General features: G+C 62.3%; 95 protein-coding genes and 2 riboswitches (1 of these 97 running past the window's edge). Of the genes, 46 read left to right on the forward strand and 49 right to left on the reverse strand.

Annotated features, from left to right (window positions below):
* Positions 1–2186: the 5' portion of a thiamine pyrophosphate-binding protein gene (locus tag CHC01_RS15990; RefSeq protein WP_089265227.1), read on the reverse strand. Its footprint begins 199 nt before the window's first position; the window shows 2186 of its 2385 coding nt (coding positions 1–2186); its start codon is at positions 2184–2186; its stop codon lies off the left edge, out of view.
* A 152-nt stretch (positions 2187–2338) separates the two neighbouring features.
* On the opposite strand from CHC01_RS15990, the gene CHC01_RS15995 reads away from it, so the two are divergent.
* A complete protein-coding gene (locus CHC01_RS15995) occupies positions 2339–2800 on the forward strand; it encodes an Lrp/AsnC family transcriptional regulator (protein ID WP_089265228.1) in 462 nt (153 codons plus the stop codon).
* 10 nt (positions 2801–2810) lie between these two features.
* Here the strand turns inward: CHC01_RS15995 and CHC01_RS16000 are convergent, their stop codons facing one another.
* From CHC01_RS16000 to urtA, 10 genes are all read right to left on the reverse strand, one after another.
* Positions 2811–5228: a bifunctional diguanylate cyclase/phosphodiesterase gene (locus CHC01_RS16000; RefSeq protein WP_089265229.1), complete on the reverse strand. Its 2418-nt coding sequence runs from the start codon at positions 5226–5228 to the stop codon at positions 2811–2813.
* Between the two features lie 248 nt (positions 5229–5476).
* Positions 5477–6430: a DMT family transporter gene (locus CHC01_RS16005; RefSeq protein WP_502695662.1), complete on the reverse strand. Its 954-nt coding sequence runs from the start codon at positions 6428–6430 to the stop codon at positions 5477–5479.
* 187 nt (positions 6431–6617) lie between these two features.
* Entirely contained in the window at positions 6618–7457 is an 840-nt protein-coding gene (locus tag CHC01_RS16010; protein ID WP_089265230.1) for an aldo/keto reductase, read from the reverse strand.
* 68 nt (positions 7458–7525) lie between these two features.
* Entirely contained in the window at positions 7526–7867 is a 342-nt protein-coding gene (locus tag CHC01_RS16015; RefSeq protein ID WP_068735531.1) for an FmdB family zinc ribbon protein, read from the reverse strand.
* A 189-nt stretch (positions 7868–8056) separates the two neighbouring features.
* Positions 8057–9286, reverse strand: coding sequence for a formamidase (gene fmdA, locus CHC01_RS16020; protein ID WP_089265231.1), 1230 nt, complete (start codon positions 9284–9286; stop codon positions 8057–8059).
* Between the two features lie 49 nt (positions 9287–9335).
* Entirely contained in the window at positions 9336–10025 is a 690-nt protein-coding gene (urtE, locus tag CHC01_RS16025) for an urea ABC transporter ATP-binding subunit UrtE (protein WP_068735526.1), read from the reverse strand.
* A gap of 10 nt (positions 10026–10035) precedes the next feature.
* On the reverse strand, positions 10036–10791 hold the full coding sequence (urtD, locus tag CHC01_RS16030) for an urea ABC transporter ATP-binding protein UrtD (protein WP_068735525.1): 756 nt from the start codon (positions 10789–10791) through the stop codon (positions 10036–10038).
* Between the two features lie 9 nt (positions 10792–10800).
* Positions 10801–11946 (reverse strand): urea ABC transporter permease subunit UrtC, encoded by a 1146-nt coding sequence (gene urtC / locus CHC01_RS16035; RefSeq protein ID WP_089265232.1) that lies wholly within the window; start codon positions 11944–11946, stop codon positions 10801–10803.
* A 34-nt stretch (positions 11947–11980) separates the two neighbouring features.
* Positions 11981–12907, reverse strand: a complete 927-nt coding sequence (urtB, locus tag CHC01_RS16040; RefSeq protein ID WP_089265233.1) for an urea ABC transporter permease subunit UrtB — start codon at positions 12905–12907, stop codon at positions 11981–11983.
* Positions 12908–13036: 129 nt separating this feature from the next.
* On the reverse strand, positions 13037–14296 hold the full coding sequence (urtA, locus tag CHC01_RS16045) for an urea ABC transporter substrate-binding protein (protein ID WP_089265234.1): 1260 nt from the start codon (positions 14294–14296) through the stop codon (positions 13037–13039).
* A gap of 161 nt (positions 14297–14457) precedes the next feature.
* On the opposite strand from urtA, the gene CHC01_RS16050 reads away from it, so the two are divergent.
* Together CHC01_RS16050 and CHC01_RS16055 are read left to right on the forward strand one after the other, a co-directional pair.
* Positions 14458–17832 (forward strand): hybrid sensor histidine kinase/response regulator, encoded by a 3375-nt coding sequence (locus tag CHC01_RS16050; RefSeq protein ID WP_089265235.1) that lies wholly within the window; start codon positions 14458–14460, stop codon positions 17830–17832.
* On the forward strand, positions 17822–18745 hold the full coding sequence (locus CHC01_RS16055; RefSeq protein ID WP_089265236.1) for a response regulator: 924 nt from the start codon (positions 17822–17824) through the stop codon (positions 18743–18745). The genes CHC01_RS16050 and CHC01_RS16055 overlap by 11 nt, the downstream gene beginning before the upstream one ends.
* Positions 18746–18780: 35 nt before the next feature.
* Here the strand turns inward: CHC01_RS16055 and CHC01_RS32600 are convergent, their stop codons facing one another.
* Complete coding sequence (locus tag CHC01_RS32600; protein ID WP_176454603.1) at positions 18781–18948, reverse strand: hypothetical protein; 168 nt, start codon at positions 18946–18948, stop codon at positions 18781–18783.
* Between CHC01_RS32600 and CHC01_RS16060 the strand changes: the two genes are divergently transcribed.
* From CHC01_RS16060 to CHC01_RS16090, 7 genes are all read left to right on the forward strand, one after another.
* Positions 18942–20147 (forward strand): ABC transporter substrate-binding protein, encoded by a 1206-nt coding sequence (locus CHC01_RS16060; protein WP_089265237.1) that lies wholly within the window; start codon positions 18942–18944, stop codon positions 20145–20147. The two genes, CHC01_RS32600 and CHC01_RS16060, sit on opposite strands and share 7 nt — an antisense overlap.
* A 6-nt stretch (positions 20148–20153) precedes the next feature.
* Entirely contained in the window at positions 20154–21881 is a 1728-nt protein-coding gene (locus tag CHC01_RS16065; protein WP_089265238.1) for an FAD-dependent oxidoreductase, read from the forward strand.
* A complete protein-coding gene (locus tag CHC01_RS16070; RefSeq protein WP_089265239.1) occupies positions 21881–22648 on the forward strand; it encodes an SDR family NAD(P)-dependent oxidoreductase in 768 nt (255 codons plus the stop codon). Before CHC01_RS16065 ends, CHC01_RS16070 begins: the two co-directional genes overlap by 1 nt.
* A gap of 27 nt (positions 22649–22675) precedes the next feature.
* Positions 22676–23461 (forward strand): IclR family transcriptional regulator, encoded by a 786-nt coding sequence (locus tag CHC01_RS16075; protein WP_089265240.1) that lies wholly within the window; start codon positions 22676–22678, stop codon positions 23459–23461.
* 172 nt (positions 23462–23633) lie between these two features.
* On the forward strand, positions 23634–24956 hold the full coding sequence (locus CHC01_RS16080; protein WP_089265241.1) for an ABC transporter substrate-binding protein: 1323 nt from the start codon (positions 23634–23636) through the stop codon (positions 24954–24956).
* A gap of 5 nt (positions 24957–24961) precedes the next feature.
* The gene (locus CHC01_RS16085) at positions 24962–25912 is read left to right on the forward strand and encodes a carbohydrate ABC transporter permease (RefSeq protein WP_502695669.1); all 951 of its coding nucleotides are present in this window, start codon (positions 24962–24964) and stop codon (positions 25910–25912) included.
* Between the two features lie 2 nt (positions 25913–25914).
* Positions 25915–26727, forward strand: coding sequence for a carbohydrate ABC transporter permease (locus tag CHC01_RS16090; protein WP_172980293.1), 813 nt, complete (start codon positions 25915–25917; stop codon positions 26725–26727).
* A gap of 4 nt (positions 26728–26731) precedes the next feature.
* Here the strand turns inward: CHC01_RS16090 and CHC01_RS16095 are convergent, their stop codons facing one another.
* From CHC01_RS16095 to CHC01_RS16125, 7 genes are all read right to left on the reverse strand, one after another.
* Positions 26732–29437: a nitrate reductase gene (locus CHC01_RS16095; protein WP_089265703.1), complete on the reverse strand. Its 2706-nt coding sequence runs from the start codon at positions 29435–29437 to the stop codon at positions 26732–26734.
* Entirely contained in the window at positions 29437–30654 is a 1218-nt protein-coding gene (locus CHC01_RS16100) for an NAD(P)/FAD-dependent oxidoreductase (RefSeq protein ID WP_089265243.1), read from the reverse strand. The genes CHC01_RS16095 and CHC01_RS16100 overlap by 1 nt, the downstream gene beginning before the upstream one ends.
* A gap of 9 nt (positions 30655–30663) precedes the next feature.
* Positions 30664–31089 (reverse strand): globin family protein, encoded by a 426-nt coding sequence (locus tag CHC01_RS16105; RefSeq protein WP_176454604.1) that lies wholly within the window; start codon positions 31087–31089, stop codon positions 30664–30666.
* An 85-nt stretch (positions 31090–31174) separates the two neighbouring features.
* Positions 31175–31600: a globin family protein gene (locus tag CHC01_RS16110; RefSeq protein ID WP_089265244.1), complete on the reverse strand. Its 426-nt coding sequence runs from the start codon at positions 31598–31600 to the stop codon at positions 31175–31177.
* A 74-nt stretch (positions 31601–31674) separates the two neighbouring features.
* Positions 31675–32469: an ABC transporter ATP-binding protein gene (locus tag CHC01_RS16115; RefSeq protein ID WP_089265245.1), complete on the reverse strand. Its 795-nt coding sequence runs from the start codon at positions 32467–32469 to the stop codon at positions 31675–31677.
* Between the two features lie 27 nt (positions 32470–32496).
* On the reverse strand, positions 32497–33390 hold the full coding sequence (gene ntrB, locus CHC01_RS16120; protein WP_089265246.1) for a nitrate ABC transporter permease: 894 nt from the start codon (positions 33388–33390) through the stop codon (positions 32497–32499).
* Positions 33391–33441: 51 nt separating this feature from the next.
* Entirely contained in the window at positions 33442–34758 is a 1317-nt protein-coding gene (locus tag CHC01_RS16125; protein WP_089265247.1) for a CmpA/NrtA family ABC transporter substrate-binding protein, read from the reverse strand.
* Between the two features lie 416 nt (positions 34759–35174).
* On the opposite strand from CHC01_RS16125, the gene CHC01_RS16130 reads away from it, so the two are divergent.
* A complete protein-coding gene (locus CHC01_RS16130) occupies positions 35175–35690 on the forward strand; it encodes a hypothetical protein (RefSeq protein WP_089265248.1) in 516 nt (171 codons plus the stop codon).
* A 27-nt stretch (positions 35691–35717) separates the two neighbouring features.
* On the opposite strand, the gene CHC01_RS16135 is transcribed toward CHC01_RS16130, so the two are convergent.
* Positions 35718–36629 carry an intradiol ring-cleavage dioxygenase gene (locus tag CHC01_RS16135; protein WP_089265249.1) on the reverse strand — a complete coding sequence of 304 codons (912 nt, stop codon included), beginning with the start codon at positions 36627–36629 and terminating at the stop codon, positions 35718–35720.
* A gap of 152 nt (positions 36630–36781) precedes the next feature.
* On the opposite strand from CHC01_RS16135, the gene CHC01_RS16140 reads away from it, so the two are divergent.
* From CHC01_RS16140 to CHC01_RS16150, 3 genes are all read left to right on the forward strand, one after another.
* Positions 36782–38035, forward strand: coding sequence for a serine hydrolase domain-containing protein (locus CHC01_RS16140; protein WP_176454605.1), 1254 nt, complete (start codon positions 36782–36784; stop codon positions 38033–38035).
* Positions 38036–38655: 620 nt separating this feature from the next.
* The gene (locus CHC01_RS16145; protein ID WP_089265251.1) at positions 38656–39027 is read left to right on the forward strand and encodes a helix-turn-helix domain-containing protein; all 372 of its coding nucleotides are present in this window, start codon (positions 38656–38658) and stop codon (positions 39025–39027) included.
* Between the two features lie 165 nt (positions 39028–39192).
* Complete coding sequence (locus tag CHC01_RS16150) at positions 39193–40515, forward strand: dicarboxylate/amino acid:cation symporter (RefSeq protein WP_089265252.1); 1323 nt, start codon at positions 39193–39195, stop codon at positions 40513–40515.
* Positions 40516–40576: 61 nt separating this feature from the next.
* Here the strand turns inward: CHC01_RS16150 and CHC01_RS16155 are convergent, their stop codons facing one another.
* The 4 genes from CHC01_RS16155 to CHC01_RS16170 all read right to left on the reverse strand — a co-directional run bounded on the left by CHC01_RS16155 (position 40577) and on the right by CHC01_RS16170 (position 46386).
* Positions 40577–41644 carry an alcohol dehydrogenase gene (locus CHC01_RS16155; protein WP_089265253.1) on the reverse strand — a complete coding sequence of 356 codons (1068 nt, stop codon included), beginning with the start codon at positions 41642–41644 and terminating at the stop codon, positions 40577–40579.
* A gap of 124 nt (positions 41645–41768) precedes the next feature.
* Positions 41769–44096: a xanthine dehydrogenase family protein molybdopterin-binding subunit gene (locus CHC01_RS16160; protein ID WP_089265254.1), complete on the reverse strand. Its 2328-nt coding sequence runs from the start codon at positions 44094–44096 to the stop codon at positions 41769–41771.
* A 150-nt stretch (positions 44097–44246) separates the two neighbouring features.
* A complete protein-coding gene (locus tag CHC01_RS16165; protein ID WP_089265255.1) occupies positions 44247–45122 on the reverse strand; it encodes a dihydrodipicolinate synthase family protein in 876 nt (291 codons plus the stop codon).
* 4 nt (positions 45123–45126) lie between these two features.
* Positions 45127–46386 carry an allantoate amidohydrolase gene (locus CHC01_RS16170; protein ID WP_176454606.1) on the reverse strand — a complete coding sequence of 420 codons (1260 nt, stop codon included), beginning with the start codon at positions 46384–46386 and terminating at the stop codon, positions 45127–45129.
* Between the two features lie 154 nt (positions 46387–46540).
* Here CHC01_RS16170 and CHC01_RS16175 point away from each other — a divergent pair, with 154 nt between their 5' ends.
* Entirely contained in the window at positions 46541–47038 is a 498-nt protein-coding gene (locus tag CHC01_RS16175; protein WP_089265257.1) for a nucleoside deaminase, read from the forward strand.
* Between the two features lie 108 nt (positions 47039–47146).
* Here CHC01_RS16175 and CHC01_RS16180 read toward each other — a convergent pair whose 3' ends face one another.
* Entirely contained in the window at positions 47147–48193 is a 1047-nt protein-coding gene (locus CHC01_RS16180; protein WP_089265258.1) for a hypothetical protein, read from the reverse strand.
* 593 nt (positions 48194–48786) lie between these two features.
* Here CHC01_RS16180 and CHC01_RS16185 point away from each other — a divergent pair.
* The 4 genes from CHC01_RS16185 to CHC01_RS16200 are packed head-to-tail and all read left to right on the forward strand — an operon-like array spanning position 48787 to position 53454.
* Positions 48787–50355: an ABC transporter ATP-binding protein gene (locus CHC01_RS16185; protein WP_089265259.1), complete on the forward strand. Its 1569-nt coding sequence runs from the start codon at positions 48787–48789 to the stop codon at positions 50353–50355.
* Positions 50339–51430, forward strand: a complete 1092-nt coding sequence (locus tag CHC01_RS16190) for an ABC transporter permease (protein ID WP_089265260.1) — start codon at positions 50339–50341, stop codon at positions 51428–51430. Before CHC01_RS16185 ends, CHC01_RS16190 begins: the two co-directional genes overlap by 17 nt.
* Positions 51417–52334, forward strand: coding sequence for an ABC transporter permease (locus CHC01_RS16195; RefSeq protein WP_089265261.1), 918 nt, complete (start codon positions 51417–51419; stop codon positions 52332–52334). Before CHC01_RS16190 ends, CHC01_RS16195 begins: the two co-directional genes overlap by 14 nt.
* Before the next feature lie 40 nt (positions 52335–52374).
* Entirely contained in the window at positions 52375–53454 is a 1080-nt protein-coding gene (locus tag CHC01_RS16200) for a BMP family ABC transporter substrate-binding protein (protein WP_089265262.1), read from the forward strand.
* A 217-nt stretch (positions 53455–53671) separates the two neighbouring features.
* On the opposite strand, the gene CHC01_RS16205 is transcribed toward CHC01_RS16200, so the two are convergent.
* Positions 53672–55021, reverse strand: coding sequence for an 8-oxoguanine deaminase (locus CHC01_RS16205; protein ID WP_089265263.1), 1350 nt, complete (start codon positions 55019–55021; stop codon positions 53672–53674).
* A 157-nt stretch (positions 55022–55178) separates the two neighbouring features.
* On the opposite strand from CHC01_RS16205, the gene CHC01_RS16210 reads away from it, so the two are divergent.
* Together CHC01_RS16210 and CHC01_RS16215 are read left to right on the forward strand one after the other, a co-directional pair.
* Complete coding sequence (locus CHC01_RS16210) at positions 55179–56000, forward strand: FAD binding domain-containing protein (protein ID WP_089265264.1); 822 nt, start codon at positions 55179–55181, stop codon at positions 55998–56000.
* Positions 55997–58603, forward strand: a complete 2607-nt coding sequence (locus CHC01_RS16215) for a molybdopterin-dependent oxidoreductase (protein ID WP_089265265.1) — start codon at positions 55997–55999, stop codon at positions 58601–58603. The genes CHC01_RS16210 and CHC01_RS16215 overlap by 4 nt, the downstream gene beginning before the upstream one ends.
* 247 nt (positions 58604–58850) lie before the next feature.
* Here CHC01_RS16215 and pucL read toward each other — a convergent pair whose 3' ends face one another.
* Positions 58851–59690, reverse strand: a complete 840-nt coding sequence (pucL, locus tag CHC01_RS16220; protein WP_176454607.1) for a factor-independent urate hydroxylase — start codon at positions 59688–59690, stop codon at positions 58851–58853.
* A gap of 202 nt (positions 59691–59892) precedes the next feature.
* Here pucL and CHC01_RS16225 point away from each other — a divergent pair, with 202 nt between their 5' ends.
* Complete coding sequence (locus CHC01_RS16225; RefSeq protein WP_089265267.1) at positions 59893–61287, forward strand: nucleobase:cation symporter-2 family protein; 1395 nt, start codon at positions 59893–59895, stop codon at positions 61285–61287.
* Positions 61288–61466: 179 nt separating this feature from the next.
* Here CHC01_RS16225 and CHC01_RS16230 read toward each other — a convergent pair whose 3' ends face one another.
* From CHC01_RS16230 to CHC01_RS16255, 6 genes are all read right to left on the reverse strand, one after another.
* Complete coding sequence (locus CHC01_RS16230) at positions 61467–62240, reverse strand: substrate-binding domain-containing protein (protein WP_089265268.1); 774 nt, start codon at positions 62238–62240, stop codon at positions 61467–61469.
* Positions 62241–62425: 185 nt separating this feature from the next.
* The gene (uraD, locus tag CHC01_RS16235; RefSeq protein WP_089265269.1) at positions 62426–63313 is read right to left on the reverse strand and encodes a 2-oxo-4-hydroxy-4-carboxy-5-ureidoimidazoline decarboxylase; all 888 of its coding nucleotides are present in this window, start codon (positions 63311–63313) and stop codon (positions 62426–62428) included.
* Positions 63314–63337: 24 nt separating this feature from the next.
* The gene (gene puuE / locus CHC01_RS16240) at positions 63338–64273 is read right to left on the reverse strand and encodes an allantoinase PuuE (RefSeq protein WP_089265270.1); all 936 of its coding nucleotides are present in this window, start codon (positions 64271–64273) and stop codon (positions 63338–63340) included.
* A complete protein-coding gene (locus tag CHC01_RS16245) occupies positions 64273–64686 on the reverse strand; it encodes a DUF3830 family protein (protein ID WP_068735441.1) in 414 nt (137 codons plus the stop codon). Before CHC01_RS16245 ends, puuE begins: the two co-directional genes overlap by 1 nt.
* A gap of 923 nt (positions 64687–65609) precedes the next feature.
* Entirely contained in the window at positions 65610–65879 is a 270-nt protein-coding gene (locus tag CHC01_RS16250; protein WP_141137111.1) for a hypothetical protein, read from the reverse strand.
* A gap of 120 nt (positions 65880–65999) precedes the next feature.
* Positions 66000–66242, reverse strand: coding sequence for a hypothetical protein (locus tag CHC01_RS16255; protein WP_068734329.1), 243 nt, complete (start codon positions 66240–66242; stop codon positions 66000–66002).
* A gap of 137 nt (positions 66243–66379) precedes the next feature.
* Between CHC01_RS16255 and CHC01_RS16260 the strand changes: the two genes are divergently transcribed.
* The 5 genes from CHC01_RS16260 (at position 66380) to CHC01_RS16280 (ending at position 72503) form a co-directional block, all read left to right on the forward strand.
* Positions 66380–67675 (forward strand): O-acetylhomoserine aminocarboxypropyltransferase, encoded by a 1296-nt coding sequence (locus tag CHC01_RS16260; RefSeq protein WP_089265272.1) that lies wholly within the window; start codon positions 66380–66382, stop codon positions 67673–67675.
* Positions 67676–67678: 3 nt separating this feature from the next.
* Positions 67679–68467: an alpha/beta fold hydrolase gene (locus CHC01_RS16265; RefSeq protein ID WP_089265273.1), complete on the forward strand. Its 789-nt coding sequence runs from the start codon at positions 67679–67681 to the stop codon at positions 68465–68467.
* A 46-nt stretch (positions 68468–68513) separates the two neighbouring features.
* Positions 68514–68717: riboswitch (cobalamin riboswitch) on the forward strand.
* Between the two features lie 32 nt (positions 68718–68749).
* Positions 68750–70705: a TonB-dependent receptor plug domain-containing protein gene (locus CHC01_RS16270; protein WP_089265274.1), complete on the forward strand. Its 1956-nt coding sequence runs from the start codon at positions 68750–68752 to the stop codon at positions 70703–70705.
* Positions 70699–71724 (forward strand): FecCD family ABC transporter permease, encoded by a 1026-nt coding sequence (locus CHC01_RS16275; RefSeq protein ID WP_089265275.1) that lies wholly within the window; start codon positions 70699–70701, stop codon positions 71722–71724. The genes CHC01_RS16270 and CHC01_RS16275 overlap by 7 nt, the downstream gene beginning before the upstream one ends.
* Positions 71721–72503: an ABC transporter ATP-binding protein gene (locus CHC01_RS16280; RefSeq protein WP_089265276.1), complete on the forward strand. Its 783-nt coding sequence runs from the start codon at positions 71721–71723 to the stop codon at positions 72501–72503. Before CHC01_RS16275 ends, CHC01_RS16280 begins: the two co-directional genes overlap by 4 nt.
* Positions 72504–72515: 12 nt before the next feature.
* Here the strand turns inward: CHC01_RS16280 and cobD are convergent, their stop codons facing one another.
* Positions 72516–73502 carry a threonine-phosphate decarboxylase CobD gene (gene cobD / locus CHC01_RS16285; RefSeq protein ID WP_089265277.1) on the reverse strand — a complete coding sequence of 329 codons (987 nt, stop codon included), beginning with the start codon at positions 73500–73502 and terminating at the stop codon, positions 72516–72518.
* Here cobD and CHC01_RS16290 point away from each other — a divergent pair.
* Together CHC01_RS16290 and cbiB are read left to right on the forward strand one after the other, a co-directional pair.
* On the forward strand, positions 73494–74375 hold the full coding sequence (locus tag CHC01_RS16290) for an ABC transporter substrate-binding protein (RefSeq protein WP_244558380.1): 882 nt from the start codon (positions 73494–73496) through the stop codon (positions 74373–74375). The two genes, cobD and CHC01_RS16290, sit on opposite strands and share 9 nt — an antisense overlap.
* On the forward strand, positions 74375–75343 hold the full coding sequence (gene cbiB, locus CHC01_RS16295; protein ID WP_089265279.1) for an adenosylcobinamide-phosphate synthase CbiB: 969 nt from the start codon (positions 74375–74377) through the stop codon (positions 75341–75343). Before CHC01_RS16290 ends, cbiB begins: the two co-directional genes overlap by 1 nt.
* Here the strand turns inward: cbiB and CHC01_RS16300 are convergent.
* The 6 genes from CHC01_RS16300 to CHC01_RS16325 all read right to left on the reverse strand — a co-directional run bounded on the left by CHC01_RS16300 (position 75316) and on the right by CHC01_RS16325 (position 83327).
* On the reverse strand, positions 75316–76803 hold the full coding sequence (locus tag CHC01_RS16300) for a cobyric acid synthase (protein WP_089265280.1): 1488 nt from the start codon (positions 76801–76803) through the stop codon (positions 75316–75318). The genes cbiB and CHC01_RS16300 overlap by 28 nt on opposite strands.
* A 172-nt stretch (positions 76804–76975) precedes the next feature.
* On the reverse strand, positions 76976–77602 hold the full coding sequence (gene cobO / locus CHC01_RS16305) for a cob(I)yrinic acid a,c-diamide adenosyltransferase (protein ID WP_068734347.1): 627 nt from the start codon (positions 77600–77602) through the stop codon (positions 76976–76978).
* Positions 77599–81321 (reverse strand): cobaltochelatase subunit CobN, encoded by a 3723-nt coding sequence (gene cobN / locus CHC01_RS16310; protein WP_089265281.1) that lies wholly within the window; start codon positions 81319–81321, stop codon positions 77599–77601. Before cobN ends, cobO begins: the two co-directional genes overlap by 4 nt.
* Positions 81322–81336: 15 nt before the next feature.
* A complete protein-coding gene (gene cobW / locus CHC01_RS16315; RefSeq protein WP_089265282.1) occupies positions 81337–82350 on the reverse strand; it encodes a cobalamin biosynthesis protein CobW in 1014 nt (337 codons plus the stop codon).
* Positions 82351–82881 (reverse strand): bifunctional adenosylcobinamide kinase/adenosylcobinamide-phosphate guanylyltransferase, encoded by a 531-nt coding sequence (gene cobU, locus CHC01_RS16320; RefSeq protein ID WP_089265283.1) that lies wholly within the window; start codon positions 82879–82881, stop codon positions 82351–82353. It abuts the gene before it with no gap.
* Positions 82878–83327 carry a DUF1636 family protein gene (locus CHC01_RS16325; RefSeq protein ID WP_089265284.1) on the reverse strand — a complete coding sequence of 150 codons (450 nt, stop codon included), beginning with the start codon at positions 83325–83327 and terminating at the stop codon, positions 82878–82880. The genes cobU and CHC01_RS16325 overlap by 4 nt, the downstream gene beginning before the upstream one ends.
* A gap of 109 nt (positions 83328–83436) precedes the next feature.
* Positions 83437–83627: riboswitch (cobalamin riboswitch) on the reverse strand.
* Positions 83628–83726: 99 nt separating this feature from the next.
* On the opposite strand from CHC01_RS16325, the gene cobT reads away from it, so the two are divergent.
* Positions 83727–84782, forward strand: coding sequence for a nicotinate-nucleotide--dimethylbenzimidazole phosphoribosyltransferase (gene cobT / locus CHC01_RS16330; protein WP_089265285.1), 1056 nt, complete (start codon positions 83727–83729; stop codon positions 84780–84782).
* Positions 84783–85547 carry an adenosylcobinamide-GDP ribazoletransferase gene (gene cobS / locus CHC01_RS16335; protein WP_089265286.1) on the forward strand — a complete coding sequence of 255 codons (765 nt, stop codon included), beginning with the start codon at positions 84783–84785 and terminating at the stop codon, positions 85545–85547.
* On the opposite strand, the gene CHC01_RS16340 is transcribed toward cobS, so the two are convergent.
* Positions 85540–86076, reverse strand: a complete 537-nt coding sequence (locus tag CHC01_RS16340; RefSeq protein ID WP_210421678.1) for a tyrosine phosphatase family protein — start codon at positions 86074–86076, stop codon at positions 85540–85542. The two genes, cobS and CHC01_RS16340, sit on opposite strands and share 8 nt — an antisense overlap.
* Before the next feature lie 245 nt (positions 86077–86321).
* Here CHC01_RS16340 and CHC01_RS16345 point away from each other — a divergent pair, with 245 nt between their 5' ends.
* Positions 86322–88310, forward strand: a complete 1989-nt coding sequence (locus tag CHC01_RS16345; RefSeq protein WP_089265288.1) for a putative bifunctional diguanylate cyclase/phosphodiesterase — start codon at positions 86322–86324, stop codon at positions 88308–88310.
* Here CHC01_RS16345 and ertE read toward each other — a convergent pair.
* Positions 88307–89587 (reverse strand): N-carbamyl-l-glutamate amidohydrolase ErtE, encoded by a 1281-nt coding sequence (gene ertE / locus CHC01_RS16350; RefSeq protein WP_244558381.1) that lies wholly within the window; start codon positions 89585–89587, stop codon positions 88307–88309. The genes CHC01_RS16345 and ertE overlap by 4 nt on opposite strands.
* 103 nt (positions 89588–89690) lie before the next feature.
* Here ertE and CHC01_RS16355 point away from each other — a divergent pair, with 103 nt between their 5' ends.
* On the forward strand, positions 89691–90434 hold the full coding sequence (locus CHC01_RS16355; protein ID WP_502695663.1) for an SDR family oxidoreductase: 744 nt from the start codon (positions 89691–89693) through the stop codon (positions 90432–90434).
* A 66-nt stretch (positions 90435–90500) separates the two neighbouring features.
* On the opposite strand, the gene CHC01_RS16360 is transcribed toward CHC01_RS16355, so the two are convergent.
* Together CHC01_RS16360 and CHC01_RS16370 are read right to left on the reverse strand one after the other, a co-directional pair.
* Entirely contained in the window at positions 90501–91574 is a 1074-nt protein-coding gene (locus CHC01_RS16360) for an NAD(P)-dependent alcohol dehydrogenase (RefSeq protein WP_089265289.1), read from the reverse strand.
* Positions 91575–92543: 969 nt separating this feature from the next.
* Positions 92544–93716 carry an isovaleryl-CoA dehydrogenase gene (locus tag CHC01_RS16370; RefSeq protein ID WP_089265707.1) on the reverse strand — a complete coding sequence of 391 codons (1173 nt, stop codon included), beginning with the start codon at positions 93714–93716 and terminating at the stop codon, positions 92544–92546.
* 259 nt (positions 93717–93975) lie between these two features.
* Here CHC01_RS16370 and CHC01_RS16375 point away from each other — a divergent pair, with 259 nt between their 5' ends.
* The 7 genes from CHC01_RS16375 (at position 93976) to CHC01_RS16405 (ending at position 104037) form a co-directional block, all read left to right on the forward strand.
* Positions 93976–95172: a cytochrome P450 gene (locus CHC01_RS16375; protein WP_244558412.1), complete on the forward strand. Its 1197-nt coding sequence runs from the start codon at positions 93976–93978 to the stop codon at positions 95170–95172.
* 48 nt (positions 95173–95220) lie between these two features.
* Positions 95221–96492: a cytochrome P450 gene (locus CHC01_RS16380; protein WP_089265292.1), complete on the forward strand. Its 1272-nt coding sequence runs from the start codon at positions 95221–95223 to the stop codon at positions 96490–96492.
* A gap of 49 nt (positions 96493–96541) precedes the next feature.
* Positions 96542–97717, forward strand: coding sequence for an acyl-CoA dehydrogenase family protein (locus CHC01_RS16385; protein WP_089265293.1), 1176 nt, complete (start codon positions 96542–96544; stop codon positions 97715–97717).
* Between the two features lie 9 nt (positions 97718–97726).
* The gene (locus tag CHC01_RS16390) at positions 97727–98821 is read left to right on the forward strand and encodes a CaiB/BaiF CoA transferase family protein (protein ID WP_089265294.1); all 1095 of its coding nucleotides are present in this window, start codon (positions 97727–97729) and stop codon (positions 98819–98821) included.
* A gap of 25 nt (positions 98822–98846) precedes the next feature.
* Positions 98847–99698, forward strand: coding sequence for an HTD2 family dehydratase (locus CHC01_RS16395; RefSeq protein ID WP_089265295.1), 852 nt, complete (start codon positions 98847–98849; stop codon positions 99696–99698).
* 338 nt (positions 99699–100036) lie between these two features.
* Positions 100037–101665, forward strand: a complete 1629-nt coding sequence (gene mdlC / locus CHC01_RS16400) for a benzoylformate decarboxylase (RefSeq protein ID WP_089265296.1) — start codon at positions 100037–100039, stop codon at positions 101663–101665.
* A 29-nt stretch (positions 101666–101694) separates the two neighbouring features.
* Complete coding sequence (locus CHC01_RS16405) at positions 101695–104037, forward strand: molybdopterin guanine dinucleotide-containing S/N-oxide reductase (protein ID WP_089265297.1); 2343 nt, start codon at positions 101695–101697, stop codon at positions 104035–104037.
* Positions 104038–104283: 246 nt separating this feature from the next.
* Here the strand turns inward: CHC01_RS16405 and CHC01_RS16410 are convergent, their stop codons facing one another.
* Entirely contained in the window at positions 104284–105081 is a 798-nt protein-coding gene (locus tag CHC01_RS16410) for an SDR family oxidoreductase (protein ID WP_089265298.1), read from the reverse strand.
* An 85-nt stretch (positions 105082–105166) separates the two neighbouring features.
* Positions 105167–105865, reverse strand: a complete 699-nt coding sequence (gene trhA, locus CHC01_RS16415) for a PAQR family membrane homeostasis protein TrhA (RefSeq protein WP_089265299.1) — start codon at positions 105863–105865, stop codon at positions 105167–105169.
* A 224-nt stretch (positions 105866–106089) separates the two neighbouring features.
* On the opposite strand from trhA, the gene CHC01_RS16420 reads away from it, so the two are divergent.
* Positions 106090–107553, forward strand: a complete 1464-nt coding sequence (locus tag CHC01_RS16420) for a YcjX family GTP-binding protein (RefSeq protein WP_089265300.1) — start codon at positions 106090–106092, stop codon at positions 107551–107553.
* Complete coding sequence (locus CHC01_RS16425; RefSeq protein WP_089265301.1) at positions 107550–108578, forward strand: YcjF family protein; 1029 nt, start codon at positions 107550–107552, stop codon at positions 108576–108578. The genes CHC01_RS16420 and CHC01_RS16425 overlap by 4 nt, the downstream gene beginning before the upstream one ends.
* Positions 108579–108687: 109 nt before the next feature.
* Here the strand turns inward: CHC01_RS16425 and CHC01_RS16430 are convergent, their stop codons facing one another.
* The gene (locus CHC01_RS16430; RefSeq protein WP_089265302.1) at positions 108688–109080 is read right to left on the reverse strand and encodes a RidA family protein; all 393 of its coding nucleotides are present in this window, start codon (positions 109078–109080) and stop codon (positions 108688–108690) included.
* 147 nt (positions 109081–109227) lie between these two features.
* Between CHC01_RS16430 and CHC01_RS16435 the strand changes: the two genes are divergently transcribed.
* On the forward strand, positions 109228–109971 hold the full coding sequence (locus CHC01_RS16435) for an ArsR/SmtB family transcription factor (protein ID WP_244558382.1): 744 nt from the start codon (positions 109228–109230) through the stop codon (positions 109969–109971).
* Here CHC01_RS16435 and CHC01_RS16440 read toward each other — a convergent pair.
* The gene (locus CHC01_RS16440; protein WP_089265304.1) at positions 109953–111551 is read right to left on the reverse strand and encodes a glycosyltransferase family 39 protein; all 1599 of its coding nucleotides are present in this window, start codon (positions 111549–111551) and stop codon (positions 109953–109955) included. The two genes, CHC01_RS16435 and CHC01_RS16440, sit on opposite strands and share 19 nt — an antisense overlap.
* A gap of 119 nt (positions 111552–111670) precedes the next feature.
* On the opposite strand from CHC01_RS16440, the gene CHC01_RS16445 reads away from it, so the two are divergent.
* The 3 genes from CHC01_RS16445 to CHC01_RS16455 all read left to right on the forward strand — a co-directional run bounded on the left by CHC01_RS16445 (position 111671) and on the right by CHC01_RS16455 (position 114366).
* The gene (locus CHC01_RS16445) at positions 111671–113431 is read left to right on the forward strand and encodes an adenylate/guanylate cyclase domain-containing protein (RefSeq protein WP_089265305.1); all 1761 of its coding nucleotides are present in this window, start codon (positions 111671–111673) and stop codon (positions 113429–113431) included.
* A gap of 166 nt (positions 113432–113597) precedes the next feature.
* Positions 113598–113843, forward strand: coding sequence for a hypothetical protein (locus CHC01_RS16450; protein ID WP_089265306.1), 246 nt, complete (start codon positions 113598–113600; stop codon positions 113841–113843).
* Positions 113844–114165: 322 nt separating this feature from the next.
* Positions 114166–114366, forward strand: a complete 201-nt coding sequence (locus tag CHC01_RS16455) for a cold-shock protein (RefSeq protein ID WP_068734210.1) — start codon at positions 114166–114168, stop codon at positions 114364–114366.
* A 280-nt stretch (positions 114367–114646) separates the two neighbouring features.
* Here the strand turns inward: CHC01_RS16455 and CHC01_RS16460 are convergent, their stop codons facing one another.
* Entirely contained in the window at positions 114647–115255 is a 609-nt protein-coding gene (locus CHC01_RS16460) for a hypothetical protein (protein WP_089265708.1), read from the reverse strand.
* Between the last annotated feature and the right edge of the window lie 88 nt (positions 115256–115343).

Raw genomic sequence — 115343 nt, forward strand, 5'->3', positions numbered from 1 at the left:
AGCACGGTGACGATGCCGCAATCGCGCGGCAGCGGCTGCAGGAGCTTCTCGATGTGGCTGAGATGCTGCGGGTTGCGCCTGTCGCGGCGGATCTTTCGCGCCGATGTCCAGCCGGCATGGAGACGATCGGCTGACGTGATCGCCAACAGGCCGATGTCGCGATGGCTGTCGCCGAGCAATCCCGTTGCCTCGATCGCCTCCGGCGCCAGCGTGCCGGTATAGGCTATCACCAGATCGCAATTTGCGCCGGGCTTGCGCAGCCAATAGGCGCCATCGGTGATGCCCTGCTGCAGCTCCGGCGTCATCATGCGCTGCGGCTGCTCGATGGTGCGCGTGGAGAGCCGCAGATAGACCGAGCCGCCGGCGCGCTGGCCGCTGTCATCAGTGCCCGCGTCGCGCTGCATGTGCTGGAAGCCCCAACCCATGATGACGGCGAGTTCGTCGACGAAAGCCGGCTCGAACGATGCGAGCCCGTCTTGCGCCATGCCAATCAGCGGCGTCGCGATCGACTGATGAGCACCGCCTTCCGGCGCAAGCGTGATGCCCGACGGCGTCGCCGCCACCATGAAACGGGCATCCTGATAACAGGCATAGTTGAGCTGATCGAGACCACGCTCGATGAAGGGATCGTACAGCGTCGCGACCGGCAGCAGACGGACGCCGTTGATGCTGCTCGACAGGCCCAGGGCTGACATCAGGATGAACAGGTTGGCCTCGGCAATGCCGAGTTCGAGATGCTGGCCCTTCGGCGAAAAGTCCCAGTTGAAGGTGGACGGAATCTTCTCGCTGCGGAAGTGATCGGCCTTCTCGGCGCGTGCGAACAGCCCACGCCGATTGACCCATGCTCCGAGGTTCGTCGACACGGTGACATCGGGCGATGCGGTGACGATGCGCGACGCCAGTTCGGTATCGCCGCGTGCCAACTCGTGCAGCACCAGGCCGAAGCCCTGCTGCGTCGACATTTCCGGCGACGGCTTGAACGACAGATGCGCGGGGACATCGATCGCAGGCGCGCTCAGGCGTCGCGTGCCCTGCTGCACGAAGGGCACATCTTTCAGGAACGCATCCAGCGTCGCCGCATCCTGCGGCAGTCCCTCATACCTGTCCCATTCATGGCCGGGCCGGATATTCTGCGCCGCGCGCCAGGTCTCCATCTGCGTCGGCGTCATCAGGCCGGCGTGATTGTCCTTATGGCCCTGGAACGGCAGGCCGATGCCCTTGATGGTGTAGGCGATGAAACAGACTGGACGATCGTGATCGACCGCTTCGAAAGCCTCGACCATGCTGGCCATATCGTGGCCGCCGAGATTGGACATCAGCGCCAGCAGTTCCTCGTCGCTGCGCGCTTCGATCAAGCGCGACACCGGACCCTGATCGCCGATCTCGTCGTTGAGCCGCTTGCGGAACGCAGCACCGCCCTGGAAGCACAGCGCCGAATAGATCTGGTTCGGACAATTGTCGATCCAGGTCTTCAATGCAGCTCCGCCGGGCTCGGCAAAAGCCGTCTGCATCAGCCGGCCGTACTTCACGATCACCACGTCCCAGCCAAAGTTGCGGAACATGGATTCGAACTTCTCCCACAGACCCTCGCGCACCACGGCATCGAGGCTCTGGCGGTTGTAGTCGACGATCCACCAGGTGTTGCGCAGCCCGTGCTTCCAGCCTTCAAGCAAGGCTTCGAAGATATTGCCCTCGTCCATCTCGGCATCGCCGACCAGCGCGATCATGCGGCCTTCGCGGCGGTCCTTCATCCAGCCGTGAGCCGAGACGTAGTCCTGCACCAGCGATGAGAACAGCGTCTGCGCGACGCCGAGGCCGACCGAGCCGGTGGAGAAATCGACATCGTCGATGTCCTTGGTGCGCGACGGATAACTCTGCGCGCCCTTGAAGCCGCGGAAGTTCTCCAGCTTCTCGCGCGTCTGGTTGCCGAACAGATACTGAATGGCGTGGAACACCGGGCTCGCATGCGGCTTCACCGCAACGCGGTCTTCCGGCTTCAGCACCGAAAAATAGAGCGCCGACATGATCGTCGCCAGCGAGGCGGATGACGCTTGATGACCGCCAACCTTGAGACCGTCGGCATTGGGGCGGATGTGGTTGGCATTGTGGATGGTCCATGACGAGAGCCAGAGCACCTTGCGCGCCAAGGCGGTCAGGGTCTGCAGGCGATGATGATCGATCGGCATGGTGGGCTCCCGCGTCGGCCAGCTGCGCTGGTTCGTGATGAGGTCGCCATTCTAGCAGGCGCTCGAAAGTGATTTTCTCAATTCATCGCGACAACCACGGTCATATTGGTATAGATGAATGGTTCCGGCTCCCATTTCATGGAATTTTTCCAATGTCAGCCCTCGACGCAATCGACCGCAAGATTCTCGCCGCGCTGCAGATCGACAGCCGCATCACCATGCAGGAGCTCGCCGAGAAGGTCGGGCTCTCGATCTCGCCGTGCCATCGCAGGGTGAAATTGCTGGAAGAGCGCGGCGTTATCACCCGCTACATGGCGCTGGTCGACCAGAAGGCAATCGGACTTCCGGTCAGCGTCTTCATTTCCATCAAGCTTGTCCGGCAGAAGGAGGAAGACCTCAACCGTTTCGCCAAGGCGATCTCAAAATGGGAGGAAGTGCTGGAATGCTATCTGATGACCGGCAACCGCGACTATCTCTTACGCGTCGTCGCGGCGGATCTGTCGTCCTACGAGGCATTCCTGAAGAACAAGCTGACGCGGCTCGACGGCATCGCCTCGATCGAATCCAGCTTCGCCCTCAGCCAGGTGAAGTATTCGATCGCACTGCCGGTGTGAGGGCCCAGAGCTAGCTGGCTCGCTTCACGGCGGCGGCGGTACCACCCGGGGCGCTGACGACGCTTTGATAATGCGCAATCGGCTGCGGGCGGCCGATCAGGAAACCCTGGATCTCCGCACAGCCCTCGGCGGCAAGAAACGACATTTGGGCGACGGTCTCGACGCCCTCGGCGATCACCGGGAGCTTCAACGAGCGGCCGAGCCCGATGATGGCATGGACAATAGCCGCGGACTGCGGATTGTCCTCGAGATTGGCCACGAAGGTCTGGTCGATCTTGATCTTGTCGAAGGGGAAAGCCTGCAGATAGCTCAGGCTCGAATAGCCCGTGCCGAAATCGTCCATAGCGACGCGAACGCCCAGTTCCTTGACGGCGTGCAGGATCGCGATGGCACCAGCAAAATCGTCAATCAGCACGCCTTCGGTGATCTCGATCTCGACACGCTTTGGGCAGAGACTAGTTTCCGCCAGAACGGCGGCGAGCATCCCGGGTACGTCGCCACGCTGAAAGTTGACTGGCGACAGATTGATGGCGATCGACAGCGGATTGACCCAGGTCGCCGCCTCGCGACAGGCCTCGCGCACCACCCACTCGTCGATGGCGCCTATCAGACCGCTCTCCTCCGCCAGCGGAATGAACACCGTCGGCGAGATGATGCCGCGCTCGGGATGCCGCCAGCGCAGCAGAACCTCGAAGGCGACCACAGCGCCCTCGGTGGTCGCCTGCGGCTGAAAATAGAGTTGGAATTGCTTGTTCTCGACCGCCACCGCGAGATCGCGTTGCAGCAGTCGCTTCTCGCGGATGTGCTGATCCATCGCAGCCTCGAAGAAGCGGATGGTGCCGCGTTCCTCGGCCTTGGCGCGATCGAGCGCCAGATCCGCATGCGCAATGAGAGCTTCGATATCCTGGCCGTCCTGCGGATAGACGGAGATGCCGATACTACAGCGAACATTGACGTGCTGGCCGTCGATCTGAAACGTATTATCGAGAATGCCCGACAACCGCGCACAGAGATCTTCCGCTGTTTGCGGCTCCGCGCCGAGATGAGACACGATCGAGAAGATATCGCCACTCGGCCGTGCCAGAAATGCACCGTTGCAGGCTTGCGCCAGCCGCTTCGCCAGCTCGGCCAGTACGGCGTCTCCGGTGGCCTGGCCGTATACATCATTTGTCTCTCTGAAGCGGTCGATATCGATCCGCGCGATCGCAAACGAGCCGTGTCCCGCCGAGGCCTCTTTGAAGACGCGGGCCAGATGTTCGTTGAAGGCAACACGATTGGGCAGATCGGTGATCGGATCGTGCCGCGCGAGATGCACGATCCGCGCTTCGCTGAGTTTGCGGTCGGTGATGTCGGCATGGGTCGCGACCCAGCCGCCATTCTTCATCGGCCGGTAGCGCACATTGATGGCGCGTCCATCCGGCAGCTCGGCGGTCTGGCTGCTCGGCACGCGATCCGCGAGCGCCGTCCGCATCTTCATCTCATAACTATCCATATCGACGAACAGCGTGCCAGCTGCCGCGCGAATTGCCAGCACCTGATCCTCAGTCGCGCCGGCGGACATTTTCGCCGGCGGGATATTGTACATGCGCATGTAGCTTTCGTTCCACAATTCGAGCAGGCCATCGGCGCTATACATGCATAGGCCCTGCTCCATATTGTTGAGCGCCGCATCGAGCTGCAGATTGCGCTTGCTCATGCTGCGGCGGGTGCGCTGATCTGTTACGGCAACGACGAGGCCCGCGATCACCACGGCGGCGGTGAAGGCCGCAATGGCCAGCGACAGTTCGATCGGCGACAGCAGACTTTGGTTCTCAGCGGCTGCGGCATTGTAGGTCAGATCGATCGCGCCCATGGCAACGAAGTGATGTATGCAGATCGCGAGCGTCAGAAGCAGTGCGGCAACGAGCAGCTTGCCGGACCGGTCGGCGGTCTGGGCGACGAGGATCGCCAAGGCGGCAATCACCATGCCGCCGACGACCGACGCCGTCACGAGGTCCGGCATCCACTGGATGATGGCGGGGATGCGCAGCGACGCCATGCCCATATAGTGCATGCAGGCGATGCCGAGGCCGATCACCGCGCCGCCGGCCAGCGCGTTCCGTTTGGTTCGATTAAACAGCGCGATGGCGAAGCCGGCCGTGGTCATCACTGCAGATGCGACGAGCGAACAGGCGGTGATGATGAGGTCGTAGTGGAGTTCGAAACCAGGCGTGTATGCGAGCATCGCGATGAAATGCGTCGCCCATGTGCCGAATCCGGTGACCGCACCTGCGGTAATCAACCACGCAAGGCGCGTGTCGGGCAATGCGGTGCGCGCACGCGTGAACAGGTTGACGGCAGCAAGGCTGGAAAGAAAACACACCGCTGCCGCCAGCAGAATCTGCCGCCAGTCATGCTGCAACTCGATGCAATTCCAGACTCGTAGCATAAAGATACCAACATATGACGAGATATCGAAGCATAGCGCGTGCAACGTTCGGAATGTTTAAAACTCACGGAAAAATTGCACAGAAGAGCAGTTATTCTTAAGCCGCGATAAAGCCCGAAATATGCCGGGTATCATCGTCCATGTTTGCGGAAAGATATGCAACACATTCGGATGTACCCACCGCAAGCGCCGTGGCTCAGGGGAAAATCGAGCAAGGGGGACGACCTGTCTCTATCAACAGCTCATCATTAGGCGCTCGGATAAGGTTCCGCCGGTGCGGTGACCTGCGCGCGGCGCACGCGTTCGCGATGTGCGGTGTAGACACCGCTGGCGATGATGATTGCAGCACCGGCGAAAGTGACAGCATCGGGCACTTCGCCAAACAGGAAGAAGCCGATCAGCGTCACCCACACCAGCTGCACATAGGAGAACGGTGCCAATACCGATGCATCCGCATAGCGGAAGGCCAATACGACAATCCAGTGGCCGACAGTAGCGGCAACGCCAATACCAACACCGAGCGCGATCTGCGTCCAGCTCGGTACGATCCAGTAGAACGGCACGATGACACTGAGCATGAGAAAGCCGGTGATCGCCGAGAACGCCATCGTGGTGATGGCGCGGTCGGCCCCGCTGATTTTGCGCGTCAGCACCAATGCGGTCGCCCAGCCCAGCGCCGAAATGATCGGAAAGATCGTACCGGGCTGAAACGCCGCGGTGCCCGGCCGCACGATGATCAATACGCCCAGAAGCCCGGCGATGGTGGCGGTCCAGCGGCGCAGACCGACCTTTTCGCCGAGGAAGAGAACCGATAGCCCGGTGACGAATAGCGGCGAGATGAAGCCGGTTGCCGTCGCCTCCGCGATCGGCAGATAGCCGAGCGCCATGATGAAGAAGATCGACGAACATAACAGGCCCAGCCCGCGAAATACCTGCAGCAGCGGCCGCGTCGAGCGCATCGGATTGCCCGAGGCCGGCGCCAACACGATCGGCAGCAGGATCGCGACGAACACCAGAAAGCGGATCCAGGCGATCTCCACCGATGGCATGCCCGTGCGCGACAGATACTTCGCCATCGCGTCCGATGACGCCAGAAACGCCGTCGAGCAAATGATCATCAGAATGCCGCGCAGCGGCCGGTCGGTATGGCGATGCGCCGATACAGGGGCAGCAGTCTTCGGCGGCGGAACATGACTTGTCACGAGCGGGGACCAATATGCGGGCTCGTCGGTGCATGCGAGCCGAATCGAATACGGCTCACAAAACGACGATCACGAGGCCGGGACAACTGCCGATATCAGGACACGGATATGCAGGCAGGCAAAAAAGCCTATGCCGGCCGATGCATCAGCGGCCAGCGTGCAGCGCAGCATCGATTTTACCGCATCCCTACAGCATCGGGAGACTGGAAGGCTCCCGGCCGAGCGGGAATACCTTTCCAATATCAGCCAGTTCGGCCGCGCTGAGCGTCAATGCACTCGCCGCCGCGTTGTCCGCAGCATGGACGGCCGAAGACGCCTTCGGAATTGCGAAGACCGTTGGCTGACGGATCAGGAAAGCGAGCGCCACCTGCCGCGGCGTGGCCAGATGGGCATCGGCGATCTGCTGCAGGATTTTGCCGCCCGGCGAGCGCATCGACGGGAAATCATTATGACCGAACGGCGAATAGGCCACGACGGCGACGCCATGGCTCTCACACCACGGGATCACACGGTGTTCGATGGCGCGTTCCTGTAAATGATAGAGCACCTGATTGCAGGCGATGGCGCCCTTGCCTGCGAGTTTCGACAGCTCGTTGAGATCGTCGACATCGAAATTGCTGACGCCCCAGGAGGCAATCTTGCCGGCCGCCTTCAACTCTCCCAAGGCGGCGACAGTCTCGGCGAGCGGAACCTGACCGCGCCAGTGCAGCAGGTAGCAATCGAGCAGGTCGGTCCCCAGCCGCTTCAACGAGCGCTCGCAGGCGGCGATGGTGCCCTTCCGCGACGCGTTGCTCGGCAGCACCTTGGAGACCAGGAACACCTCGTCGCGACGGCGAGCGATGGCCTCTGCAATCACGAGTTCCGCGTCACCATACATTTCGGCCGTGTCGATATGGGTCATGCCGGCATCGAGGCCGGCCTGCAGCGCCCTGACCGCCGCAGCGCGGTCACTGTGGTCGATATACCAGGTGCCCTGCCCGATGACTGAGACGTCGCGCTTGGTTTGGCCGAATGGATTGTGTCGCATGGCGCGCCTCCGCCTCCCGCGGCAATGAGGCACACGGGAGTGGACTTTAGCGCATCAATTCAGAGGAGTCAGTGGCTGATCATCCATGGCCGCGCTGTCGGGAAGCTCTTGGCGCCCGAGCGGGTCTGCTTCACCAGTCGCGACGGCTTCTTGCCGGAACAGCAGCCGCAACCGGCCCCGTGCGACGCCTTGTACTCCGCCGATGTCTTCGGCGCATTGCGGCTGCGCTCGTTGGTGGCGTGGGCCTTGCGCTTGTCGGAGGGCATGCAGAAGAATGCCGGCGCGGTCAGGATCACACGCGGTGCCTGTGTCGCGCAATGCGGGCAGTCCTGCGGGTCATCGCATTCAGCCATCGGCCGCATGTCGGTGAACGGGCCGCAATCGTCGCAGAGATATTCATAGACCGGCATGGGATGATCCATTGTGAGACAATGCCCTCTCCCCGTCATTGCGAGCGAAGCGAAGCAATCCAGAAAGCCGCAAGCGAGGGAAGACTGGATTGCTTCGTCGCTTCGCTCCTCGCAATGACGGCGGAGAGTAAGCGAAAGAAAAAGGGGCTGCGGGGTCGTGACGCCAACCCCGCAGCCGAGTTGACCGCGTTACTTGTCCGGCGAGAGCGGCATCTGGATGTCGCCCTTGATGTGCTTGATCGGGCCCGCCGACGACGGATTGATATCGAAGTCGAAGATCTGCGTCGGCAGCCACAGCGTGGCGCAGGCGTTGGGCACGTCGACGACGCCGGAGATGTGGCCCTGCACCGGCGCGGTGCCGAGGATCGAATAGGCCTGCGCGCCGGAATAGCCGAACTTCTTCAGATATTCGATGGCATTCAGACAGGCCTGACGATAGGCGATATGCACGTCGAGATAATGCTGCTTGCCCTGCTCGTCGACAGAGATGCCTTCGAAGATCAGGAAGTCGTTGTAGTTCGGCGTCATCGGCGACGGCTTGAACACGGGGTTCTTGATACCGTATTTCGACACGCCGTCCTTGATGACATCGACCTTGATGTGCAGCCAGCCGGCCATCTCGATGGCGCCGCAGAAGGTGATTTCGCCGTCGCCCTGCGAGAAGTGCAGGTCGCCCATGGAGAGACCGCCGCCAGGGACATAGACCGGGAAATAGACCTTCGAGCCGCGCGACAGATCCTTGATGTCGCAATTGCCGCCATGCTCGCGCGGCGGCACGGTGCGCGCGCCTTCGGCCGCAGCCTTCTCCTTCGCCTCGCCCTTCAGCCGGCCCATATGGGCAGTCGGGCCGAACGGCGGATTGGCAAGGCCGGGCACGCGGGTCGGGTTGGTCGCGATCAGTGCAGTCTCGCGCTCGTTCCAGGTGGCAAGCAGTTTCGGATCGGGCAGACAGCCGATCAGGCCGGGATGGATCAGGCCGGCGAAATTCACGCCCGGGATGTGGCGCGACGAGGTGTACATGCCCTTGAAGTCCCAGATCGACTTCTGCGCTTCCGGGAAGTGATCGGTGAGAAAGCCGCCGCCATTCTGCTTGGAGAAGAAACCGTTGAAGCCCCACAGCGATTCCTTCATCGGGCCGACATCGAGCAGATCGACCACGAGGAGATCACCGGGCTCCGCCCCCTTGACGCCGATCGGGCCGGACAGGAAGTGCACGATCGAGAGATCGATATCGCGCACATCGTCCGCGCTGTCGTTATTTTTGATGAAGCCGCCGGTCCAGTCATAGGTCTCGACGATGAAGTCATCGCCGGGATTGACCCATGCGACCATGGGAATATCCGAATGCCAGCGGTTGTGAATCATGTCGTTGTCGTAGGCCGACTGCGTAAGGTCGACCTTGATCAGTGTATCTGGCATTCAATGCTCCCCTTCGGTTACTGGTCTTGGTGGTTGAACGTAAGGCTGGTCAGACGGACAGGTACTTTGCGATTTGTGCCGCATCGATACCCTCACGGGCTTCGTCGCGAACGATTTCGCCGTTCTCGATCACCAGCACGCGGTCGGCGACATCGAGCGCGAAGCTCAGTACCTGTTCGGAGACGATGATCGACAGTCCCTTGGTGTCGCGGATGTGCTTCAGCGTGCGGGCCATGTCCTTGATGATCGACGGCTGGATGCCTTCGGTGGGTTCATCGAGCAGCAGCACCTTCGGCTTGGTGGCGAGCGCGCGAGCGATGGCAAGCTGCTGCTGTTGGCCGCCGGAGAGATTGCCGCCGCGGCGGCCTTTCATTTCGAGCAGCACCGGAAACAGCTCATAGAGATCGCCGGGCACTTCCTTCTCGCCGGAGGCGACGAGGCCGGTCTCGATATTCTCCTTCACCGTCATATGCGAGAAAATCATGCGCCCTTGCGGCACATAAGCGAGGCCACGCGCGACGCGCTCATAGCTCTTCAGCGCGCCGAGCTCCTTGCCTTCCATGGTCACCGAACCCGACTTGGTCGGCACGATTCCCATCAGGGATTTCATCAGCGTGGTCTTGCCCATGCCGTTGCGGCCCATGATGGCCACGATTTCATTGGGCTGCACCGACACATTGAGGCCATGCAGGACTTCGCTCTGGCCGTAAGCGACGTGGAGATCGTTGATCGCGAGCATGATGATCTCCTCAATGACCCAGATAGACTTCGATGACCTTGGGATCGTTCTGGACCTTCTCCATGGTGCCTTCGGACAGGATCTGTCCCTGATGCAGCACGGTCACCTTGTGGGCGATGTCCTCGACGAATTTCATGTCGTGCTCGATCACCAGCACCGAACGGTTCTTGATGATCGTGTTCAGCAGCTCCGCCGTCTTGACGCGCTCGCTCACGCTCATGCCGGCGACCGGCTCATCGAGCATCAGCAGGTCTGGATCCTGGATCAGCAGCATGCCGATCTCGAGCCACTGCTTCTGGCCGTGCGAGAGCACATCGGCATACATGTTGAGACGATCCTTCAGGAAGATCATCTCGGCGACCTCTTCGACGCGCTCGCGCACCGCGGCATCGCGCTTGAACATCAGCGAGCCGAACACCGAGCGCCCGCGCGGATAGGAAATCTCCAGGTTCTCGAAGACCGTCAGATCGTCGTAAACCGACGGCGTCTGGAATTTGCGGCCGACGCCGGCCTGCACGATCTGGTTTTCCTTCAGCTTGGTCAGCTCCGTTCCGCGAAACTGCACCGACCCCGAGGTGGCTTTAGTCTTGCCGCAGATCAGATCGAGGACGGTGGTCTTGCCCGCGCCATTGGGGCCGATGATCACGCGGATCTCGTTCTCCTCCACATAGAAGGAGAGATCGTTGACCGCCTTGAAGCCGTCGAAGGAAACGGTGAGCCCTTCGACCGCGAGCAAAAACTCTTTGGGCTGATGTCCGATGAGCATGATGTCCCCTTACTCGGCCGGCGCGCCGTCGGCGGCGGATTTGATGGCCCAAGCCTTCTTGGATTTAGACGAGCGCATGGCGATCAGGCGATCGATGTGACGCGCCACGTGATCGCGCCAGATGCCGGACAGGCCATTGGGGAAGAACAGCACCACGGCGATGAACAAGCCGCCGAGGCCGAACAGCCAGAGCTCGGGGAAGGATTCCGACAGCATCGTCTTGGCGTAGTTCACCAGCAGCGTGCCGTAGACCGCGCCGAAGATGGACATACGGCCGCCAACCGCCGTGTAGATCACCATTTCGATCGACGGCACGATGCCAACGAAGGACGGCGACATGAAGCCGATCTGCAGCGTGAACATGGCGCCGCCGATCGCCGCGAACATCGCCGCGGCACAGAAGGCAAAGATCTTGAAATTGGCCACGCTGTAACCGGAGAAGCGGACCCGGTCTTCCTGTTCGCGCATCGCCACCAGAATGCGCCCGAGCTTGGTCAGGCGGATGAACTGCGCGGTGATGATACAGGCAAACAGCACGAAGACTTCGAAGAAGTAGAGGATGACTTTGGCGTGATCGGTGCGGATATCCCAGCCGTTCAGCGTCCGCAGATCGGTCATGCCGTTGATGCCGCCGGTATAGCCCTGCTGGCCGATGATCAGGATGGTGGCGATCGCCGCGATGGCCTGGGTGATGATGGCGAAATAGACGCCGCCGACGCGGCGCTTGAACATCGCAGCGCCGATGATGAAGGCCAGCAGCGTTGGCACCACGAGAATGGCGATGATCGTCAGCGTCAGCGAGTGAAACGGCTTCCAGAACATCGGCAGCGACGTGATCTGGTTCCAGTCCATGAAATCCGGAATGCCGGGGGTCGACTGGATCTTAGTGTTGGCGACGCTGGAGGCTTCCAGCTTCAGGAACATCGCCATGCAGTAGCCGCCGAGGCCGAAGAATACGCCCTGCCCGAGGCTGAGGATGCCGCCGTACCCCCAGCACATCACCAGACCGATGGCGACGAAGGCATAGGTCAGATATTTGGCGACGAGGTTGAGACGAAACACATCGAGAAACAGCGGCAGAATGACTGCGAGCAGCAGCAGCAGCGACAGGAAACCGAGAAGCTCCGAGCGGTTGAAGAAGCGTGAATTGATCATGGTGAGAATGCCCTGCTCTGTCTGTAATGCGCGCTTACTTGCGGACCTTGAGGGCGAACAGGCCCTGCGGCCGGATCATCAGGATCGCGACGATGGTGAGCAGCGTCAGCACCTTGGCCATCGAGCCGGACATGAAGAACTCCATGGTCGACTGCGCCTGAGAGATGGTGAAGGCCGAGGCGATGGTGCCGAACAGACTGGCCGCGCCGCCGAACACCACGACGAGGAACGTGTCGACGATGTAGAGCTGGCCGGAGGTCGGGCCAGTCGAACCGATCATGGTGAAGGCGGAGCCCGCGATCCCCGCGATGCCGCAGCCGAGGCCGAAGGTGTAGCGGTCGACCTTCTCGGTATTGATGCCGACGGCGCCGGCCATCACGCGGTTCTGCACCACGGCGCGAACCTGACGACCCCAACGCGACTTGTACATGATGTAGGCGACCACCATGGTGATCCCCAGCGTCAACACCATCACGAAGATGCCGTTGATCGGCACTTCGATCGTATCGGTGACCTGCTTGGAGCCCATCATCCATTGCGGCAGTTCGACACCGACTTCGCGCGCACCGAACACCGAACGATAGGCCTGCTGCAGGATCAGGCTGAGACCCCAGGTCGCCAGCAGCGTATCGAGCGGGCGCTTGTAGAGATGCCGTATCAGCCCCCATTCGACCAACATCCCCAGCGCACCGGAGGCGATGAAGGCGAGGATCATGGCGACGAAGAAGTAGCCGGAGAACAGCGACGGCAGATGCGACTGGAAGAAGCTCGAGGTCAGCCAGGTAACGTAGGCGCCGAGGATCATGAATTCGCCATGCGCCATGTTGATGACGCCCATCTGGCCGAAGATGATTGCGAGGCCGAGTGCCATCAGCACATAGACCGAGAACAGGATCAGGCCGGCAAAGCCCTGCATTGCGAAGATGGCGCCAAGATCGCCAATCGAATAGTCGCCGAACATCGATCCGTCCTCCGTCAGGGAAAGGGTCCCGCGCCGCGCGATGAGACGCGACGCGGAGTTGTCGTGCGCGGATAGGTCGTCCGCGCCAGGGAGAAGCTGCGCGGAGACACGCTCCGCGCTTGAGGAGGCTTACTGGTAGCCCTTCGGGAACGGATCCGGCTCGATCAGTTCGGGCGTCTCGTAGACCACCTTGAACTGGCCATCGAGCTGAGCCTGGCCGACGCGGGCCTTGGACCACAGATGGTGGTTCGGATGGACCTTGACGTAACCTTCGGGCGCCTTGGTGAATTCGATACCCGCAGACGCAGGTGCGATCTTGTCGATATCGAAGGAGCCGGCCTTTTCGACCGTCATTTTCCAGAGCCACGGGCCGAGATAGGCGGCCTGCGTCACGTCACCGATCACGGTCTTCTCGCCCCACATCTTCTTGAAGGCGGCGACGAATTCCTTGTTGTTCGGATTATCCAGCGACTGGAAGTACTTCATACAGGCATAGGCGCCCGCGATGTTCTCGCCGCCGATACCGTCGATCTCGTCCTCGGTGACCGAGATGGTCAGCATGGTCTGCTTCGACAGGTCGATGCCGGCCGCCTTGAGCTGCTTGTAGAAGGCGACGTTAGAGCCGCCGACCACTGCCGCATAGATCACGTCCGGCTTGGTCAGCTTGATCTTGTTGATCACCGAGTTGAACTGGGTGTGGCCGAGCGGGAAGTATTCTTCGCCCGACACCTTGCCGCCGAGCTTGCCCTCGATGTGCTTGCGGGCGATCTTCATCGACGTGCGCGGCCAGATATAATCCGAGCCGATCAGATAGAAGCTCTTGCCGTTCTTGGTCTTGGAGACCCAGTCGAGGCCGGCGAGGATCTGCTGGGTGGCTTCCTGACCCGTATAGATCACGTTCTTCGACTGCTCGAGACCTTCATAGAAGGTCGGGTAGTAGAGCATGCCGTTATATTGTTCCATGACCGGCAGCACCGCCTTGCGGGAGGCCGAGGTCCAGCAGCCCATGATGGCAGCGACCTTGTCGTTGACCAGCAGCTTCTTGGCCTTTTCAGCGAAGGTCGGCCAGTCCGAGGCACCGTCTTCCTGGATGAACTTGATCTTGCGGCCGAGCACGCCGCCCATGGCGTTGATCTGGTCGATGGCGAGCTTTTCAGCCTGCACCGAGCCGGTTTCCGAGATGGCCATCGTACCGGTGACCGAGTGCAGGATGCCGACGGTGACTTCCGTATCGGTAACCGCAAGGCCGGTGGTATTGATGGCCGAGGTGGCCGGCGCCTGCGCAAAAGATGTGCGCGGAAGCAGCGACATTGCCGGCAAAGCCGCCATGCCCATCAGCAGTTTACGCCGCAATGGCGAGTGCAAGCCCGGTTTCTTCTCGTCTGACATTTCAACCCCACTGGTTCGAGTACGCCTATTGGTGAGGCAAGCATTGCTGAACTTGTGCGGTGCACGGATACGCGAGATCGCGTATACTGCACCGCAAAATGCCGACGTAGGTTTTTGCATCACGCAAACATGCGTAGTTTGACAGGGTCAGGAGCGGAGTAGTGGCAGGGCGGCAGCGTATCGACCGCGTGAGACGCCAGTACAATCAATGGGTCGCCAACCAGACCCTGGAGGATTACGCACTCCGCTTTACGGCGAAGAGCGCCAGGCGCTGGTCCGCCGCGCGGGTCGCCAACACGGCATTAGGCGCCATTTCGTTTCTCGCCCTCGAGGCCATCGGCGGCACCATCACCATCAATTACGGCATGACCAACGCCACGGCAGCGATCCTGGTGGTCAGCGTCATCATCTTCTGCTGCGGATTGCCGATCGCATATTATGCCGCAAAATGCGGCATTGATATCGATCTCCTCACCCGCGGTGCCGGTTTCGGCTATATCGGCTCGACTGTTACCTCGCTGATTTATGCGTCTTTCACCTTCATCTTCTTCGCCATCGAGGCGGTCATTCTCGCCTCGGCGCTGGAGATGTGTTTCGATATTCCGCGCCCCATCGGCTACCTGATATCGGCCGTGGTCATCATCCCGCTGGTGACCCATGGCATCACACTGATCAGCCGTTTCCAGCTCTGGACCCAGCCGATCTGGCTGGTGCTCAACCTGCTGCCTTTCGCGGCCATCGCCTATGCCAGCCGCGACTCCTTCGTGGCCTGGACCAAATTTCCCGGCGACCACGGCAGCGCCGCCGGTCATCTCGATCTCCTGCTGTTTGGCACGGCCGCGTCCGTGGTGTTCTCGCTGGTCGCGCAGATCGGCGAACAGGTCGATTTCCTGCGCTTCCTGCCGCGCGACCGCCGCAGCTCGCGTGCGAGCTGGTGGGTGGCGCTGCTGTGCGCGGGCCCGGGCTGGATCGTTGTCGGCGCGATCAAGCTGCTGGCCGGCTCGTTCCTCGCCTATTTCGCACTGACCCACGGCGTTTCGGCCGAGCACGCCGCCGAGCCCGCGCATATGTATCTCGAAGCGTTTCGCTATGTGCTGTCGCAGCCTGATCTGGCGCTCGCCTTGACAGGAACCTTCGTGATCCTGTCGCAGCTCAAGATCAACGTCACCAACGCCTATGCGGGCTCGATCGCCTGGTCGAACTTCTTCTCGCGCCTCACTCACAGCCATCCCGGCCGCGTCGTCTGGCTGGTGTTCAATGTGCTGGTCGCGCTGCTGCTGATGGAAATCGGCGTCTACAAGGCGCTGGAGCAGACGCTGGCGCTGTACTCGAACGTTGCAATTGCATGGGTCGGCGCGCTGGTCGCCGATCTCGTGATCAACAAGCCGCTCGGACTGCGCCCGCAGCAAATGGAGTTCAAGCGCGCGCATCTCTACGACATCAACCCGGTTGGCGTCGGCGCGATGCTGGCGGCAACCGTGATGTCGGTCAGCGCCTTCTATGGCCTGTTCGGGCCCACTGCCAAGGCACTGTCGCCTTTCGTGGCGCTGATCACCGCGCTCGCCACTGCCCCCATCATCGCCTTCGCGACAGGCGGGAAATACTACATTGCCCGCAAGCCGAAGCGCGCCTGGCAGAACATGGCAGCGATCCAGTGCTGTATCTGCGAACATTCGTTCGAGCCCGAGGACATGGCGCATTGCCCGGCCTATGCCGGCCCGATCTGCTCACTGTGCTGCTCGCTCGATGCGCGCTGCCACGATCTCTGCAAGCCGCATGCGCGGATCGACGCACAGATGTCGGCGACGTTCGGCAAATTGCTGCCGGAGCCAATCCTGGCACGACTCAATTCGCAGCTCGGCCATTATCTTGGCGTGTTCATGATCGCTGCCGGCCTCGTCGGCCTGACGCTGGGACTGATCTATCTGCAGACCTCCGCCGCATCGCCGGGAGACAGTGCGCAGGTCTCGGAAGTGCTGTGGAAAGTGTTCTTCGCGCTGGCGATCATCATCGGCGTGGTGGCATGGCTATTCGTGCTGGCCAAGCAAAGCCGTCGTGCCGCGGAAGCCGAGACCAAGCGGCAGACCACCCTGTTGATGCAGGAAATCGACGCGCACAAGCGCACCGATGCCGAACTGCAGCGCGCCAAGGAGGTCGCAGAATCCGCCAACCTCGCCAAGAGCCGTTATGTGGTCGGCCTGAGCCATGAGCTTCGCTCGCCGCTCAACGCCATCAGCGGCTATGCGCAGCTCCTGGAGCAGGATGACAGTCTGCAGACCCGCCCGCGCGATCAGGTCCGCGTGGTGAAACGCAGCGCCGATCATCTCTCCGGCCTGATCGACGGCATTCTGGATATTTCCAAGATCGAGGCAGGTCGTCTCTATCTGTCGCGTGACGAAGTCCGTCTCACCGATTTCCTCGATCAGCTCGTCGGCATGTTCCGCCTACAGGCCGCAGCCAAGGGCATCGACTTCGTGTTCCGGCGGCCGAACATTTTGCCTACGGTCGTCTATGCCGACGAGAAGCGGCTACGCCAGATCCTGATCAATCTGCTCTCCAATGCCATCAAGTTCACGCAAGCAGGCAGCGTACAATTCGTGATCCATTATCGCAGCCCGGTCGCCGAATTCGAGATTGTCGATACCGGACCCGGCATTCGTCCCGACGATCTCGAACGCATCTTCGCCCCCTTCGAACGCGGCGCGCTTGGCGCTGCGCAGCCGCATACGGGCACCGGTCTGGGTCTCACGATCTCGAAACTGCTTGCGGGTGTGATGGGCGGCGATATCCGCGTTAGCAGCGAGGTCGGCACCGGCAGCACGTTCCGCGTCAAGATGCTGTTGTCCGAAGTGACCAACCCGACGCGCATCGCGCCGGTGGATGCGCCGATCTATGGCTATCACGGCGCGCGCAAGACCATTCTCGTGACCGACGACGATCCGACGCAGCGCGACCTCTTGCGTCAGGTGCTGACACCGCTGGGCTTCATCCTGCTGAGCGCGCCGGATGGCCAGGCCTGCCTCAGCCTCGCCCAGCATTGCCGCCCCGATCTGTTCCTGCTGGATATTTCCATGGCCGGTATGGATGGCTGGACCGTCGCCGAGAAGCTGCGGTCGTCAGGCCACCATCAAGCGCGTATCCTGATGGTCTCGGCCAGCGCGCTGGAAGCCCATGGCACACCGCTCGCCCAGCCATTCCATGACGGCTACCTCATGAAGCCGATCGAACTGCCGCGGCTGCTCGAACAGATTGGACAACTCCTGAAGATCGAATGGCAATACGAACGCGACGAAGTGGCACCCCTTCCGCAGTGGACGCCGAACAGCGGCACACGGCCGCCGGTGCATCATGTGGAGGAACTCATTAGCCTCGGGCAGATGGGGCACATTCGCGCCATCCAGCTCAAGCTCGACGAGATCGGCAATGAACACCCCGAACATGCCGACTTCGTCGCGCAGATGCGTTCGCTGATCGACCGCTTCGACCTCGATCAATACATGGCCACCTTGAAGACGCTGTACACCTATGACCACTGAATCCAAAAAGCGCGACGTCGCACTGGTGGTCGATGACTCGCCGGAAACACTGCGGCTGCTAACTGATGCCTTGGACGGCGCCGGCATGACCGTGATGGTGGCCATGGACGGCGCCGCGGCGATGCGCATCGTCGAGCAGATCACGCCGGACATCATCCTGCTGGATGCCGTCATGCCGGGGATCGACGGCTTCGAAACCTGTCGCCGGCTGAAGCGCGACGCGGGCCTCGGCGACGTGCCGGTGATCTTCATGACCGGGCTCTCCGAGACCGAACACATCGTGCGCGGCCTCGAGGCTGGCGGCGTCGATTACGTCACCAAACCGATCATCATCGAGGAAATGCTGGCGCGTATCCGCGTGCATCTCGCCAATGCACGGCTGACGCAGAGTGCGCGCACCGCGCTCGATGTCTCCGGACGCTTCCTCCTTGCCGTGAGCAACAAGGGCAATATCCTCTGGGCCACACCGCAGGCGCAGAAATTGCTCAGCGATCACCTGATCGCCGCGCCCAATGATGAATTGCTGCTGCCACCAGTCATGATGCAGTGGCTCGAGCAGATGCAGCGGCCGGGCGCCAAACCGGCACCGTCATCGGGCTTTCCGAGCAACGAGCTGCTGCGTCTGCAATATATGGGGAAAGTCGGCTCCGACGAATTCCTGCTGCGGCTCGCCAAGGAAAACGCGCCAACCGCTCCCGCCGAATTCAGCAAGGAGCTTGGCCTCACCGGCCGCGAGGGCGAAGTGCTGTCCTGGCTCAGCAAGGGCAAGAGCAACCGCGATATTGCGCAGATACTCGGCCTCTCACCGCGCACCGTCGACAAGCATCTCGAGCAGATCTACGCCAAACTTGGCGTCGAGAACCGTACTGCGGCTGCGGCAATTGCGGTGAATGCGAGCCACAGACGGCAATAGCTTCAACCCGTCATTCGGATAGTTCGGCTCCCTCTTCAATTGATTTGATGCTGCGCTGCACGAGCGGCATCGCCGCGCATGCCGATGCGGGCGTATTCATATATTCGCCATTGACAAACCTTTTCGCCAATATCTAATTTGTCGAAAAACAGAGAATGAATGGCCCGACACGAGGCCGCATTGGGGAGAGAAACAGATGACACGCCAGTTCCTGGTGTGCGCAGCCGCGCTCACGCTTTGGACATCCACCGCCTCCGCTCAGGTCTCCGACGACGTCGTTCGCATCGGCGTTCTGACCGATCTCTCAAGCTGGGGGCGCGACAACAGCGGCCCCGGCTCGGTCGAAGCCGCGAAGATGGCGCTCGAGGAATTCGGCCCGACAGTGCTCGGCAAACCGATCGAGATCATCAGCGCCGATCACCAGATGAAGTCGGACGTCGGCATTCAGATTGCTCGCAACTGGTTTGATGCCGGCAAGGTCGACGCCGTTGTCGATATTCCGAATTCTGCCATCGCCATCGCGGTTCATAATCTGGCGAAGGACCGCAACAAAATCGCACTCCTGTCCGGCCCCGGCGCAAGCACGCTCACGGATGAACTGTGCAGCCCCAACACGGTCCACTTCACCTACGACACCTACGCGCTTGCGAAGGTGACGGCCTCTGCGGTGGTCGCCGGCGGTGGAAAGTCATGGTTCTTCATCACGGCCGACTACGCCTTCGGCAATCAGCTTGAACAGGACGCGACGCGCTTCATCAAGGCCAGTGGCGGCACCGTGCTGGGCGGCGTTCGCCATCCGACCAATACCGCCGATTTCTCGTCCTTCGCGCTGCAGGCGCAGAACTCGAAGGCTGAAGTCGTCGCCTTCGCCAATGCCGGCCAGGACACTGACAATTCGATCAAGCAATCCGGTGAATTCGGCCTCGTCAAGGGTGGCCAGAAACTGGTCGGCCTGTTGATGTTCGACACGGACGTGCATGCCATCGGGCTGGAAGCGGCTCAGGGCACATACCTGACAACCGCGTCCTACTGGAACATGGACGACAAGACGCGCGCCTGGTCGAAGAAATTTTTCGACCGCACCAAGGTGATGCCGACCATGATCCAGACCGGCGTCTATGGCTCGGTGCTACACTATCTCCAGGCCATCAAGGCTGCCGGCACCGACGATCCGGCCAAGGTGATGGCCAAGATGCGCGAACTGCCCATCGAGGACACTTTCGTGCATGGCGGCAAGCTGCGCGAGGACGGCCGCGTCATCCGCGACATGTATCTGGCCCGAGTCAAGAAGCCGTCAGAATCCAAGGAGCCCTGGGACTATCTCGACATCGTCAAGACGGTGAAGGGCGATGACGCGTTCCGGCCCGTCTCTGAATCGAAATGCCCATTGCTGAAGAAGTAAATCATCATGGCTGTTGATCCCAAAGCGAATATCGAGCTCTACGAATGCGACGTGCTGGTCGCCGGCTCCGGCTGCTCCGGCATGTCGGCGGCGATCACCGCCAAACATAGCGGGCTCGATGTCCTGATCGTCGAAAAGGAGCCGCGGTTCGGTGGCACGACCGCACGCTCCGGCGGCTGGCTGTGGATTCCCGGCACCTCGCTGGCGCGCGCCTGGGGCATCAATGAAGGTCCTGACGAGGCGCGCACCTATCTGCGCCACGAGGCCGGCAACAGTTACGACGCCGCACGCGTCGATGCGTTTCTCGCCGCAGGGCCCGAAGCGGTTGATTTCTTCACAAGCAAGACGGCGGTGCGCTTCGATATGCCGCTGACTTTTCCCGACTACGATGCGGAGGCGCCCGGCGGCAAGCAGGGCGGCCGTTCCATGGTGGCGCGGCCGTTCGACGGGCGTGAGCTCGGCGAACATATCAAAGATATCGGCGCGCCCCTGCCCGAACTGACGGTGTTTGGCATCATGCTTGGCTCCGGCAAGGACATCATCCATTTCATGCGCGCGACCAAGTCGCTGACCTCGGCGGTCTATGTGGCCAAGCGGCTGTCGAAGCACTTCATGAATGTGCTGCGCTATGGCCGCGGCATGACACTGACCAACGGCAACGCACTCGCCGGCCGGCTCGCCAAGTCGGCCTTCGACCTCAAGATCCCGCTCTGGCTATCGTCCCCGGTGCGTGAACTGATCATCGAGAACGGCGCGGTCCGCGGCGCCATCATCGAACGCAACGGCAAGCGCGTCCGCATCTTCGCACGCCGCGGCGTGGTGCTCGCATGCGGCGGCTTCCCGCATGACATCGAACGGCGCAAGGCAATGTTTCCGCATGCACCGACCGGCCGAGAGCACTATTCGCCCGGTCCAACCGGCAATACCGGCGACGGTCTTCGTCTGGCCGAATCCGTGGGCGGCCGTGTCGAAGATTCATTGCCGAATGCCGCTGCCTGGGTGCCGGTCTCGGTCACTCATCGCAAGGATGGCAGCAAAGGCGTGATGCCGCACTTCATCGATCGCGCCAAACCGGGTGTAATTGCCGTGATGCGCGACGGTGCCCGTTTCGCCAATGAAGGCAATTCCTATCATGCTTTCGTCCAGCAGATGATGAAAGCAGCGAAGCCCGGCGAGGAGATCGCGGCGTGGCTCGTTTGCGACCACCGCGCCTTGCGCCAATACGGACTCGGCGCCGTACCGCCGTTTCCGATGCCGATCGGCCAGTATCTGAATTCCGGTTATCTCATCAAAGGTAATACGCTCGAGGAGCTCGCGGGCAAGGCCGGCATCGATGCCGGCGGCTTCGTCACCACTGTCGCGCAATTCAACAACACCGCCGCCGAAGGCCGCGATCCCGCCTATGGCAAGGGCTCCCGCGCCTATAATCGCTATCAGGGCGACGCCAACCACGGGCCGAACCCCTGCGTCGCGCCAATCGAACAGGGGCCATTCTATGCCATCAAGATGGTGATCGGCGATCTCGGCACTTATGCCGGCATCAGGACCGATGCGCAGGCACGCGCGCTCGATGCCGGCGGTCAGGTCATCAACGGCCTCTATGCGGCCGGCAATGACATGGCGAGCATCATGGGCGGTAATTATCCCGGCGCCGGTATCACGCTCGGCCCCGCGCTCACCTTCGGCTATATCGCCGGCCGCCACCTCGCCGGCACACCGGTAAAGGCAGCATGATGGCCAGCTACGCACCCGATTTGCTGAAGGGACAATTGGCGCTTGTAACGGGTGCTGCCGCCGGCAACGGTCGTGCGATTGCGCTGGGTCTGGCTGCACATGGCGCCGATGTCGTTGTCACCGACATCGACCGCGACGGTGTTGCGCGCACCGCGAACGATATCGCGGCCACAGGGCGGCGATCGTGGCATCACCATCTCGACGTTACGGATGTGGATGCCTGCCGACAGCTCGCACAGACCGTCAAAGCGAGTGCCGGCGACATTTCGATCCTGATCAATAATGCCGGCATCATCATTCGCGAAGGCATCGATTCCGAACGCGCCGTGGAGAACTGGCGGCGCGTGCTCGACGTCAACCTCAACGGCGTTTTCAACGTCACCCACGCCTTCCTGCCCGCCTTGCGCGCGCGACGCGGCAGCGTGATCAATCTTGGCTCCATCGCCTCCTTCGTCGGGGTCGCCGATACGCTGGGCTATTCGCCCTCCAAGGGCGGCGTAAAACTGCTGACGCAGGCGCTGGCGCGCGAAGTCGCCAAAGACGGCGTGCGCGTCAACGCCATTGCGCCGGGCGTGATCGAAACGGCCATGACCGAGGCAACGCGCAACGATCCGGCGCGGCTGGCCGGCTTCCTCGGTCGCACGCCAATGGGGCGCGTTGGCCAGCCCGATGAGCTGATCGGCCCCGTGGTCTTCCTCGCTTCATCCATGGCGTCCTATGTCACGGGCGTGACCTTGCCAGTGGATGGAGGCTTCCTGGCCGTGTAGTGTCCGCGGCACTGGTTTGGGGCAAGCATGGCTAAAGAGAGTCGCGGTATTCAGTCGATCGAGGTCGGGGGTGAATTGCTGCAAGCGCTGGTGCGCAATGGGGAACCGATGATGCTGCGGGATCTGGCCCGCGAGGCCGGCATGTCGCCAGCCAAGGCCCATCCCTATCTTGCCAGTTTCTCCCGCATCGGCCTGATCGAGCAGGACCCCTCCACCGGCCGCTATGAATTCGGAGCGCTCGCCCTCGAACTCGGCATCGTCACGCTGCGGCGCCTGTCGGCGGTTCGCGTGGCAACGCCGGCCATCACGGCATTGGCCGGCACCATCGACCACGCCGTCTCGCTGGCGATCTGGGGTACCCATGGACCGACCGTGGTGCGCATGGAGGAGCCCAGCCACCCTGTGCACATCGCGATGCGTGTGGGCTCCACGGTATCATTGCTCGAAACTGCGACGGGACGTGTCTTCGCGGCATTCATGCCACCTGCGACCATCAATGCCGCGCTCACCGAGAATCTCGATCGGCTCTCGATCGGCTACGACCCGAACCGCAAGATAAAAGGCCCGGCCATCGACAAGATCCTCGCCGACATCCGCACGCGCGGGCTGGCCCGCGCCGTCGGCGAGCCCTTGCGCGGCGTCAATGCCTTCTCGGCGCCGGTGTTCGATCATAGCGGCGCGGTGGTCCTGGCCGTGACCGCCATGGGCGCGGTGGGCACCTTCGACGTCAACTGGAACAGCCCGATCGCCAAGGCCCTGCTCGATTGCACCAATGCGATCTCGCGTCGGCTCGGCCGCGACGTCAAGGACTGAGCAGCGCAGCAATCTGCGTAAGATGCGTGCAGGGTGCAAAGTTGTCTGACAACCCGACGCGTGGCCTTGTCGCCCCAGTCCATCGTGTTACGATCCCTTAGGCGCATCTCCGGTCCACGGGGAGCGACCATAAAATCACCGCCGGTCAAGGCGGCTCGAGGGAGGATGACACATGGCTCTTTACGGCCCGACACGTCGTGCCTTTGTGCAGGGGGCGCTCGCCACCAGTGCGCTTGGCCTCACCGGCATTCCAGCTTTCGCCGATCCCGCCTGGAAGAAGTACGCAGGCACCACGATTGAAGCCAATCTGATCAAGGGCCCGCGCGGCGAGCTGCTGCAGAAATACGCCTCCGAATTCACGGAATTGACCGGCATCAAGGTCGAATCCGAGGTGATCCCGGAGCAGCAGCAGCGCCAGAAGGCCGTTATCGAACTCACCTCTGGTAAGCCCAGCTTCGACGTCGTGCATGTCAGCTACCACGTCCAGAAGCGCCAGTTCGAAAAGGCCGGCTGGCTCGCCGATCTCACAGGCTTCATGAAAGATCCGAACCTGACCGCGCCGGATCTGAAAGTCGAAGACTTCTCCGCCGGCGGCCTGCAATTCGCCCAGAACGACAAGGGCGAGATGCACTCGCTGCCGTGGTCGGTCGACTATTTCATCCTGTACTACAACAAGGAGATGTTCGCGAAGAAGGGCGTCGCGGTTCCGAAGACCATGGATGAGATGGCAGCCGCCGCCGAGAAGCTCAACGATCCCGCCAACGGCATCTACGGTTTCACCGGCCGGGGCTTACGCAATGCCAACATGACGCTGTGGACCAACTTCTTCCTGAACTATGGCGGCGAATTCCTCGACGCCAAGGGCAACATCCTGACCGATGGGCCCGAGGCGATCGAAGCGACCAAGATGTATCAGCGCCTCCTCACCAAGACGGCACCTCCCGGCGTCGCCGGTTTCAACTGGATGGAGTCGATGGCATCGCTGACGCAGGGCCGCGCGGCCATGTGGATCGACGGTGTCGGCTGGGCGCCGCCCATCGAGGATCCCAATGCGTCGCGCGTGGTCGGCAAGATTGGCTACACCGTCGTGCCCGCCGGACCGAAGGGGCAATTCTCCGCCGCCTATGGCGACGGCATCGGCATCGCCAAGACCAGCACCAAGAAGGAAGCCGCCTATCTCTATTGCCAATGGGCGGTGTCGAAGACCATGGGCGCCCGGCTGTTGCAGAGCGGCGGCGGCGTGCCGTTCCGCAATTCGATCCTCAATGACGAGACGGTGCGCAAGGGCGTGAAGAACCAGGAGTGGCTGGATTCGGTGATCGCCTCGGCCAAGATCAGCAAGCTCGGCCTGCCGGTCATCGTTCCTGTCGCCGAATTCCGCGACCTTGTCGGTGCCGCCGTCACCGCGACTTTGGCAGGTGCAGATCCGGCTACCGAGCTGAAGAAAGCCCACGAACAGTTCCGGCCGATTCTGGAGCGCAGCGAAAAATCGTGAGCGAACTGACAGCGGGAAAGGCAGCCGCCAAAACGACCGCGGCGGTCACGGTCGAAACGGCGACTGCGCAAAAGAACGAGTGGCGGCCAATTTCCTATTGGCCGTTCGTGATCCCAGCGATGATCGTCGTCATGGCGGTCATCATCTTCCCGTGGGTCTATACGATCTGGATGAGCCTGCACGAATGGAAGGTCGGCCAGGCGCCGACCTTCGTCGGCTTCGCCAATTATCTCAGGCTGCCAAGCGATGCGCGTTTTGTGGAATCCGTGGGGCACACCCTGGTCTATACGGCGCTATCCGTCGCGCTGCCGCTGATCCTCGGTACATTGGCGGCGGTGATCTTCAACAACAAGTTTCCGCTGCGTGGTTTCTTCCGCGGGCTCTTCATCCTGCCGATGATGGCGACACCGGTCGCCATCGCTCTGGTGTGGACGATGATGTTCCACCCGCAGCTCGGCGTGCTGAACTATCTGCTGTCGCTGTTCGGCCTGCCGCCATCGCTCTGGGTATTCCATCCGGCCACCGCGATCCCGTCGCTCGTGCTGGTGGAGACGTGGCAATGGACGCCGCTGGTCATGTTGATCGTGCTCGGCGGCCTCAGCGCCATTCCGACCGAGCCCTATGAAAGCGCGCAGATCGACGGCGCGACACCGTGGCAGACCTTCCGCTACATCTCGCTGCCGATGATTATGCCGTTCCTGTTCATCGCGGCGATGATCCGCATGATCGACGCTGTGAAGAGTTTCGACATCATCTTCGCCATCACACAAGGCGGCCCCGGCAGCGCCTCGGAAACCATCAACCTCTATCTCTACAGCGTCGCCTTCGTCTATTACGACGTCGGCTACGCCTCCGCGATCGTGGTGGTGTTCTTCGCGCTCATCGTCGCGCTCGCCGGGGCGCTCTTGCATTTGCGGCAGCGCACTCACTGGAACGAAGCCGGAGGCAGTGCCTGATCATGCGGGACTTTCTCAACAAACTCGGCCTGACCTTCGCCTTCATCGTCATCGTCTCGCCGGCGGTGCTGTTCTTCCTCTGGATGCTGTCGCTGTCGCTGAAATTCGAGATCGACAACGCCTCCTATCCGCCGGTCTTCATCCCCGACCGCATCAATTGGGGCAATTACGCCGCCGTCATCGAATCCAAGCGATTCATGACTTATTTCTTCAACACGCTGATCGTGACCGGCTCGGCGACCTTGTTCGCTCTCATCATCGGCGTGCCTGCCGGTTACGGCATCGCGCGCATGCGCGCGCGCAAATCCGCCATCGTCATCCTGATCGCGCGCATCACGCCCGGCCTGTCCTATCTGATCCCGCTATTCCTGCTGTTCCAATGGCTCGGCCTGCTCGGCACGTTGTGGCCGCAGATCATCATCCACCTCGTGGTGACAGTGCCGATCGTGATCTGGATCATGATCGGCTATTTCGAGACGACACCGATGGAGCTCGAAGAATCCGCCATCATCGACGGCGCCACCCGCTGGCAGGTGTTCCGCCACGTCGCGCTACCGATCGCGCGCTCCGGCATCGCCGTTGCCTTCATCCTATCGGTGATCTTCTCCTGGAATAATTTCGTGTTCGGCATCGTGCTGGCAGGCCGCGAGACACGCACGCTGCCGGTCGCGGTCTACAACATGATCTCGTTCGATCAGTTGAGCTGGGGGCCGCTGGCGGCGGCCGCCCTGATCGTGACGTTGCCGGTGCTGCTGCTGACGATGTTTGCACAAAGGCAGATTGTGGCGGGACTGACCGCGGGCGCGGTGAAGTGACGAGTTAACTCGCAGCAACCTTCCTCTGCTCATCCGGCGCCGTTTCGCTCGCCGCGATCAGGCGCTTGAGCTCCGGAATGCACGAGCCGCAATTGGTGCCGGCCTTGAGCCTGGTGCCGATTTCCGCCGCGGTTCCAGCCCCTGCTACAATTGCGTCGCAGATGGTGTTGCGGCCAACGCCGAAACAGGCACAGACGATGGGCCCTGCACTCGCAGCACCATCGGCGGACTTTCCAGAGAGCAGCGTACGGCGCTGGTCGTCGCTGACGGTCTCGGCGGCGAACAATTCCTTCACGGCATCCCAGGAGAGCGCCCCCTCCGTCGGGCCGATGAACAGACAGGTCTCGATCCCGTCATCCTTGAACGACACCGCGCGATACACACCTTGGCTCGCGTCTTCGTATTCAGCGACATCATCGACCAGCAACGGCTTCAGCCAGTTCTGCCAGGTCTCGACATCGGTATTGTCCGAGAGCAGATAACCGACGCCGCCCGTGACCGCGACGCGCGCCCATTGCACGCCGAACGGCATCTCCAGCGGACTACGCGACAGCACGAAGCCACGCTGCGCAAACACCGCAGGTGCGATCGCCACCGGCGTCGCCTTGTTCTCGGGCTGACCGGAGAATGGGTCGGTGATCGGTGCCACAAGTCCGCCGACACGCGCGAAACCCGCGGTCTCGTCGTTCCAGTGGATCGGAGCGAACAGCATGCCGCGCTGCTGGCGTTCGCTGACAATGACTTTCAGCATGCATTCGCCATAGTCCGTCGTCAGCCGCGCATGGCCGCCATCGACGATGGCGAACTGCGCAGCATCGTCAGGATGGATCTCGACGAAGGGCTCCGGAATATGCTGGCCGAGCCGCGGGCTGAGACCCGTGCGCGTCATGGTGTGCCACTGATCGCGAACGCGGCCAGTGTTCAAACGTAGCGGGCGCTCGATCGACACCTGCGTGCGCAGCTCCGGCGCCTCCGGCGCGATGAAACGCGCGCGCCGGTCATTGGCGTAGAATTGGCCATCGGCAAAGAAACGCGCCTGCGGCTTCGTGGTCCCCTCGCGCACCGGCCATTGCACCGGGGCCATGGTGTCGAAGGCCTCATCCGAGACCTTCATCAATCCGCCGATATCGAAATCGCGGTTGCCATTGTTCTCGAAGGCCGAAAGGGCCGCGTGCTCGCGAAAAATCTCGGCGGCCGACGTGTAGGCAAATGACGCGCCATAACCCAGGCGCTTGGCGACTTCGCTCAGCGCCCACCAGTCCGGTCGCGCCTCGCCAGGCGCGCGGAGGAACGAGCGCTGCCGCGACACGCGGCGTTCGGAATTGGTCACCGTGCCGGACTTCTCGCCCCAGGCCAGTGCGGGCAGCAACACATGCGCACCGGCATTCACGGTGTCATTGGAGCGCACATTCTCCGACACCACGAACAGATCGAGCTTGCTCAGCGCCGCGCGCACGGCATCGGCGTCCGGGAGCGACACCGCGGGATTGGTGCCCATCACCCACAACGCCTTGATCTCGCCACGGCCGATGGCTTCGAACATCTGCACAGCCTTGAGGCCTTCATGGGTGGCGATATGCGGTGCCTTCCAGAACCGGCGCACACGGTCGATATCGACAGGCGTGAAGCCCATATGGGCTGCGAGCTGGTTGGCGAGGCCGCCGACCTCGCGGCCGCCCATGGCATTCGGCTGGCCGGTCAGCGAGAACGGCGACGCGCCGGTCTTACCGATGCGGCCGGTGGCCAGATGGCAGTTGAGGATCGCATTGACCTTGTCGGTGCCCTGCGCCGACTGATTCACGCCCTGCGAATACAGCGTGACCACACGCGGCGTCGCCTTGAACATCTGGAAGAAGGTCGCGACATCGATCTCGTCGAGTCCGGTCGCCTTTGCTGTCGCCGCCACGCTGCCGGCGATGGTTCTAGCCCGCGCCAGCGCGTCGTCAAAGCCTGACGTATGCTCATCGATATAGCTGCGATCGAGCGCCCCATTATCGGCGAGATAGGCGAACAGCCCGCTGAACAACGCAGTATCAGTGCCGGGCTTCAGGCCGAGAAACAGATCATCATCGCCGACCGTGTCGGTGCGGCGTGGATCGATCACGACGATCCGTGTGCCCCGCGTCTGCTTGTTGGCCAGCATGCGCTGATACAGCACCGGATGGCACCAGGCGGCATTGGAGCCGACCAGCACCAGCAGATCTGCCTGGTCGAGATCCTCGTAGCACCCCGGCACCGTATCGGCGCCAAACGCACGCTTGTGGCCAGCCACGGATGAGGCCATGCAGAGCCGCGAATTGGTATCGACATTGGCACTGCCGAGAAAGCCCTTCATCAGCTTGTTGGCGACGTAGTAATCCTCGGTCAGCAACTGGCCGGAAAGATAAAACGCTACGGCACCGGGGCCATGTTCAGCGGCGACCTTCTGAAATCCCTCGGCGACATGATCCAGCGCATTGCTCCAGGCAACCTGCGCCATCTCGCCATCGTCGCTGCGCATCATCGGATGCAGCAGGCGCTCGTCGAGGCTCAGCGTTTCGCCGAGCGCCGATCCTTTCGAGCAGAGCCGCCCGAGATTGGCGGGATGCGCGGGATCGCCCGCAATCGCTGCGCCGCCGTTGCCGTCCGGCGTCGCCAGCACGCCGCAACCGACACCGCAGTAAGGGCATGTCGTGCGCGTGGCGTGCAAATGCGGATCGACCGCGTTCATCACGCCGCCTCCGCGCGGACGGCGAGGGCGCGACCGAACATCATCTCGGCGCGGATATCGGAAATATCAGCGCCGCTGCGGATCAGTTCGAGATACCACAGCGCATCCTGCGTATCGCCGACCAGCACGGCGCCAGTGAGCGCGCCATCTGCGATCACCAGCTTCTTATAGGTGCCACGGCGGACATCGTTGAGCAGCAGCGTCTCGCTGCCTTCGCCCGCCATGAAATCTGCAGCGGAGAAAACGCTGACGCCGGAGACCTTGAGATTGGTAGAAAGCACACTGCCCGTATAAGCAGCGGCCTTGCCCGCGAGATGGCGCGCCAAAACCCTGGCCTGTTCGTAAGCGGGTTCGACGAGGCCATAGCAGGTGCCGCGATGCTCGGCGCATTCGCCGAGTGCGAAGACGTTGTCGGTGCCGGTTGCCATCTGGTCGTTGACGACAATGCCGCGATTGACCGGGATTTCCGCTTCCCTGGCAAGCGATGTGTTGGGCCGAATACCGGCCGCAAAGATCACCGCGTCCGCATCAAGCGTGCGGCCATCGGCCAGTTCGACGCTCTCGACACAATCGCTGCCATGAATACGCGCCGTATTGGCATTGAGCAAAATCCTGACGCCCTTGCGCTCGACCAGCGTCTTCAGGAGGTTCGCTGCAGGTGCATCCAGCTGACGTTCCATCAGCCGGTCCATCAGATGGATCAGTGTGACGTCAGCACCCGCCTTGGCGAGACCATAGGCCGCTTCGAGACCAAGCAGGCCGCCACCGACCACGACGACGCGCTTCTTCTGCGCGGCGAGTTCGAGCAGCAGGTCCACATCGCGGCTGTCGCGAAACACATGCACGCCCTTGAGATCACCACCGGGCACCGGCAGCCGTAGTGCAGATGAACCGGTGGCGATGACCAGCTTTGAGAACGGCACACGCTTGCCGGTGGATGTCGTGACCTCGCGCGCGGCCATATCGATGGCGGTCGCCGTTGCGCCGTATTTCAGCGTGACGCCGCGGTCGCGCCACCATGCGGCGGGCTTCAGCTCGATCTCCTGGGATGTTGCCTCACCAGCCAGCACCGACGACAGCAACACGCGATTGTAGGCGAGCCGCGGTTCGTCTCCGATGACGGCGATGGCGTATCGACCGAGCGCGCATTTCGCCAGCTCGTCGACAAGCCGAGCCGCTGCCATTCCGTTACCAATGATGACCAGCGGCTCGCTCACGTCATATCCTTACTCGGCCGCCTGCGCTGTGCCGTAGGCTTCAGAAATCATGTAGCCGGACAGCGTGCCATAGGCCGCGGTCCAGGCTGCTGCGAGTTCGGGCGTCCAGGCGTCGCCGAGGCCCTTCTCCAGGGTCCACAGCAGCGCACCGCCAACGATCGGATAGTGTTCGGCCTTCACGCCATAAGCCACGTGCTGCTTGGCGAGCGCGCTCGCTGCAGGCAATACGGTTTCGAGTCGCGTCAGGCCGATGACGACGACACCAAGCGTCGCCATCAATTTGCGACCCTGCTCCTTCATGTCGCCGCGAAACATCGGCTTCACTTGCGGGGCAACCTCGAAGAGACGGCCGTAGAACAATTCCGCAGCCACATCGGAAATCGGCGCGACTTTCTTGAAACTCTCCTGAACCAGAGCGACGTCGGACGCATTCATGCTAACTCTCCTTGCAGTGGAAGGTGAGCTTGTGTGTCGCGCCGCGTGAGCAAATGTTCAGCGCGCGATAAAATGCGATGTGGTTCTAGTGATAGGCCGCAGAAATCATGCGCGCCGCCAGGAAATTGTAGACCTTGTGCCACGAGGCTTCGACCTCGGGCGTCCAGCGCTCGCCAAGCCCCTGCCCCAGACTCCAGAACAGTGCCTCGCCGACAGACTCGTAGTGCGCGGCTTCCACGCCATAATGCACATGGTCTTTCGCGAGCTTGCCGATCACCGACAACAGACCTGTGATATTGTCGAGACTGCCGACGATCACTGCAAGCGTTGCGATGAACTTGTGCTTGAGCTGCGCCATGTCGCCGCGAAACAGCGGGCGCGTTTCCGGCAATGTCTCGAACAGCCGGGCATAAAACAGATCCACCATGACCGAGGAGTTCGGCCACATCTGATCGAATGACGATTGCACGCGCATGATTTCTTCGCGCGTCAGGCCTATCGAACGACTCATGATTTGCAGCTATCCGGAAAGTCTGAGCCGCATTCATTCGGTTTATCCTCGGAAGTCAAGAGGTAACAAGATGCTTACGCGGCTTCGACGAACTTGTGGCGCTCATACAGGAATTCGAGCACGCGCTTGCGGCAATCGAGATAGACCGGGTTGCTCGCCAGTTCGAGACGCTGACGCGGTCGTGCGAGTGGCACATCGAGCACTTCGCCGATGGTCGCTGATGGGCCGTTGGTCATCATGACGATGCGGTCCGACAGCAGCACGGCTTCGTCCACGTCATGGGTGATCATGACGATGGTGTTGCCGAGTTTTTGATGCAGCGCCATCACGGAGTCCTGCAGATGCGCGCGGGTCAGCGCGTCCAATGCACCGAACGGTTCGTCCAGCAAAAGCACCTTGGGCTCCATCGCGAGCGCGCGGGCAATGCCGACGCGCTGCTTCATGCCGCCGGAGATTTCCGAGGGGCGCTTGTCTTTGGCATGCGTCATCTGCACGAGATTGAGATTGTGCATCGTCCATTCGTCGCGCTCGGCGCGGGACTTGGTCTTGGCAAACACCTTGTCCACGCCAAGACGGACGTTCTGATAAACCGTCAGCCACGGTAGCAGGCTGTGGTTCTGGAACACGACGGCGCGATCAGGTCCGGGCGAATTGACTTCGCGATCCTCAAGGATCACGCCGCCCATCGTTGCACGTGTCAGGCCGGCGATGATGTTGAGCATCGTCGACTTGCCGCAACCGGAATGGCCGATGATCGAGATATACTCACCCTTGCCGAGGCTGAGGTTGATGTCCTTCAATACTTCGGACGAGACCTTGCCGCGGGTGAACACCTTGTCGACGTGGTCGAGCTTCAGATATGCCTTCATGATATCTCTCCTTAGCTGACCCAAATGTTAGCTGACTGAAGTGCCGTGGGTGACGAGCTTGCCGAGGGCGGCGATCAGGCGATCGAGCACGAAGCCGACGATGCCGACATAGAACAGTGCCAGGATGATCTCGCTCATATGCGAGGAATTCCAGGCGTCCCAGATGAAGAAGCCGATGCCGACGCCACCGATCAGCATTTCAGCCGCGATGATGGCGAGCCATGACAGGCCGATACCAATGCGCAGACCGGTGAAAATATAGGGCGCAGCCGCCGGCAGCATGACCTTCCAGAAAAATTCCACCGGATTGAGCTGCACCACGGCGGCGACGTTGCGATAGTCCTGCGGAATATTCCGGATACCGACAGCCGTGTTGATAATGATCGGCCAGATCGAGGTGATGAAGATCACGAAGATCGCCGACGGCTGACCGTCACGGAAGGCCGCGAGTGCCAGCGGCAACCAGGCCAGTGGCGGAATGGTGCGCAACACCTGGAAGATCGGATCGAGGCCACGCATCGCCCAGACCGACTGGCCAACCAGCGTGCCGAGGCCGATGCCGACCACGGCAGCGAGCGAGTAGCCATAGGCCACACGCAGGAGACTGGCCGAGATATGCCAGAACAGACCCTTGTCCAGACCGCCATTGTCGAAGAACGGATCGAAGATCAGTTCCTTGGTGTCCTTGTAGACCTTTGAGGGCGGCGGGAGCGTTGAGCCGGTGCGCCGGCACAAGAGCTCCCACATCACACCGAGCAGGAGGACGACGATCAGCGGCGGGATGACCCGCGCCGCTGTCTCTTTCGCCATCTTGGCGTATCTGTCGAAACTTACGGGCTGCTTGGGAGACAGTGCGACGCTCGCCACCGGCGGCTTCGCCAGTGCCGTTGCCGGCTCCGTCTTGATAGCTTGCATGTTCATCGCACTGTCTCCGTCATTTCAGCTAGTCCGCATCGGTCCCAAACGTGTGTCTCAGGCTTCGACGCGCTTGATGGCGAGCGACTTGAGGTAGGCTGCCGGATTTTCGGGATCGAAGACCTTGCCGTCGAAGAAGGTCTCCTTGCCGCGCGAAGTCGAGGTCGGGATTTCGGCGGCAGCGACGCCCATGGTCTTCGCCGCGTCACGCCAGATATCCTCGCGGTTGACCTTGGCGATCAGCGCCTTCGAGTCGAAGCCGGGCTCATATTTGCCCCAGCGGATGTCCTCGGTCATGAACCAGAGGTCGTGGCTCTGGAACGGATAGGACGCGAAGTCCTTCCAGTACTTCATGATGTGCGGCGAGTTCTCGACCACCTTGCCGGTGCCGTAGTCAAACTTGCCGCGGGCGCGATCGAGGATGTCCTCGACCGGGCAGTTGATCCACTGCCGCTTGCCCATGATGGTGGCGAGCTCTTCCTTGTTCTCCATCTTGTCGGCCCACTGCTGGGCTTCCATGATGGCCATGGTGATGGCCTTCGCCGCCTTCGGATTCTTGTCGACCCAGGCCGCGCGCATGCCGAGCGACTTCTCCGGATGCTTGTTCCAGATCTCACCGGTGTTCACCGCGGTGTAGCCGATCTTCTGGTGCACGAGCTGGCCGGGCCACGGCTCACCGACGCAGAACGCGTCCATGGTGCCGACCTTCATATTCGCCACCATCTGCGGCGGCGGCACGGTGATGGTCTCGACATCCTTGTCGGGATCGATGCCACCGGCGGCGAGCCAGTAGCGGATCCACAGGTCATGGGTGCCGCCCGGGAAGGTCATCGCCACCTTCACCGACTTGCCCGCAGCCTTCTTCTTCTCGAACGCGGCTTTCAGCGGCGCGACATCGAGGCCGACCTTCAGATCGGCATATTCATTGCCGACCGAAATGCACTGCGCATCGAGATTGAGACGCGCAAGGATGTACATCGGCGTCGGCTGGTTGTTCTGGGTGACCTTGCCGGATGAGATCAGGTAGGGCATCGGCGTCAGGATATGCGCGCCATCGATGCCGTTGCCTTCGGAGCCGAGCACCATGTTGTCGCGCAGCGTGCCCCACGAGGCCTGCTTCGACACTTCCACATCGGGCATGCCGTATTTGGCGAACAGGCCCTTGTCCTTGGCAACGAACAGCGGACCGGCATCGCTTAGTGCGATGAAGCCGAGCTTGGCGCCTTTCACTTCGGGCCCGGCATCCTGCGCGAAAGCGCCGCCGGGGAAGTTCAGTCGGGCGGCCGCGAGCAAGGCAGCGGTTCCCGCGCCGGCTTTCAGAAGCTGACGGCGGCTGATCTTGCGGCCCGGCTTGTTGGTCTCTGACTTCGTCATGTGCTGCTGTCGTCCTTTCGCGCCTCGGATCGCCTGCACCGTCATTGGCCCCTCGTCACTGCGCACCTCGGTCGAAGGCGTACGGACATAGCGGCGCGTCTGGGGGAAGCCCCATGATGGCAATGCTGGCTGGTGATTGATTGTGACGGCTACAATGGCGTCGCTAAGAACTATTCAAAGTTCGTGCCAACCGCTGCCTGATGGAAATTTCGATAAATTGCAGTCACTTACCTAAAGGCAACAAGACCAGCGCGGAGAACCACGCGCATCGAAAATTTGCGGGACGCTCATTTATTGTGCGACGCACGCGGAATAGGCAATGAATTGTGAGGTACTATTTTGCCGACTTCGTCGGCGTGCCGGTCCGCGGATCGGTGCTATCAACCGGGTCCAATTTCTAACGAACGGACCGCTTCATGCCGACCATTCCGGTGATCACCGAACCTGCCCTCTCGTCGCTGCGGAAGGTAATCAGCACCCTGAAGGCGGCGATCGTGGTATCCGCGGCGGCGATCCTGTCTCAGGGCAAAAGCGATCTCGAAGCGAATGCGGCAGCAGCGTTCGGTCATTACGAGGATGTCTCGCGGCAACTTCATACGTTCCGAAAAGCTGTCCTTGAGGACGCGCTGATACCGACCAAAGACAACACTGTCACTGTGGATGTCGATATCGATGCTCTCGATCGCGTCGTCGACGATATCGATCTACAGATCGCACAAACCAAAGGCGCACTCCACGCAGTCGTCGAGAGCTCTGATCGCAGCGGGCTCGAGGCCTTTGCCGAGCGCATCGGCGAACTCGGCCGCGCGCTGTTAGGCATGGTCACCCTCATCGCGCCATCGGCCGCACACGGCGATACACCGTTCCTGTTCGATCAGTTCTTCCTGGAGTCGCTGCAGGAACTCTCGCAACGCGACTGGAGCGCGACCTGACCGCAGATCGCAGATGGCTGGGATCGCTTACGCCTCGGCCTTTTCCGGCATCATCGGCTGCGGCACCGTGCCCTCGCCCGGCTTCATCCGGAAATTATAGGTCATCAGATGCCACGGCCCCGTGGCAGGCTGACCATCAGGCATAAAGGCATCGCTGCGGTTCTCGACGGTGGCGATCAGATCGTCCTTCACGCCGAACACGACATCGGAGTCGAGATATTCGTCACCCTCGATGAAGACATGAGTGATCAGCGGTTCGTAGCCGGGAGCCGCGACGAGAAAGTGCACATGCGCCGGACGCATTGGATGACGTCCCGTTTTCAGCACCAGATCGCCCACCGGTCCGTCGGTCGGGATCGGATAGCTGCAGGGCAGAATGGTGCGGAAGAACAGCCGGCCATCATTGTCCGTGATGAAGCGCGCACGCGACGACGGGCCCTGCGTGGCATAGCTGGCCTTCTGCGAGTCGTAGAAACCGTCATCATCGGCATGCCAGATATCGACCGGCACGCCGGCCAGCGGCTTGCCATCGAGATCGGTGACGCGGCTCTGCACGAACATGCGCTCACCCGTGAGGCCCGGAGAGATATCAGCGCCATGCGCCATGACGGGATGCTCGCCGACATAGAACGGTCCGAGCACCGTCGTCTGTGTGGCCCCCTCACGCTCCCTGTGGTTGACGGCATCGACCAGCATCGAGACGCCCAGCACGTCAGAGAGCAAAATGAACTCCTGCCGGATCGGCGTGCATTTCTGGCCCGTGCGGGTCAGGAAGTCGATCGCCACTTCCCATTCACCGAAGGTGAGATCGGTCTTGCGAACATAGTCGTGCAATGACGTCACGAGTTCTTGCAGCAGGAATTTCGTGCGCGGATCGGACGTCTTGTCGAAGCTCTGGATGACGGCCGCAGTGAGTTCAGTGTCATTGAATTGGGTCATAATTCCATCCTGAGCAACACGACGCGATTACATCTTTAAGGATACACCAAACAGAGCTTCACGTAAGCTCGCCGCGCTACAAACCCATATGGACAACCGCTGATTTTCATCCATAGAAACGAGCCGCGTCCACACATCGGAGTGATGTTGCAATGCCGTCCCAAAGCCTGAGCCCTTCGTCTGCGTCACCCGAACAGGTCGGCATGTCGACCACAGCACTGGCCCGCGTCGAAGCGCATCTCAAGCAGCGTTATGTCGATGCCGGCCGTTTTTCCGGCACACAGCTTCTGGTCTATCGCCACGGCGAGATCGTGCACAGCGCGACGCAGGGCTTTGCCGATCTCGAGCGAAAGATCGCCGTCAAGGACGATACGATTTTCCGCATCTATTCGATGACCAAGCCGATCACGTCGGTCGCCTTCATGATGCTGGTGGAGGAAGGGCGCGTCACGCTCGATGAACTCGTGCACAAATATATTCCGGAATGGGAAAATATCGGCGTGTTTCAGGCCGGCGTAACGGCGCCGTTCGTGACGAAGCGACCGGCCCGTCCCATGCAGATCATCGACCTGCTGCGTCACACGTCGGGACTCACTTACGGCTTCCAGCAGCGCACCAATGTCGACGCCGCCTATCGTGCACTCAAGATCGGCGAGATCGAAAAATCCGGCACGATGACATCGATGATTTCGGATCTCGCGAAGGTCCCCCTGGAATTCTCCCCGGGGGATGCATGGAATTATTCGGTCTCGACCGACGTGATCGGCTATCTCGTCGAGAAGATCAGTGGACAGCCATTCGAACAATTCCTGCAGGAACGTATCTTCGATCCGCTCGGCATGACGGATACCGGCTTCTTTGTGCCGCCCGACAAGGCGCATCGTCTCGCGGCCTGCTACGCCGCCGACGGCAAGGGCGGCTTTGTTCTTCAGGACGATCCCGCGACGAGTTCATTCCTGTCGCCTCCTAAGATGATTTCCGGCGGCGGCGGCCTATGCTCCACCGCCGCGGACTATCTCACCTTCTGTCGCGCCCTGCTCAATGGCGGTGCGCTCGGCGACGTGCGCCTGCTCGCTCCGAAGACGATCGCGCTGATGACCAACAATCATCTGCCCGGCGGGGCCTACGTCGCCGACATGTCGACGTCGATGTTCAGCGAAACGAGCTATGCCGGCGTCGGATTCGGACTTGGATTTTCGGTGATGATGAATCCGGTCAAGACCATGATCCCCGGCAGCGCCGGTGAGTATGGATGGGGTGGCGCGGCGAGCACGGTGTTCTGGATAGATCCGGCCGAACAGCTGATCGCAATCTTTATGACGCAGCTGTTGCCATCGAGCGCCTATCCGATCCGGCGCGAGCTGCGTACCATGATCTACTCCGCGATTACCGACAGCAATGTTTAGTAACGAACGGTATGATCAATATTGCTCAGTCAGTGCGCACCACCAGGCACCGGTCGCGCTCAGCACGAATCAAATGAAATTCTCTCTCAGTGAGAATTTAGAATGAAACTTCCGGTGCGCATGGGACGTAGCAACAACCACCCACGGAATTGTGATATTACGTCGGTGCTACACAGGAGATCGTAAAGTGCGAAATTGCAGCTGGAAATCGCATGGAATGCTGCATGCCAGAGATTTGCAGCTTACGAATGCGAACGACTCTCAGTTATCCTGCGTGCGTCAGGCAAGTCACATGTGTATAGCATGATGACCAACTTGTACTTTCGCTTCCGCTGCAAGGCCCGTATCGATAGAAATTGAGTTCCGGTATTCGTTGGAAGTTTTGCAAGCAATGCGAAGTAGCAACAGAATACCGCAAGGTTTTTTGTACGATTGGATGACCCTCGCGATTACGTGTCGATCAATTCGAGTATCGCGACGATTTCAGCCATCCCAATCGTCATGACGATGTGTATAACAGAGATGCCTTTGAAAGTTAGCTTTAAGGGCTCTCGGGCTAAGAAGCTCTAACAAGAAAATAAAACCAAACTCCCTTATTCAAACAAACTGAATGGTGACGAATGAAGCAACGTAGCGCCGGCAAACCCGACATTGAGATGGGCAAGAGGATCCGTCTGCGTCGTGTTGAGCAGAAAATTTCGCAGGCGGATTTAGGCGAAAAGCTGGGCGTCAGCTTCCAGCAGGTTCAGAAGTACGAAAAGGGTGTCAATCGCGTTGGCGCTGCGCGTCTTCAGCAGATTGCGACGGCGCTCGATGTGCCGGTCACCTTCTTCTACGATGGCGATGGCAAGAGCCGCGAAGTGGAAAGCTTGCTGTTCCTCGATAGCGCTTTCAGCCTCCGCTTGCTTCGTGCTTACAGCCGCATCAAGAGCCAGACGGTCCAGCGCCAGATGGTCGTCCTGATGGAAGCGATCGCCGACGAAGAGAAGTAATCGTCGCATGGCCGCCGGAGCGACCCGGCCGCCGATCGGCTCGATTTCAATCCCCCCTCGACACGAAAAGAACTCGCCGTAACCGCGGCGAGATTTTACGCATCTGCACCTAGCGGTGGCACAGTTGTTGCTGGAATATTCGTGAACCTCAGGGGGGAGCGAACCATGTCTACAGCTACGATTACCGCCGTCGAACCAATCCGCAAGCCTCTCTATCAGTCGCTCTTCGTGCAGGTGCTTGTCGCCCTGCTGCTCGGCATCGTCCTTGGCATCGCCGTGCCGGACTTCGCGGTCGGCCTGAAGGTCTTCAGCGACGCCTTCCTCAAACTCATCTCCATGATTGTGGCCCCCATCGTGTTCTGTGTGGTGGTGCATGGCATTGCGGGTGCCGGCGACCTCAAGAAGGTCGGCAGGGTTGGGGTCAAGGCGCTGATCTATTTCGAGGCCATGACCACGCTGGCGCTCGTTGTCGGCCTAGTGCTGGCCTATCTGTTCGGCCCGGGCCACGGCATGAACATCAATCCGGCCTCGCTCGACGGCAAGGCACTCACGACGGTCGCAGACAACGCTCACAAGCTGCAGGGCGGCGGCATCGGTAGTTTCCTGCTCAACATCATTCCGACCACCTCGTTCGACGCTCTGGCGCGCAACGACGTCCTGCAGGTGCTGTTCTTCGCCATCCTGTTCGGCACCAGCCTGGCGCTGGTCGGTGGCGAGAAAGGCGAGCGGATTTCGAGCTTCATCGAAGCCGTATCGACCGTTCTGTTCCGCGCCATGGGACTGATCGTTCGCCTCGCCCCGATCGGCGTGCTCGGCGCTGTCGCCTATACGGTCGGACGCTACGGTGTCGGATCGCTGAAGCAACTCGTCTCGCTGGTGGTGCTGTTCTATGTCTCGGTCGCGATCTTCGTCTTCGGCGTACTCGGCGGCGTGATGGCGCTGGCCGGGCTGAACATCATCAAATTCCTGAACTATCTGCGCGAAGAACTCACCATCGTGCTCGCCACCGCGTCATCGGATGCAGTGCTGCCCCAGGTCATGCGCAAACTCGAACGGCTCGGCGTCAAGGACAACGTGGTCGGCCTCGTGATCCCGACAGGCTACTCGTTCAATCTCGATGCATTCTCGATCTATCTGACGCTGGCCGTCGTGTTCATCGCGCAGGCCACGAATACACCGCTGTCTTTCGGCGATCTCATGCTGGTGCTGGGCGTCTCGCTGGTGACGTCGAAGGGCGCCCACGGCGTACCGGGCTCAGCGATCGTGATCCTTGCCGCGACGCTGAATGCCGTGCCGAGCATTCCCGCCATCGGTCTCGTGCTGGTGCTGTCGGTAGACTGGTTCATCGGCATGGCCCGCGCGCTCGGAAACCTGATCGGCAACTGCGTTGCCACCGTCGTGGTCGGCGCATGGGAAGGCGATCTCGACCATGCCAAGGCGAAGCGTGTGTTGGATGGTGAAGAGCTCGTGGATGTAACGGCCGGCTAATTGCCTTCGGGACAAAAAAGAAGCGGCCCGAAGGCCGCTTCTCGATATCAATGCTTCAAGCTTACCCCGGCGTGAGGATCGCACGGCCGACCAGCTTGCCGTCTTTCAGATCGTTCAGCGCCGCATTGGCCTTTGCAAGCGGCATCGGGCTCGTCGGGATCGGCTGCACCTTCTTGGTGCGCACCAGCTCCAGCAGCTCCTTGGTCTCGCGGAGATTGCCGACATAGCTGCCCTGGATGGTGAGTGCCTTCATGGCGATCAGAGGCAGCGCCCAGGTGGCGCCGCCTCCGAACAGGCCGACCATGATCAGCTTGCCGCCCTTGGAGAGCACGTCGAAGCCGAGCTGCGTCGTCGACGGAGTGCCGACCAGATCGATCACCGACAGGATCGGCTGACCGGCGGCCTTGGCAAGCTGCTCAAGCGCGTCGGGCGCATTGCCGTCCACGGCCGCCAGAGCGCCGGCCTTGATCGCCGCTTCGCGCTTTCGCGCATCGATATCGACAACGATGGCGCCCTTGCCGCCCATCGCCTTCAACAGTTCAAGCGCCATCAGGCCGAGGCCACCGGCCCCGAAGATCACGATCGGATTGCCGAGATCGCTCTCGATCTTCTTCAGCGCGCTATAGGTCGTGACGCCCGAGCAGGCGTAGGGCGCGGCGATGACCGGATCCATGCCCTTGAGGTCAATCAGGTAGCGCGGATGCGGCACCAGGAGGTGATCCGAATAACCGCCGTCGCAATGTACGCCGAGGCAGCGCGGCGCAAGGCAGAGATTCTCGTCGCCGGCGAGACAGACCGCGCATTTGCCGCAGCCGATCCACGGATAGGCCAGCGCGATATCGCCAATCTTGACGCCACCGGCTTCCTGCTGCGCATCCGGACCAAAGGCAATGACTTCGCCGACGGTCTCGTGACCCATGGTGCGCGGCAGCGTGATGCCGCGGTCCTTCAGCGACAGCTTCTTGCGGCCGTGGCCGAGTTCATAGCCGCCTTCCCAGATGTGCAGGTCGCTATGGCAGACGCCCGCAGCCTTCACGCGGATCAGCACCTGCGTGCCGGTCGGCTGCGGGGTCTGCTCGTCGACCTCGCCGAGCGGTTCGTTGAATTCGAGAACCTTGAAGCTCTTCATTGTGTTTTCTCTCCCGATTGAAGTTTCTTGTTATCCGCAAGATGGGTAGAGCGAAGCGAAACCCATCGCATGGAACCCGATCATGATGGGTTTCGCGACGACGCTCTACCCATCCTGCAGGGTCTCAGCCATGCGCTGCGCTTGCGCTCCTGATTGCTTCCCACACCTTGATGGGCGACAGCGGCGTATTGAGCTGCGTGATGCCCAGTGGTTGCAGCGCATCCAGCACGCCATTGACGATGCAGGGCGGACCACCGATCGCGCCGGATTCTCCGCAGCCCTTCGAGCCGATCGGGTTGGTGACGCAGGGTGCCGAACCATCCAATGTCACTGACAGAGGTGGCAGGTCACCCGCGCGCGGAATGCAGTAATCCTGATAGCTGGCGGTGATGAGCTGGCCATCCTCGTCGTAATGAACGTTCTCGAACAGCGCCTGGCCGATGCCCTGCGCCACGCCGCCGTGGATCTGGCCGGTCACCAGCATCGGATTCACCGCCACGCCGACATCGTCGACCGTGGTGTAGCGAACGACATTGGTGATGCCGGTCTCCGGATCGATCTCGACCTCGCAGATATGCGTTCCGTTCGGCCAGGTCGGGCCGTCCGCCACGCCGGTCGACTCGACGCTGAGCTGTTCACCGTCTTCGGCCTTCGCGATCTCGAACAGGCCAACGCGCTTGTCGGTACCGACGACGGTGAGGAAGCCCGCGGAATACTCGATGTCCTCCACCGAGGCTTCGAGCATGTTGGCCGCCTTCTCGCGCGCCTTGGCGATCATGTCGGCGGCCGACACCACCGCGGCAGTGCCGCCAACGAACAATGAGCGTGAACCGACACTGCCCATGCCAACGATCACATCGGTATCGCCCTGGATCACATCGATCTTGTCGATGCCAATGCCAAGGGCTTCAGAGACGAGCTGCGAATAGGCGGTCTGCAGGCCCTGCCCCATCGCCATAGTGCCGGAATGCAGGATAACGCGGCCATTGGCCGTCGCGCGCAGACTGACCTTCTCGGTGGTGCCCGGGCCACCGGTCCATTCGATGTAGCTGGTGAGCCCGCGCCCGTAGAGCAGACCCTTCTTCTTCGCCGCTTTCTTGCGCGCGGCGAAGCCGTCCCAATCCGACAATTCGGTGGCGCGGTCGAGCATGTGCGCGAAGGCGCCGCTATCATAGGTCTGGCCGACGGCGTTCTTGTAAGGAAACTGCGTCGGCTTGATGTAATTCACCTTGCGGATGGCGCGCGGATCCATTCCCATCTGCCGTGCGGCGGCGTCCATCAGACGCTCGATGATGAAAACGGCTTCCGGACGCCCGGCACCACGATAGGCGCCCACCGGCGCGGTGTTCGTGATGACCGCCTTGATATCGTAATGCACGTTCTGCAGGTCGTAGACGCCGGTCTGCACGAACGGCCCCAGCACCAGCGGAATGATGACAGCGGTCGCCGACATATAGGCACCAGTGCCGCCGATCGAACGGACGCGATACGCCAAGATCCGACCCTTGGCATCGAGCGCGAGTTCTGCCGTCGACGTCAGATCGCGACCATGCGTCCCGCCGACAAATTCGTCGGTACGATCGCCGCGCCAGCGGATCGTCTTGTTCAGCTTCACGGCTACATAGGCGACGACGCCGTCTTCGGGATACAGGCTCGTCTTCTGGCCGAACCCACCGCCGATATCGCCCACCACCACGCGGATCGATTCCTTCGGACGCTTGAGCACCGCGTCGGCAAGGATATCGCGGGTCGATGCCGGGGTCTGCGACTGCACGTACAGGGTCAGCTTGCCGGACTTCTTGTCGACTTCAGCGATGGTCGAGCGCGGCTCCATGGCCGATGGCACGAGACGCTGACTCACGATGTCCAGCGACACCGTATGCTTGGCAGCGGCAAAAGCAGCCTCCACCTTGGCAGGATCGCCATAGCTGGTGGCCGCGACAATATTGTCCGGCGCATCCGGCCAGACCACCGCCGCACCGGGCTTCATCGCCTCGACGGGATCGACCACCGCAGGCAGGACATCATAGCTGATGTCGATCGCTTCGGCCGCGAGCTGGGCAGCGGCGCGCGACGTGGCGACGATCGCCGCCACTGCTTCGCCGGCGAACCGCACGACCTCATGCGCGAGCAGCCGGCGCGGCGGAAAGGTCGCTGCGGAGCCGTCAGGACGCTTGAAGATCGGCAGCGTCGGCAGCGTGCCGACATCGTCGGCCACGAGATCCGCGCCGGTGTAGATCGCCTCGACACCGGGCATCGCCTTGGCGGCGGCCACGTCAATCGCGGTGATCTTCGCATGGGCATGCGGCGAGCGCAGCAGATGCAGCCACAGCGCGCCGTCTTCCGGTCTGTCGTCGATGAATTTGCCCTGCCCGGTGAGAAGTCTTTGATCTTCAAGGCGCTTGGGAGAAAGACCGGCGCCGAAGCGCAGATTGCCGGGCAGAATGTTCATCAGACGTCCTTCAATGGCGAGCCTTACGGGCGGGCTGTATGGTTTCTAGCCCAGAAAGACCGCGTGAGCCAACAGGCCAGCCGCACAAGGCTGAGCGACAGAATGTGCATGAGCGCTGCTCGTTTGCGCGTCTGGCGGCAACGACATCGATCAGCCGACATCCCGCAAGACGGCCTCGATCACCTTGCGCTCGTCGGCGGTCAAAGCCGGCTGCGGGGCCACGGGGTCGCCGACCTCATAGCCCTGGATCGCGAGGCCCGTCTTGATGCAGGCCGCCAGATTATAGCGCGCGAAGGCCTCGTTGAGCCGCCACATCCGCCGCTGCAAGACCATGGCCTCGTCCCAGCGATGCGCCTTGCAGAGATTGTAGAGTTCGACGCTCTGCTTCGGCACGACGCAAGCCGGGCCCGCCATCCAGCCAACGCCGCCGATCAGCATGACGGCTGACGGAATATGCGCCGAGGCGGCGAACACTTTCAGTTTGTCGCCGCAGCGGTTGATGATCGACAACAGCCGGCCGGTATTGGTGGAGGCATCCTTGATATACTGAATGCGCGGATGCTCGGCGAGCCGCGCCACGACATCGAGTGTCAGATCCGAACGCTGGAATTGCGGATTGGTGTAGATCACCACGGGAATATCGACGGCATCGGCGATGGCGCGGAAGTAGGATTCGATCTGCGCATCCTTGAGCGGGAAATACGCTTCGAGAATAGCCAGGATGCCGGTGGCGCCGAGCTTCTGATACGACTTCGCCTGCGCCACCGCATCGACCGTCGAGGTCGATGCCACGCCTGCCACCACCGGCACGCGCCCGCCTGCCGCCTCGATCGTGGCCTGCACCACCGTCCTGCGCTGCTCGCGATTGAGATAGGCGAATTCGCCGGTCGAGCCGAGGGGCGTCAGACCATGCACGCCCGCGCCGATGAGATCCCCGCACAGGCGGCCCAGCACATCGGTGCGGATACGCCCCTCGTCATCAGCAGGCGAGACGAGATAGGGAAACACGCCGTGGAAATCTGCCATCGCATCAGGCCTTCGGCTCAAAATTCTCGATCACGCGCAACAACACGCGCGCACCGACCTCGACATCCGCATCGTCCACATGCTCGGCAGGATTGTGGCTGATCCCGCCGCGACAGCGCACGAACAGCATCGCCACATCGGCAATATCGGTCATCGCCATGCCGTCATGGCCGGCCCCGCTCGGCAGCTCGAACGCGCGATAGCCCTCGGCAGTAATTGCATCGGCGATCTGCTTCTGCAGCCAGGGCGCACACGGCACCGTGCGATTCTCATGGGTGATGTTGATCTGCAGATCGAGCTTGCGCGCTTTGGCGATCGACTCGATCTCGCGCACCATGTCGGTGATGGCGAGCTTGCGATAGGAATCCTTCGGCGATCGGATATCCATGGTGAACGATACCAGCCCGGGAATGACATTGGTCGCCCCCGGCATCGCATTGATATAACCGACGGTGCCGACAAGACCGCCGCGGTCCGACTGGCAGAACCCCTCGATCGCAACGATACATTCGGCGGCGCCCACCAGTGCATCGCGTCGCATCGCCATGGGTACCGTGCCGGCATGACCGGCCATGCCGTGCAACTCGACAGCAAGCCGCGTAGCACCCGAAATGGCAGTCACGACACCCACCGGCAGCTTCTGCGCTTCAAGCACGGGCCCCTGCTCGATATGCAATTCGAGATAGGCCAGCAATTCGCCGGGCGCGCGCGCTGCGGCGCCGACGTGATCGGGATCGAGGCCGAAGGTGATCATTGCCTCGCGCATCGAGATGCCCGCTTTGTCGCGGCCGGCGAGCACGCTCTCGACAAAAGTCCCGGCCACCGCGCGGCTGCCGAGCAGCGTCGAGGCGAAGCGCACGCCCTCCTCGTCGGCGAAGGCGGCGATCTCGATGGCGAATGGCAAACGAAGGCCGCGACGGTTGAGATCGCTAACGCAGGAAATCGCCGTGATGATCCCGAGCGGTCCGTCCCAGCGGCCGGCATCGCGCACGGTGTCGTAATGGGAGCCGAGCATCAGGCACGGCAGACCGGGCCGGTCGCCTTCATAGCGTCCGCAGACATTGCCGATCGCATCGATACGCGCCCGCATGCCGGCTGCCTGCATCCAGCCGATGATCAGTTCGGCGGCAGCACGATGTTCCGGTGTAAGGAATATTCGCGTGATGTTGTCCGGCGCTTCCGAAATAGCAGCCAGCGCGTTGATGCGTTCGACGATCTCGCCGCCGAGCGATTGGCCGGAAGCTCCGACGACTTTCTCTTTCATCGCAATCATGCTTCTTTGTTCAGGCCGTAGGCCCGGCTGGGACTTGAATGATCCAGGTCGTAAATATTAGTGCGGCCAGCGGGCCAAAGCGAATCCGCGTTTGGCCTCGCGGGAAGCTAGCAGATTTTGACGCCCGGACGACAGGAGCCCCCTGATGCCAAAGCAAGACTCGTCGAGTAGGGATGAGGCTCTTCTCAGGCTTTCTTTCGACGCTGCACGCAAAGCCATGGAGCGCGGCAACCATCCGTTCGGCGCGATCCTGGTCGATGCACACGGCAAGGTCCTGATGGAAGCCGGTAACGCCTTCATGCCCTCTCATGACGGCACCGCCCATGCAGAGCGGCTGCTGTGCAGCGAAGCCTCGATTGCCTATGACGAGACCGAGCTGAAGACCTTCACGCTGTATTCGTCGGCAGAACCCTGCGCCATGTGCGCGGGCGCGATCTATTGGGTCGGCATTGGACGGCTGGTTTATGGGCTCGGCGAAGCAAGGCTCAAGGCGATCACCGGCGACCATCCGGAGAATCCCACGCTTGATCTGCCTTGCCGCAATGTCTTTGCTGCCGGGCAGAAGAGCATCGAGGTCGTCGGACCGCTGCTCGAAGACGAGGCAGCCGCGCAGCACGAGAATTTCTGGGCGCAGCTGCGCTAGCGGCACGCGCGCAGGAGCTTGCAAAAAACTGAAGGCGCCGCGAGGACATCGCGACGCCATCAGCCTGGAGATTGGCCTTGGAGAATTAGCCCCGGAAGTGAGCTCAGATCAGAACTTGACGGTGACGCCGGAATAGAGCGAGTCCTCGCGGCACGATCCGGGCGCAAACGTGGTGCACGGCAGGCTGGCATTCTCATCCAAGCCGAACTTGTTCCGCCAGAGCCGATAGGCCACCCACACGTCGACATTGTGAGTGTATTTCGGTCCCCAGATCGCCTTGCTGGCGTCGAAGGTCAGACGGATCGGTTCGGCGTTGATCTCCATCTTGGTTGCCGTGCCGATGATCTGGCCGTTCTCCGAACCTTTCGGCCCGTAGAAGCCTGCGCGGCCGCTGATCGCGAAATAATCCATGCTCGGGGGCAGGAAGCCGAGATCCATGTAGTAATTGAGTTCAACGGCCCAGGTCGGGTTGAACTGGCGGTTGCCATCGATGTTGCACGAGACGCCCGGGATTTGACCGGGAGCGCCGGCGTAACCGCACTGCGTAAAGGTGCTGCGGTTGGCGAATTCGTAATAGAACAACGGATTGACGTTGAAGAAGCCCTTGTAAGGCAGGTCGAAAGCGAATTGCAGACCGGTCACGACGTCGCGCTTGGATGCGGAGAAGAACCGGTTTTCAGTGCTGCCATCCGCACCGATGACGAACGACACGTTGCGCAGCGGGCCCATCGAGAAGGCCTTGGTGTTGAAGACCTCGTTGAAGCCGATCGTGCTGCGGATCAGGCCGTAGATTTCTGTTGCGCCTTCGCAGCCCGTGATCGGACGCAGCGGATCGGCGCACGGATTAGCCGGGCTGCTCTTGCCCGCCTTCTCGAGGCCGATGTTGAAGAAGTTGGTGCCGTAGGTCCACACGTCGAAGTGGGTGAAGGCGAAGACCTGCTTGGTGGTCTTGGCGGTGACGCCGGGATCGACCGCCCCCCACTGATAGGCATAGGTGAAACGGTTATCGATCAGCAGGAAGAACGGCAGATCCGGGATCGGCTTTGCCTTGACCGGCATGGCCGCCATGTCGGCGGCGCCTGCCGAGCCTGTCGGCACCATGGCTGTTAGCGACAGCAACGTCGCGGCTGCGATTGCGCGGAAACGATTGGCCATTGGAATTACCCCCACCTGTTGACAATGATTGCGTGCCTCTCGCGAGAGAGTTGTTGCAATCAGTCCGGGTGAGAAGCCTCAACTTTTTCCAATAGTTGCCACGGATTTCATCAGGGATGCCCAGTGAAATCAGTATTTTATGCTTGAAGCATCGTGTTTTCGGGATGGTGAAATGACACCATGCGAGCGCGTGTAAGACACGCGCTTAGAGACTGTAAAGATTGGTATTTTGCGACGTTCTGTCGCAGGTTTCCGAACGAAGCTCCGATGGTGAATTCACACTGTGATTCCGTGTTTGCACCGCAAGAAAATCACTGCCCAACTTCTCAACACACGAGAAAATCCGGATCTCGAATTCGTTGCACATGTACCAGAACTGCAACACTTCAGACCAAGTATACAATGCGAAAGTCGAATAAACGTCATTCAATCAATGAAAAGACCGAGCCTCACGCCATTGCGTCGACAGGAATCGCCCAAGAAAGCGATCCAGTCCAAAAATAAGGCAGACGCTGGCGCTTATTCGAGATTTACGCTGCATTCCAATCCGGCACACACTTGCCGCAAACCTCCTTTTCACGCGTGAGTAGCGAATGTTGGATTCGGGATCGGGACACGCGCGTTCGGGGACGGTGCTTCTGCAGACCATCGGTCTGACCAAGCGCTATGGCAGTTTCCTCGCCAATGACGCCATCGACATCGCGATCCGTCCGCAGGAGATTCACGCGCTGCTCGGCGAGAACGGCGCCGGCAAATCCACGCTCGTCAAAACCATCTACGGCCTGATCCAGCCGAGCGAAGGCGAGATGCTCTGGCAGGGCGAGAAGATGGTCCTCGCCGGCCCGCATGATGCGCGCGCGCGCGGCATCGGCATGGTGTTCCAGCATTTCTCGTTGTTCGACAATCTCACTGTCGCCGAGAACGTTGCCCTTGGCCTCGACGGCAAGGAATCCTTCAAAGCGATGTCGGCGCGGCTCGAACAGGTGTCGCAGCAATATGGCCTGCCGCTCGATCCGAAGCGCGAGGTCTGGCAACTCTCGGTCGGCGAACGTCAGCGCATCGAGATCGTGCGCGTGCTGATGCAGAATCCGAAATTCCTGATCCTCGACGAGCCCACCGCCGTGCTGACGCCGCAGGAGGCCGATCAGCTCTTCGTCGTGCTGGAGCGCCTGAAGTCGGAAGGCCGCGCGATCCTTTACATCAGCCACAAGCTCGACGAGGTGAAGCGGCTCTGCGACACCGCCACGATCCTGCGCGGCGGCAAGAAGATCTCGACCTGCCTGCCGCGCGAAGAAACTGCGGCATCACTGGCGCGCATGATGGTCGGCACCGAGATCAAGCAGGTGAAAGCCGCCGCCAACAGGCAAACCACTGTGCCGCGGCTCGTGGTCAACGATCTCAGCCTCGCGCCCGACGAACCACATGGCGTGCATCTGAAGAACATCTCGCTGGAACTGAAGGGCGGCGAGATTCTGGGGATCGCCGGCGTCGCCGGCAACGGCCAGGACGAGTTCTTCGCGGCGCTCTCCGGCGAGCGTCTCGCCAAAGATCCCGGCACCATCGTCATCGACGGTCACGCCGCCGGACATCTGTCGATTACCGCGCGCCGCAAGCTTGGCGCGGCCTTCGTGCCCGAGGAACGACTAGGCCACGGCACCGCGCCGCGCATGCGCCTGTCGGAGAACGCGCTGCTCACCGGCCACGCCGCATCGGGCATGGTGCACAACGGTTTCATCAATACGGCGGCGACGCTCGCGACCGTCGATCGCGCCACCGCGAGCTTCGACGTGCGCAAGGCCAAGCGCGATCCGGAAGCCGCCAGCCTTTCCGGCGGCAACCTGCAGAAATTCATCGTCGGCCGCGAGATTCTGCGTAATCCCATCGTGCTCGTGGTCAGCCAGCCCACATGGGGCGTCGATGCGGGTGCAGCCGCCGTCATCCGTCAGGCGCTGCTCGATCTTGCCGCGGCAGGTGCGGCCATCCTCGTTACCAGCCAGGACCTTGACGAACTCGCTGACATTGCCGATCGCATCGCTGTGATGTTCCACGGCCATCTGTCCGAGCCGTTAATGACGGCGGATGCCGACAGGGAAACGCTGGGCTTGTTGATGGGCGGCAGTGCACTCACGCCAAAGGACGTGCCCGATGCAGTTGGTGCTTGAGAAGCGCGCGGAGCGATCGACCATCATCGCGCTGGTATCGCCTGTTATCGCCATCGGGCTGACCATCGTGACCATGAGCATCCTGTTCGTGATCATCGGCAAGAATCCGATCGCGGCGCTCAACGTCTATTTCATCACGCCGCTGACCGACGCCTATTCGCTGCAGGAGCTCGCGGTGAAAGCCGCGCCGCTGGTGATAATCGCCATCGGCCTCTCGCTCTGTTATCTCGCCAATGTCTGGAACATCGGCGCCGAGGGGCAATTCCTCGTCGGTGCTGTGGCGGGCAGTTGGCTTGCGGTGAAGACCAACGGCACCGATGCCGGCGTCTGGGTCTTGCCGGCGATGCTGCTGCTCGGTGCCATCGCGGGCGCGCTCTATGCGTTGATCCCGGCCTTCTGCAAGGTGCGCTTCGGCGCCAGCGAAATTCTGGTCAGTCTGATGCTGGTCTATGTGGCCGACCTGCTGCTCGACTATCTCGTACGCGGTCCGTGGCGGGATCCCAAAGGGTTCAACTTCCCGACCACGGCCGAATTCGATCCGGTCGCCACCGTGCCCCTGCTGTTCGAGGGTGGACGGCTGCATCTCGGCGCGGTCATCGCGCTGGTGATCGTTGTTGCCGCTGCTGTCCTGCTCGGCCGCACCATCAAGGGTTTTGAAATTCGCGTGGTTGGCGCTGCACCGCGGGCCGCGCGCTTCGGTGGCTTCTCCTCCAACCAGCTCGTGCTGCTGACTTTCGCAATCTCCGGCGCGCTGGCCGGCCTCGCGGGGATCATCGAAGTCGCGGGCCCGGTCGGCCATCTGCAGCCCGGCATCTCGCCCGGCTACGGCTTCACCGCGATCATCGTTGCATTTCTCGGACGGCTCAACCCGGTTGGAATACTAATTGCAGGGCTTTTCCTGGCGCTGACATTTATCGGCGGGGAGCAAGCGCAGATCGCCATGAAGATCCCACTCGATATCACCAAGGTGTTTCAGGGCATCCTGCTGTTCTATGTGCTCGCCTGCGACAGCCTGATCCTGTACCGGATCAAGCTCATCATGCCGCAGCGAAAGGTCGCCGATGGAGCTACTTGAAGCCATCATCCTTGCCGTACTCGCGGCGTCGACACCGCTGCTGCTCGCCGCCTCCGGCGAGCTGCTGGTGGAGCGCGCCGGCGTGCTCAATCTCGGCGTCGAAGGCATGATGATCGTCGGCGCCGCCTGCGGCTTTGCCGGCGCCTGGGCCACCGGCTCGACATTCATCGGAGCGCTGTGCGGCATTTTTGCCGGCGTCGCGCTGTCGCTGGTGTTTGCACTGATGACGCTCGGCCTCGCCGTCAATCAGGTCGCGACCGGTCTCGCGCTAACAATCCTGGGCATCGGCGTGTCCGGCCTGATCGGCGCCGGCTTCGTCGGCGAGCGTATCGCCACCGCGCCGCGGCTGTACATTCCCGGCCTGACCACGCTCCCCTTCGTCGGCAAGATCCTGTTCGGCGAGGATGGCTTCGTCTATGTCTCGATCGCGCTGATCGTCGCTATCTGGTACTTCCTCTATCGCACCCGTGCCGGACTGATCCTGCGCGCCATCGGCGACAATCACGTCTCGGCGCACGCGCTCGGCTATCCCGTGCTGAAGATACGCACCCTCGCCGTGATGTTTGGCGGCGGCTGCGCGGGTCTGGCCGGCGCCTATCTGCCGCTGGCCTACACGCCCTTCTTCGTCCCCGGCATGACCGCCGGCCGCGGCTGGATCGCGCTGGCGCTGGTGGTATTCGCCTCTTGGCTGCCGGGGCGCCTCGTGATCGGCGCTTATCTGTTCGGCGCGGTCTCGATCTTGCAACTGCATGCGCAAGGCTGGGGCGTCGGCGTGCCCTCGCAACTGATGTCCGCACTGCCCTATCTCGCAACGGTCGTCGTGCTGGTGCTGATCTCGCGCACCCGCAGCGGCGGCTCCACGGCGCCGGCCGCATTGGGCACGGTATTCGTGCCCGACCGCTAAAGACATTCTCGCAAGACTATCTCGCAAACAGGAGACGCGTATGAACAGGAAAGCACTTGCAGCCGCCGCCCTACTGCTGGCCACCGGCCTCGGATTGGGTGCAGCCGTCGCCGCCGACAAACTCAAGGTCGGTTTCGTCTATATCGGCCCGGTCGGCGATTTCGGCTGGACCTATCAGCACGAAGTCGGCCGCCAGATGATCGTCAAAGAATTTGGCGACAAGATCGAGACCACCTATCTCGAAAACGTCAGCGAAGGCCCGGACTCCGAGCGCTCCATCGAACAGCTCGCGCGGGCCGGCAATCAGCTCATCTTCACCACGTCGTTCGGCTATATGGATCCGACGCTGAAAGTCGCCAAGCGCAATCCCAAGGTGATGTTCGAACACGCCACCGGCTTCAAGCGCGACAAGAACATGTCGAGCTATTCCGGCCGGTTCTTTGAAGGCCGCTACATCCAGGGCCTGATCGCCGCCAAGATGTCGAAGAAGGGCGTGCTGGGCTATATCGGTTCGTTCCCGATCCCGGAAGTGATCTCCGGCATCAATGCCACCATGCTGGCCGCGCAGAAGATCAATCCGGACATCAAGATCAAGATCATCTGGGTCAACACCTGGTTCGATCCCGGCAAGGAAGCCGATGCCGCCAAGGCGCTGCTCGATCAGGGCGCCGACGTGATCATGCAGCACACCGACAGCCCGGCCGCGATGCAGGTCGCCTCCGAGCGCGGCGCGCTCGCCTTCGGCCAGGACTCGGACATGATCAAGTTCGGTCCGAAGACGCAGCTCACTGCGGTCACCAACAACTGGGGCCCGTATTATGTCGAACGCGTCAAGGCGGCCCTCGATGGCACCTGGAAGTCGGAAGACACCTGGGCGGGCCTGAAGGAGAAGATGGTCGTGATGGCGCCCTATACCAACATGCCGGATGACGTGAAGAAGATGGCGATGGACACCGAAGCCGCCATCATCGCCGGCACGCTGAAGCCGTTCAAATGCCCGATCTTGGGACAGGACGGCAAGGAAGTGGAATGCAAGGGCGGCGACGCCCTCGATCCCGGCCAGGTGCTCGGCATGAACTTCTATGTGAAGGGTATCGACGACAAGATTCCGGGGAAGTAAGTCACGCGCTATAGTCCCCTCTCCCCCAGGCGAAGCGAAGCTTCGCTAGGTGGAAGAGGGTGCCTGAGCGAAGCGAAGGCGGGAGAGGGGGAGCCGCAAGGTGCGGCGCTTGTGGCGCCCCCTCTCCCGTCTCGAACATGCTTTGCATGTTCGATCCACCCTCTCCCGCCTTGCGAAGCTTCGCTTCGCGCGTGGGAGAGGGGAAGTAAGCAAGCCCCTACCCCGCCTGCATCTTCTTCGCCGCAGCGCTATGCCGCCGGATCAGATCGCCGACGTCCAGCCCCGGAATGGCGCCGTCGATCACGCGCCACGCACCGCCCACCATCACGCGGTCCGCACGATGCGCGCCGCACAGCACCAGCGCCGCCAGGGGATCGCCATGGCCGGAGAACCGCAGCTCGTCGAGCTTGAACAGCGCGAGATCCGCCATCTTGCCGACCGCGATCTCGCCGAGCTCCGGCCGCCCCACGCAAGCCGCCGAGCCCTTCGTCGCCCAACGCAGCGCATCCTTGTGGCTGACGCGCCCGACTCCGTAACGCGCCCGCTGCAGCAGAAATGCCGCGCGCACTTCCTGCATCAAATTCGATCCGTCATTCGACGCCGAACCATCGACGCCGAGGCCGATACCGACGCCCGCGTCTTCCATTTCGCAGACCGGACAGCAGCCGGAGGCCAATAGCTGATTGCTGCACGAGCAGTGACTGATCGTGGTCCCGGCCTTGCCGAGCCGCAGCATCTCCGCCCCATTGAAGTGAATGCCATGCGCCAACCAAGTGCGCCCGTTCAGCCAGCCGGTCTGCTCCAGATAATCCAGCGGGCGGCAGCCATAGATCTCCTCGCAATAGCGGTTCTCGTCCTCGGTCTCGCCGAGATGCGTATGCAGACGCACGTCGAGCTTGTCTGCCAGCGCGGCAGTCGAGGCCATCAGCGAGGTCGTCACCGAAAACGGCGAACACGGCGCCAGCGCGATCTGCACCATCGCGTCTTCGCCGCGCTGGTGGAATGTCGCCACCACGCGCTCGCTATCAGCCAGGATCGTGTCCTCGTCCTGCACCACGCTGTCCGGGGGCAAACCGCCGTCTTTCACCGAGCGGTTCATCGATCCCCGCGTCAGCAGCACGCGCATGCCGAGCCGCTGCGCCACCGCGACCTCGATATCGACCGACTGTTCGAGACCCGCAGGAAACACATAGTGGTGATCGGTGGTCGTCGTGCAGCCCGACAGCAACAATTCCGACATCGCCACGCTGACGCCGAGATGGAGATTCTCGGGCGTCAGCCGCGCCCAGACCGGATAGAGCGCCTGCAGCCAGGGAAACAGCTCGCGATCCAGCGCTGCCGGCAAGGCCCGCGTGAGCGTCTGATAGAAATGATGGTGCGTATTGATCAGCCCCGGCAGCACCACATGGGCGCTGGCATCATAGGTCGCGATATCCGCCGTGGCCGGCTGGCCGCCGGCCGGCACCAGTTCGACAATCCGGCCGTTCCTGACGACAATGCCGCGCTCGGCACCTTCGGCGAAAATGCCGAGGGGATCCTTGATCCATGTGGCCTGCGTTTCTGTCATGGCTCATCTCCTTCGGTCATGGACTCGACCTTGCAATTCAGGGACCAGCCACGAATACTTCAATTTGTTTTGCAATTGTCGGCGACTTGGCGTCGGTCTTGCAAGGTTCACAATGATACTTCAAGGGGTCATTGCCGAGTGAAAGCATAACCGCCCTATGGATTTGAATACGGTCACGTCCGTTGCCCGCCCCACGACGCGGGAACAGTTACCGACATGGACTGCCGGGGATGCATGGCTCGCCGGGGGCACCTGGCTTTTCTCCGAACCACAGAGCCACCTGACGCGGCTGATCGACCTCACCGATCTCAAATGGCCGGCCCTCACCGTCACCGACAGCGAATTACAGATCGCTGCGACCTGCACAGTGGCACAGCTCGACGCGCTGCCCTGCCCGCCCGACTGGATCGCATCGCCGCTTATCAATCAATGTTGCCGCGCCTTTCTCGCTTCCTTCAAAATCTGGAAGACCGCAACGGTCGGCGGCAATCTCTGCATGTCGCTGCCGGCCGGCCCGATGATCGCGCTCACCGCCGCGCTCGATGGTGTCTGCACAATCTGGAAGGCCGGTGGCAGCGCAAACACGATCGACGTCGTGGACTTCGTCACCGGCGATCAAAGCAATGTGCTGATGCCGGGTGATCTCCTGCGCAGCATTGCCATTCCACTTGCCTCCCTCAGACGCCGCTCGGCATTCCGCCAGATCTCGCTGACGCCGGTCGGGCGATCTGCTGCGCTGCTGATAGGAAGCCTTGATGAGGATGGCTTGCGGCTGACGATCACGGCTTCGACGAAGCGTCCTGTTCATATCGCGCTCCCAACACTTCCCGATACCGACACGCTCGAAGAAGCAATCCTCGACCGGATTCCGGACAACCTCTATCACGACGACGTTCACGGCAAGCCGGCCTGGCGCAAGCAGATGACGCTGCGGCTCGCAGAAGAGATCCGCGCCGAGCTGCGGGGCTTCGGGCCATGAGTTTCGAGATCAACGGCCACAGCTTTTCGAAGCAGCCGCAAGCCGGCCAATGCCTGCGCACCTTCCTGCGCGAGCTCGGCCATTTCGGCGTCAAGAAAGGCTGCGATGCTGGCGACTGCGGTGCTTGCACCGTGCTGCTCGATGGCGAGCCCGTGCATAGCTGCATCATTCCGGCTTTTCGTGCCGACGGCCATGCGGTCACTACCATCGAAGGTCTCGCGTCCGAAGGCGGCATCCATCCGATGCAGCAGGCGTTCTTGAACGCACAAGGATTCCAGTGCGGCTTCTGCACATCCGGCATGATCGTGACCTGCGCGTCGCTCAATCAGGCACAGCGCGCCGATCTCGGAGCGTCATTGAAGGGCAATCTGTGTCGCTGCACAGGCTACCGCGCGATCGAAGACGCACTCGACGGTAAGTCCAATGTGGAAGACGCCGAGCCCGGCACCGCCTTCGGCCGCAGCCTGCCCGCGCCCGCTGGTCCCCAGGTCGTAACGGGCAAGGCGCGCTACACATTTGACGTCGCCATGGACGGGTTGTTGCATATCAAGATGCTGCGCGCGCCGCATCCCCATGCCCGCATCGTGTCGATTGATTCATCAGCAGCACGGGCTATGCCGGGCGTGCATGCGGTCCTGACCCATGCGGATACTCCGGCCACGTTGTTCTCCACCGCCCGTCACGAGATCGATGCAATGGATCCCGAGGATACACGGATCCTCGACGACACCGTGCGTTTCATTGGCCAGAAAGTCGCCGCCGTGGTTGCGGACAGCGAAGCGATCGCGGAGGAAGCCTGCCGCCGCATCGACATTGTCTATGACATCCTGCCCGCGGTGTTCGATCCCGCTGCCGCCATCGCGCCGGGCGCGCCGGTCATTCATCCCGACAAGACGCCGATCCATCGCGTCAGCGATGCGGCACGCAACGTCATCGCCGAAACACACGGCGAATTCGGCGATGTCGCGGCAGCGCTGGCCTCGTCGGCCGTCACCTATGAAGGCACATTCACCACGCAACGCGTGCAGCACGGCCATCTCGAGACCCATGGCGGCATCGCCTGGCTCGATGCAGACGGCATCCTCAATATTCGCTCGAGCACGCAGACGCCGTTCCTGACACGCCGCGCACTGGCTCAATTGTATGACCTTCCCTCTGACAAGGTCCGCGTGTTCTGCGAACGCGTCGGCGGCGGGTTCGGCGGCAAGCAGGAAATGTTCGTCGAGGACATTCTCGCGCTGGCCGCACTCAAGACCGGCCGCCCGGTGAAATGGGAACTGACCCGCGAGGAGCAATTCATCGCCACATCGACGCGGCATCCGATGCGCGTCACCGTCAAGGCCGGTGCCGACAAGTACGGCAAGCTCACCGCGCTGCAGCTCGACGTGCTCTCCAACACCGGCGCCTATGGCAATCATGCGGGCCCGGTGCTGTTTCACGCCTGCGGTGAATCACTCGGCGTCTATAACTGTGCCAACAAGAAGGTTGATGCCGTGGTCGCCTATACCAACACGGTGCCAGCCGGCGCGTTTCGCGGCTACGGCCTGCCGCAAACGCTGTTCGCGGTGGAAGCCGCCATCGATAATCTCGCCGCGCAGCTCGGCATCAGCCCGTATGATTTCCGCCGGCACAACGTCATCAAGCCCGGCGATCCCATGCTGTCGCCCGCCGGCACGCACTACGACGATGTGCTGATCGGAAGTTACGGTCTCGACCAGTGCCTCGACCTCGTCGAGCGCGCGATGCAAGTCGAGACAAAACACGACCTCGATGACGACTGGCTGATCGGCGACGGCATCGCGCTCACCATGATCGACACAGTGCCGCCGCAGGGCCACATCGCCGAAGTCGTCATCGCCAAACGTGACGACGGCGGTTACGATCTCACGGTCGGCACCGCTGAATTCGGCAATGGCACCGCGACGGTGCATCGGCAGATCGCGGCCACGACACTTGGCTGCACTGTCGAGCAGATTCATCTGCGCCAGTCCGATACGCGGAATGGCGGCCACGACACCGGCGCCTATGGCAGCGCCGGCACATTCGTCGCTGGCAAAGCCACCCATGACGCCGCGCAAAGACTGGTGGCAGCGATGCAGGCGGACAGCAATGCACGCAGCGCCACCGGCACTTCGGGCGGCACCCCGCGTTCGGTCGCCTTCAACGTCCAGGGATTTCGCGTGGCGGTGAACAAGGGGACCGGTGCGATCAGGGTTCTCAAGAGCGTGCAGGCCGCGGACGCTGGCGCCGTCGCCAATCCGATGCAGCTCCGCGGCCAGATCGAAGGCGGCGTCGCGCAGTCGCTGGGGGCCACGCTCTATGAGGAGATGGTGATCGACGAACGCGGCCGCGTCGTCAATCCGAAGTTCCGCGACTATCATTTGCCATCCTTCGCCGATCTGCCGCGCACCGACGTGTATTTCGCCGACACCTATGATGCGATCGGGCCATTGGGGGCGAAGTCGATGAGCGAAAGCCCATACAATCCCGTTGCTGCCGCCATGGGCAACGCACTGTTCGACGCCACCGGCATCCGGTTTACGCAGGTGCCGTTCAAACCGGACAGGATCTTTCCGGAATTGCAGAAGAAGTTCGGGAAGTAGCCGACGTCAGTAGAGGTGTCGTCCCCGCGAAGGCGGGGACCCATAACCACGATCATCAAGGTAAGAGCGGCAGAGCCACGACCACATCGCTTTAAACAGATCCCTGGTGTTTATGGATCCCCGCCTTCGCGGGGATGACACCTGAAGACGGCAGTGCCCCGCCCCTCACCCGCCGCGAAGACGCGGCGACCTCTCCCCGCCTAGCGAAGCTTCGCTTCGCGTGGGAGCGGGGAGAGGTTAAGCAAAACTACCCCCGCCCCACCGTGCATTCGATCTGCCCATGCGGCTCGTCCGTGGGCAGGAACACGTCGTTGTTGTTGTCGAGACCGAAGGCCGAGAGATTCATCAGGATGTAGTGGATGTTCGGACAGGCCATGCTGATCTCGGAAATCTCCGGCACAGCGGCCAGCACCTTCTCGCCCATACGATACAGACTGTTCTGCACGCTCGGACTGTAGGTCGTCGCGAATTCCTTCAGCAGCGTGTCCAGAATTATCTTGTTGGTCGCGGGATAGCTGGCGGGCTTGCCAGACCATGTCCATGACGCCACCATCGATGTCGCGCAGATGCGGTCACTGGTCGGCTGGATCGTCGAATATTTGTCGGTGTAGTAATTCTCCCAACCCGACTGCGTCGACTTCATGAAAGTGAAGCCGTCGAGGCCCGAACTCATGACCGTGCCATCGCGCGTGGCATGGATCTCGACGGTCGGCTTGCCGTTGCTATCGAGCAGGAATGCGTGCGGGTGTAGTCCGCCGTCGACAGCCAGCCGGGCCCACTTGGTCTCATGCGCAGTGATGCTGACGGAACTCGCCTGCGGATACAGGTCCAGATAGCGCTTCGCCAGCACCTGGCAGAACTCCTCCGTCGACAGCGCGGTATTCTCGCGCGCCACCACATTGACGATGTTCTTGATCGTGTCCGTGGATGTCGAGGTGGAGTTGTCGGCGTCGGTATAGGCCCGGCCGAAATCGCCTTCCAGCATCGCCTTGATGCTGAGCTGGCTGACATCCTGCTTGTCGCCGTCGCGATGGATCCGCATGATGCGGACACGGCCTTTTCCATATCTGTTCTTGATCAGCGGCACGCGCGACCTCCAGTCCGTGTTGGCGACCAGGGAACCCCGGTCGCCGGGCAATATATTGAGCAATGCTCGCTTCGAGCAACCTTCGTGCCACCGGTCACCACACCACCGGGGCGAAACGGCTTTCAGCGGCGTCTGGCACGAGGTTTGTATCTGACGATCATAATGCCACAATATTTCATCACCTAAGCAAGGGGCTAGATCAATGACAGTGAGCGTCCATCCCGTCGACGAGATGCTGCCGATGCCGCGCCTGCTCGCGCTGGGCCTGCAGCACGTTCTGGTCATGTATGCCGGCGCGGTCGCGGTGCCGCTCATTATCGGCCGCGCCCTGAAGCTGCCACCGCAGGACGTCGCCTTCCTGATCTCCGCAGACCTGTTCGCCTGCGGCCTTGCGACTTTGGTCCAGTGTATCGGCTTTCCCGGCGTCGGCATCCGCCTGCCGGTCATGATGGGCGTCACCTTCGCCTCGGTCGGCCCGATGCTATCGATGGCCGCCGCCCCGGATATCGGCCTGCTCGGCATCTATGGCTCGGTCATCGCTGCCGGAATCTTCGGCATCCTTGTCGCGCCTTTCATCAGCCGGCTGCTGCCGCTGTTTCCACCGGTGGTCACCGGCACCATCATCATGGTGATCGGCATCTCCCTGATGCGCGTTGGTATCAACTGGGCTGGTGGCGGACTACCCATGTTCACAAAGATCATCGATGGCGTTCCGCACACGTTCCCCAATCCGGCTTACGGCCAGTTGCAGGGGCTCGGCATCGCGCTGTTCGTGCTGGTCGTGATCCTTGCTTTGATCAAATGGGGCACCGGCTTTCTGTCCAACGTCTCGGTGCTGCTCGGCATCATCGCGGGCGCGATCCTTGCCAGCGTGCTCGGCGTGATGCATTTCGACAAGGTCGGCACTGCCGGCTGGGTCGACATCGTGCTGCCGTTCCATTTCGGCATGCCGCAATTCCATCTCGTGCCCATCGTCACCATGTGCATCGTGATGATCGTGGTGATGATCGAGTCCCTCGGCATGTTCCTGGCTCTCGGCGAGATGACCGACAAGAAGGTCGACAGGGACGCACTGACCAAGGGCTTGCGCGCCGATGGCGTCGGCACGTTCCTCGGCGGCATCTTCAACACCTTCCCCTACACCTCGTTCTCGCAGAATGTCGGCCTTGTCGGCGTCACCGGCGTGCGCTCGCGCTGGGTCACCATCGCCGGCGGCGGCATCATGCTGGTGCTCGGCCTGCTGCCGAAGATGGCCGCTTTGGTGGAATCCGTGCCGCAGGTGGTGCTCGGCGGCGCCGGCCTCGTGATGTTCGGCATGGTCGCCGCGACCGGCGCGCGCATCCTCACCGCGGTCGATTTCAAGACCAACCAGCGCAACCTGTTCGTGGTCGCCATCTCCGTCGGCTTCGGCATGATCCCGCTGGTGTCGCCGAATTTCTTCAAGGCACTGCCGCATGACCTGCACCCGCTGCTGGAGTCGGGCATCCTGCTTTGCGCGCTGGTGGCCGTGATCCTGAACGCGTTCTTCAATGGAGTGAGCAATGCCGAGACCGCAAAGGCGGAAGCGGCGGGCGTGGCGGCAGCGGCGACGCATTAGTTTGCCTCTTAACCTCTCCCCGCTTGCGGGGAGAGGTCGACGTCCGCATGCGAAGCATGTGGGCGTCGGGTGAGGGGGACTCTCCGCGAACGCCACGGCTCGTGGAGAGTCCCCCTCATCCGTCGTCGCTTCGCGACGCCACCTTCTCCCCGCAAGCGGGGAGAAGGCAAACAGCCGCCTCACTTCACCTTGGGCTCGAGCCCGCTGGCCACGATCACCAGCGCGGCCTGTTTCGAGGACAGAAACGCGATCAGCGCCTTGCCGGCATCAGGCTGCGGCGCATTGCTCGCAAGCCCCGCCGAGAAAACGGTGATCTTCTGCAGCTCCGCCGGCAGCGGGCCGACAATGTCGATGCCCTTGACCGGCTTCAACTCGCTGATCTGCTGAAAGCCGATCTCGGCCTCGCCCCTCGCAACGATCTCGCCGACCGGCGTCGCCGGAATCTTGCGCGCCTTGTCCTTCATGGCGTCGGCAATGCCGAGCTTCTCGAACATCTCCTTGCTGACATACACACCGCTGGCGCTGTCTGAATAGGCCACGGTCCGCGTCTTCAGCAGCGCCGCCTTCAGCGTGTCCGCCGAGGATAGGTCCGGCTTCGGCGCGCCCTCCTTCACGGCAACGCCAATGGGCGAATCTGCGAGATCGACGCGGCTGTCGGCGACCACCTTGCCCTTGCTGACGAGATCACCCAGCGCATAGCCCACCATGATCAGCACATCGGCCGGCTCGCCGCGCGCCAGCCGCATCGGGATCGCCTGCGGCGTCTCGCCCATCGACGGCCCATAGGCCGTGACGACCGTATTGCCCGTTGCCTTCTCGAATTGCGGCACCAGTTCCTTGTAGGCTGCCGTGAAGCCGCCGGAGATCATCACATGGACTTCGGAGGCGAAGGCGCTGGGCGTCGAGGCGACGGCGCAGCCGAGCACGAGCAGCGAACGAATGATGTGGCGCATGGTGTCTCTCCCGCTTGACGTCTTTTTTTCTTATCCTCTCCCCGCTTGCGGGGAGAGGTCGACTGGAACGCGCGAAGCGCGTGGAAGTCGGGTGAGGGGGAGCCAGTGTTTTACTCGCTGGCTCCCCCTCATCCGTCGTCGCTTCGCGACGCCACCTTCTCCCCGCAAGCGGGGAGAAGGAAACCTCAGCTCCCGCGATACGTCCCATAGCTCCACGGCGTCACCAGCAGCGGCACGTGGAGATGGCCTTCGGGCTCGTAGACGGAAAAGCGCAACGGGATCTCGTCGAGGAACGGAGGATCGGACATCGGCACGCCCCGCTCCGCAAAATAGCTGCCGACCTTGAAGGTCAGTTCATAGCGTCCGATCGGCACCGGGCGGCCGCCGATCAGCGGCACATCGGTGCGGCCGTCGTGATTGGTCAGCGTGCGCGCAATCACGCGGCTGACGCCAAGCTTCGACAATTCGACAAGCTCGACCGAAATCCCGGCCGCAGGTCTGCCGCTATGGGTATCCAGCACATGAGTCGAGAGCCGGCCATGCACCTGTAGACGATCCGGCCCGTCGACCAAAAGATCGGTACGCAGCGCCGCGATCTTGCAGATTTCGGCGACCGATGCGGTGACTTCGGCGGCCGGGTCGTTCGGCAACCGCTTCTCGAAATCCGCGAGGATGGAATCCTTGGTGTGACGACGAACACAGACGATGTAAGGGAAGCCGAATTTTGCGCGATAGGCATTGTTGACGCGATCGAAGGCGGCGTATTCGGCTTCCGAGAGCCGGTCGAGCCCGACGCTGTTCTGCTCGGCATTGGATTCCGCCGTCAGGAGATCGCCGCGTTGCGTTTTATCGGCAAGGTCTGGATGCGCCTTGATCAGCGCCAGCCGCTGGCCTGCAGCTGCCTCCTCGACCACCCCACGCATCGCGGCGAACAACTGCTTCACGCCCGCGAAGGGCCGGCTGTCCGCGGCCTTCTCCGCAATCCACGGCGAATATTCGAAGATATTCGCCAGCGCTGCGACGAAATCCGCTTTGCTGCAGGCGTTGAGTTCGTCCAGCGTCTTCTCTGTCATGACAGGGCTTATCCCAATCCTGGTCTATCCGATGGCACGGGCGTCGGCGGCGAGATGTTTCAGATTGGCGTGCCAGTGCTCGGCGATATCAAGACGCGTCGGCACCCAGACGCGCTCGAAGCTACCGATGTAATCGAGAAACCGCATCAGCGACGCCGCACGACCAGGCCGCCCGACGACGCGGCAATGCAGGCCCACGGTCATCATCTTCGGCGACGTCGCGCCTTCCGCATACAGCACATCGAACGAATCCTTCAGGTAAGTGAAGAACTCGTCACCGCCACCAAAACCCTGCGGGTTGACGAAGCGCATGTCATTGGCATCGAGCGTATAGGGAATGATGAGCTGCGGTTCGCTGGGCCCCTTGATCCAGTACGGCAGATCGTCGGCATAGCTATCGCACAGATACTTGAAGCCGCCGGCTTCCATCAGCAGACGAATGGTGTTGATGGAACTGCGGCCGGTGTACCAGCCGGTCGGGCGTGCACCGGTCGCCTCGGTATGCACGCGGATCGCCTCGGCGATCTCGAAGCGCTCCTCGGGCTCCGACATATCCTTGTGCTCGATCCACTTCAGACTGTGGCTGGCGATATCCCACTTCGCCTCCTGCATCGCGGTGACGATTTCGGGATTGCGTTGCAGCGCTGTCGCGACGCCGAAAACCGTGGTCGGCATATTGCGCTCGGTGAACATCCGCCATAGCCGCCAGAAGCCGGCGCGCGAGCCATATTCGAACATGGATTCGATATTGGCATGGCGCTGACCCGGCCAGGGCTGCGCACCCAGCACGTCCGAGAGAAACGCTTCCGAGGCACGATCGCCATGCAGGATGTTGTTCTCGCCGCCCTCTTCGAAATTGACGACGAACTGCACCGCCACGCGCGCGCCACCCGGCCATTTCGGATCGGGCGGATTGCGGCCGTAGCCGCGGAGATCGCGGGGATAATCGCTCCCGGCCATCAGACCATCTCGAAACGAACGGGTTGCGCGCCCTTCCAGAGCACGGTCTTGCCCATCTCTTTCAGATTTTCGAGGTTCGAGGTCAGCGTAATGAAATGGTTGCCGGCGAGCTGCCCCATCTTGCTGGCGAAATGCACGCCGCTATAGGCCAGCAGGATCTCGGTCTCGCTGATGCCGCCCGGATACAGGATGATGTGGCCCGGCGCCGGGAACGACGTGTGGTTCTCATAGGGCACGCCGAAATCGAGATCGCCAAGCGGCATCCAGACGCCCTCGCCGCTCCAGCGCACATGGATCGCCTGGCTGACGAACGGCATCGCCTTCTTGAAGGCGGCGACGGTCTTGGGGGCGTCCTTCTCCTCGAATTTCGCGTCGAAGGTGAAGTCGCCGACATGGACTTTGAGCTGGCTCATCCGTGGAATCTCGTAATTGGAGTGACTGACAGTGATCCATCCAGATTGCAGCAGAGGGCGAAAGAAGCAAGCCGCAGTTTTTGGCGGCGTTGCCTGTAGACTGCGTTCCCTCTCCAACACTGTCCTTCTGGGGCCTCCTTGCTCGTCATTCCGGGGCGCACGAAGCGGCGCAGCCGCGTAGTGCGAACCCGGAATCTTGAGGTGTTGCTGAACATGCTGGGATTCCGGGGTCGCGTCCGGCTTACGCCGGCCACGCCCTCAGGCAAACCAATTGGTTTGCCGGGGAATGACGAGTGTGGGGCAGGAAGACGTCAAACATTTTTTCCTATCTCCCGTTGACAATATCCCGGCATGGACTATATTCCTATCCGTCCGGCCTCGATGAGAGGGGCGAGCGCGATCGTCACGTTCGCGGGGTGGGATGCGGTGGACGCCGGAGATGCGGCGTTACGCGGTTTGGGGGTGACGCCTGTCTTCGGGCAGGAGGGATCTGCGCCAGCACTGCCACTGGCAAGGAGACGGCCGGCCTTCGGATGGAAAGACGCTCTGGACAGTGTGACGGACGACCAAATCGAAACGCGTTCGGCCCAGTCGCTTGAGGCTCCCTTCCCATCGCCTTGGGACTTTAATTCGCGATCGGTGCGTTCGTCGAGGCAAAGTGCAAGCAACCGAAAAAACACCGCATGCGGAACGTCGGGCAATCGCTCGTGCTTCCGAAAGTCCTGATGCATTACCCCATGCGGAAGACCGCATTCGCATCAGGCCCAAGGGTGCATCGGGCACCCGGCGTTCCGCACGCCCTCTTTTCGAAGAGGGTCGAAGGAATGCTCATAGCTCGGACGCGCAAGCGCCGCGAGAATGCGAACGCATGTTTTCAGGACAGTGGCTGTTTGAAATTTGAATCCTGCAATGATGCGCTGCCGCTATCGTTCATCACTCAGCGGTGGCTTGAACGTCAGCGGTGATTCCATCGCACGCTGCCTCGCGCGATCGACGGCCTGTGCAAAATCCTGCGCATCGAACCATGGCTCATCGCGCATCAGCGCATCCAGATCCTCGTTCCAGATCTGCGACACCTCGATATCGAACTTCATATTGTGCTTCTGGCTGACAGCCTGAATTCCATAGCCGGTGACGGCCCATTGTTTGCCGAGCCAAAACACATCCCGATGCAGCACCACGTCTACGCCCAATCTCGTCCGGTATCGTACAGAGACGAAAAGAACCCCAACCTGATGAGGGTGAGGCTCTACTGAACCGGTCTAGTCCATCAAATTTTAGCAACATCGTCCAGCGTTGAGACCAACGCCGATCTAGATGCGACCATTCTCGTTCGGCGGCTGTGGATGCTGCGCCTTCTGCGCCCGTTCCGCATCGGCCTTGTTGGCCTCGTGGCGTCCGATCACGCACCCCGCAACGACGCCGACCTTGCCATGTCCTGCATAGTGGCCGGCGATTCCGCCAATGATCGCGCCTTTGATACAGCCTTTCGCCTCGGCCGCAACCGATGAAAACGCGAGACCGGCAACCGCAGTGCACAGCAGCAATTTCTTCATGATAACTCTCCCGCGTGATCGACCTCGTATAAGTCGCCGCTCCGCATTTCGTTCCATCAGTTGAAGTATCGCCGACTCACACTCGCATCCGATTCGTGCCATAGATGGCGCAAATTGCGTCCAGGGATGAAATCACCATGCCAGCACCCAAACCGCCTGCTTTTGAAACGCTGAGTCTGCATGCCGGCCAGCATCCGGACGCAATCACCGGCGCGCGCGCCGTGCCGATCTACCAGACCACGTCCTACGTGTTTCAGGATTCGGATCACGCTGCTGCGCTGTTCAATCTCGAACGTGCCGGCCACATCTATACGCGTATTTCAAATCCGACGACGGCGGTGCTGGAAGAGCGCCTCGCCGCACTCGAAAACGGCGTCGGCGCCGTGTGCACCGCGTCAGGCATGGCGGCACTGCATCTCGCCATAGCGACATTGCTCAATGCCGGCGATCACATCGTGGCGTCGTCCTCGCTCTATGGCGGCACCATCAACTTGCTGGCCCACACGCTGCCGCGCTTCGGCATCACCACGAGTTTCGTCAAGCCGCGCGATCTCGACGCCTTCAAGGCGGCGATCAAGCCCAACACCAGACTGGTCATCGGCGAAACCATCGGCAATCCCGGCCTCGAAGTGCTCGACATTCCCGCCGTTGCCGACATCGCCCATGCCGCAAAGATTCCGCTGCTGATCGACAATACTTTCGCGACGCCGTTCCTGTCGCGGCCAATCGAGCTCGGCGCCGACATCGTGATGAACTCCGCCACCAAATGGATCGGCGGCCACGGCATCGCCATCGGCGGCGTCATCGTCGACGGCGGCCGTTTCGACTGGCACGCCTCTGGCAAGTTCCCGCAACTGACCGAACCCTATGCCGGCTATCACGGCATCGTCTTCGACGAGCAGTTCGGCACTGCCGCCTTCATCATGCGCGCCCGCACCGAAGGCCTGCGCGATTTCGGCGCGTGTCTTTCGCCGACCAATGCATTCCAGCTGCTGCAGGGCGTCGAGACGCTGGGCATTCGCATGGAGCGCCATATGGCCAATACGCATGCGGTGCTGGCGGCGCTCACGGCCAACAAGGCGGTCGACTGGGTGCTGCATCCGTCGCTGGAGAACCATCCGGATTACGAACTCGCGAAACGCCTGCTGCCGCGCGGCGCCGGCTCCATCGTCTCCTTCGGCATCAAGGGCGGCCGCAATGCCGGTCGCAAATTCATCGAGGCACTGAAGCTGACCAGCCATCTTGCCAATGTCGGTGACGCCAAGACACTGGTCATTCATCCCGGAAGCACCACGCATCAGCAAATGGACGCCGAGCAGCTCAAGGCCGCCGGCATCGGCGAGGAGCTGATCCGGCTGTCGGTCGGCATCGAAGCCGCCGATGACATCATCGATGACCTCGCGCAGGCGCTGCGCATCTCGCAGAAGGGCTGAGCGATGCAACTCACCGTCAACGGTCACGAGACCTATATCGCGAATGGCGGCCGCACGTTCGATCCTTCCCTGCCGGTGGTCGTGATGATCCACGGCGCCGGCTTCGATCACTCGACATGGGCGCTGCATACGCGCTGGTTCGCGCATCATGGCTTCGCCGTGCTGGCGCCGGATCTGCCCGGCCATGGTCGCTCAAAGGGTGAAGCGCTCACGACCATCGCCGATCTCGCAGACTGGACAGCAGCATTGATCGAGGCTGCAGGCGCAAAGACTGCGCGACTGATCGGCCATTCCATGGGCTCGCTGATCGCGCTGGAGGCTGCAGCGCGGCATCCCGGTAAAGTCACGCGCCTCGATCTGATGGGCACGGCGGGGACGATGACCGTCGGCCCGGATCTGCTCAAGGACGCCGAAGCCAATCAGCATTCCGCCATCGACATGGTGTCGATCTGGGGGCTCGGCTTTCGCGCCGAACTCGGCGGCAGCCTCGCGCCGGGGTTGTGGATGCATAGCGGTGCGCAGCGCGTGCTCGAAGCCACAAAGCCGGGCGTGTTGTTCGCCGATCTCAACGCCTGCAATACATACCAGAATGCGCTGACTGCTGCAGGCCAGCTTGATATCCCGGTCACGCTCATCCTCGGCGAGCGGGACATGATGACTCCCGCCAAGGCCGGCAAGACCCTGGCCGCCGCATTGAAAAACGCCCGCACGGTGATTCTGCCCGGCACTGGCCACATGATGATGGTCGAGCGCCCCGACGACGTGCTCGCCGCGCTACAGCACGAGCAATAGAGTCCACAACGCGGTGATGGCTGTTGCACCGCGCGGCGCGCTGTGCTTCCTGTCTGGTGTTATCGGTGCCTCCGCGAGGAGGTGAAACGGGAATGCGGTGCGGGGAAATATCCCCTATGCCGCGGCTGCCCCCGCAACTGTAAGCGGCCATTCCGGGTCCACAAAGCCACTGAATTTGCATCGCAGATTCGGGAAGGCGGACCGGGAGACCACCGCGAGCCAGGAGACCGGCCGGTAACGAGTTTCACACTCGTTCGACGGTGGGTCGACGGAAGGGGTTAAATGACTATCCGGAATTTGGCCGCAGGCACTGCGGCCGTTGTTGTTCTGTCCTGCTCTCACAGTGCTGCCCATGCGCAGTCCAGTGCCGAGCAACTCTCCGAAATCGTGGTGACGGCGGACAGAGCACCCGAACAGCTCAATCGCACTGGCAGTTCGATCAGCGTCGTTTCGGGCGAAACCATTGCGACCAGCAATCCCGGCTCGCTGGTCGATGCGCTGCGCACCGTGCCCGGTCTCGACATCAGTGAAAACGGCGGTCCCGGCGGCACCGCGAATGTGCGCCTGCGCGGCGGCAACACCGGCCAGACGCTGGTGATGATCGACGGCATCCGCGTCAATGATCCCACGGCTGCATCAGGCGATTTCGAATTCGCCATGTTCACGCCCTCGGCCATCGAGCGCATCGAAGTCCTGAAGGGGCCGCAGAGCGCGCTTTATGGCTCCGACGCCATGAGCGGCGTGGTCAACATCATCACCAAAAAAGGCTCCGGCCCTGCGCAAGTCAATGTGCGCACCGAAGCCGGCAGCTATGGCACTGTCATGACGCAGGGATCGCTGACCGGCTCCAACGGTCCGTGGTCCTATGCCTTCACCGGCGGCGGCCAGCACAGCAACGGCTTCTCGCGTTACGGCTATCGCATCCCTGCCCTCGAAGCACGTTTTCCGAATCTCGAAAACGACAGCTTCGATCGCGTCGGCGGCTCTGCGCGCATCGGCTACGATGCCGGCGAAGGCATCCGGCTGGAGTCCGGCATCGTCCATTCGTTCACGCGCTCGGCCTATGACGCGGCAACCGGAACGCTCCCGGATACGCCATCGGCGGCGACGCGTCTGCTGCAGACCGTCTATGGCCGCGTCGGCATCGATTCCTTCGGCGGCATTTTGACCCATAATGTTACGGTATCGAATACGCATACCGAGCGCTCGTTCACCGACGTCAGCTACAAGACCAACATGCTGCCGGCGAATACGACAACAAAGATCTCGGACTATGTCGGCAACAGCCTTGGCGCCGAATATCAGGCAACCTTGAAGCTCGGCGCATTCGGCTCACTCGTCTATGGCGCCAAGACGCAGAGCGAGACCGCGCAGACCTACAGCACAAACATCTCGCCTATTGCGGGTCCTCAGACACCTTTGCTGTCAAAACAGCAGGACACCAACTCGATCTTCGCTTTGTGGTCTGTGCCGATCGGTGAACGGCTCAACGTCACGCTCGGCGGCCGGGTCGATGACGTCGTCGACGTTGCCCGTTTCGAGACATGGCGCGCTACGGCTGCCTACAACATTACAGAAACCGGCACCAAGTTCCGTGCCAGCGCAGGCACCGGCGCAAAAGCGCCGACGCTGTTTCAGCTTTACGACACGACCTACGGCAGCAGAAACCTCACGCCGGAAACCAATTTCGGCTATGACGCCGGTATCGACCAGAGCCTCTTCAACGGCCGCGTCGTGCTGTCGGTCACAGGCTTTTCCACCGATTACAGCAATCTGATCAACTTTGTCTCCGATGCGTCCCGTCCACTCGGCTATTACGTCAACGTCGCGCGCGCCGAAACCAGTGGTCTCGAAGTCGGCGGCAATGTCGATGTGATTCCGGGCTGGGTGAAATTCAACGTGGCCTACACCTACCTGCACGCGCAGGATCTCGGCACCGACACCGTGCTGGCACGTCGTCCCAAGAACTTCGCCCGCTTCGCACTCACGATCACCCCGACCGACAAGTGGATGATCGAGCCGCGTGTCACCACGGTGTCGAAGCGCTTCAGCAGTGCCAATCAGGTCGGTCAGGTGGATGCCTATACCCGCGTCGACCTCTATACCGAGTACAAGATCGATGCGAACTGGAAGATCTTCGCCCGCGGCGAGAACATCCTGAATGAGCATTATCAGGAAGTGCTGAACTTCGGCACCACGGGGCCTGCGGCTTACGCAGGCTTCAACGCCACATGGTAACCGCAGCGCCAGCAGCACAACGCCGAACGATCGCGACAATCGCGCTCGTCGGCCTTGTGACGCTGCTGGCGCTGGGCTCGCTCGGCACGGGACCTGTCAAACTCTCGCCGCTGACGGTGCTCGATGCACTGTTCGGCGGCGGCAGCGACGTGCATCAGATCATCGTGCGTGAAATCCGCCTGCCCCGCGCGATCCTTGCGCTGGCCATCGGCGCGATCCTCGGTCTGTCCGGCGCCGCGCTGCAGGGCCTGCTGCGCAATCCCCTTGCCTCGCCATCACTGTTCGGCGCACCGCAATCGGCGGCCTTCGGCGCGGTGCTGATGATTTCGCTCGGCTGGGCCGATGTGCGCTCATGGGCGCTGCCTGTTGCCGGCATCACGATGGCGTTCCTGTCGGTGTTCGTGCTGCTCGGTATCGCCGGTCGCAATGCGGGCCTGTTGCTGCTGATCCTCGCCGGGCTTGCGATCTCAAGTCTCGCAGGTGCTGCGACGGCGCTGGTGATGAACCTGTCGCCCAATCCCTTCGCCGCGCTCGAAATTGCATTCTGGCTGCTCGGTTCACTGGAAGACCGCAGCTTCCGTCACGTCACGCTGGCGCTGCCGTTCATTGTCGCCGGCGCGATCATTTTGATGAGCCAGCGCTCGGCCTTTCGTGCATTGAGCCTCGGCGAAGAAACCGCACAGAGCCTCGGTGTCCATGTGAGCCGCCTGCGCCTGCTGGTGATTCTTGGCGTCGCGCTCGGCGTTGGCGGCGCTGTTGCTGTCACCGGCACGATCGGCTTCATCGGCCTCATCGCGCCGCATCTGATGCGCCCGATCATCGGCCATGATCCCGCACGCCTGCTGATCCCGAGCGCGCTGACCGGCTCGGCGCTGTTGCTGGCCGCGGATATCGCCGTGCGCATCATCCCGTCGACCACAGACATCAAGGTCGGCGTCCTGACCTCGATCATCGGCGTGCCATTCTTCCTCTATCTCATCATGCGCGAGCGGCGCGCTCTGGGCGGAGGCGTCGCATGAGCGATCAGGCGCTGCTGACCGCGAGCAATCTGAGCGTCACGCTCTCAGCGCGCGAGGTGCTGCACGATGTCTCGCTCTCGCTGCACCGACAGCACCTCGTCGCCCTGGTTGGCCCGAACGGCGCCGGCAAGACAACGCTGCTGCGCGCATTGGCAGGCTTGCAATCGTCCACCGGCGCGATCCATGTCGCCGGCGACACACTGGCGTCCTTGTCGCTCCGCGAGCGCGCAAAGCGCTTCGGCTATCTGCCGCAAGGCCATGTCGTGCATTGGCCGCTCGATGTGAAGGACGTCGTCGCTCTCGGCCGCTACCCGCACGGCGCGACCGATCCGGCGCGGCTGACATCATCGGACAGGGCTGCGGTCGAGCGCGCAATGCAGGCCACCGACATCGTCGCCTTTGCCGATCGGCGTGTGACCGAACTCTCCGGCGGCGAGCGCAGCCGCGTCGCACTCGCCCGCGTCCTCGCTGTCGAGGCCCCGATCGTGCTGGCGGATGAGCCGACGGCATCGCTCGATCCGCGTTACCAGATCGACGTCATGAAGAACCTCCGCGATGTCGCCGACAGCGGCGTGCTGGTGATCGTGGTGACCCACGATCTCGGCCTCGCAGCACGCTTTGCCGATACGGTGCTGGTGATGTCCGACGGGCGCCTCGCGGCCCAAGGCGCGCCGCAACAGGCGCTGTCCGATGACATCGTCGCCAATGTGTTCCGCATCAGCACCTATCGCGCCGAACACCGAAACGAAACGATTATCCTGCCTTGGGCGGGAGTCTGAGGGATGTGGCGGCTATTTCGCCAGCGCAGCAGCAAGCCGGCTCAGAGCAGCCGTATCGGGCGGCAAGCCGAACCGCAGCAGCTCAGGGCTCCAGTCGAAGTGGCGGCACCAGATCTGCTGCCGGGCCAATGCGGCATGCCATTTCAGGGCGTCTGCATGTCGCGCCAGCCTGTACAGCGGCGTGCCGCCGACAATCTCGAAACCGGCATCGGTCAACACGTTGTCCAACTTGATGCCCTGCGCGACCAGCGCGACACGGGTTTGCGTGGCCCAGCGCTCGTCGCGCAAAGCGGCCGCGCCGATGACCTGCGCCGGTCCGGAACAGGCCCATGGGCCGATGGCGGTCGCGATACGCTGCGCGATCAGTGGCGCCGCGAGCGCAAAGCCGAGACGCAGGCCCGCGAGACCGTAGAATTTTCCGAAGGAGCGCAGAATAACAATCGGCAGTGTCGCGCACAGGCCGACAGCACTGATCGCAGGATCGACATCGGCGAAGGCCTCATCGATCACCAGCCAGCCGCCGCGCCGTTGCAGGATTGCCGCAACATCGGCGAGCTCGTCGCGCACGGCGACACGCCCGTCGGGATTGTTGGGATTGACGATCACCACATGCTTGGCATGATCCGGCAGCGCGCCGAGGCTGCCGATCACACCAACCTCGTGTCCGCCCGCGCGCCAAGCCGCGACATGCTCGTTATAGGTCGGCCCGACGATGGCAACGGCTCCGGGCACGGCGAGATGCGGCAGCCACTGGATCAGAGCCTGCGTACCGGCAGCGGCAACGACATCGACGCTATCAGGCACATGATAAGCGCTGCGCGCGGCGGACAGCAGCGACTGTTCGTCGGCGCGCGTCGGCAGGCGTTCCCAAAGATGGCTCGGCAGGTTGGCAGGAATGGGCCACGGCCATGGATTGATCCCGGTCGAGAGATCGAGCCATTGGTCCGGCGCGCCGCCGAATTCAGCCATCGCCTGCGTGAGATCGCCACCATGTTTCATGCCTGTGTCATGCCATCATATCGGGCGAAGCGCGAGAGGCTTTGGCCGCTCGCGACTGCGACACTCGCACTGCTCGCATGCGTGCCGCTGCAGGCCAGTGCGGCCGATCTGCCGCGCATCGCCTCGATCAATCTCTGCACCGATCAACTGCTGGTCACCCTCGCCGATCCCGAGCAGGTCCTGGGCCTCAGCCCCTATGCGCGCGATCCGTTCCGCTCATGGGATAAGGACAAGGCTAAGGCGTTCCGCCTGCTGTCCGGCGAGGCCGAGGACGTGCTAGCGCTGAAGCCGGACGTCGTCGTCGCCGGTCGCTTCACCAAGCGCGCGACCCGCGAACTCCTGAAGGACAAGGGACTGAAGGTCACCGAATTCGATCCCGCCCGCTCGCTCGACGACGTCAAGAAACAGCTCCGCCAGATGGGCGCGCTGGTCAGGCATCCGGAGCGTGCTGAAGCCGAAATCGCGAAACTGGATACTGCAATCGCGCAGGCCCATGCCGCCGTACAGCGCAAGCCGTTGCGCGTGCTGGCGGTGTCGCGGCGCGGCTGGGTGTCCGGCGGCGAAAATCTGACCACATCGTTGCTATCAGCGGTCGGGCTGCGCAATGCCGGCGGCGAGCTCGGCCTCAAGGCTGGCGGCTTCGCCTCCTTGGAGGCCATCGTCACGCTGCGGCCCGATCTGCTGCTGGTCACCGACAATACTGATTTCGCCGAAGACGAAGGCCGCGCCTTCCTGCTGCATCCCGCACTGGAGACATTCTATCCGGCGTCGAAGCGACTGGTGCTGCCCGAGCGCCTCACCGCCTGCGGCGGTCCGACCATGGTGGAAGCACTCGACCGATTGACCGCCGAAATCAGCCGCGTGGCGCCCTGATGCTGGTGCATGGCGACGCGCTCCTGCTGGTGGTCGCCGCGCTGCTGCTCGATGCCGTGATCGGCGATCCCGACTGGCTGTGGCGACGCGCGCCGCATCCGGTCGTCTGGATCGGCAACGGCATCGGCTGGCTGGAACGCTGGCTCAATCGTGAAGACTGGTCGCGTCAGCGGCGCAAGCTGGCAGGCGTCGTCACCATCATCGCGCTGGTCAGTGTCGCAATACTTGTCGGCGGACTGCTCACCGATCTCCTCAACGACAACTGGATCGGCTTTGCAATCGAGACCCTGATTGCCTCGACACTGATTGCGCAACGCAGCCTGTATCAGCATGTGGCCCGCGTGCACCGCGCCTTCGCCGAGGCCGGATTGCCGGCGGCGCGACAGGCCGTTGCGATGATCGTCGGGCGCGATCCTGAACAACTCGACGAAGCCGGCGTATCGCGCGCGGCGATAGAATCCACCGCCGAAAATTTCTCCGACGGCATTGTCGCGCCGGTGTTCTGGCTGGCATTGCTCGGATTGCCCGGCCTGATCGCCTACAAGGCAATCAACACGGCGGACTCCATGATCGGTCATCGCAGCACGCGCTATCAGGATTTCGGTTGGGCCGCCGCACGGCTCGACGATCTCGTCAATCTGATCCCGGCACGACTGTCGGGAATATTGGTCGCGCTCGCTGCGCCGGTCGCATGCGGATCGATCATCTCATCATTGAAGATCATGTTGCGCGACGCGGGAAAGCACCGCTCGCCCAATGCCGGCTGGCCGGAAAGTGCCATGGCTGGCGCGCTCGGGATCGCAATAGCTGGACCCCGCGTCTATGCCGAGGGCGCTGTCAACGATCCCTATCTCAATGCCGAAGGCCGAACCGCAGCGCCTGACGACATCGGCCGGGCACTTCGCGTGTTCGTCGCAGCCTGCGTCTTGCAGGCGGCGATCTATGCTGCGCTCGCGCTGCTGCTGTGACGGCTGCGGGCAATCTCGATTAGTCGATCAATATCCAGATGCTTTTCGCAATGGTCAGCGAGCGCATCGAGCGCAACTTCGATCTGCGCGTCATAGGCGAGCGACGACGCGATGCCGAGATTGGCCAGCCACGCCTTGCGGAAGGTATCGCCGGTGAACAACCCGTGGACATAGGTGCCCTGCACGCGTCCATCGACTGACCCAGCACCATCAGGTCGTCCATCGATCATCACGAGCGGCCGCGCGCAGTCGCCACCTTCGCTGCGACCGAGATGAATCTCATAGCCTTCGATGGCGGCGCCAGTCGCACAATGCGTACCGGTGACCAGCGTCGTGGATTTATCCGCGCTCATCAGCGTCACGATATCGAGCAGGCCGAGCCCATCGACCGTGCCCGGCGAACCATCGACACCATCGGGATCGGCGATCGTCTTACCCAGCATCTGGTAGCCTCCGCACAGGCCGAGCACATGACCGCCGCGGCGCACATGCGCCTTGATGTCGATGTCCCAGCCCTGCTCACGTAGGAAGGCGAGATCACCGATGGTCGATTTGCTGCCCGGCAGGATGACGACGTCGGCATTACCGGGAATGGCCTCGCCCGGCCGCACGAAGACCAACTTCACGCCGGGTTCCATGCCCAGCGGATCGAGGTCGTCGAAATTAGCGATCCGCGCCAGCACCGGCACGGCGATGATGCGGGTCGATGACGAGGCATGGGTGCGATCGAGATCGACAGCATCCTCGGCGGGCAGGAACGCCGCCTGCGGCAGCCAGGGCAACACACCGATGGATGGCCACCCCGTCAGCCGCGTGATCGCGGTGAGGCCGTTGTCGAACAGGCTGGGATCGCCGCGAAACTTGTTGACGATGAAGCCGTGGATGCGCGCACGTTCTTCCGGCTCCAGCACCAGATGCGTGCCGGCGAGACTCGCAATGACGCCGCCGCGATCGATATCGCCAGCGAGCACCACCGGAATGTTGGCCGCGGCAGCAAAGCCCATATTGGCGATGTCGCCGGCGCGCAGATTGATCTCGGCCGGGCTGCCGGCGCCCTCGATGAGAACGATGTCCGCCTGATCGGCGAGCAGCGAAAAACTTTCGAGCACGGCGGGCAGCAATGCGGCCTTCTTCTCCAAATAGTTCTTCGCCCGCAGCGTGCCCCAGCGCTTGCCTTGCACGATCACCTGCGCGCCGGTATCCGTCTCAGGCTTCAGCAGTACCGGATTCATATGTACGGACGGAGAAAGTTTCGCAGCCCGCGCCTGCACCGCCTGCGCACGACCGATCTCGCCGCCCTCGACCGCGACAGCGGCATTGTTCGACATGTTCTGCGGCTTGAACGGTGCCACCTTCAAGCCACGCCGCACCAGCGCCCGCGCAAGGCCAGCGACGATCGTCGACTTGCCGGCATTGGAGCCGGTCGCCTGGATCATCAACGCGGGCGTGGTGAGGTTCATGCTGCGCTCCAGCCTCTCAGCATGTCATCCCCGCGAAGGCGGGGATCCATAAACACATCAGAGATAAGTGATCGCCGCAGCAACTGCTCTGCCGTTTCCATTGCTCCGACAGGGGCTATGGATCCCCGCCTTCGCGGGGATGACAGATGGAGAGGTCCTGCGTGCTCAAGGTTCAAAACTCGATGCCCTTCTGACCTTTGATGCCGGCGCGGAACGGATGCTTGATCAGCGTCATCTCGGTGACCAGATCGGCCATCTCGATCAGCTCGGGCTTGGCGTTCCGGCCGGTGATGACCACGTGCTTGTCGGCCGGCTTCTCGTCGCGCAGGAAGGTCAGCACCTCATTGAGGTCGAGATAGTCGTAACGCAGCACGATGTTGAGTTCATCGAGCAGCACCAGACGATGGCGGTCATCGCGGATCATCTCCTTGGCGCGCTCCCAGCCCGCGGTCGCGGCAGCAATGTCGCGTTCGCGGTCCTGCGTGATCCAGGTGAAGCCCTCGCCCATGATGTGCAGCGTGACGAGATCCGGGAAAGTCTTCAGCAGCCGCGCTTCGCCGGTGTCCCATTCCGGTGACTTGGTGAACTGCACGATGCCGACGGGATAGCCGTGACCGATATGGCGGAACACCATGCCCAGCGCTGCCGAGGTCTTGCCCTTGCCGGTGCCGGTATGGACGATCAACAGGCCTTTCTCGCCGACCTTGGTCGCCATGATTTTGTCCTTGGCGGCCTTGTGCTTGGCCGCCTTGATCTTGTGGCGGGCATTTTCTTCATCGTCGTGGGCGAGTTCGGTCATGCGATTTCCTTTGCGATCTCTTTGTGTACCTGCGGCAGAAGTTCGGCGATCAGATCGGCAGCGCGATTGGAACGTGGCGTCCACAGGCCCCTGCGCATCGCTTCCGCAAAGCGCGCAGCCGTCTCGCGCAGCGCCGCGGGATTGGCGGATGCCATGAAGCCTCGAACTTCGTCATTTTCCAAATAGGAGGCGAACAGCTGATCGAAATGGTGATTGGCGACCGCATTGGTGGAGGCCGCGAAACCGAACAGATAATCAACCGTCGCCGCGATCTCGAAGGCGCCTTTGTAGCCGTGACGCATGACGCCAGCGATCCATTTAGGATTGGCGCCGCGGCCGCGCACCACCCGCGAGATCTCATGCGCCAGCGGCCGGGCAACCGGCGCTTCGGGGCGCGACGTATCGATATGGGCGATGCGCGGCGCCGAGCCACGCAGCGTCTGCACCGTCGCCGCGAGGCCGCCGATGAACTGGTAATAGTCGTCGGAATCCAGAATGTCGTGCTCGCGATTGTCCTGCGCCTGCGCTACGAGATCGACGCCCCTCAGCCGTTCGGCGAATTCGCCTCGCGCGTCCTCCCCATCGGTTCCACCGCCATAGGCATAGCCGCCCCAATCGAGATAGACGTCGGAGATATCAGCGCGATTACTCCAGCCACCCTCATCCATCAGCGCCTGCAGGCCCGCACCATAAGCGCCAGGCTTGGAGCCGAACACACGGCGCGTCGCCTGCCGCCGCGCAATCTCGCAGGTCATGCCGCCGGCTTCGAGCGTGCGGGCGCGCGCGCGGACATTGGCCGCGATGGGATTGGCCTCATCGGGCTCATCGAGCTCGGCCACCGCGCTCACAGCAGAGCCGATGATGTCCATCTGGGTCGGGAACGCATCGCGGAACAGGCCGGAGACACGGAAGGTCACATCCACACGCGGGCGTTTCAGTTCCGACAGCGGGGTGATCGCAAAGCCCGTGACGCGGCCCGAGGTTTCCTCCCACAACGGCCGTGCGCCGATCAGCGCGAGCGCCTGCGCGACATCGTCACCGCCGGTGCGCATATTGGCGGTGCCCCAGGCCGACAGCGCAATCGCGCGCGGCCATTCGCCGGCCTCCTGCCAATAGCTCTCGACCAGCCGTTCGGCCGCCAGTTGCCCGATGCGCCAGGCGGATGGCGTTGGCACGGCGCGAACGTCGACGGCGAAAAAATTGCGCCCGGTCGGCAGCACATCGGGGCGTCCACGCGTCGGCGCGCCAGATGGACCGGGCCGCACGAACTGACCGTCGAGGCCTTTGAGGAATGCGGCCGTCTCCGCGCCACCGCAAGCATCGATGGCAGGTCGCAGTTTCGTAGTGATCCAGTGAAGTACATCGGTGGCGCGCATCCAGGTGGGATCGCAAGGCAGCTCGCCGGAGACAAGTTGCAGCGCCAGCCCTTCGATCCGTTCGACGGTGTCACCTGTGGTGCGCCAGACTGCATCGCTGACATCGGCAAGAACGCCGGGGCGCGGGCCGAGATAGTCATCGGCCATATCACGGGTGAGCGGGTCGAACGTGCCAAGACCGAGATCGGCAGCCAAAGCGCGATGCAGTGACGCATCCTGCGGCTTGATCTCCGAGCGCGGCAGGCGCGCGATGGACACCAGGAGACCATTGCGCTGCGCGTCCTCGGGCGCGCGGCCAAATATGTGCAATCCGTCGCGGATCTGCATTTCCTTGAGATCGCATAGATGGGCGTCGAGCGCGCGCAGCGCCTCGCCCGTCGGCGTGTCGCGGGTGACATTGACGTCGGCATCGATCTGCTGCGCGCGGGCGAGCGACAGGATGTCTTCGGCGATCACGGCAGCGCGCTTGGGATCGAGATCGGTCGCCATGGCATATTCGTCGACCAGATTCTCCAGCCGCGCCAGATCGTCATGCAGCTCAGCCCGCGTCATCGGCGGTGTCAGGTGATCGATGATCACGGCGGAGGTGCGGCGCTTGGCCTGAATGCCCTCGCCGGGATCGTTGACGATGAACGGATAGAGATGCGGCAGCGGACCGAGCACGGCATCGGGCAGACAATCGGCCGACAGGCCTGCGCTTTTCCCCGGCAGCCATTCGAGATTGCCGTGCTTGCCGAGATGCACCACCGCATGCGCATCAAAGTTGCGGCGCAGCCAGAGATAAAATGCAAGATAGTGATGCGGCGGCACCAGATCGGGATCGTGATAGGTGCTCTTGGGATCGATATTGTAACCGCGTGCCGGCTGCACGCCGACAGTGATGTTGCCGAAACGATGCAGGCCAAGGCGGAAGGCGCCATCGACGACATGCGGATCGCTCTCAGCCTTGCCCCACCGTGACTCAATAGCAAGCCGCACATTGGTCGGCAGCGTCGCAAAGGCCGCGTGATACTCAGCCAGCGGCCACGTCACGCCACCGCTTCGCTCGGCGCGACCGGCAAGCGCATTCGTTGGACCCTGTTGCAACAGCTGCATCATGGCGGTCGTCGTGTCAGGCGCGTCACCAGTGCCGTAGCCGGCTTCGCGCATCGCGGCGATCACATCGATCAGGCTCTGCGGCGTATCGAGGCCGACGCCATTGGCAAGGCGTCCATCGCGATTGGGATAATTGGCCAGAATCAGCGCGACGCGTCGTTCGCACGCCGCAGCGCGGCGCAAGCGCACCCAGGCGCGCGCCAGATCAGCGGTCGCATCAATCCGATCCTGCACCGGCTGCAATGTTGCCGGCGCAAAGCCGCCGTCGCTGGCGCCACGTTCCTTGAAGGCGATGGCATTGGCGAAGATGCGGCCATCGACTTCCGGCAACACCACATGCATCGCCAGATCGCGCGGCGTCAGGCCGCGAGTAGAGGCTTCCCAGCTGGCGCGCGAGATGCCGGCCTGCGCGACCTGCAGAATCGGACAGCCTGACGCCGACAACACGCCGGCATCGTCATGCGCGGTCGCAGTGGCGAAGGCCGTGGCGTTGATGATGATATCGGGCGGATAGGCCGCAAGCGCGGCGCGCAGGAAAGCCGCGGAGCGCTCATCCTTCAGGCTCGTGACGTAGAGACAGGCCGCGTTGAGGCCGCGCGCGTCGAGCGAACGACGCAATGCATCGATTGCCGCCGTATCGCCGCCGGCCACCAGCGCGCGGTAGAAGATCACGATCGCATTCGGCCGGTTATCCCCCGCCGGTTCACCCGGCCAGAAGCCGGCCGAAGGCATCGGCCGCGCAACAGGCGGCTCCTCACCATGGCCGATCAGATGTGCGGCATAGCGCAGTGCCAGCTGCGCGTTGTCGACACCGCCCTCGCTGCAATAGCGCCACAGCGCGTGCGTTTCATCGCTGCTGACAGTGCCGCGCGCGGCCAGCTCGGCATTCCAGTCCATCTCGCCGGGCAGGCAGGCGAATTTGGCACCGCGGCTCAGCGCATCGCTGCGCAGGCTTTCGACGCCATGGGGCCAATAGCTGATACCCCCGAGCATGCGCAGCACGACGATCTTCGCCTTGGCCAGCGTCCGTTCGACATAGAGATCGACCGACGCGGGATGGCCGAGCGCCAGCATATTCGTGAGCCGTACGCTCGGGAAATCGTCCGATAGCGTCGCATGCGCCGCATTGAACGCCGCCAGATCGCTGTCTGCCGCAGACAGCACGACGATATCAGCGGTGTCCTGCCCGAGATCGCGGGCGACGTCGCCGTCGTCAATGCTGCCGGAGGTATCGAGCTTCAGATGCATGCGGGTGAACCTGCGTTACCCGGCGAGTGCCTTTCGCACGGCGTCGCCGTCGAATCCCTTGAGGCCGATGACCACCAGATGCTCGGCCTGCATCACGTCCGGCCGGGCGAAGGCGAGTTCAACGCGAGCGCCAACGGCCTGCACGACGATCGGCGCAGATTTATCGGCGATGCGGGCATGGCCCTTCACACGGAGGACACCGTCGAGGCCGAGCGCGTCGCTGATGCGTGCGCGCATCGCATCGATGCTCGCAGCAGCGGTGGGTTTGACGACGATGCTGTCGAAGTCGTCATGGTCGTGTTCTTCCTCCTCGCCGTGATGACCGACGCGGGCAGCCATGTCGTCCTCGGCGGCGGCATTGAGGCCGATCAGCACCGATGGCGCGAGATCGCCCTTGGAGCGCACGATGCTGACACCGGGGCGCAACACGGCTTTCAGCTTGGCTTCGATCTCGGCGAGCTTTTCTGGAGCGACGAGATCGCTTTTCGACAAAACCACCAGATCAGCGCAAGCGAGCTGGTCCTCGAACACTTCCTCGATGGGGTCGTCGTGTTCGATGCCTTCGTCCTTGGCGCGCTGTTCGGCAACAGCGTCTTCGTCCAGCGTGACACGGCCTTCAGAGAGCGCCAGCGCGTCGACGACAGTGACGACGCCATCGACAGTGGCGCGAGTCTTCACTGCCGGCCAGGCAAAGGCCTTCAACAGCGGCTGCGGCAGCGCGAGGCCGGAGGTCTCGATGACGATGGCATCGAGTGGACGCTCGCGCGACAGCAGCTTATCCATGGTCGGCACGAAGTCGTCGGCGACGGTGCAGCAGATGCAGCCATTGGTAAGCTCGACGATATCGCCGGGCGCACAGGCCTTTGCCGCGCATTCCTCGACCAGACCGCCATCGAAACCGGCATCGCCGAACTCATTGACGATCACGGCGATGCGGCGGCCATCGGCCTGGGTCAGCAGCGAGCGCAGCAGCGTGGTCTTGCCGGCGCCGAGAAATCCGGTGAGGACGGTGACGGGAACGCGGGACATTCAATTCTCCTGGGAACGCTTGAGCCAGAGCGGAAGCCCGGCGGCAATGAAAGCAACATTCGGCACGGCGGCCGCGATGATCTGGTTGAGGCGGCCCTGCGCATCGCGAAACGCGCGGCCGAGCGGTGTCTCCGGCACGAGGCCGAGGCCAACTTCGTTGGACACGAAAACGATCGGATAGCGCGAGACATCGAGGAAGCGCACCAGACGCTTTGCCTCGATCTCCGGATCGCGCTCGGCAAACATCAGATTCGACAGCCATAGCGTCAGGCAATCCACCAGCACGACGCGGCCGACCGTCGCCTCGCGCGTCAGCGCATCGACCAGCGCCAGCGGCTCTTCCACGGTGATCCAGCCTTCGCCGCGCTGCTTGCGATGCTGCGCGATGCGGGCATGCATCTCGTCGTCACCGGCCGTTGCAGTCGCAAGATAGACTTTGGTCAGGCCGATGCCATCGACCAGCCTCTCGGCGAAAGTTGACTTGCCGGACCGCGCACCGCCCAGCACCAACGTGGTGGAGACCGCGGTCATTTCGGCGCACGCCCATCTTCAGGCGACCAACGCATCGGCGGCACGCGCGCGACCATGCCCTTGCGCAGCACCTCGGCGCGCTCGCGCCATGGCACCAGGCCGTAGTCGGCCTTCTGATAGGACTCCACGAAAGACACCAGCGCCGCGCTGCCGCTATCGGTCTGCAGATCGCCGAACAGGAACGTGTAGCCATCAGGGCTCGTCACCGCAACGGTTGCTGGCCGCTTGCAGACGCTGAGACACTGCACCGGACGCACCATCACGGCGGCATCGCCATCGCCGAGCGCGGCCTTCACCGCATCGAACATGTCCGGCCCGACGATCGTGCCGGTTTCGGCGGCCTTGCAGCTGATGCACACGCTCACGACAACGGGACCCGCCGGCACGGGGCGCGGCGGTTCGACCGAAATTTGTTCGCCAGAGATATCGGCGCTGTCGTGATCCATTACATGCTCAGTTCATGCCCTCGCGGGCCTACGAGCTTTGTTGGATCGCGCCGACAGCATGGCCGTCAGTTCGCTCCCGTCCGGTGCACCCCGCCCCGACGACGCCACCAAAGCACAGTTCGTGATGGCAGGTCTCCTGGCTTGCGAGTCACAGCCTGTTGCCGCCTTCCCAAGAATTCTGAAGAATTCCCAGTGGCACCGGCGCGGGCTCGTCGCTTACAGTTGCGGGGGCAGCGCCGGCCTCAAACCGGCTTCCCTATTCACCTTCCACGCGGAAGGACCATCGCAAAAGACGCTATCTGCCGGGTGCGCCGGGGTCAACCGCGCCGACGGACTGTCGCCCGGACCTGTTGACCTTGCAGGTCGTCTTGCGTCAGTTAGGCCGCGAAAAGGAACCCTATGTCCGCCCATTCCCAGCCCTTGTGGCAGCCGCCCGCCATTGCGCCTGTTGACCCGCAGATCGCGGCAGGAATCCGCGCTGCCATCGACGGCAAGGCCAAGCCGCTGGGATCGCTCGGACGAATCGAGGAGCTGGCATTGCAACTCGGCATGATCCGGCATCCAGGCGAACCGCGCGGTGACAATGCCGTGCTGCTGGTGTTCGCGGGGGATCACGGACTGGTGGCCGAAGGCGTGTCGCAATATCCATCGGCGGTCACGGTCGCGATGGTGATGACCTATCTGGCCGGCCGCGCCACGGCCAATGCTTTCGCCGCGGCCAATGACATCGGTGTGCGCGTGATCGACATCGGCGTCGCCGCCGAGCTGCCGGTGCACCCGAAGCTGATCGATGCAAAGGTCCGCATGGGTACGGCGAATGCCGCGCGCGAGCCAGCGATGACGGCAGAGCACGCGGCCGATGCGCTGACGCGCGGCTTCAGAATCGCCGTCGGTGAGATCAAGGCCGGCGCAGACATCATCGCGCTCGGCGAGATGGGAATTGGCAACACGGCCTCCTCGGCACTGGTGGTTCATCGACTCGCACCGGCACCCCTGAATGATTGTATCGGCGTTGGCGCCGGGCAGGATGATGCCGGCATGGCGCGCAAGCGCGCGGCGATCACGAAGGCGGCAGCGCGCAGCGACGCAACTGCGCCACTGGATGTGCTGGCCCAATTAGGCGGGCTGGAAATCGCGGGCATGGCCGGAGCGATCCTCGGCGCAGCTTCGCAACGGCGGCCGGTGATCATCGACGGCTTCATCTCCAGCGCCGCGGCATTGCTCGCCGTTCGTCTGTGCCCGGCCGCACGCGACTACTGCGTCTTCGCGCACCGTTCGGCTGAACGCGGCCACGACATCGTACTCAACGCGCTCGATGCCCAGCCGCTACTTGATCTCGGCTTGCGGCTCGGTGAAGGCACCGGCGCGCTGCTTGCGGTGCCGTTGGTCCGTGCCGCTGCGCGCATGCTGACCGATGTTGCGAGCCTCGACGACGTGCTGGCCGGAAAGATCTAGATGAGGCTGGATCCGCATCTTTTGAATGCGATCCGTTTCCTGACGGTGCTGCCGGTACCGGCAACTGTCGACGCGCAAGGGCCTGACTGGCTTGCGCGTGCAATGAAGTATTTTCCGGTGGTCGGCGCCGGCATCGGTGCTGCATCCGCAATCGTGTTTCTCGTTGTCGGCGAATTCTGGTCACCGCTGATTTCCGCCCTGCTGGCGATCACGACAAGCATCGCTCTGACCAGCGCGCTGCATGAAGACGGCCTTGCCGATACGGCCGACAGTTTCGGCGGAGGCTGGACGATCGAAAAGCGTCTTGCAATCATGAAGGACAGCCGCATCGGCACCTACGGGGCGCTCGCACTTTGCCTGGGCACGGCGCTGCGCATTGCGGCGCTCGCCATATTGCCGCTGTGGGCAGGTGCGGCAGCGCTGATCGCCGTCCACGCCGCAGCACGCGCCATGCCGGCCTTCGTGATGAACCGCCTGCCCTATAGCGGCGATACCAGTGCGATGAAGGTCACTTACGCCGAGGCGCCCGTGCGATTTGAGGAATCGTTGTTTGCACTTGGTGTGGTCGTGCTTGCAGCAATCCCGCTTGCGCTCGTCTCGGTCGCATCGCTTTTTGCGGGTCTTCTGCTCGGCGCAGCGCTCGCCGCACTGCTCGCACTCTGGTCGCGTCGACTGATCGGCGGTTACACCGGCGACGTGCTCGGTGCCGTCGAGCAACTCTTCGAGATCGGTTTTCTGCTCGGCGTCGCAGCCCTGATCAAATAGGCCAGTTCAACGGCAATCGATAAGCCTCACCTTCAAAAGCGTCCGCACCGCGGCCGATGCGTGCGATGGCTTCGACCATGCGGCCGTCGCGGCCAAGCTGTTCGTCGGCCAATTGCACCATCAATTTGTTCGGCGTCACATAAGGCGAACGTTTGCGTAGCTCATCTGCAATCGCCGCCTCATAGCCAGGATTGCGATCGCAGGCGATGGCGTAAGCCGCAGCGCTGGAACGGCTGATACCGGCCCAGCAGTGAATGAGCATCGGGCGATCAGCGATGCTGCCGCGGCCGAATTGAAGAATGGCATCCACGACGTCGGCATCGGGCGCGATCAGGTCCGACGTTGCTTCGACGATATCGTGAAAGGTTAGCTCCACATGCCGCTCACGCGCCAACCCGCTCCAGTCGCGCTCGCTCGCGGCGGGCGAAAGAAGGGTCAGCAGATCGAAGGACGGCAGCGAGTCTGCCACAGCAGCAAGGCCTCCGAGCGAACTCACATAGATCATTCGAACCCCGCTCGCTGTTGTCATGTCCTTCCTCTCACCCACCGCGAATGGACCCTCTTCAACCACATGCCGCTGCGATGTCGCTGATGCAAGGTCGGTTTCTTAATACCACCCCTGACCTTTTCGCACCTGCAGCATCGCAAATAGAAGAAAATACACCAATCAGAACAGTCGGTTACTCGCGCGAACTTTAGACAACCGAGGCAGGCCAATCTTAAAGAAGTTGCGCTAGGTATCTAACTCACGAGTGCAGAGTCCAGGACGGTACGATGCTGAACTACTTCGAAATGGCGGCATCACAGATCGGAACGATCTTCCGGGTGCCGCGCGAAAACCCCGAACTGGTAGAGGCGAAACTCGCTGCCTTCACCCGTCAGGTGCCGATGATGTATGCGCTGGTGGTCGTCAACACGACGGCACTTGCGATTACCTTTTATGGTACTGCGCCACATCTGCTTACCGTCTATCTCCCTGCTGCATTCGATGCAATCTGTGTGATCCGGATACTGAGCTGGTTGAGAGCGCGGAACACGGCGCTGTCACTCAGCCAGGCCGTCGAGAAGCTCACCGGCTCGATCATCTTTGCAGGCATTCTCGGCGTCGCGTTCACTGCCTGGAGCCTCAGCCTGTTTCCCTATGGCGACGCCTATAGCAAAAGCCACGTTGCGTTCTTTATGGCCGTTACATCGATCGGCTGCGGTTTCTGCCTCATGCATCTGCGCGCGGCAGCGCTGATCGTGATGGCGCTGGTTGTCGTGCCCTTCGCGTTCTTTTTCGGCTCCAGCGACAATGTCGTCTTCGTCTCCATCGCCTTCAACTTCGTCGTGGTTATCGGGGCCGTTCTCTTCATGTTGCTCGGCAATTACTCCGATTTCGAGAAGCGGGTGAATTCGGAGAAGGCGCTGCGTATCAAGCAGGCTGAGCTGCAGGTGCTGAGCGACAAGAATTTCCGGAATTCGAATATCGACAGCCTCACCGGTCTCCCCAATCGCCGGAACTTCTTTGCCGAGCTTGAGCGCGGCATTGTCAACACTGAGCACAGTAGCGGCGGCCTGCTACTCGGCATCCTGGATCTTGATGGCTTCAAGCCGATCAACGACATCCATGGGCACCACACGGGTGATCGCTTGCTGGTCGAAGTCGCAGACAGACTGCGCGCACATCTCGCCCCTCACGTGTTTCTGGGCAGACTGGGCGGCGACGAATTCGTCATGTTCAGCGACCAATTGCTCGATCCGGACGCAATTGTTGAAGCGGAAGAGAGCATCGAGAACCTGTTCGACATCCCGTTCGAGATTGATGACATTACAGTAAGCATCAGCTGTTCGATCGGATATGCGGAATTTCCGGACACAGCCAAGACCGCGCAGGATCTGTTCGAGCGCGCCGATTATGCGCTGTTCTTTGCCAAGCAGCACAAGCGTGGCAAGGCCGTCCGGTTTTCTGCAGAACACGAAGCCGATATCCGCGAGGCCTCCTCTGTGAGTCGGGCCCTGGCTAGTGCCGACCTCGAACGGGAATTGTGGATCGCCTACCAGCCGATCATCGACGCAGAAACACAACAGCCCGCGAGCTTCGAAGCCCTGGCGCGCTGGAAGAGCCCGGAGCTCGGCAATGTTCCACCGATGAGCTTCATTGTCGCCGCCGAGCGCTCAGGCATGATCGGCCAGTTGACACCGTTGCTGCTGCGCAAGGCCCTTGAAGGTGCAGCGACATGGCCGGAGCATGTCCGGATTTCGTTCAACCTCTCCGCGGTCGACGTCGCCTCCCCCCTGTCGATCCTCAAGATCATTGCTGTTGTCCAGCAAAGCAAGGTGAAGGCCAGCCGCATCGACTTCGAGATTACCGAGACGGCCGTGATGGGCAATCTCGCACAAGCGACCGAAGCGCTGAATGCCCTGAAGGCTCTGGGCGCCCGCATCTCGCTGGACGATTTCGGCACCGGCTATTCGAGCCTAAGCTGCATCCGCGAATTGCCGCTGGACAAGGTCAAGATCGATCGCAGCTTCATCAGCAAGATCGAGACGGATTCTGCCGCGCGCCTGATCCTGCGCACCATGCTCGGACTGTGCAACGGCCTCGGTCACGACTGCATCGTCGAAGGCGTCGAGAGCGGCGAACAGGTCGACTTCCTGCGCAAGGAGCACTGCCGTTTCATGCAGGGCTACTTCTTCGCCAAGCCCATGGGCATCGAGCAGGTCGGCGATTATCTGGCTTCCGTTCAACACGGCGTGCTGGCCGAACGCACCGCCAGCTAGTCGTTCTGTCCGTCGAGTAGCCGCACCGCCTCGAACAGTGTTGCCGCCCCGACTGCCAGTTGCTCGGGCTCCGACCATTCCTCCGGGCAATGGCTCTTGCCGTCCTTTGACGGAATGAACAGCATCGCGCTGCGGCCGATATGCGACATGAAAGCCGCGTCGTGACCGGCCCCCGACGCCAGCCGCGTCGTGGAATAACCAAGCTTGGCGGCGCTACGCCCGAGAACGTCAAGCAGATGATCGTCGCAAGGCGCGGGAGGATTTTGCGAAATCAACGCGAAACGTTCGCGTTCGACCTTAGCGCGTTTGGCGATGGCGAGGCTCTCGCGATCGAGCAGTGCCACGAATTCATCGACCAGCGCGGCCTTCTCGGCGCGAATATCGAGGATCATGCGCGCACCGCCAGGGACGACGTTGGCGGCATTCGGGCTGATCTCGAGGATCCCTGTGGTGGCGACGAAGTGGCCTTGTTTGCGCGCGGCAAAGGCATTGGCTTGCTGCGCGACCAGCAGCACGAGTTCGGCGGCGGGAAGGCTCGCGTCTTTGCGATACTCCATCAGCGTCGAGCCGGCATGATCAGCGGCGCCCTTCAGCACGATCTCGACGCGGGTGATGCCGGCGATCCCGGTGACGAGACCGAGATCGAGCTTCTTGCTTTCCAGCACCACGCCCTGCTCGATGTGCAATTCGAGATAGCCAACGAATTCCGGCTTCTGCATCGCGGCGATGGCCGCCGGATCGCCGCCAACGCGCTTGATGGCATCGGCCAGCGTCTCGCCTGCTGCGTTGGTGTAAGTCAGCATCCTGGCATCGAGCTCGCCGACCATGGCGCGGCTGCCGACGCAGGACAGGCCGTATTCGCTGGGCTCCTCGGCGAGGAAATCCACGATCTCGATCGGATGTCGCAATTTGTAGCCGGAGGCCTGCAGCGCACGCACGGCTTCCAGCGCCGTCAGGATGCCGGAAATGCCGTCGAAGCGGCCGCCGGATGGCACCGTGTCGGAATGCGAACCGAGCATGATCGGCGGCAGGCCCGGAACGCTGCCTTCCAGCCTGGCGATCATGTTGGCGCCGGCATCCATGCGCACCGTCATGCCAGCGGCAATGAATTGCTCGCGCAGCCAGGCACGGCCGTCGAGGAAGCGCTGCGAGAACGATCGCCGCGTCCATGGCTTGTCGGGATCGGTGATGGCGGCCAGCGCCATATGGTCGTCCCAGAGGCGGTTCTGATCGATGGGCGGTTTGGTGTCGGTCGGCATGATCGGCATGAGGCTCATGAGTTGGCGGCACTGGCGCCGGCTCGATTATTGTTGAACACTTTGGCCATCGTGAAGCAAGACGATGGACATCGCGAAGCAAGAAACGATCAGGGAGAAAATCGTGACCAGCAAGACCAAGATCGCATGGGTGACCGGCGGCGGCACCGGAATCGGCAGAGCGGGCGCAGAGGCGCTGCTGGCGGATGGCTGGACGGTGGTCATTTCCGGCCGCCGCGCCGATGTGCTGCAGGGCGTCGCCGATGAACTCGGCGCCGGCGGCAAGCCCGTGGAGGCGATGGCGCTGGATGTCAGCAATGCCGACGATGTCAACAAGGTGGCGCAGGCGATCCTCGCCAAACATGGGCGTATTGATCTTCTGGTCAATAGCGCCGGCGTCAACCTGCCGAAGCGGAGCTGGGAAGACGTCACGCAGGACGGCTGGGACCAGATCGTCGACATCAATCTCAATGGCGTGATGTATTGCATGCGCGCCGTGCTGCCGGCGATGCGGGCGCAGAAGGACGGCTGCATCATCAATGTCGCCTCATGGGCCGGGCGCATCGTGTCGAAGATGACGGGGCCGGCCTATACGGCCACCAAACATGCCGTGCTGGCGCTGACCCATTCCTTCAACATGGACGAATGCGTCAACGGCTTGCGCGCCTGCTGTCTCTCGCCCGGCGAGGTCGCCACTGACATCATGAAGAACCGTCCGGTGCCGCCGAGTGACGAGGTGATGGCGCGGATGCTGCAGCCCGACGATCTCGGCAAGACCATCGCCTTCATCGCCAGCATGCCGCCGCATGTCTGTATCAATGAGGTGCTGATCAGCCCGACCTGGAATCGCAGCTTCCTGGCGATGTGAGCGGGTCAGATCCAGCCAGCACGGAGAATTTCGCGCTGGCTGCCTCTCCTTTTCAAAGCCTGATCTTCACGGCGTAATGGCGACCTTCAGCACGCCATCGCGCTGATGCGAGAACAGATCGTAGGCTTTTTCGATATCGTCCAGCCGGTAATGATGCGTGACCAGCGACGTCAGGTCGACGCGGCCGGAGGCAACGACGTTCATCAGCCGTCGCATCCGCTCCTTCCCACCGGGGCACAGGCTGGTGACAATCGTGTTATCGCCGAGGCCCGCCGAAAAGGCGCTCAGGGGAATCTGCAGATCCGTCGAATAGACGCCAAGGCTGCTCAGCGTGCCGCCCGGCCGCAGCGCGCGCAGTGCCGATTCGAAGGTGCCTTGCGTACCGAGCGCTTCGATAGCCACATCGACGCCGCGGCCGTCGGTGAGGTCCATGATCTGCTTGACCGGATCACCCTTCTTGAAGTCGACGACGATATCGGCGCCGAGCCGTTTGGCGACCTCGATGCGCGCGGGTACCGTATCGACACCGATGATCGTGGTCGCGCCCATCAGCTTGGCGCCGGCGAGGGCGCAGAGTCCGATCGGCCCCAGAGCGAACACCACCACCGTGTCCCCGATCCTGATGCCGCCGCGCTCGGCACCGGCAAATCCCGTCGACATGATGTCCGGACACATCAGCACCTGCTCATCCGTCAACGCGTCGGGCACCGGACTGAGATTGACCATGGCATCGGGTACCAACACATACTCGGCCTGCGCACCATCGATCGTATTGCCGAACCGCCAGCCACCGGCCGCCTTGAAGCCGTGCTTGGTTCCAGCGCCATCCTGCGATGAGCAGCCGCAGAGACATGCATAACTGTGACCGCTCGGCGTGATGGCGCCGGCAATGACGCGCTGGCCCTCGCGATAGCCGGTGACGGCGCTGCCGAGCTTCTCAATGATACCAACCGGCTCGTGTCCGATGGTCAGCCCTTTCGCGACCGGATATTCACCCTTGAGGATATGCACATCGGTGCCGCAGATCGTGGTGGTCGTGATGCGCATCAGCGCATCGAGCGGGCCGACGTCGGGGATCGGCTTGTCATCCAGAACGATACGCCCCGGTTCGACAAATATCGCAGCCTTCATTTTCGGCATGATCCTGCTCCTGCTTGCGACGGTGCGTCGATCGACGCGATGAGCCAATCATCTGCGCATTTTGCCGTGACAGGATTGAGGTGGATCAAGTGGCGATGCCCTTTGAATGCCTCTGAAGTGGCGGACACACAGCCGCGCTTCTGCGTTGCTCTTGATTCAAATTGTCAAACAGCCACGACCCTTCAGACATGCGTCATCACCCCTGTTATTTGCGGCGCGGGGGCGCCGTCGTTGCTTGCATTCCCGCCCCCTGTGAGAGGGCGTGCGGAACGCCGGGTGCCCGTTGCACCCTTGGGCCTGATGCGAATGCGGTCTTCCGCAGGTTAGTGTGCATCAGGACTTTCGGAGGCGCCGAGCGATTGCCCGGCGTTCCGCATGCGGTGTTTTTTCGGTTGCTTGCACATCTGCCATGGCGAACGGTCCCATCACCAAAATTAGTGTCCCAGGGCGGAGGGACAGGGTAGCCTCAAGCGACTGGGCCGAACGCGTTTCGATTTGGTCGTCCGTCACGCTGTCCAGGGCTCTTTCCATCCGAAGGTCGGCCGTCTCCTTGCCAGTGGCAGTGCTGGCGCAGATCCGTCCTGCCCGAAGACAGACGTTCCCCCATGAACCGCGTGACGCCGCATCGCCGGCGTCCACCGCATCCCACCCCGCGAACGTGACGATCGCGATCGCCCCTCTCGGTGGGGCAGGACGAAGGGGAATATAAACCTGATGGGGATGTTGTCAACAGGAAATAGGAAAGAATGTTTAGGTGGATGCCTGCCGCCCCAAACTGTCATTCCCCGGTAAACCAATTGGTTTGCCTGAGGGCGCGGGCGCGCCTTCGCGCACGTGAACCCGGAATCTCGACATGTTCAGCGCAAAACACGTCGGGATTCCGGGTTCGCGCTCTGCCGGCTTCGCCGGCGACGCGCGCCCCGGAATGACAGTGGAGAGGTCAGCGCTTCGGATACAAGGAATCGCCCTTCACCCGTTCTTCGCAAACAGCTCCCGCCCGATCAGCATCCGCCTGATCTCGCTCGTGCCGGCGCCGATCTCGTAGAGTTTGGCGTCGCGCAGCAGGCGGCCGGTGGGATAGTCGTTGATATAGCCATTGCCGCCGAGCAGCTGGATCGCGTCGAGCGCGCATTGCGTGGCGCGTTCCGATGCGTAGAGGATGGCGCCGGCGGCATCCTCGCGGGTGGTTTCGCCGCGGTCGCAGGCTTTCGCGACTGCATAAACGTAAGCGCGGGCCGAACTCAGCGCCACATACATATCGGCGATCTTGCCCTGCACGAGCTGGAAGTTGCCGATCGGCTCACCGAACTGCTTGCGCTCGTGCACATAAGGCTGCGCGACGTCGAGACAGGCCTGCATGATGCCGAGCGGGCCCGCCGCGAGCACCGCGCGCTCGTAATCGAGGCCGGACATCAGGACATTGACGCCACGACCGACCTCGGCGAGCACGTTCTCCTCGGGCACCTCGCAATCCTCGAAAACGAGTTCGCAAGTATCCGAGCCGCGCATACCCAGCTTGTCGAGCTTCTGCGCCGTCGAAAAACCCTTCATGCCCTTTTCGATGATGAAGGCGGTGATGCCGCGCGGGCCGGCCGCCGGATCGGTCTTGGCATAGACCACCAGCGTCTGCGCCACCGGGCCATTGGTGATCCACATCTTGTTGCCGTTGAGAACGTAGCGGTCGCCCTTCTTGTCGGCGCGGGTCTTCATCGACACCACGTCCGAGCCCGAGCCCGGCTCGGACATCGCGAGGGATCCCACATGTTCGCCCGAGATCAGCTTCGGCAGATATTTGCGCTTCTGTGCTTCATTACCGTTGCGGCGGAGTTGATTGACGCAGAGGTTGGAATGCGCGCCATAGGACAGTCCCACTGACGCCGAGGCGCGCGAAATCTCTTCTACCGCGATAACGTGTTCGAGATAGCCGAGCCCGGCGCCGCCGAACTCTTCCTCCACCGTGATACCGTGCAGGCCGAGCGCGCCGATCTTGGGCCAGAGATCGAGCGGAAACTGGTTGGTCTTGTCGATGGCTTCGGCGCGCGGCGCGATCTCGTTCTGGGAGAAGTCACGCACGGTCTCGCGAATCGCGTCCGCAGTCTCGCCGAGATCAAAATTGAACATCCGTTGAGCGTTCGCAATCACAGGGTCGCCTCCGGTCAGAACGGCGCGCAAGCGCACCGGTTTTGTTGATTGAAATCACCATGTCACGGGCTGAACGGGCTGAGAAGAGGCATAAAGTGGTCCTTGCTCTTGGCCGCGCAACGGGTTGTAATTCATCCAAATAAGCCCTCCGGGACCAACCACGGAGGACATGCCAGGGAGAGAACCGATGCTCGATCGCGTCCAGGATTCCGACAGCAGCAAATCCGCCCAAGCCGCCGCTCACGCCCAAGCTTACGGGATGCCGCTCGATGAGTTCGATCCCGGCAATCCCGAACTATTCCGCACCGATACGTTCTGGCCTTATTTCGAACGGCTGCGCCGCGAGGATCCCGTCCACTACTGCAAGGACAGCATGTTCGGACCGTATTGGTCGGTGACCAAGTACAACGACATCATGCAGGTCGAGACCAATCACTCCACCTACTCCTCCGCCGCGGCTTTCGGCGGCATCACCATCCGCGATGCCGGTGTGCAGTTTCGCCGGCCGATGTTCATTGCGACAGATCCGCCGCATCACAGCGCCCAGCGCAAGACCGTGGCGCCGATGTTTGCGCCTCACCACATGGACGAGCTCTCCAGCCTGATCCGCAGCCGCACTGCCGAGGTGCTGGACTCCCTGCCCCGCAACGAGACCTTCGACTGGGTCGATCGCGTGTCGATCGAATTGACCACACAGATGCTGGCAACCCTGTTCGACTTTCCCTGGGAGGAGCGCCGCAAGCTCACCCACTGGTCGGATGTCGCCACAATGTTGCCACCCACGCCTGAGGCCGAGCTGGAGCGGCAGAGAGAACTGCGCGAATGCGGCGAGTATTTCGGGCGACTGTTTCAGGAGCGACTCAATGCGCCGCCGAAGAGCGACCTGATATCGATGATGGCGCATAGCGAGGCCACGCGGCATCTCGATCCGGAGAGTTTTCTCGGCAACATCATTCTGCTGATCGTCGGCGGCAACGATACCACGCGCAATTCGATGTCCGGCGGCGTCTACGCACTCAATCAATTCCCTGGTGAATATGACAAGCTGCGCGCCAACCCGGCGCTGATCGAGAGCATGGTGCCGGAGATCATCCGCTGGCAGACGCCGCTGGCACATATGCGGCGCACGGCGGTGCAGGACACCGAGCTCGGCGGCAAGCAGATCAGGAAGGGGGACAAGGTCGTAATGTGGTACGTCTCGGGTAATCGCGATGACGAGGTCATCGAAAACCCCAACGAATTCATCATCGACCGCGTGCGACCGAACCGCCATCTGTCATTCGGCTTCGGCATCCACCGCTGCGTCGGCCTCAGACTTGCCGAACTTCAATTGAAGATTGTGTGGGAAGAGATCATCAAGCGCTTCGACAGGATCGAAGTCGTCGGCGAGCCGCGCCGCGTCTTTTCGAGCTTCGTGAAGGGTTATGAAACACTGCCTGTGCGGATCGCTGGCTGAACCGGCGACCGCGACGGCTCAGGATCGATTTTTTGGAGAGCAGACGCCATGAATATCCAAGCCAGGATCAATCCTGACAAAGCCGAGATCCAGCGCGTCGCGCGCGAGATCGCCTATTCGACGCCGCTGAAGGACTTCCATCCCGGCGCGCCGAAATTGTTCGCGACCGATACGCTGTGGCCGTTCTTCGAACGGCTGCGCAAGGAAGAGCCGGTGCATTACTGCACCAATGCACCGATCGAGCCCTACTGGTCGGTGACCAAGTATCACGACATCATGCATGTCGACACCAATCACGGCATCTTCTCGTCCGACGTGAAGCATGGCGGCATCGCGATCCGCGACGTGCCGGAAGGCTATGACTGGCCGAGCTTCATCGCCATGGATGAGCCGAAGCACAGCGCGCAGCGCAAGACCGTGACGCCGATGTTCACGCCAACACATCTCGACGAGATGGCGGTGCTGATCCGTGGGCGCGTCTGCAAGGTGCTCGACGGATTGCCGCGCGGCGAGACCTTCGACTGGGTCGAACGCGTCTCGGTCGAACTCACCACGCAGATGCTTGCGACCCTGTTCGACTTCCCGTGGGAGGAGCGCCGCAAGCTGACGCGCTGGTCGGACGTGTCCACCGCGCTGCCAAAAAGTGGAATCGTGTCGTCGGAGGAAGAGCGCCGCCGCGAGATGGACGAATGCGCGGCCTATTTCCAGAAACTCTGGAACGAGCGCGTGAATTCCGACCCACGGAATGACCTGATTTCCATGATGGCGCATAGCGACGCCACGCGCTTCATGGATGCCGACACGCTGATGGGCAATATCATCCTGCTCATCGTCGGCGGCAACGATACCACCCGCAACACCATGACCGGCTCGGTGCTGGCGCTGAACGAGAACCCCGACCAGTATCAGAAGTTGCGCGACAATCCGTCGCTTATCGAGACCATGGTCCCCGAAGTGATCCGCTGGCAGACGCCGCTGGCGCATATGCGCCGTACCGCCATGCAGGATACTGAGCTCGGCGGCAAGACCATCAAGAAGGGCGACCGGGTGGTGATGTGGTACGTCTCGGGCAACCGCGACGAGGAGGTGATCGAGCGGCCGAACGAATTCATCATCGACCGCGCGCGGCCGAAGATTCACCTGTCATTCGGTTTTGGCATACACCGCTGCGTGGGCATGCGCCTGGCGGAGTTGCAATTGAGGATCGTTTGGGAGGAGATACTGAAACGGTTCGAGAACATCGAAGTTGTGGGGGAACCCAAGCGCGTGTATTCGAGCTTCGTTAAAGGCTACGAGACCCTCCCGGTGAGGATTTCGTAATGCCGGTCAGGATTCATAATTTTCCCCTCAAGAAGAGAAGCTCAATTCCTTGACGAAACACCATCCCGCGGAACAGGACGAATTCCACGATATCCGCGATGCCGTTGCCAAACTGTGTGCACAGTTCCCCGGTGAATACTGGCGCAAGCTCGACCGCGAAATGGCCTATCCGAAGGCTTTCGTCGATGCACTGACGGAAGCCGGCTACCTGTCGGTTCTGATCCCCGAGGAATATGGCGGCTCCGGCCTCAAGCTCTCCGCAGCAGCGGCGATCCTGGAAGAGATCCAGCGCGCCGGTTGCAACGGCGGCGGCTGCCACGCGCAGATGTATACGATGGGCACGGTGCTGCGTCATGGCAATGACGAGCAGAAGGCCAAGTGGCTGCCGAAGATCGCCAGTGGCGAAGTTCGCCTGCAGGCCTTCGGCGTCACCGAGCCGACCTCGGGCACCGACACATCCTCGCTGAAGACGGTGGCGAAGAAGGACGACAACGGCGACTACATCGTCAACGGCCAGAAGATCTGGACCAGCCGCGCCGAATATTCCGACCTGATGGTGCTGCTCGCGCGCACCACGCCGAAGGAACAGGCGGCGAAGCGCACCGACGGCCTGTCGGTGTTTCTGGTGGACATGAAAGAGGCCAAGAAGAACGGCCTCGAGATCCGCCCGATCCGCACCATGATGAACCATGCGACCACCGAAGTGTTCTTCACCGACATGAAGGTGCCGGCGGAAAACCTGATCGGCGAAGAGGGCAAGGGCTTCCGCTACATCCTCTCCGGCATGAATGCCGAGCGTATCCTGATCGCCAGCGAATGCGTCGGCGATGCCAAGTGGTTCATCGCCAAGGCGAGCGCCTACGCCAAGGAGCGTCAGGTGTTCGGTCGCCCGATCGGCCAGAACCAGGGCATTCAATTCCCCATCGCCAAGGCCTATGCGAATATGCGCGCGGCCGAACTGATGGTGAAGGAAGCGCTGCGCAAATACGAAGCCGGCATGGAATGCGGCGCCGAGGCCAATATGGCCAAGATGCTCGCCGCCGATGCGTCCTTTGAAGCGGCCAATGCCTGTATCCAGACTCATGGCGGTTTTGGATTTGCCGAGGAATACGACGTCGAGCGCAAATTCCGCGAGACCCGTCTGTATCAGGTGGCGCCGATCTCGACCAACCTGATCCTGTCCTTCGTGGCCGAGCACGTGCTCGGCATGCCGCGCTCGTATTGAGATAGACATATGCTGCCGCTCAAGGGACTGACCGTCATCGCCGTTGAACAGGCGGTGGCCGCACCATTCTGCAGTTCGCGGCTCGCGGATGCCGGCGCACATGTCATCAAGATCGAGCGACCCGAAGGCGACTTCGCCCGCGGTTACGACGCCGCGGCGAAGGGCCAGAGCAGCTACTTCGTCTGGCTCAACCGCGGCAAGGATTCCGTCGTCGTTGATCTCTCCACGCCGGACGGCCGCAAGGCCATGGAAGAGCTGATCGCCACCGCCGACGTGCTGATCCAGAACCTCAAGCCCGGCTCGATGGACAAGCTCGGTTTCACCCGCGAGCGGCTGCGCAAGGATTATCCGCGGCTGATCTGCGCCACCATCACCGGCTATGGCGACACCGGCCCCTATGCCCATCGCAAGGCCTATGACCTCTTGATCCAGGCCGAGAGCGGGCTGGCGTCGATCACCGGCGGCCCCGAAGGCCCGTCGCGCGTCGGCGTCTCCATCGTCGACGTCGCCACCGGTGCAGCCGCGCATGCCGCGATCCTGGAAGCGCTGATCGGGCGTTCGGTGACCGGCGAAGGCGCGGATATCCGCATCTCGATGTTCGATGTGATGGCGGACTGGCTCACCGTGCCGCTGCTCAATGCCGAGGCTGGCAACGAGCCGAAGCGCATGGGCCTTGCCCATCCCTCGATCGCGCCCTACGGCGTGTTTCGCTCCAAGGATGGCAAGGACATCCTGATCTCGATCCAGAGCGAGCGTGAGTGGAAGATCCTCTGCGCCAAGGTGCTGGGGAATGCCGACCTCGCCGCCGATCCGCGCCTCGTCAACGGCGTCGAGCGCGTGCGCAACCGCGCCTTCACCGACCAGACCGTCAGCGCCATCTTCGGATCGCTCGGCCGCGACGAACTGCTGAAGCGCCTGACCGACGCCGATATCGCCTTTGCCGAGGTGAATACCATGGCGGATCTCACCAACCATCCGCATCTGCGCCGTATCACCGTCAACACGCCGAATGGCGAAGTGTCGTATCCGGCGCCGGCCGCGATCTGGGTCGATGCGCCGCGCAGCTACGGCGCGGTGCCCGGCATAGGCGAAGTACAGAAGTAATCTTCAAGATCAGACGGAGGTCGTCATGACCGACAAGCTCGACATCGATCATCTCAAGCAGTGGATCGGTCGCACCATTGAGGCCTCCGACGTCGTGACTGCGCAGCTCGTAAAGGGCCTGCGCGCCACGTTGTTCCTCGACATCGGCACGCCGAAGCCGGGCGATGCCGCGCCGTTCACAACGCAGTGGTGCCTGGCGCAGCCCGTCGCCGCGATGGACAAGCTCGGCCCCGACGGTCACCCGGCGCGCGGCGGGTTTCTCCCGCCTGTGCCGCTGCCGCGTCGCATGTGGGCGGGCGGTGAAGTGCAGTTCATCGAACCGTTGCTTGTCGGCGACGAGGTCACGCGCTCCTCGAAGATCCTCGACGTCAACCTGAAGACCGGCTCGACCGGCGCGCTGTGCTTCGTCAATGTCGAGCACCTGATCACCACCAAGCGTGGCCTCGCCATCCGCGAGCGCCAGGACATCGTCTACAGGGACATGCCGACCAGCATGGCGCCGCCGGCCCCCGCGCCGAAGGAAGTCCCTGCGGCCAAGCATCAGGAGACGCATTACGCCGATCCCGTGCTGCTGTTTCGCTACTCGGCGCTGACATTCAACGGTCACCGCATCCATTACGACCGCGACTATGTCACCAAGGTCGAATTCTATCCCGGCCTCGTGTTTCATGGGCCGTTGCAGGCAGCCCTGCTGGTGGAATTCGCGGCCAAGCTGAAGGGTGGCAAGGCGCCGGCCAAATTCAGCTATCGCGGCGTGTCACCGCTGTTCGACGGCGCGAATTTCTCGGTGAATGCGAACGAGACGGCGGACGGTCTCGAGGTCTGGACAGCGAACCATCAGGGCGCCCCGACCATGAAGGCGACGGCGAGCTGGTAGCCGCAGCGACGCTCTGACCTAACCTCTCCCCGCATTTCGGGGAGAGGTCGCCGCGCCTTCGCGGCGGGTGAGGGGCCGCACGCTATAGAGACCCAGTGGCCTCACCTATCGGATCTCGACTTTTCGATCCGCAATCTCCCAGCCTTTCGCGGGCTATGTGCCCCGCCCCTCACCCCACCCCTCTCCCCGCGCAAGAGCGGGGAGAGGGAGCGACAGCGCGCCTCCGCTCCGTCGGGGCGGTTTTGCCCCTCCTCCCCGATTGACTCCCGGCCCTCTCCTGCTGTTGATGAGTCAACAACACACGGCAGACAACTGCCCGATCCCGTGAGGAAACGACCTTGGCCCGCGACAGCAAGACAACCGCCGCCCGTACTCCCGTGACCGTCAAAGACGCCACGCTGAATCTGTTGCGCGGCTTCGGCATCCAAAAAGTCTTTGGCAATCCCGGCTCGACGGAACTGCCGTTTCTGTCCGACTGGCCCGACGATATCGATTACGTGCTTGGCCTGCAGGAAGCCTCGGTCATCGGCATGGCCGATGGCTATGCGCAGGCAACGCGCAATGCCGCTTTCGTCAATCTGCATTCCGCCGCCGGCGTCGGCCATGCGCTCGGCAATATCTACACCGCGCATCGCAACCAGACGCCGATGGTCATCACCGCCGGCCAGCAGGCGCGCAGCATCCTGCCGCTGCAGGCGTTTCTCTATGCCGAGCGCGCCTCGGAATTTCCGCGGCCCTATGTAAAATACAGCGTCGAGCCCGCGCGCGCCGAGGACGTGCCGGCAGCGATTGCGCGCGCCTATTACGTCGCGATGCAGCCGCCTTGCGGACCGACTTTCGTGTCGGTGCCGATCGACGATTGGACGCATCAGGCCGAACCTCTTGAGGCGCGCCATGTGAGCCGCGAGCTCGGGCCAGATCCCAAGGCGATGCAGGAACTTGTCGCCGCACTCGGCACAAGCAAGAACCCGGCGCTCATCGTTGGCCCCGGGATCGATCGCGCAAACGCCGTCGATCTCATGGTCAGCGTTGCTGAGAAAACAAAGGCCGCCGTCTGGGTCAGTCCGTTCTCGGCGCGCTGCAGTTTCCCGGAACTTCATCCGCAATTCGCAGGCTTCCTGCATGCCTCGCCGGCGCAACTCTCCGACGCGCTGCGCGAACACGATCTCGTCGTCGTGATCGGCGCGCCGGTATTCACCTTCCACGTGGAAGGCCATGCCGCGATCTTCGACGGCGATACCACGATCTTCCAGATCACCGATGATGCGGACTCCGCCGCCGTGGCACCGATCGGTACCAGCATCATCGCGACCATGAAGCCGGCGCTGACGCTGCTACTTGAGCTGCTGCCCGATACCAAACGGGCAGTCGCCAAGGGCCGCATCCTGCCGCCGCCGCCCGCAGGTGCTGACCCGATCCCGATAGATTATCTGCTGCACACGCTGTCGCGGGCCATGCCTGCAGACGCGATGCTGGTGGAAGAGGCACCCTCGCATCGCCCGGCGATGCAGAAGTATCTTCCGATGCGCGGCGCCAACAGTTTCTACACCATGACCTCAGGCGGTCTCGGCCACTCCCTCCCCGCCTCGGTCGGCATGGCACTGGGCTATCCGGATCGCCGCACCGTGTGCCTGATCGGCGACGGCTCGGCGATGTATTCGATCCAGGCATTGTGGACCGCCGCGCAGCGCAAATTGCCTTTAACCATAGTGGTTATCAACAATTCCGGTTACGGCGCGATGCGCGCGTTCAGCCGGGTGATGCAGGTGCGCAATGTTCCCGGGCTGGATCTTCCCGGTCTGGATTTCGTCAAATTGGCGGAAGGCATGGGCGCGCATGCGGTGCGTGTGAGCAAATCATCGGAACTTGCGGGCGCTTTCGCGGCCAGTCTGCAACATCCGGGCGTCAGCCTTGTCGAAGTCATCGTCGACTCGGCCGTTCCCGTGCTTTATGGACAGAAGCATTGATATGACAGGATCATAACGGAAGGGCCGGCATGACCAAGCAGCCGAACGACAACGCCAAGAAATCGCACAGCTCCCACTGGGGTGCCTTTTCCGGACAGTGGGTCGACGGCAAGCTCGTCATCACGCCGCATCCGATCGATCCCGATCCGAATCCGATCATCCAAAATTTCCCCGAGGCGCTGCGCCACAAAGCGCGCATCGCCAAGCCGATGGTGCGTCGTGGCTGGCTCGAAAATGGCCCCGGCCCGGATGACCGTCGCGGCCGCGATGCATTCGTCGAGATGGAATGGGACGAGGTGCTCGACCTGCTCGCCTGTGAGCTGAAGCGCGTCAAGGATACTTACAGCGCCAAGGCGATCTATGGCGGCTCCTATGGCTGGTCGAGCGCGGGGCGTTTCCATCATGCGCAGAGCCAGATCCATCGGTTTCTGAATGTCGCACTCGGCGGCTATGTGAAGTCGGTCAACAGCTACTCGGCCGGCGCGTCGACGGTGCTCATTCCGCACATCCTCGGCAACTACGAAGACATGACCCGCCGCAATATCGGTTGGGATGAAATCGTCGAGCACACCGATATCATTCTCGCCTTCGGCGGCATGAACACCAAGAACTCGCGCGTCGCCGGCGGCGGCATCAGCAAGCATACCGAACATCGCGACATGATCGCGCTGAGCAAGCGCGGCGGCGAACTCGTTTTGATCTCGCCGCTGAAGAGCGATTTGCCGGATGAAGTGAACCAGGACTGGGTCGCTGCGCGCCCCGGCACCGATGTGGCACTGATGCTTGGCATCGCGCATACCGCGGTCATGGACGGTACGCATGATCGCGCCTTCCTCGACAGCCACACCCATGGCTGGGATACTTTCGAAGACTATCTGATGGGCCGCAGCGACGGCCAGCCGAAGGATGCGGCGTGGGCCGCTGCGATCACTGGTCTCACCGCCGACGCCATCCTCGCGCTGGCGCGCCGCCTGCCCGGCAAGCGTTCGCTGTTCGTGGTCGCGCATTCGCTGCAGCGGGCCAAGCATGGCGAACAGCCGGTCTGGATGGCCTCGGTGCTGTCAGCGATGTTCGGACAATCGGGCCTGCCCGGCGGCGGCTTCGGCTATGCGCTCGGCGCCATCGCCAATTACGGACGCCGCCAGAACGCCGTGCCGATCGCCGGCCTGCCGCAGGGCAAGAACGGCGTCAGCGAATTCATTCCGGTGGCGCGCGTCAGCGACATGCTGCTCAATCCCGGCGCACCGTTCGAATATAACGGCGCGCACATGACCTATCCGGATATCAAGCTGGTCTATTGGGCCGGCGGCAATCCGTTCCATCACCATCAGGACCTCAACCGCCTGCGCAAGGCCTTTGCGCGCGTCGACACACTGGTGGTGCACGATCTCGCCTGGACCGCATCGGCACGCCACGCCGACTTCGTGCTCCCCTGTACCATGTCGCTGGAGCGCGAGGACATCGGCAGCTCGCAAACCGATCCGATGATGGTGGCGATGCATCAGATGGCCGAGCCGTTCGGCGACGCGCGCGACGACTACGCGATCTTCACCGGCCTTGCTGAGCGCCTCGGCAAATCGCACGAGTTCACCGAGGGCCGCACGCCGCGTGAATGGCTGAAACATCTCTATCAGCCGACGTACGATGGCCTGGTCGCCAAGGGTCTCGACGCACCCGATTTCGATGCTTTCTGGGCGGCCGGCGAAGTGATGCTGCCGCAATTTCCGCTGGATGGCGGCACGCTGCGCGCGTTCCGCGAGGATCCCGAGGGCACGCCGCTGCCGACCACCAGCGGCAAGATCGAGATCACGTCCGACACGATCGCCAGTTTCGGTTACGACGACTGCCCCGGCCATCCGGTGTGGCTCACGCCCGAGGATGTGGTCGATGCGACGAATCCACTGCAGCTTGTCGCCAATCAGCCGGCGTCGCGCCTGCACAGCCAGCTCGATTTCGGCGGCCATAGCAGCGCCGAGAAGCGCCGCGGCCGCGAAGTGGCCCGCATGCATCCAGTCGACGCCGATGCGCGCGGCATCAAGGACGGCGACATCATCAGGCTGTTCAATCAGCGCGGCGCCTGCCTCGCATCCGTCGTCGTCACCGAAGATGTGATGGCCGGCGTTGTGCAGCTGCCGACCGGCGCCTACTACGATCCCGAGGATCCGAACGAGGAGAAGCCGCTCTGCGTGCACGGCAATCCGAATGTGCTGACAAGGGACACCGGCACCTCGCGCCTCGCGCAAGGCTGCACCGGCCAGCTCACGGTGGTGAATGCCGAGAAATTCACCGGCAACCTGCCGCCGATCCAGGCCTATGATCCGCCGGTCCCGGTGATCTGGCCGCGCCCGCCGAAGCTGGAAGCTGCGGAATGATCTTACCTCTCCCCGCTCTCTGCGGGGAGAGGTCGCTGCGTCTTCGCGGCGGGTGAGGGGCCGCGCGCGACATTCGCCACAGCGCCAGTCTCTCGGGTCGCGAAATTCCTTGAACCACACGGCATCATTCAGAGAGATCCGAGAGGGCTTTTGTGTGGCTGGCCGCGTGCCATGCCCCTCACCCGGCGCTGCGCGCCGACCTCTCCCCGCAAATGCGGGGCGAGGTTCAGGAAGGCCCGCCTCCCCTCACTTCGTCCCAAACGTCTCCCGCATCTTCGCCTGGATCTTGGCCATGCCGCCGATCCAGCGGTCGTAGTTCTCGGTCTTCTTGCGCATGTAGTCGATGACCTGCTTGTGCGGCAGGATCAAAAACGTCTCCGCCTCGATGCCCGCGAGTGCATCCTGCGCCACCTGCTCTGGCGACAGGTTGCCGTCATTGGATTGCGGGCCCTTCGGGATGTTCTTCAGCATGTTGGTATCAACACCCTGCGGGCATAGGATCGAGACCTTGATGTTGTCGGCCCGGTGTGAAATCGCCAGATTTTCGGCGAAGCCAACCGCGGCATGTTTGGTGGTCGAATAGGCCGGGCTGCCGACTTGCGAGAGGAGCCCCGCGGCCGAGATCGTGTTGAGGAAGTAGCCGCCGCCACGTGCCTTGTAGAGCGGGATCAGATGTCGCGCCGCATAGACATGCGCCATCACATGGATCGCCCAGCTCCGCGCCCATGGTTCATCCGATGTGCCACCGGCATTCGGACTCATGGGATCGAAGCCGCCGCCGATACCGGCATTGGAGCAGAACAGCGCGATCGGCCCGTAATGCCGTTCGGTCAGTTCGATCACATGCTGGATATCTTTTTCCTTGCCGACATCGCATCGGAATGCGGCGCCGCCGATGGACTCTGCAACGGCGGTCGCGCGCTCACCGTCGAGATCGACGACGACGACTTTCGCAGCACCCGCTTTATGAAATGTCTCGCATAGCGCCTGGCCAATGCCATTGGCGCCACCGGTCACGACGACGACCTTGCCGTCTACCCGCATGCCGCACTCCCTTTTTGTTTGTTTTTGTTTCTTATTAGAGCATGATCTGATCCGAAAACCGGTACCCACTTTTCGGGATCATGCTCTAGGTGCTCAGCACCATGTCGAGCACGGCCGTATAGTGGCATGCGGCGCCGAGCAGGACAAATGCGTGCCAGATCGCGTTCTGGAAACGCAGCCGCTGCCAGGCGTGGAATACGACGCCCAGCGTATACAGGGTGCCGCCGGCGGCGACGAACCACATGGTGAGCGGCGGCAGCGGCGTGAACACGGCGTCATAGGCCATCAAGCCGCTCCAGCCCATGGCGAGATAGAGCACCACGGCGAGCCGATCGAAACGGCCGGGATAAACGAGCTTGATGACGATGCCGGTGATGGCGACGCTCCACACGCCGGCGAGCAGCGAGATCGCGAGCCGTGTGTTGGCGATCTGCGCAAAGAACGGCGTGTAGGTCGCCGCGATCAGCAAGTAGATCGCGGAGTGATCGAAGCGGCGCAGGAACCATTTTCGCGGCGACACCGGCCACATATTATAGATGGCCGACAGCACCAACATGGCCAGCAGGCCCACGGAATAGACCGAGACGGTCACCACTTCATAGGCGGTGGCGAAAACGGCAGCGAGCACGATGAGGACAGTGGCGGCGATCAGGCCGGAGAACACGCCGAGACCGTGAACGATGCCGTCGGCGATCAGTTCGGCACGGTCGTAATTCCAGCGGATCGCGCCGGCCACCATGTGAGCGGAATTACTGGTCAGTTCTTTGAATCGGAAAACGGTCATGGTGGCGTCAACCCGGCCGGTGCGATGCGGTGAGCTTGCCCCGTAAGCCCGCCTGTGACTTCCCCTGAAATCAGCGATAGATCATAGGCTGGAGATCGTCAACGAAAGCCAAACGACGAAGTAACGACGCTTTCGTGACGAACTTGATTTCAGTCAGACAATCGCCATTTTTAGAGGCAGACCAACACCCGCGCACCATTCACCATGATGAGCTTTCCCGCACGATGCCCAGCCTGTCCGAACTCGTCGAAGAAGCACGGCTGTCCGCGCGCGCATTGCTCGATTATGGCGATGGTCTGTTCAATCCCACGGTGCGGCTTGGGGTCACAGGCCTGTCGCGCGCCGGCAAGACGGTCTTCATTACCGCGCTGGTGCATGGCCTGACGCGCGGCGGACGCTTTCCCGTCTTCGAGTCGCTCGCCACCGGACGCATCGCCAAGGCGCGTCTCGCGCCGCAGCCCGACGATGCCGTTCCCCGGTTCGCCTATGAAGAGCATCTGCGCACGCTGATCGACGACCGCCGCTGGCCGAACTCCACCACCGATATCAGCGAGCTGCGTCTGGTCATCGACTATCAGCGCACGAGCGGCGCCGACCGCAAGCTCACCCTCGACATCGTCGACTATCCCGGCGAATGGCTCCTCGACCTGCCGCTGCTTAGCAAGAGCTATGAGGAATGGTCGGCGGAGAGCCTTGCGCTGTCGCGGCAAGGACCGCGCAGGGCGCTGGCGACGGCCTTTCACGCACATCTCACGACGCTCGACGCCAATGCGCCAGAGAATGAGCAGGCGACGCTGACCGCGGCGCGGCTCTTCACCGACTATCTGCGCGCCTGCCGCGACGAACGCTTTGCCATGAGCCTGCTGCCGCCGGGCCGCTTCCTGATGCCGGGCAATCTTGCGGGCTCGCCGGCGCTGACCTTTGCGCCGCTCGACGTCGCCAGCGATGGCAGTGCACCGGATGGTTCGCTGTGGGCGATGATGAAGCGACGCTATGAGGCCTACAAGGACGTCGTCGTCCGCCCTTTCTTCCGCGATCACTTCTCCAGGCTGGATCGGCAAATCGTACTCGTCGATGCGCTCTCCGCCTTCAACGCTGGACCCGAAGCACTGCACGATCTCGAAGCCGCCCTCGCCGGCATTCTCGATTGTTTCCGCATCGGCCGCAGCACGATCCTCAGCACGCTGTTTCGCCCGCGCGTCGATCGCATCCTGTTTGCGGCGACCAAGGCCGATCATCTGCATCACCTCAGCCATGACCGGCTGGAGGATGTGCTCAGGCGCACCGTGACCAAGGCGGTGTCGCGTTCGGAGCTGGCTGGTGCATCCGTCGACGTCGTCGCCATCGCTGCGGTGCGCGCCACCAAGGAAGCGCTGGTGCAGCGCGGCCGCGACAAGCTGCCGTCGATCCTGGGCACGCCGGCCGCGGGCGAGGTCGCCAATGGCGAGACCTTCGACGGCGAAACCGAAGTCGCGACCTTCCCCGGCGACCTGCCGACCGATCTCGATGGCTTGTTCACCGGCGGTTCTTTCAAGGGCCTCTCGACAGATGCCGCCGACAAGGCCGATTATCGCTTCCTGCGCTTCCGCCCGCCGCTCCTCATGCGCGATGGCGGCGAGGAGCCGGCGCTGCCTCACATCCGCCTCGACCGCGCGCTCCAGTTCCTGATCGGAGACAGGCTGCAATGACCGACCGTACGCGCCGCCCGGCCACGTTCCGGCTCGACGATCCCCATGTCACGGTGATGGACGCCGACAAGGATGCCGGCCGCCTCGCCCGCGGCACCATCCGCATCACGCCCGAGGCCGATCCGATGGCGATGCCCGTCGTCATCGACGAGCCGCTACGACCGGTGCGATCAAGCTTCCGCTGGGGCACGCTGTTCTGGACCGGACTCGGCGGCCTCGTGCTGCTCGGCACGGGTCTGGGCGTCACGCAGCTGGTCCGCGACCTGTTCGCGATCAATGACGGCCTCGGCTTTCTTGGCCTCGGCTTCGCCGCGTTGGTCAGCATCGCGCTGATCGCCATCATCACACGCGAGGCGCTGAGCCTGATGCGGCTCGCCACCATCGAGAAGCTGCATGCCCGCGCGCTGGCCGTGATCGCCAGCGACGACCATGCCGAGAGCCGCGCTGTGCTGGCCGACCTGCTGAAGCTCGCACATACCAATCCGCGCCTCGCCCGCGCGCGCACGGCCCTGCAGGGCCATGCCGACGATATCATCGACGGTGCCGATCTCATTCGCGTAGCCGAACGTGAATTGATGAGCCCGCTCGACATCGAAGCCCGCCGCCTCGTCTCGGTCGCCGCGCAGCGCGTCTCGGTGGTGACCGCCGTCAGCCCGCGCGCGGTGGTCGATGTGCTGTTCGTCGCCGCCGCGGCGATCCGGCTGGTGCGCCAACTCGCAAAACTCTATGGCGGCCGCCCGGGGACGCTCGGGATGATCACGCTGATGCGTCATGCCATCAGCCATCTCGCCATCACCGGCGGCATGGCGGCCAGTGACAGCATGATCCAGCAGGTGCTCGGCCACGGCATCGCCGCGAAACTCTCGCAGCGGCTCGGCGAAGGCATGCTCAATGGCCTGCTCACTGCCCGCCTGGGTCTCGCCGCCATCGATGTGACGCGGCCATTGCCATTCACGGCGCTGCCACGCCCGCAGCTTGGCGATCTCGCGAAGGATCTGCTGCGCAAGCGGGACGGCGAGGATTAGTTCATTTTGGCGCAGTGATCGTAGGATGGGTAGAGCGAAGCGAAACCCATCACGGTCTTGTTTGGGGTGATGGGTTTCGCGAAGACGCTCTACCCATCCTACGATCTTGCTAAACCGCTGCCACGCAGTCGACCTCGACGTCGAACGGGCCATGCCATCCCGCAACGATGAAAAAGCCGCGCGCCGGCGGATCCGCAGAGAAGTAACGCGCATAAACCCGATTGATGGTTTCGAACTGATCGGCCCCCGTGCAATAGACATTGCACTTGATCACCCTGTCGATCGATGAACCCGCAGCCGTAAGGCACAGCGCCATCTGATCGAGAACAATCTCGATCTGCCGCTCCAGCGGGAAGCGCCTGATCTCCCCGGTCTCGGGATCATAGGGCGGCAATTGCGAGACATAGACGAGATCGCCATAGCGCACGGCCGGCGCGACAGGAACCTTTCGTGCCTCGAAATAGGATGAGAACGGTTCGACGCGAATGAACTGTGCCTGCATGTTTCCGCTCCGGCTGCCACTATTGATCGCATCATCGCACCGGGGGACGGCTGGCGCCGGGCCAATTGGTTCGGCACCGGCCGAACCGACGGGAGTGGCGGAATATCCGGCGAGCCGCTACGCTGGGATATGGTCGCCTCCGCAAACATGGTCGAAGTCGCAGCGCTGGTTGGCGACACTGCGCGCGCGACCATGCTTGCGGCACTCATGGGAGGTCAGGCGCTCACGGCAACCGAGCTGGCGTTTCAGGCGCGGATATCCCGCCCCACCGCGAGCGAACATTTGGCTCAGCTGCTCAACGCGCGATTGATATCGGTGACACCGAGCGGACGGTTTCGTTACTATCGGATCACATCACCGCTCGTGGCCCAGATGCTGGAAAGCATGATCGCCGTCGCGGCCCTGGAAATGCCACCGAGGCATCGACCGCGCTCCGCCCGCGATGAAGCGTTGTGCCTTGCACGCAGTTGCTACGATCACATGGCCGGACGGTTGGGCGTTGCAGTCGCGGACGCGCTGATCGAACGAGACTACATGCATCTGAGCGCAGACGGCGGAGTGCTTACCGACGTAGGCCATCGCTTCCTCTGCGACTTCGGAGCCAGGCTTGAAACCGACCGCCGCAGCAAGCGAATCTTCTGCCGGGCCTGTCTGGACTGGAGCGAGCGGCGCTATCACGTGGGTGGATTGGTCGGCGCCGAGCTGCAACGGCGGTTTCTGGAACTCGGATGGGTTGCGCGAACGGGCGCGACTCGCGCCTTTAAAGTAACGGATGCCGGCAAGGTTGAATTGAAAGATATATTTGGCATCGACCTGGACGTCGCATGCACCAATCGCGGCCTGCTTCCGCCTCGTCAACCGGGAGAAAGTCCTCAGCGTGCCGCCAGCTGAATGCGTGACGGCACAGACATTTCGGCCAGCGCCGGCCAGCGATAGAACGGCGTATCAGGCTTCGGCGTCAGGTCCGGCGTCCAGCCGGTGAGCTTGTCGATCGCATAGTGCTTCATGGCCGTGCCGCGCCAGATGGTATCGACTTCGGCAACTGACGTGAGCACCGCACTCGTCGTCGCCAGCAGCGGGCGCTGATTGTCCGCGGTCTGCGCGATGTAAAGTCCGGTGTGCCCCTTAATTCTGTCCATACCGGGATCGCGGAAGCCGATAAATCTGGCGCGCTCGTTGACCTGCACCACCGGCACCTTGTCCTTGAGATGCCAGCGCAGCATCGCATAGGTGCGGTAGTCGGTCGTCGCGATCCAGGTGGCGCCGGTGCTCTTCATCTCCGCCAGTGCGCGGTCGGCCAGCACCTGATAGCCGCCCTCGCCGCCAAGCGGATCGTTCTTGCCGATCAGGTTCCACGGCGCGGCCACGCTATAGAGGAAGACCAGGACCACCAGCGGAATGCCGGTGGCGATGGCAGCGATGCTCCAGCCATAGGAGGCACGCACCATGCGCTGCGACCAGCCGTCGCCCGCGAGCTTCGTCAGGTTGATCGCCGCCGCAGCGATGCCGGCGGGCCACAGGAACATCGGCCAGGTATCGCCGACACGCAGGGTCAGCGACTTCCATGCAAAGAAAAAGAACGGCACCAATACGCAGGTGGCGAGCAGGATCGCGACCGGTTCGCGGCGGCGATAGCCACGCCATGCCGTGACGACAACCGCGGAGAGAATGACCGGCATCAGGATGAAGCCGACCTGACCGAACTGCAGGCCGAGAAAATCGCCGAGCGTGCGCAGCGACACCTCGTTGTTCGTGGTGGCGCGGATGAACTGGAACCTGAACGATGCCCAGTCGTGGCCGGCATTCCAGATCAGGACCGGCGACGAGATCGCCAGTGCGATCAGCACGGCCAGCCATGGATACGGGCTGCGCAGCCAGCGCCCGCGCCATTCCGGCACCAGCATGAAAGCGAGAATGCCCGGTACGAACATCACCACGGTCAGCTTCGACAGCAGCGCGAGACCACCGAAGACGCCGGCCGCGAGCCACCAGCGCCCGTCATGGCTTTCGGCAAGCCGCACCAGCGACCACAGCATCGCCATGGCGAACGGGATCAACGCGACATCCGGCGCGACCTTGGCCATCAGCAATCCGTAATACAGCGCCGCTTCCGACATCAGCACCGCCAGCAGCACCGCGCGCAGATCCTGCGTGACGCGGCGAACGATGTCGGCGAGCAGCAATTGCGTCACCGCCATCGCCACGATACCGGCGAAACGCGCGCCGAAATTGGTGTCGCCAAAGATCAGCGTGCCTGCACGGATGAACCATGAGATCATCGGCGGATGATCGAGGAACGACAGCACGTTTTCCTTCGACCAGGTCCAGTAATAGGCCTCGTCGGTGCGCAGATCGAACAGCCCGGCATAGACCAGCCGCATCACTGTCAGCGAGACCAGCAATGCACCGATCACCCAAAAGGCGCGGCGGGAGACATTCCGATCGAGGTAAGGGTCGGGAAAAGACGTCATCGCCGAGCTTTTCGGCGGACTTCGCCATGCTGTCAACTTGTTGACTTTACTGCTGGATAAGGTCTGTCCGGAGACCGCTCCGGATGGCATCGGAGCGCGTCTCGCCGTAGGGTTTCGCCATGGACGCAACGTTCAAGACAGCCGGCAAGCCTCCCGGGGCCACCCCCGCCACCACATGGTGGCGCGGCATCGGGCTGCGCCAGGTCAGGCTGGTCTGCGGACTCGTGCTGTTCACCTATCTGCTCAGCCATTTTCTGAATCACGCGCTTGGCAATATCTCGCTCGACGCGTTGCAGACCGGCGTCGTCATCCATGCCGGCTTCTGGCAGTTTTTTCCGGTCGCGGTGACCTTCTACTCGGCGGTGACGATCCATGGCGTGCTCGGCATCTGGGCGCTGTTCGAACGCCGGCAATTCCGCTGGCGAGCCGTCGAGCCGCTGCAACTGGTACTCGGGCTCAGCATTCCCGCACTCATCGTCGGCCATGTGGTCGCCGTCCGCCTGGGAGAAAACCTGTACGACATCAATCGCAGCTATCCTCAGGTGTTCTATGGCTGGATCACCTCGCCCGCGAAGACGTGGTCGATGTATCTCGTGGTGGTCGTGTCCTGGCTGCACGGGTGTATCGGGCTGTATTTCTGGCTGCGGCTGAAAGCCCATTTCAAGAGCCTCGCGCCCTATCTTCTATCGGCTGCCGTGCTGATCCCGACACTGGCGCTGCTTGGCATCTTCCAGGGCAAGCGTGAGGTCGAGGCCAAGCTGGCATCGCCGCAATGGCAGGCCGAGAATTTCGGCCCGGACCGGATGGGCACCGCTCCACAGCAGCAGACACTGGGCGACATCACCGACGATCTCCTGATCGGCTATCTCGCGCTGCTCGGTATCGTGCTCGCAGCCCGCGCCATCCGCATGGTCGTCGAACGCCGCGCCGGGATGATCAATCTGTCCTATAGCGACGGTCGCAAGCTGCGCGTCCCTCTCGGCCTCAGCGTGCTGGAAGCGAGCCTACGTCATCGCGTGCCGCATGCCAGCGTCTGCGGCGGACGCGCGCGCTGTTCGACCTGCCGCATTCGCGTCACCAGCGGTGTCGAGACATTGCCGGCACCTTCCGCGCGCGAAGCCTTCGTGCTGAGCAGGATCGGCGGCGCTGCCGACCCCGCGGTTCGCCTGGCCTGCCAGTTGCGGCCGACAACTGATGTGGCCTTCGTGCAATTGTTCGCACCGCAGGTGACCAGCGCGAATGCGCATGCGTCGCAGCCGGCGCGGATCGGCCAGGAGCGTTATCTCGTCTGCATGTTCGTCGACATGCGCGGCTCCACCATGCTCGCCGAGAAGCGGCTGCCTTACGACACGGTGTTCATCGTCAACCGCTTTCTCGACGCCGTCTCGCGAGCTGTGATCGCAAGCGGCGGCAAGCCCAACCAGTTCATCGGCGACGGCGAGCTGGCGCTGTTCGGCCTCGCCTGCGATCCGCAGAACGCGTGTCGTCAGGCCCTGCAGGCTGCACGGCTCATTGCCGAGAATATCGAGGAACTCAATCGCGCCCTCGCCCACGACCTGCCGCAGCCGCTGCGTTTCGGCATCGGCATTCACGGCGGCGAAGTCATCGTCGGCGATATCGGCTATCGCGACCACATGGTGTTCACCGCACTCGGCGATGCGGTCAATGTCGCTGCACGCCTGCAGGACATGACCAAGAGCCTCGCTTGCGAAGTCATCATCTCCGAAGAAGTAAGCACCACTGCAGGCCTCGCGGGTGACGCGCTGCCACAACAGGACGTCGCGATCCGCGGTCGCGCCGCGCCGATGAATGTACGCACGATCACAGATGCGAAGGTGCTTTCGTCCCTTGTTACCAGCGACATGGTTTCCGCGCTTTAACGCTGTTCCTGCAGGGCGCACATGCTTTGCCCGCCTGAACAAGCATTCAGAAAATTCCTACAGAATTTCTTCGAACCCGCTCCGAAATCGATGCGACGAATTTGCGATGGATCGAACAGACAGATCCCGCAACCAGCGCTTCGCGCATCACTGAAGGAGAACGACCATGTTTCGCAAACTCGCACTCGCATTCGTTGCAGCAGCTTCCCTCGGCGCGATGGCGCTGACGCCGTCCACCGCATCGGCCCATGGCTGGGGCTGGCATGGCCATCACCACCACTTCCATGGCGGCGGCTTCTACGGCCCCACTTTCGGCATTGGCTATGTCGGTGGCGGCGGTGGGTGCTATGTGAGCCGCCGCGTGATGACGCCCTACGGCCTACGCTGGCGCACGGTTAACGTCTGCTACTAATCCTCGCATGAGGGCTGCGAACCCCGGCCACCTCGGCCGGGGTTTTGCATTGCAGCGATATCACCAGCGTGCAGGCGACAACGCATGGTCGTATTGCGACCGAACCCGGCACTCTACTTTTGCGACCTTCCGCCGCGTTGGAAACATCCTGAATAGCGACGAATCCCGGCAAATTGGACAGATAACGGTCGGTTTGGACGATTTCTGCACGCCGTTTGAGCTATCAAGCTTGGCAATCCGCGGGTAACGTGCGCATGTCGGATATGCCGGTTTGCGGGGACCGGCAGTTCGTTATCGATTTTGATCCCGCGGAGACGACGTGATGACTAAAGGCACTGTGAAGTGGTTCAACCCGACGAAGGGTTATGGATTCATCCAGCCGGCGAATGGCGGCAAGGACGTGTTCGTTCATATTTCGGCAGTTGAGAAGGCTGGCCTTTCGACACTGAACGAAGGACAGACCGTTGAATTCGAGGAAGTTGCCAACCGCGGCAAGACCTCGGCTGAGAACCTCAAGGTCTGATACATCTGGTTTGATACCAGTGTGATCCGGCTGCTTCCCCGAAGTTTTCCAGATCACGCCTCAACAATGTAGAGCGCATTCGGCACGAGCGGTTTCCTCCAAAGGGGCACCTCTCCTGCAACGCAATCAGTTTCACGCAGGATTGCGCTAATTCGATCCGCGGTGTGCGCTCTAGCCTAACTCCAAAAACCCGAGCTGAGATCTTTCGAGGTCCGCTCCTTAGAGCCGCCAGTTGACGTGACGCACGCCTCAGCGACGCGACGGCCCTCCATTCCCTGCTTCAGTTTTCCTTGACCCACTGATCGGCCGGCTTGACGTCCGGCAGCTGTGCATAGCCGCGCGTCCACATGTCGACGACCCATTCGGTGCCTGTCGCGCGGTCCAGCAGCACGGCGGTATTGTGCGGCGTCTGCAGCACCAGCGCATTGCCGCGATAGCGCGGATTGCCCACCGTGTGGTGCTTCAGCAAACCCCAGTCCTGGATGATCAGCAGCAGGCTGGTGACGTTGCGCGTCGTGTCCCAGCAATCGAAATTATGCTTGTCGTCGAAGTAGCGGAAATCCGCATTGGCGATCCGCTTGTCGGTGCCGAGCACCGGGCCGACGCGGCGGTCCCACCACACCACCGCCTTCTGCACGGCCGCGCGTTCCGCCGCGGCCGACGCCTTGCCCGCGGCGAGAAGCTTGGTGAGCGCGGCCCTGTCGGCAGGCGTGAAATCGAAGGCGTGGCGACGCCGGCAGACGAAGCCGTAGCAGATGGTCATGGAACCGGCCGATGGCGGGTAGATCGACACCGACGTGTAGAGATCGCTGACCTCGCGGGACATTTCGATCGCGCGCGCATGCGACATCGAGAACAGGCCAGTCACTGCGATGACACCTGCCGCCATCAGAATACGAAAATCGGCGACACGAAGATTGAAGTAGCCTGCCCGCATGATTTGCTCCGAGAGAAACGCGCGGAAACCTAACGCAGGG

It is taken from the genome of Tardiphaga sp. OK246, assembly GCF_900188215.1.
GTDB lineage: Bacteria > Pseudomonadota > Alphaproteobacteria > Rhizobiales > Xanthobacteraceae > Tardiphaga > Tardiphaga robiniae.

Bases quoted from the DNA above. Each gene is read 5' to 3' on its own strand.
- CHC01_RS15995 (WP_089265228.1), top strand. From the start codon at position 2,339: ATGTCAGCCCTCGACGCAATCGACCGCAAGATTCTCGCCGCGCTGCAG.
- CHC01_RS16000 (WP_089265229.1), bottom strand. From the start codon at position 5,228: ATGCTACGAGTCTGGAATTGCATCGAGTTGCAGCATGACTGGCGGCAG.
- CHC01_RS16010 (WP_089265230.1), bottom strand. From the start codon at position 7,457: ATGCGACACAATCCATTCGGCCAAACCAAGCGCGACGTCTCAGTCATC.
- CHC01_RS16015 (WP_068735531.1), bottom strand. From the start codon at position 7,867: ATGCCGGTCTATGAATATCTCTGCGACGATTGCGGCCCGTTCACCGAC.
- fmdA (WP_089265231.1), bottom strand. From the start codon at position 9,286: ATGCCAGATACACTGATCAAGGTCGACCTTACGCAGTCGGCCTACGAC.
- urtE (WP_068735526.1), bottom strand. From the start codon at position 10,025: ATGCTCGCGATCAACGATCTCCACGTCGCTTACGGCCAGAGCGAAGTC.
- urtD (WP_068735525.1), bottom strand. From the start codon at position 10,791: ATGCTCATCGGACATCAGCCCAAAGAGTTTTTGCTCGCGGTCGAAGGG.
- urtC (WP_089265232.1), bottom strand. From the start codon at position 11,946: ATGATCAATTCACGCTTCTTCAACCGCTCGGAGCTTCTCGGTTTCCTG.
- urtB (WP_089265233.1), bottom strand. From the start codon at position 12,907: ATGTTCGGCGACTATTCGATTGGCGATCTTGGCGCCATCTTCGCAATG.
- urtA (WP_089265234.1), bottom strand. From the start codon at position 14,296: ATGTCAGACGAGAAGAAACCGGGCTTGCACTCGCCATTGCGGCGTAAA.
- CHC01_RS16055 (WP_089265236.1), top strand. From the start codon at position 17,822: ATGACCACTGAATCCAAAAAGCGCGACGTCGCACTGGTGGTCGATGAC.
- CHC01_RS16060 (WP_089265237.1), top strand. From the start codon at position 18,942: ATGACACGCCAGTTCCTGGTGTGCGCAGCCGCGCTCACGCTTTGGACA.
- CHC01_RS16065 (WP_089265238.1), top strand. From the start codon at position 20,154: ATGGCTGTTGATCCCAAAGCGAATATCGAGCTCTACGAATGCGACGTG.
- CHC01_RS16070 (WP_089265239.1), top strand. From the start codon at position 21,881: ATGGCCAGCTACGCACCCGATTTGCTGAAGGGACAATTGGCGCTTGTA.
- CHC01_RS16075 (WP_089265240.1), top strand. From the start codon at position 22,676: ATGGCTAAAGAGAGTCGCGGTATTCAGTCGATCGAGGTCGGGGGTGAA.
- CHC01_RS16080 (WP_089265241.1), top strand. From the start codon at position 23,634: ATGGCTCTTTACGGCCCGACACGTCGTGCCTTTGTGCAGGGGGCGCTC.
- CHC01_RS16090 (WP_172980293.1), top strand. From the start codon at position 25,915: ATGCGGGACTTTCTCAACAAACTCGGCCTGACCTTCGCCTTCATCGTC.
- CHC01_RS16095 (WP_089265703.1), bottom strand. From the start codon at position 29,437: ATGAACGCGGTCGATCCGCATTTGCACGCCACGCGCACGACATGCCCT.
- CHC01_RS16105 (WP_176454604.1), bottom strand. From the start codon at position 31,089: ATGAATGCGTCCGACGTCGCTCTGGTTCAGGAGAGTTTCAAGAAAGTC.
- CHC01_RS16110 (WP_089265244.1), bottom strand. From the start codon at position 31,600: ATGAGTCGTTCGATAGGCCTGACGCGCGAAGAAATCATGCGCGTGCAA.
- CHC01_RS16115 (WP_089265245.1), bottom strand. From the start codon at position 32,469: ATGAAGGCATATCTGAAGCTCGACCACGTCGACAAGGTGTTCACCCGC.
- ntrB (WP_089265246.1), bottom strand. From the start codon at position 33,390: ATGAACATGCAAGCTATCAAGACGGAGCCGGCAACGGCACTGGCGAAG.
- CHC01_RS16125 (WP_089265247.1), bottom strand. From the start codon at position 34,758: ATGACGAAGTCAGAGACCAACAAGCCGGGCCGCAAGATCAGCCGCCGT.
- CHC01_RS16130 (WP_089265248.1), top strand. From the start codon at position 35,175: ATGCCGACCATTCCGGTGATCACCGAACCTGCCCTCTCGTCGCTGCGG.
- CHC01_RS16135 (WP_089265249.1), bottom strand. From the start codon at position 36,629: ATGACCCAATTCAATGACACTGAACTCACTGCGGCCGTCATCCAGAGC.
- CHC01_RS16140 (WP_176454605.1), top strand. From the start codon at position 36,782: ATGCCGTCCCAAAGCCTGAGCCCTTCGTCTGCGTCACCCGAACAGGTC.
- CHC01_RS16145 (WP_089265251.1), top strand. From the start codon at position 38,656: ATGAAGCAACGTAGCGCCGGCAAACCCGACATTGAGATGGGCAAGAGG.
- CHC01_RS16150 (WP_089265252.1), top strand. From the start codon at position 39,193: ATGTCTACAGCTACGATTACCGCCGTCGAACCAATCCGCAAGCCTCTC.
- CHC01_RS16155 (WP_089265253.1), bottom strand. From the start codon at position 41,644: ATGAAGAGCTTCAAGGTTCTCGAATTCAACGAACCGCTCGGCGAGGTC.
- CHC01_RS16160 (WP_089265254.1), bottom strand. From the start codon at position 44,096: ATGAACATTCTGCCCGGCAATCTGCGCTTCGGCGCCGGTCTTTCTCCC.
- CHC01_RS16165 (WP_089265255.1), bottom strand. From the start codon at position 45,122: ATGGCAGATTTCCACGGCGTGTTTCCCTATCTCGTCTCGCCTGCTGAT.
- CHC01_RS16170 (WP_176454606.1), bottom strand. From the start codon at position 46,386: ATGAAAGAGAAAGTCGTCGGAGCTTCCGGCCAATCGCTCGGCGGCGAG.
- CHC01_RS16175 (WP_089265257.1), top strand. From the start codon at position 46,541: ATGCCAAAGCAAGACTCGTCGAGTAGGGATGAGGCTCTTCTCAGGCTT.
- CHC01_RS16180 (WP_089265258.1), bottom strand. From the start codon at position 48,193: ATGGCCAATCGTTTCCGCGCAATCGCAGCCGCGACGTTGCTGTCGCTA.
- CHC01_RS16185 (WP_089265259.1), top strand. From the start codon at position 48,787: ATGTTGGATTCGGGATCGGGACACGCGCGTTCGGGGACGGTGCTTCTG.
- CHC01_RS16190 (WP_089265260.1), top strand. From the start codon at position 50,339: ATGCAGTTGGTGCTTGAGAAGCGCGCGGAGCGATCGACCATCATCGCG.
- CHC01_RS16195 (WP_089265261.1), top strand. From the start codon at position 51,417: ATGGAGCTACTTGAAGCCATCATCCTTGCCGTACTCGCGGCGTCGACA.
- CHC01_RS16200 (WP_089265262.1), top strand. From the start codon at position 52,375: ATGAACAGGAAAGCACTTGCAGCCGCCGCCCTACTGCTGGCCACCGGC.
- CHC01_RS16205 (WP_089265263.1), bottom strand. From the start codon at position 55,021: ATGACAGAAACGCAGGCCACATGGATCAAGGATCCCCTCGGCATTTTC.
- CHC01_RS16210 (WP_089265264.1), top strand. From the start codon at position 55,179: ATGGATTTGAATACGGTCACGTCCGTTGCCCGCCCCACGACGCGGGAA.
- CHC01_RS16215 (WP_089265265.1), top strand. From the start codon at position 55,997: ATGAGTTTCGAGATCAACGGCCACAGCTTTTCGAAGCAGCCGCAAGCC.
- CHC01_RS16225 (WP_089265267.1), top strand. From the start codon at position 59,893: ATGACAGTGAGCGTCCATCCCGTCGACGAGATGCTGCCGATGCCGCGC.
- CHC01_RS16230 (WP_089265268.1), bottom strand. From the start codon at position 62,240: ATGCGCCACATCATTCGTTCGCTGCTCGTGCTCGGCTGCGCCGTCGCC.
- uraD (WP_089265269.1), bottom strand. From the start codon at position 63,313: ATGACAGAGAAGACGCTGGACGAACTCAACGCCTGCAGCAAAGCGGAT.
- puuE (WP_089265270.1), bottom strand. From the start codon at position 64,273: ATGGCCGGGAGCGATTATCCCCGCGATCTCCGCGGCTACGGCCGCAAT.
- CHC01_RS16245 (WP_068735441.1), bottom strand. From the start codon at position 64,686: ATGAGCCAGCTCAAAGTCCATGTCGGCGACTTCACCTTCGACGCGAAA.
- CHC01_RS16255 (WP_068734329.1), bottom strand. From the start codon at position 66,242: ATGAAGAAATTGCTGCTGTGCACTGCGGTTGCCGGTCTCGCGTTTTCA.
- CHC01_RS16260 (WP_089265272.1), top strand. From the start codon at position 66,380: ATGCCAGCACCCAAACCGCCTGCTTTTGAAACGCTGAGTCTGCATGCC.
- CHC01_RS16265 (WP_089265273.1), top strand. From the start codon at position 67,679: ATGCAACTCACCGTCAACGGTCACGAGACCTATATCGCGAATGGCGGC.
- CHC01_RS16270 (WP_089265274.1), top strand. From the start codon at position 68,750: ATGACTATCCGGAATTTGGCCGCAGGCACTGCGGCCGTTGTTGTTCTG.
- CHC01_RS16275 (WP_089265275.1), top strand. From the start codon at position 70,699: ATGGTAACCGCAGCGCCAGCAGCACAACGCCGAACGATCGCGACAATC.
- CHC01_RS16280 (WP_089265276.1), top strand. From the start codon at position 71,721: ATGAGCGATCAGGCGCTGCTGACCGCGAGCAATCTGAGCGTCACGCTC.
- CHC01_RS16290 (WP_244558380.1), top strand. From the start codon at position 73,494: ATGTTTCATGCCTGTGTCATGCCATCATATCGGGCGAAGCGCGAGAGG.
- cobD (WP_089265277.1), bottom strand. From the start codon at position 73,502: ATGAAACATGGTGGCGATCTCACGCAGGCGATGGCTGAATTCGGCGGC.
- cbiB (WP_089265279.1), top strand. From the start codon at position 74,375: ATGCTGGTGCATGGCGACGCGCTCCTGCTGGTGGTCGCCGCGCTGCTG.
- CHC01_RS16300 (WP_089265280.1), bottom strand. From the start codon at position 76,803: ATGAACCTCACCACGCCCGCGTTGATGATCCAGGCGACCGGCTCCAAT.
- cobO (WP_068734347.1), bottom strand. From the start codon at position 77,602: ATGACCGAACTCGCCCACGACGATGAAGAAAATGCCCGCCACAAGATC.
- cobN (WP_089265281.1), bottom strand. From the start codon at position 81,321: ATGCATCTGAAGCTCGATACCTCCGGCAGCATTGACGACGGCGACGTC.
- cobW (WP_089265282.1), bottom strand. From the start codon at position 82,350: ATGTCCCGCGTTCCCGTCACCGTCCTCACCGGATTTCTCGGCGCCGGC.
- cobU (WP_089265283.1), bottom strand. From the start codon at position 82,881: ATGACCGCGGTCTCCACCACGTTGGTGCTGGGCGGTGCGCGGTCCGGC.
- CHC01_RS16325 (WP_089265284.1), bottom strand. From the start codon at position 83,327: ATGGATCACGACAGCGCCGATATCTCTGGCGAACAAATTTCGGTCGAA.
- cobT (WP_089265285.1), top strand. From the start codon at position 83,727: ATGTCCGCCCATTCCCAGCCCTTGTGGCAGCCGCCCGCCATTGCGCCT.
- cobS (WP_089265286.1), top strand. From the start codon at position 84,783: ATGAGGCTGGATCCGCATCTTTTGAATGCGATCCGTTTCCTGACGGTG.
- CHC01_RS16340 (WP_210421678.1), bottom strand. From the start codon at position 86,076: ATGACAACAGCGAGCGGGGTTCGAATGATCTATGTGAGTTCGCTCGGA.
- CHC01_RS16345 (WP_089265288.1), top strand. From the start codon at position 86,322: ATGCTGAACTACTTCGAAATGGCGGCATCACAGATCGGAACGATCTTC.
- ertE (WP_244558381.1), bottom strand. From the start codon at position 89,587: ATGAGCCTCATGCCGATCATGCCGACCGACACCAAACCGCCCATCGAT.
- CHC01_RS16360 (WP_089265289.1), bottom strand. From the start codon at position 91,574: ATGCCGAAAATGAAGGCTGCGATATTTGTCGAACCGGGGCGTATCGTT.
- CHC01_RS16375 (WP_244558412.1), top strand. From the start codon at position 93,976: ATGCCGCTCGATGAGTTCGATCCCGGCAATCCCGAACTATTCCGCACC.
- CHC01_RS16380 (WP_089265292.1), top strand. From the start codon at position 95,221: ATGAATATCCAAGCCAGGATCAATCCTGACAAAGCCGAGATCCAGCGC.
- CHC01_RS16390 (WP_089265294.1), top strand. From the start codon at position 97,727: ATGCTGCCGCTCAAGGGACTGACCGTCATCGCCGTTGAACAGGCGGTG.
- CHC01_RS16395 (WP_089265295.1), top strand. From the start codon at position 98,847: ATGACCGACAAGCTCGACATCGATCATCTCAAGCAGTGGATCGGTCGC.
- CHC01_RS16405 (WP_089265297.1), top strand. From the start codon at position 101,695: ATGACCAAGCAGCCGAACGACAACGCCAAGAAATCGCACAGCTCCCAC.
- CHC01_RS16410 (WP_089265298.1), bottom strand. From the start codon at position 105,081: ATGCGGGTAGACGGCAAGGTCGTCGTCGTGACCGGTGGCGCCAATGGC.
- trhA (WP_089265299.1), bottom strand. From the start codon at position 105,865: ATGACCGTTTTCCGATTCAAAGAACTGACCAGTAATTCCGCTCACATG.
- CHC01_RS16420 (WP_089265300.1), top strand. From the start codon at position 106,090: ATGCCCAGCCTGTCCGAACTCGTCGAAGAAGCACGGCTGTCCGCGCGC.
- CHC01_RS16425 (WP_089265301.1), top strand. From the start codon at position 107,550: ATGACCGACCGTACGCGCCGCCCGGCCACGTTCCGGCTCGACGATCCC.
- CHC01_RS16430 (WP_089265302.1), bottom strand. From the start codon at position 109,080: ATGCAGGCACAGTTCATTCGCGTCGAACCGTTCTCATCCTATTTCGAG.
- CHC01_RS16435 (WP_244558382.1), top strand. From the start codon at position 109,228: ATGGTCGAAGTCGCAGCGCTGGTTGGCGACACTGCGCGCGCGACCATG.
- CHC01_RS16440 (WP_089265304.1), bottom strand. From the start codon at position 111,551: ATGACGTCTTTTCCCGACCCTTACCTCGATCGGAATGTCTCCCGCCGC.
- CHC01_RS16445 (WP_089265305.1), top strand. From the start codon at position 111,671: ATGGACGCAACGTTCAAGACAGCCGGCAAGCCTCCCGGGGCCACCCCC.
- CHC01_RS16450 (WP_089265306.1), top strand. From the start codon at position 113,598: ATGTTTCGCAAACTCGCACTCGCATTCGTTGCAGCAGCTTCCCTCGGC.
- CHC01_RS16455 (WP_068734210.1), top strand. From the start codon at position 114,166: ATGACTAAAGGCACTGTGAAGTGGTTCAACCCGACGAAGGGTTATGGA.
- CHC01_RS16460 (WP_089265708.1), bottom strand. From the start codon at position 115,255: ATGGCGGCAGGTGTCATCGCAGTGACTGGCCTGTTCTCGATGTCGCAT.